The sequence below is a fragment of the Pseudomonas sp. PDM17 genome (assembly GCF_014851985.1).
Classification (GTDB): Bacteria; Pseudomonadota; Gammaproteobacteria; order Pseudomonadales; family Pseudomonadaceae; genus Pseudomonas.
Window position 1 is genome coordinate 837,934 of sequence record NZ_JACVAT010000001.1, and the last position, 109,547, is coordinate 947,480.

Here is a 109,547-nt window from a genome sequence, read left to right on the forward strand (position 1 = left end):
GGCATCCTCCTGGAACACTGCCCGCCGGACATGGCGGTGCAGATCGCCGAACGCATCCGCCTGACCGTGCAGGCGCTGCACTTCATGTGGGAGGGCCGCGGCTTCAACATCACCGTGAGCATCGGCGTGGTGCACATCTCCGCCATGCTGGTGTCGGTGGAGGAAGCGCTGCGCTGTGCCGACATGGCCTGCTACATGGCCAAGGAAAAAGGCCGTAACCGCGCCCAGGTGTTCCGTCCGGACGATACCGAGCTGTCCAACCGCGTTGGCGAGATGGCCTGGGTACAGCGCATACGCCTTGGGCTGGAGGAGGAGCGCTTCTGTCTCTATGCCCAGCCGATCTTCCCCGTCGACGAGCGCGTGATGGAGGGCGCCCACGTCGAATTGCTGCTGCGCCTGAACGACGAGTGCGGCCGGTTGGTGGCGCCGATCAACTTCATCCCCGCCGCCGAGCGCTACGGGCTGATGCCGGACATCGACCGCTGGGTGGTCGAGAACGCCTTCCGGACCCTGGCCGAGCGCAACGCCGAGGGCGGTTACGAACCTATCCATACCTGCGCCATCAACCTTTCCGGCGCTACCATCGGTGACGAGACCTTCCTCGACTTCCTCCGCGACGTGCAGCCGCGCTACGGCATCGAGCCCGCCAGCGTGTGCTTCGAGATCACCGAGACCAGCGCCATCGCCAACCTGGTCAACGCCACGCGCTTCATCCAGGAGCTCAAAGCCCTGGGCTACCGCTTCTCGCTGGACGACTTCTGCGCCGGGATGTCGTCCTTCGTCTACCTCAAGCACCTGCCGGTGGATTACCTGAAGATCGACGGCAGCTTCATCAAGGACATGCTCGAAGACCCCATCGACCGCGCCATGGTCCAGGTGATCAACCAGATCGGCCACGTGATGGGCAAGCGCACGGTGGCGGAGTTCGTCGAGACCCAGGAGATCCTCGAAGTGCTGCGGGAAATCGGTATCGACTACGCCCAGGGATACGGGCTGGCTCGGCCGCAACCCTTCAACCGGAGCTTCCTGCGTGAGACGCATGTCGCAGCTGTAGCATCCGACACAACCTCCGGACGGTGACGTGCAGCCAGGAGAGGACTAACCTGAGGCCTGAATTACCGGTGCTTGCATGGATCGACCAGCAACGGAGCCTTGGATGAACGACACCTTTGTTCGCAGTGGGCCGCTCAAGGAGCTTTCCAGCTATCCGCACTGGGCCCAGCGCCTGGTGCAGGAATGCGAAGCCAGCCGTTTATCGGTGGTCGAGCATCCCCTCTACGCCCGCATGCGCGACGGCCAGCTGAGCCGGCAGACCATGCGCGCCTTCCTGGTCGGTGGCTGGCAGGTGGTGGAGCAATTCCCCCTGTACATGTCCCACAACCTGCTCAAGACCCGATTCGGTCGCAGCCCCGGCGAAGACATGGCGCGGCGCTGGCTGATGCGCAACATCCGCGTCGAGCTCAACCACGCCGATTATTGGGTGCGCTGGGCCGAGGCCTACGGCGTGACCCTGGCCGAACTCAAGGCCCAGCTGGTACCCGCCGAACTCCATGCCCTCGGCCACTGGTGCTGGCACAGCTGCGCCACCGAGGAGCTGGCGCTGGCCATGGCCGCCACCAACTACGCCATTGAAGGCGCGACCGGTGACTGGTCGGCGCTGGTCTGTTCCACCGATGCCTACGAACGCACCCTGCCGGCCGGCAGCCGCAAGGACGCCATGCGCTGGCTGAAGATGCACGCCCGCTACGACGACGATCATCCCTGGGAAGCCCTGGAGATCATCTGCACCCTCTGCGGCCCGCAGCTCGCCATGCCGCGCTGTCTGGCGCTGCGCGAGGCGATCTGCAAGAGCTATGGCTACATGCGCCTGTTCCTCGACCAGTGCCTGGCGCTGGAGCAGGTGCAGGGCAATGTGCGGCGGGGGCCGATGCAGATAGCCGGCTGAGAGGCAAACCTCCCAGCCGTGTCCGGACTCAGGGCACGAGAATGATCTTCTCGCTGCTGCCCTCGTTGACCTCGTGATAACGCTGCACACCCTCGCTCAGTGGCACTTCGCGCAGGCCGGTGGGCAGCGGCAGCCTGCCGTCGTCGAACCACTGGCCGAACTGGCGCAGCATCGCGGCGCAGGCCACCGTGTCGTACAGCAGCGAATTCACCCCGACCACCGAACCGCCACGGCGATACAGCACCAGGGCTGGAAGCTGCACGTGGCCGTCCACCGGCGCGGCGATGATGGCGATGCGGCCGAAGGTAGCCAGGGCGGAGACCGCTGCCGGCAGCCAGAAGCCGGTGGTGTCGAAGATCACCTCGGCGCCGCCGGGGAAGTGTTCTTCCACCTGCGCCGCCAGGGTGTCCGCCGAGCCCAGCAGGATGCTCGGCACGCTCTGGGCTTGCAGTTCCACCTGCGATTCGGCGCGACGCACCGCGCCCAGCACCTGGGCGCCGCGGGCCTTGGCCAGGGAAATGGCCGCCGCGCCGACAGCGCCGGAACCGATCACCAGCAGGCGGGTACCGGCGCCGACCTGGCTGCGCTCCAGCGCGTCCCAGGCGGTGGTGAAGGGCACGCCGCAGCTGGCGGCCTGGGCGAAGCTCATGTGCTCGGGCATCAGCGCCACCCCGCCGACCGGCACGCTCATCAGCTGGGCGTGGCTGCCGTTGCGGCTGAAGCCCAGCCCCCGGCCGGTGCCCCAGACGGATTTGCCCAGCAGCTCGGCCGGCCCTTTCACCACGGTGCCGGCGAAGTCACGGCCGGGCACGCGGGGCAGGGTGGTGTAGGGGAAGCGGCCGAGGACGTTCTTCACATCGCTGGGGTTCAGGCCGGCGGCGTGGATTTCCACCAGCACTTCATTGGTGGCGGGCACCGGGTCGGCGATCTCGGTGAAGCTCAGGGCGGCGAGGTCGCCGGTGCGGTCGAATTGCAGGGCTTTCATGGCACGGGTCCTTGGCAATCAGGGGGAGATGGGATCAGGGGAACCAGCGGGTCAACAGCGGCAGGGCGTTCTCGCCGATCTGCATGCCCAGCAGGCCGACCAGCGCCACCAGCGGCGGCGCCGGTGAACGGAAGTCGAGGAAGTGGTAGGCGAGGCCGACGCAGATGCCGATGGCCAGGGATATCAGGTAGTTCATCTTGTACTCCGCGGGTGTTTCCGGCGGCTGGCGGGAATGGGGCCAGTCTAGGAGCCGCGCCGAAGCGCCGCCGGTCATTGGCTTCGGAATATCGGACAGATGTGGGTGGGGAGTATTGGATGGGCGTGTCGGCAGCGCCCATTGCAGGAGCGGGCCATGCCCGCGATCCGCCGGCCGGGCCGGCGCTTTCTCTTGCTCTGGTGTTGCAGGTCTGCTGCGTTGGATTGGGTGTTTCTGCGCCGCTTCGGCGTACGCCCGGGCATCTTGTTTCGCCCCCTCGGGCGACCTTCTTTGGCAAACGCCCCAAAGAAGGCAAAGGTCTTGCCCCGGACATCCGGTTTTTCGCTTAGGCGAAAAATTCCCTCGTTGAAACGAAGTTTCAGGGGCCCGCGTTGACGGGCCATCCCTGGCCCGACAACGCTCTCGCGACATCCATGTCGCTCAACCCCTGAAACTCCGCTTCAACGAGGCCTCCTGAACGGGGCCGTTCGGAGTGCGCGGGTATCTCTCTGGAAGACTTTCGAGCCAGAGCCAGAGCCAGAGCCAGATGTAAGCGCGCGCCGGTTTTGGCACTGCCTTGCGCGTTACTTGGCACCGCTGCTGGGTGCCCGCTCGCGCGTTCCTTCGCGCGAACTTTGGCACCCGCGCCGACCTAGAACGTCAGTAGCCCCGAGTAGTTGCTGACCCGCACGATGGGGTTGTCGTAGTGCTCGATCTCGATGATGTAGCAGTCGATAGGCGACGCGGGCAGGTCCAGCTGGAAGACGCCCTCCACCAGCTCGCCCGACGTCCCTGCCGGCAGGTCGAAGTAAATGCCAGAGCGCCATGCGGGTATCAGCAGCCGCACGGAGCTGTCAGCCGGCCATAGCTCGATCACCTGGCGCGAGTGCGGGAAGCGCTTGGACGCGCCGTCAGTGCTACCGAACCCCGCGATATTGAGCGTCAGATCGCCGCTATCCGGGGGAATCCAATACCAGTAGCCGTTCCTGCGGTTGACCTCGAGCGTCATGCTCTGGTCTTCCTGGATGATCACCGACCGGAACTCTTCAAAATTGGCCAGCGTCTGCGCTGTGACGTTGCAACGGCAGCGGGTGCCTGCTGGCCAGGTTCTGGCCGCCGTTCCCTCCAGCTCACGCTGGAGCGGCGCTAACGGCCGATCACTACGCCGATAGGAAACGATCTCACAGGGGCTGCCCGTCTCGTCTGACAGGGTAAGGACGATCCAGTCGTCATCGCTGGGCATCGCCTGCGCCATCTGGTCGAGCACGTCCTGGGCAAGCGGAAGCGCCTGGAACTCTTCCTCGTCCAATTCAGCGGTGAGCGGGTAATCGAAATTGTTGATCCAGACCTGCATGGGGTCGCCTCCTTAAATCCAGGTGCCGCGAGCGCGGTTGCTCTCGCTCCAGTCGAGGTCGACATGGAGCGCGTAGGTGATGGGGTGATAGCTGGCCGTCATTCGGGTGCGGTCTACCGGGTCTGTCCCTGACCGGGGGTTGGTCCAGCGCCCGCCGCTGGTGGCAACCAGGTGCAGCGACTTGGCGAACTCAGGGAGAGCTGTAGCGGCGCCGTCCTCGTACCGCTCATAGCGCAGCCCGGCGACGTGGTTGCAGAGGCGGAAGGCCGTGCAGTCCACCCTCAGGTAGTCGTCCAGGTTCAGCACGTTTGACGACTCGATGCGCATCACTGGGAGCTGATCAAGGCCAACGGTGGCCCAGGCACGGTCGTGGTCGGTGATGCTTTCCTGCACCTGGTCGTCGAGCTTCACCGTCAGGGTGCGTGCCCAGTGGGTGCCGATTGGGATGCCATTTGCAGGGTCCGGCCCGCCGATCATGTATTGGGCGGTTGCGCCAACGGGGCTAAACACCAGGGACGTCCGGCTGTTCAGCCACTCTTGCGACATACCGAGGTCGACCGTGTAGCTGTAGCTGGCGCTTGCCGGCACGGTGAACTCGTACAGCGACAGCTCAACGCCGTCGCGCTTCAGCCGGACGCGCTCGTTGTAGGTGCCGGAGCCGGCCAGGGTAATGTTCACCGACATTGCGCCGCTTCTCTCACCCGGCACGGCAGAGCCGGTGACGAGCTTGTACTGCCCCTGCGCCTGGAGGTCGGGCTGTTCATAGGTGAAATGCGAATCCATTTCCCAATCCACCGAGGTGCGGACTACCTGGTCCAGCTCGTTGAACGTCACCGCGACCAGTCGATTCCGCATGTAGGAGTACCCGGTGTGGGCTCCGATGGAGAAATAGCTGTTCGTGGTGCTGTAGCCGTACTGCCAGCCCGGCTCGCCAACCCTGAGCACCGCGAAGCCAGTGGTCTGGTAGGTCGCCTCGCCGTGCAGGAGCTGGCCGTTGGCGTCGCGCTCTTCGACCAGCACGGTGCCTTGGAACTTGGGGGTGATCCGGTAGGACTGGATGGTGCTCGACAGCTCGTGGTCAATGTCCCCAAGCGCCTCGGCGCGCGTACAGAGCACGCTCAGGCTTACGGCGAAGTTGGGCCCGTTGCCGATCAGGTCGAGCCGCAGCCAGCCATAAGGGAGGTCGCGCACGTCGGCCGGGACCGTCTTGGTCGGCATCAAGGCGATCAGAACCGAGCGCCCGTGACTGGCGATGCTGGCAATTCGCATAGCCAGCATCGCGCCGTTGGGAGCGCTGATGCCTGGCGGATCGGCCTGACCGATGTCGGCCAGCGTGCCGGCCACGGTGATGGGCGCCACGGGCTCGGCTTCGAAGCGTCCGAACGGCCGCACGTTGAGCTGAAGGGTCAGAGGGCCACCAGCCGCCGTGGAGCCGTAGCGCAGGCTGGGCGTTCCAGCGGGCTGGATCAGCCAGCGGCCGCCGTCCGGGGCGATGCATACCCAGCCCTTGAGCTGGGCTCCGGCCAGCGCCTGGGCCGCTCCCGAGAGCAGCGCGTAGTTCTGCCAGAAGCGCCCCTGCTGGGCCTCGGCCACCGCTTCTTCCTCGGTGATATCCACGGCTGCGATACCCGGCACTTTGACCAGGTGGGTGTTGCCCTGGTCCTCCACCGGGATGCCGACAGTGGCGTCTACCAACGAGAGAGCCACGGGGCCAGGTAGCTGGAACTCTGCGCCCCCGGCCTGGTACTTCGCCGAGGCGCCGCCGATCAGCGCGAGGCCGTGGATGGCGTGGCCCCAGCGCGTCAGCTTGTTCAGGTCGAGAAACCTCAGGTCGTTCATGCGGGAGACGCCGGGGGCTGGGCGTACACGAATCGAACTGGCGTCTCGTTGCCGTCCACCATCTTCACTTCCCGGATGGGGTTCACGGTGAACGACCACAGGCCGTCCGTGGACTTGTACGTCACGGCGGTGTTGTAGAACGTGCGGTCCTCATAGGCCGGCTCAGTGAGCGGGGATGCGATGCTGCCGGTGCCCGTAGCTGCCGGCTCCTGGTAGTCAGACCGACCGCGTTTGTCGGCCAGGGCGCCCCTGGTCGCCACGGCGGGCAGCCTTTTCGGGGCGGGGTTGCCGCCCACCAGCGCCGCCAGATCGGCGACAAGCTTGGCTCCTGAATCGTTGCTCATGATCAAAGCTCCAGAAGGTCGTTAGGGATGCCGATGCGGATAACCAGGCCGACGTCGACCTTTCGCTCATCGCGCAGCTCGGCGGGGATTTCCGGCGCCGTCACGGTGAAGCGGCGCGGGAACTCTTGGAGGCTGGGGTTGATGTCGTCGTCGCGGTCGTCGTAGTTGCCCGCGAAGCCGTCCAGCTCGTCGTTGTACAGCGGGCTCTCGTTGCGCATGCCCAACTGGCTGGCCAGCGCGGCCTGAGTGAATTCGGACTCCGGCACATCCACTTCCGGCGCATCCGGGGGCAGCAGCGCGTCAGACTCGCCGCCGCCACGCATCAGGGCGATAGACAGCGAGGTAATCGCGGTGCCGGCGTCGAAGTCGTAGGAATCGACAATGCGGCGCACCTTGCCGGCCGCGCGCACCTGGTCGCCCAGCTCCAGGGTATGCACCAGGTCGCAGCCAATACCCATGGGGGTGGGGACTTGCCAGGTAACGGTGGTGCCACGGTGGGCGCCGACGACAGCCACTGCCGCGCGGCTCAGGCTCACCGCGAAAACCTCATCGCGGCGCCCAATGTCGTGCAGGTCGGTCGCGCCGTGCTCCCCGCTGTCGAACTCATCGCTCTCCCAGTTCTCGGCGCGGGCGTCCTCTATCTGGAGGGATGCACTCTGGCGGCTGATGATCTGGCCGCTGCTGTCGCCAAGCCCCTTGTCGGTGGCCAGCACAACGGCATAGCGCTCGGTGATGGTTTGCACCCACCGCCGCGCGCCGGTCCAGGTCGCGGAGAGCAGGAGGTCCGGGTGGACGTTGGTCCAGCCCTGGCCAGTACCGCAGGGGTCGCCGCTGCTCGGCGGCAGCCGGTTGTATTCGGCGCCGGCCAGGGTCTTCATTCCGGCGCTGGAGGTGGCCTGTTCCAGCATGTCCACGTCGGGCAAGTCCGTGCTCTGCGGTCGCCAATGGCAGAAGCCGCCGAGGCCTTCCAGGCCGCCCGTGCCGGGGTGTTCCCAGGAATAGAGGTCGTGGCGCTGCCACAGTCGGCTATAGCGATACTCCACATCGAGCGGAACCCGGTTGGTCGCGCTGTTGGCCTGAGCCAGCTCGACGTTGACGCTCTGATAGAGGGTGCTGCCGGGGGCGAACTTGTAGGCGGGTTGGCCCGCATACCAGGACGTGCGGCGCAGGTCGCCGTCGACGCCAATGTCCAGGGATGCGGGCTGCGTGCTGAGCCGCTCCCCGGCATAGTCCCATCGGCTTCGCCCGTCGACAGCTTCGAAGACGTCCGCCGACCAGGACCCGCCAACCAGTGCGTCGATGGCCTCAACTTCCATGGCCTCGACGCGCCATTGCAGGTTATCGCTGCAGGTGATCGTCATCACTCGATTCACCACGTCCCAGCTGGGCTCGATGGCAATGCCGGTGTACCGACGAGCCTGGACTGACTGGCCGCCAGTTTCGCTGATGAAGTCGATGAAGACTGGCGCGCCGCCCAGGTCGGCGGGCACCTCGGTCCCTGGTGGGTAATACAGCGTGAAGGTGGCCACTGCCGCCGCCCCCTCTTCGCGGTCAATCTCCAGGCGCCCGGTCAGGCGCGCTGCTACCTGCTGGCCGCCCATCAGTAGTGAGACGCCCCAGCGGTAGGCGAACCCTGCAGCGGGCATGCCGGGGCCTGGCGTCTCCGGTGGAAGGATGACAACGGGGCCCTCCGGTTCGGTGGGCGTCGTTGCGCCACCAGGCGTATTGAGCGGGGCCGCGTTGAGGGGGTAGCCGTTGAGCATCAGATTTCCTCTGCGGCCAACGACCAGTCGTGCAGCCCGGTCGCTTCGTCAAACTCGGAGGTGATGCCCGAGGTGAACACCACCAGGCGCGGCAGCCAGAAGACGCGGTAGGCGCTGGCGCCCGGCACTGCCTCCAGCTCGGCGGCATCGCCGGCCATCTGCACGGGGGTGTCCCGCCAGTTGCTGCCGATCAGCGCCCAGCCCCAAGGGGCGACGTCCGGCCGGCGCTGCTCCGCAGCCGGCAGGGAAAACAGGGGGCTTGTGCCAATCATCTCGCGAGGCGCTACGCACAGCAGCTCCAGCGGCTGGCTGTAGTCGAGCGCGTCCAGGCCGGGGCCGAGGTAGCCGGAGCCGCTGGCGGTGGTTGCCGTGCGGCTCCAGTTGGTCATCTTGATGCCGGTCCCGCCCGACAGCCGCAGCATCGAGCTGCCGCCGATGGGCTCGTATCGCTGGCGGATCGGGCCGACGCCCATGCGCTGGCGAATCGAAACGCCGCCCAGGACAAGAGGTGTTGGCTCATGCATTTCCATTGGTGTTCGTGCCTCCGAGCTTGATGCGCGCTTTGCGCAGGTCTTCCTGGAAGCGCCGCGCCTCGTTCGGGGATGCTTCCATGGCGTAGCTGCCGCCCCACGGCATGGAGAGGTTGAGCGGCTGACGCTCGCCCGAGCGGTCCAGGGCCGGCAGGCTGGGGATGTGGGGCACTAGGTCGGCCCGCCCTGGCGGCAACGTGCCGGAGCGGTTCATGTGCTCCAGGGCAGACGCGCCCAACTGGCGAGCCGCTCGGGCCTGCAGCACGAACTCCCCACGGGAGGCATTCAGGCGAATGCTGTCGCTGGTGTTGCTGCCGGGGCCATCGATCCAGCCACCTGCCGCGCGGCTGACGCCCTGGTCCACGATGTTCCCGGCGTCCTTCTCGCTGCTGGCGACGTTGGGGTCCGCGCCGACGTAGTTGACCGGGATGGTCATGTACTTCTTCAGGCGCCCGGCCAGCTCCAGTGCCTGCTGCTCCAGGGCCTGGACGCTCTGCTCGTTGCCGGTGAACTCGATGTTCACCCGCTTCATGGCTTCGGCCTTGGCGAGGATTTCGTCCATGTCGGCCTTGATCGTTGCGAGCTTCGCCGCCTGGTCGCCCTCGATGTTGCCGGCTGCTTTGTTGGCGATGTTGCCCAGCTCGTCGGCCAGGCCGCCCAGGCCGTAGCCGTTCTCCCCGGCATCCTTCAGCTCGCGCAGAACCTTGGCCGCCTCGCGCGCCTGGCGCAGGGCGTCGTCATTCCGGCCGGCTTTCAGCGATTGGTTAGCCCTGGACTTCAGGTCGTAGACGTCGGACAGCGAGGACTGCCCCTGCGGCGCAGCGCGCACGTCCTTGGACAAGTCGGCAAATTCTTTTGCCACCGTCTCGCGTTGTTTCTTCGCCGCCTCCAGGGCCTTGTTGGCGGTCTCATAGGCGCGCAGCTGACTGGCCAGGGCGATCTTGAGCTTGCCCAGGTTGTCCGCCCTGATCTTGTCCATGTTGTCGTTGTGGCGCTTCTCGGCCGCTTCTTGCTCTTCCGCAGCGGCGGCCTGGTCAGCAGTGATCCGTTGCAACTCGCGGCGATATTCAAAGGCACGCTTTGCCGCTGCCAGAGCATCCGGGTCGACCTCGGCTGTGGGGCCATCGCGCTCAGCGGCACGTCGGCTCAGCAGCTCCGACTGTTTCTGATAGTGCTCGGTCGCAAGGCGCAGGCTTTCCGTATACGCCTTGCGCTCTTCGTCGTTCATGCGGGCCAGCGCCGCAGCCGGCTGGATCACCACGTCGGCGTACTCGGTCGTCTTGGTGATGGTATCGCTGAGCGCCTTCTCGTAATCCTGCTGGCTCTTGATCAGCTCCTGGTTCTGTTCGTACAGGTCGTACAGCTCCATCAGGTTGCCAGCGGTCCAGCCGACTACGACCAGGGCGAGCGCGCCCTTGGCCAAGCGGGCGACGTCGCCCAGATTGCGCAGCGTTGGAATCAGGCTGGTCGCGCTGGCAGCGATATTGTTTAGACCGCCGGTGGTCGCACTGGCGGCTGCCGGTGTTGCCTGGAGATGGCCGAGGAAGAGCTGGAAAGGGTTTCGCAGCGCACGGAGTGCACTACCTAGAGTTCCGGCACCTATTGCTGTTGCAGCAACGAGTGCAATCATTGTGCGTAGCGGTGCAGGAAGTGAGTTGAACCCATTGAGCAGACCACCTACGCCTTCAATCACAGGCAAGAACGCGGTTGCAGCCTCTCCGAGCTGGAGCTTGGTCTCGGCAAGTGCGGCATTGAAGCGGTCAAGGTCTGCCTGAGGGGTACTGGACATCTTGTCATAGGCGCTCTCCATGGCCCCGCCCGCAGTCCCCATGGCGGTCACTTCGTCGCGCATCGCCTTGATGTCCTGGGTCAAACTCAACACCGCAGTGCGCGCCTCAACGTCCGGGATCAGCTGACGCATGGCATCGAGGCCCAGCTTGCGGGAAGCGATGTCCTCCAGGGTCGCAGTGAGGCCCTTCCAGGTGATGCCCAGCTCGTCCATTTTCTTCTGGGCGTCAGGAGTAGGAGCGGCCAGTGCGTTGATGGCCCCTTTTAGGGCGGTGACAGCGGTAGGAGTACGTATGCCGGCGATGGTCATGCGAGCGATAGCTGCCGACACCTCGTCAAAGCCGACACCCGCCGCTTTGGCCGTGGGCAGTACGTCACCCAAAAACTGGGCCAGCTCCGGGAAGGTAGTCACACCGTCGCGCACGGCCAAGAACATCTGGTCGTAGCGGAGGCCAAGGTTTTCGATGCCCTCGCCGTAAGCGTTGACGACGGCCAGGCCGCCAGCTGCCGCCGTCTTCGTCTCCGTTAGACCGGCAATTGCGGCCTTAGTGGACAGAGCCAGTACCGACAAACCATTGTTCTCGGAGACACCGGACGACAGGATGTCATTGAGCGCGTCTGCGGATTGGGCAGCATCTCGCCCCATGTCCACGCTGAGCTGGCGGACGTCACGCGACATCGCCTGTAGCTCTGGCCTGGTCATGCTGGTGATGCTGTCGACCGCAGCCATCTGCTGGGCGAACTTGGCGTAGAAGGACAGCAAGGCGCCGCCGCCATAGATCAGCGCCCCTGTACTGGCTAGAGCAACACTGGCCTGCAGGTGTACCTGGCCGAGCGACTTGGCCCAGCCATTGGTGCCTTCAAGCAGCTCGGAGGTACGCTCACGCAGACGTACCTGGGCTTGAGCTAACTCGGCAGTGCTGGCGACGCCACTACGCTGCAGGAGCTGGTACTGCTGCTGCAGCTGGGCGACTTCGTTGCGGATCTCGCGGTGAGGCCGCACTCCCAGCGCTTCGCGGGCGCCGGTAATGCGGGCCTGCTGATCTGCGGCGCGGGCAGCTTGTGCCAAGTCTGCCGCCAGTCGCTTCTGTTCATTGCTCAGATAGTTGGTGTCGACACCTGCAGCTTTCAGCGTGGTGGAGAGCTGGGAGAGCTCGGACCTTTGAGTCGCAATAGCCTGCTCAAGCGATTTCGCGTCGGCGGTGGCTGCCCGGTAGGCCATCTGCTGGGCTTTGGTGGGGCGCTCTGCACTGATCAACTCGTTGGAGAGGTCGCGCACCTTGTCGCGGACGGCGTTGAGTTGCTTGTCGTTCTCGACTAGGCTGGATTGCAGATCGCGCAGGGACGCGATTTGATTGAGCGGGCGGCGCAGTTGGTCAACTAGCGCTCCGTACCCAGCTCGGAAGTTTTGGATTTCGGTGCGCCCTTGGCGAGCGTCCACCGTCAAAGAGAGGCGAACGTCAGTCATGAAGCCTTACCACCTACTGATCCTGTTATTCATCGTCGTCGGTCTGATAGCGCCCAAAGTTGTTGCCGGTGCGGCCGTGGCAATGCTCGTGGTGGGCGTGTTCCTCTGGCTGATCGCCGCTGCTCTGGGTTTCCCTGGCTGGCGCTCAAAGAACCGCCCCTAGCGCTATTAAGAATCCGCTCCAAGGCATCCCCTCTCCAGTGGAAGCGGTTCAGCAGAAAGCAGAAGCCCCGCATTGCGCGGGGCTTCTTCGTTATGGGCTATTGCTCTTGCTTCGCTCGGCGGCTGCGATGGCTTCTTCCAAGGCGGACTGCCAGGTAGACCAGGGGTAATCCCACAGACCAGCGTGGCCGTGTCGGATCAGAGAGCTTGCGTTTCGTTCAAGCTGCCGGAGAGCCTCGCCAGGATCGCTCTTCCCCGCTCTTCCAGGCGTCCGCGCAGGGCGAAAAAATCCGGGTTCATGTCCCGGCACATTTCATATACCTGACGCAGTTGGCTCGGCGCCAGGTCGTCGACTACTTCCTTTTCCAGGTCGGTCATCAGCTGCAGCTCACGCAGGCCGATTTCCTCCAGGAGCGCATACTCGACGACATCACTGTCGCTCTCGTCCGCCATCTGTTTGAGCAGCTGGCGAATCTCGCCAACGGTCAGTTCACGCACTTCCACTTGGATATCACCCAGCGGAAGCTTTCGTTTCAGAGCCATGCTCATCTTCGGGAACTCCAGGAACCGGCCCCTTTCGGGGCCGGAAGGGTGGATGGCTTACAGCCAGTCGATGCGGTAGAACGGCGATTCATTTGCCGGACGGCTGGAGTCAGCCAGCACCTCGCCCTTGGTCAGCAGCTTGCCGGGGTTCTCGGCATCGATCAGCGACACCTCCTCGGCGGGCGGTGCCTTCCAGCGCCAGACGGTGACGATTACAGGGCGGCCGCTGTCCGCTTCGTTCAGCCCGTCGAAGACGAGCTTGTACTCGGCGCCGGCCTCGATGATGGGCTGGATGCGGGTGCCCTTGGTGCTGCTGTACGCAATGGTGGCCGGGGTTGCCTCGGTGATCTCGGTGCTGTCTTCCGGCACACGAACACCCGCAGCCGAGACCACAACCGCAGAGAGAGGAATTGGGGTGCTGCCGCTGGTCTTGGTCAGCACAACGTTGGTGGGGCCGGGAAACTCGGTCGGCGACAGCCCGCCCGGAGTCAGCACGATTTCTTCGCCGGTTACTGTTTCGACGGCCAGCTCTTCCAGCGAGCCCTGCAGGTAGAGCGCCTGGTTCTCCGGCGTCCACTCCTGGGCCTGCACGGACAGGTCCATGCCTTCCAGGATATCCAGCTTGGCCAGGTTACCGCCGCCGGGGCGGCGGTGTTGCTTCCAGGTCGTGGAGCTGGAACGGTTGGCGAACTTGAGCTGCTCAACGTCGCCCATGTCGCGCAGGATTGCATTGGCCAGGCCCAGGCGCTGGATGTAGACGATGCCGACGCCCTTGAATACTTGAGGTTGTGCCATGGCTTACTTCGCCTCCACTCGTTCGCCGACCTTGAAACGGTCGATGATCAGTTGTGCATCGCCCTCGGTCACGGTGATAACCGCGTCCTTCGGGTGCTTGATGCCGGCGTGACGGTGGCCGCCATCGGCGGTGATCTTCACCTTCACATCGGCCGGTCTGGGTTCGCCCGCCGAGGCGGGGCTCTTGTCGTTCCTCATGTGTCCTCCTATTGGACTCGCGGGTGTTGAAACTTCACAGGCCAGGCCAGGACCCAGGCGGCACAATTGCGGCCTTCCAGCGCGGCGTTGTAGAGGTTTGCTGCACGCACATCCTTGGCGTCGATGCTGTCCATCAGTTCCAGGTCGTGCTTGGTTCCAGGGAGGGCCGCCTGCAGGGGAGCCAGTACACGCAGCACGTTGCTGGCCCTGGTTCCTGCCTTGCCCTGGTCGCCGGCCAGGCCGACGACAACCACCAGGGCGGTGGCCACCAACTTCCCTTGGCCGGTCACGGTGAACTTGAGCCCCTCCAGGGCAACGCGGCAGGCCATGGTCCGCGTGGCGTAGCGCTCCAGCTCGGCGGCCACGAATCGACCTCCGTGCAGTTGCGTCTCGACCACCAGGCCGCTGGCTGAGAAAACGCTCTCAGCCCAAACCTTGATGCCATCCAGCACCTGGTCGGCTCGTAACTCACTCATCTGCCAGTTCCTCCAGGTAGTCCTCGATCAGGCCGATCACGTCTTCCAGGTCCACGCCCTCCAGGCCGAGGTATTCCCTTTGCGGAATACCGCGATCCTCGTCGCCGTACTGGTGAGTGGCGGCATAGACCAGGGGGCTGCCGACAAGAACGCTGTCGCCCATGGTCTGAAACGTCATGCTGTTCACCAGGTGGTTCTCGCCCTGGAGCAGGCTTTGCCCGCTGTGCCGCGTTTCGGCGTACTCAGCGGACCACTCCGGCCAGGCCTGGCCCGATGGGCTGGCCTTGTCCACGGCGATCCGGCGCTGGGTCTGGCTGACGACCTCGGCGCCAATTCCCTCCAGGAGCGGGAGAATGTCCAGCTCGGCCAGGCGGTCGATCCGCCGAGCAAGGCGCTGATCCTCCAGGAGGTTGACGCTGATCGACGCGCCGCTCACAGCAGCTTCCCGAATCGCTTGGGCTCGGCCTCGAAGTAGGCAAAGCCGCTGCTTTCCTGGTCAGGCGGTGTGGCCAAGCCCAGGGACGCCTTGCCCTCGGCGACCCGGCGCAGGTAGCCCACCGCGTCCTCGTAGCGCTTGCGCTTCTCGTCAGTGCTGCTGGCACCGTCCGACGACATCCGATACATGGCGATGTCGCAGCACGGCTGGATAAGGGTGGCCGGCTGCTCCGCCAGCGGTAGCCGGTGCAGCACGCCCACATAAGCGTCGATTTCGGCGCTGGCACCAGCCAGCGCCTCATCGACCACAACGTCATCAAGCACGCCGTCCTGGTCGTCATCAGCGACGACCAGGAGGGCATCCATGCCCCAGCGCTTGATCAGCTCTTCGCGGGTGGCGTAGGGCATGACCGTTACTCCTGACCGCCTTCGCTGCCTTCACCTTCCGCAGGTTTCGCGGAAGAGTTGGCATCGTCGACTGACTGCCCTTCCTGGGCAGCCTCAGTGCCTTCCTTGGCGGGTGCCTTGGCACCGCCCTTACCGCGCGCATTCGCCTTGGCGTTCCCTTTTTTGACGGGCACTTTCTGCGTCGCTTTCGCCGGAACCTTGGCCGGCTTCTGCGGTGCTGCTGCAGGAACGGTTGCCGGTGCAGGCTCAGACGAAGCACCAGCCGGGACTGCCCCAGGGCCACCAGACGGCTCTCGGTCGTCTTCCAGATCGCCATCCACCAAAGTGACGGTCAGCACCGGGTCGGCCTGGAGTCGCTCCAGCTCGGCCTCGGTGAATCGGTCGGCCGGGTGGTCGGTGGGCTGTCTGGGATGGGCGACGCCACAGCGCCGGTAGCCGTCCCGAGCGGACTTGATGCGCACGATCATGGCGATGCCCCCTTAGGCCAGCTCGTTGCATACGAACAGCTCGGCAGTGCCGGCCCATTCGTTGCCGCCGTTCTCGTCCTTGATCAGCAGTTTGCGGGCTGCAGCTTCCAGCTGCGGCGGCACTACCAGGAGGCCGGGGGTAATGTTCAGCGGGCGCCCGCCGTCAGCCTTGAACTGACCCATGGCTGCACGGGCTTTGCCGTAGAACTCACCGGTCAGCGGTTGCTGGCTGGCGTAGGCCATCTGCCAGAAGCCGAAACCAGCGTTGCAGCGGTAGCGGATGCCATGCACGAACTCGTCGTGATCGAAGACGTGCTCACTGTTTTCCGGGTTGGTCTTGCTGGTCAGCTCCGGCTTGGTGCGTTCTTGGAAGATGATCGGCTTGATCGCGCGGCTGACGTCCAGGAGATACCAGGTCGGCCCCGGATTCGCGCCGGGAATGTCGACGTTGCTGACCGAGGTCGCCACCCCGGTGCCGTCCACTTCCGGGTACACCGGGTGATCGGTGTCGAAGAAGTTCTGGCCGTCGTAGCAGGCCGAAGTCATGCCGGCCTTGAGCGCGGCGAAGACCAGGGCGTCGGGGTGATAGGCCGCAGCGCGTGCCATCTCGGTGAACATCGGCATATAGATGCCGGCCTGGTCATCCTCGACCGCAGTGCGCAGGATCGACACCGTGCTCTCGAAAAGCTTGTTGGCTACCTCGTAGCCTTCAGCCGTCATGGCCTTGACTACGCGAGCCCCCACCCATTCCTTGAGCATGGGGAACTGGCCAAGCCAGGCGTAGAGGTTCGAAGCGCTGACGCTGGGAACCAGGGTCGCAACTTGCTGCCACTTGGCCTTGGTCTGGTTGTCGCTGAGCGCCCGCTGGTACTCGGCGCGATAGCCCTTGAACAGTGCGGCCAATACGGCCGGCGTGACGGTAGTCGCCATGGTTACTTCACCCCCTTGGTGTTTTCGATGTACTGCTCATCGGTCCAGCCGAAGGCCTTGGCGGCCGCCTGCTCTTCCGCGTTGAGCGCCTTCTTCTCGCCCTGGTGCTCGCCATTGGGCGTGACGGGATCGGTGACAGACGGCGCGTTCTTCACGAACTCGCGGAAGCGCTCCAGGCCGCCTTCTTCCTGGCAGGCCGCCAGGTGGTAGGCCTTGGTTGCCGGGGTGATCTTCCCGATCTTGAGGGCACCCTCGATCTCGGCATTGATCGCGAGGGTCAGCTCATCCTTGTCGCGCTGTTTCAACTTCTGCTCAGCGTTAAGGGCGCGCTGTTCCAGGGTGTTGTAGTCCTGGCGCGGGACGTAGAGGGCCAGGGACGGAGCCTTCTCGCTGTTGGCTGCGGTCTGCAGGGCGACTTTCTTGTCTTCCAGCAGCTTGTTGATGGCTGCCACGGCTTCCTCGCCCGTGGCGGTTTCGGGCAAGCCAAGGGCCGCCAGGATGGCTGCAAGCGCCATATCGGATTCCTCCGGTTGTTGTGAAAGGAAAGCGGCCTGCTCGGAGTTGAGGGCCTTGGTGAGCAGGTTCGGCTTGTTGACCAGGGCGAAACTGCTGAAGCGGGCGATGCGCCCGGTGCGGTCGTCGAAGGCGAACACCGGGGAGATGTAGCGGTACTCACGCGACTCGATGGCGTTGCGTGCCTTCTGCGTCCACTCCACGCGTGCCTCTACCGCGCCGCGCTCGTTGACGCGGTACTCACGCGCCCAGCCGGAAGCCTCGGCTTCTTCGCCCTTGGGGGCTTTCAGCTCGGTGCCGTGGTTGTAGTCGAAAGGCAGATCAATGCCCTGGGTGTGGGCAACCGTCTCGGTGATGACCTGGTTCGCGTCGTAGGACCACTGACGGCCATCGCGGCCGCCAATGGTTGGACCAGGAGGAAGGACCTCGACCCACTCGGGCACGTCAGTACCCAGCTCGAAACAGAGCGCGGTGGCGAGGGTGGCTTTGAGTGGGGGCGTCGTTTTCATGTCGCCATGGTCGGCGACATGAAGGGGGGATTTTTAGAGGAAGGGGTTCAGCGGATTGTCTTAGCGACTTTCTCGCCTTTGCTCGTTACTAGGTAAAGAAACTCCAATGGCTTTTGGTTCACTCGATTGGAATCGAGAAGCAAAAGTCCCTTGTTGCAAAGCCCAAGTAACGCCTCCTCGGCTTCGCTTGCACTGACTTTGAAGTAGTGCCGCATCGAGTTTCCGCTATATCTGGTATTCGGATTGGCAGCGAAGTAGAGCAGAAGGTCATGCTCTAGCGGCTGTAGGTCTTGATTTGTCGATACCCTGCGAATGGCTGCCTCAACCTCAGGTGCCGTCACGGGGGCATCTGGTATCTGATTAGCGAGGTCGGCAATTACACTGGACAAATCAACGGGGTCGCTTCCAAGGGATGACTCGCCCTCTTTTGGTTTTTCGGCATTATTGGGGATCAGGGCATCGAGCAGAAGCTGCATCGCGGCATCTGTTTGCTGAGTCGTTGAAGGCGCAAGAGTGCCTCCGATCTTTACGCCATCGAATATAACTGGCTTCACAAGTAGCGATGGCCATTCAGCACGCTTATCCGTGGCACTTACCATTTCAGCTGCAAACTTTCGGCCTTCTTCACTGAGAGAGTAAAGGCGGCCGTGACCAATGACAGGAGTGTCCAAAAGCAAGCCTTGCCGGCACAAACCCTCCAGGATCAGAGCCGACTCATTGGAGGTAAGAGTGGTGTGTTCGCCTACCTGATTCGCACTGAATTGGGCTGTTGCCTCTGCCTGCCAGAAAAGACGAATCACCATCGACTGCTGCAGGTTTGGCTCGAAGACAGGTGGACTTGGGGGCGCGCGAAACTCCTCAAGCTGTCCGGTCAAGTCGCTTACTGTCAGCTCAAGCTCGCCTGCGTAGGCCTGTAGCTTGCCCTTTTCACTCAGGAGCCGAGCCTTAAAGCGGCGATAGATGAGTGGCTGCGCGATCAAGACCGCGATGAGAGCGGTAGAGGTCATGACTAGGCGAGAATTCGTTATCGGTGCCTGCGCCTGCCACCAGGCTAAAAAGCCAATACCTGACTCCGAAAGGGCCTGAAAAAGGCCATTTACTGTATCAAGGTTGAGATACAGCAAGACGACGCCGATGACGACCCCAACGAGAACCTGAGTGAAGAGCTTCCAACATCCTTTCAGAATTTTTACCAGCAACCCCATCGACTAACTCCATGCTCATTCGCGGCATAGAGATGCTATCTGTTTATGCGGAACAGCGTTAGACCGCCGTTAGATTTGCGCAGAACGCAGAAACCCCTCTCTCTGAGTACATCCGCCGCGCCTCACTCCTGATCGTCGCGCCTTCGCGATTTCTGAGGCCGTTTCGGTTTCACCAAGTCGGTGGACGTCTTCTCCTTCTCTTCCAGGAGCTGCTCGGCTTGCTTCAGCCGGGGCACTGCGCCTGGGTTGTAGGCCCAGCCAGGCTCGATCCCCTCGGGCACCTGGAGCACCTGGCCGGTGCGCTGGTTGATGAACTCCAGGAGCTTGCCGGTGGGAGCTTCGGTGATGTACTTGCCACTCGCCTGCAGGCGCTCGGCCTCATGGCGACTGACCTGACGCACCCAGCACTTGCAGCCCCAGCCGTTGGGCGGGAAGTGGGTCTGCCAGAACGGATCGTCTGCAGGCAGCAGGATGCCGGCCCAGCCCAGGTGCTCCGCTCGGTGGTGCCGGCTCGGGCCGAGCTGGTACAGGAGGAAGGGCTGAGTCTTCTTCGTGCGCTGGATGCGATCCCACTGGCCCGCCGCGTTGGCGGTGCGTAGGTTGGTGTCATAGATGACCCGGAGCCGGCGCGGACTCCCCAGCTGGACCTCGCGGGTCTGCCCGGTCAACGGATCGAGCATGTCGGCCTTGCCCCACCAGCCCTGCTTGACCAGGAGCGGCTGCAGCTCGCGGCGGAAGGTGTTGAAGTCCTGGCCGTCCAGGACCATCTCATCCACGGCGGCACGGATGGCCTCCAGGATATCCAGCTTCATGGCCTTGGCCACCGTGAAGATGGTGGCGTGTTCTTCCTGGAACACGTCGCGATGGTCAAAGCCGGGCTTAACGCCCTTGGCGCGCAGCCAATCTAGCGCTTCCTTTGGCACTGGAACTTGGGGTTGATCCGTCGTCAAAGCGCGTCCCTCACATCGCCCAGGGCGCGAGCCTTGAAGCTTGCCGATGCCAGCGCCTCGATCAGCGCAGCAGGGTCCATCTCATCGAGCAGCACCGCGAGCCCGGCCTTGAACTCGTCGAAATCCTTCGCCTTGTCTGCCAGCGCCTGGATGGGATCGAGCACCGGACGCATCAGCGGCACCCAGTCGCTCAGGTCGTCGTCGGCCAGTTGGTCCAACTCGTCGCGCTGCAGCTGCTCCGCGTTCAGGGCCAGGCGCTGCCTACTGCAGCCGCGACAGCTGCAGGTCTGCTCATGGTTCAGGGCTTGCGGCATCAGTTGGTCATTGATTGGGCGCAGTACTTCGGCCCCTTTCTCTGGCGTGGCCAAGCCGAACTTGTCCAGGATCGAGGCGGAGTCAACGCGCAGGCCACGGTCGATGAACGGGCCTAGCGCATCAGCCAGCACCTTGAGGTCCTCGGGCTCCGTCACCTGGAGAACGACTCGCGGGTAATCCTCTTGCGACCCGTAGTTCAGGTCGACGAACACGCGCACCAGGTCGCGGTTGACCGTGGCAGCCAGCTGCTTGGCGTCGGCCTTGAGAATGTCCTTGCGGACCTCGTTGTGCACGTTCGCCTGGCTCTGGCTGGACCCATCGTCCGTGGTCATGGTCTGGCCCAGGACGGCCTTGCTGATCTGCTTGTCCAGCCACTCGGCCAGCTTCTCGAACAGGTCCGCACCGCCCGCCGCGTTGGCGATTTCCTGGAATTCGATCTTCATGCCGTCCGGCATCACTGCTGCCGCATCGGCGGCCAGCTGGGCGACGGCCCGGCGCAGCACGGCTATATCGTCCGGCTTTGCACCAGGACCATAACGACCAATCCGCAGCGGAATGCCATACAGCTCTGCAAAGCGCATCCAGTCCTTCTGACCGAACGCCTTGCACATGAACGCCACCGCCACCAGGCGAGCTACACCTCCGCGAATGGGGAGGCCGGACTTGAGTCGCGGCGTGTGGACCAGCAGACGGTCTGGCGGAAATTCGGTCAAGGTGCCATCGAGCTGCAGCAGCTGCAGGCGCTCGCCGGTTTCCCGGTCGAACTGGAACCAGCGCGGATCGCGGTGCTTGTAGGCTTTTGGCCAGAGCTTGCCCTTTCGGTACTCCCAGAGTGGCTCAACGACCGAATAGCCCTTGCCGATGGCGTCCAGAAGGTCATCGAGCATGTCGCCGAACTGTGGTGCCTCCACCAACTGGCGCACCGCATCGGCGATTTCTTCGTCACGCGGATTGCTGCTGGCCGCCTCGACTGCAATGGTGAGGCCCGACACTGCGCGCTTCCGCGTGCCAAGGACCGCCGCATAGTGCGGGTCCTTCTCTTCCATTTCCTCGGCGAGGGTCAGGTAGTCGCGGGCGTCACCCTGGGCAGCCGCCTGCAGGATCGCGCGCAGTCGGCCTGGATCGATGCTGATGGCGATGCTATCTGTCGACCAAGCCTGGCGCACGCCGGTAACGCTGGCCTGCACCACTTCGTCCAGGATGTTGACCTTCTGAATAGGACGCCCAGCGCTATCAAGAATGGGAGAGTCGGCCATTACAGAACACCTCTAACGCCCCAGCCAGATGGCTGGTGATCGTCGTCGAATTTGTCGGAGTTGGAGGGGCGCACAGCGTCGTAGCCGTATTGCTCGATCTCCATACGGCTGGCGAAACGCGCCAGGGCGGTGGCAATACCGGCGTCACCGTGGCGCTTGCCGCCATCGGCCTCGGTACTGCGCAGGTCAGGGATGCGGGCAACCCCTCGGACCATCTTGAAGGCCCGCATGTCGCCGATGAAGTCGCGGTCGCTGGGCAGGTCGTACAGGCTTCCGTCTTCCAGGTCTGCCTTGAGGCCGGGCATGTTGTCCCGATACCAGCCCTCGGTCAGCATGACCTGGCTGATTCGGCTGTGGCCGTAGCGGATCGCGGCCGACTCGGCCAGTTGTTGGCCGTTACCACGGGCATCGTGAGCGCCTGACATGAAGCTCGGCAGGCGGTCGACGATGTAGAACAGAATCTGCTCCTGTTGCTTGAACGGCACACCCCGCAGCTCGACCAGGAACGGTGGTCGCTTGCGGCTGTCCTGCTCCATCACCAGCGGCACAATCACCGAGAGGTCGCCACTGCGGGCGAAGTCCATGCCGTAGAAACTCCAGACGGTGCGGGGCAACTGTGCCAAAAGCGGCGCAAGTTCGCGCTCACACCACGCCCAGCTGTCCGCCAGGCGTAACTGCTCATCCGTAGTGACGTAGCCCACGGGGTAGGCCAGGCGCAGCACTGGCACACCGGCTCGGCTGCGCTTCTCCAGGAGCGACAGGGAAAGGTAGGTGCCGCCACCTTGGCTGGGGATGCAATCCAGTTCCTCGTTGGCCGCGTCGCCGTAGAAGCCGTAAACGTCCGCGACCCACTCGGCTTCATTGGCCGCATCGTAGGGGATGCCCTTGCGCAGGCACACCCGCTTGTACAAGCCATCCTCAACCGCCTCACGGAAGGTGCAGCGGAACAACTCGCCCTTGCGCTTGCCCGAGCGAATCTCGTCGATCAGCTCGTTGAAAGGGTTGTCCGTGCCGTTGTGGGTGCTGATGACGTGGACCTCGCCGCCCCAGATCAGCAAGGCCAAGGCAGCCTTGAGCAGCTCAGCCAGGTCGGGGTGGAAGGCGGCCTCATCGATCACCACAACGCCCTGGCGGCCCCGCAGGTTGGACGGTCGACTGGTCAGTGCAACGATGCGGTAGCCACTGGGGAAGGAGATGGTGAAGGTCTTGATGTGCTTGTCCGGGTCTTCGTCTTCCCAGATGCCTTGCTCGATCTCTCCAGCTGCGTAGTTGAAGGCTCGTGCCCACATGGCGCAGGCCTGGATGTACTCGACCGTCATGTCCTGGTTGTAGCCCAGGTAATAGACGTTCATACCTCCTGCCCTGGTCGAGCTAGCGGCCACCAGCACGTTGTCAGCCGCTTCCGCCCAGGTCAGACCGATACGGCGCGACTTCTCGCCGACCTTGAGCGGGGCACGAATCCCGGCCCAGCGCTGCTGGTAGCCCAGCAGCACAGCCGGCACGTCTACCACCGTGCCCTGGGAAATGATGTCGGCGAGCGGGGAACGCTCCGGCTCAGGCGTCTGCGCGGGCGCAAGCTTCACGATGCCATCCCCAGTATCTCCCGACGAATCTCGTCGCGCGCCTGGGCGCTCAAGCCGCCTTTGGTCGTGATCTTGTCGACCTTGGCTGCAGCTGCCTCGGCTCGGTCGCGGAACTCGGCCTTCCATTTGAGCTGCACGACAGACGCGCGGCCCAGCTCGGCCACGGCCTTCGCCACCTTGGGCAGGTCCAGCTTGCCTTCAGAGGCCATCAGCAGCTTGAACAGGTGATCCTGGACGAGGCGCATAAGCGCCTCGTTGACGGCGCCCTCATCATCAGGGGCCGCTGTGACCACGGCCTTAGCCTGCTCGCTGGACTCTCGGAGCGCTGCCAGACGGTCTTCGAAGCTCTGCCCATAGGCGTGCAGAGCAGACTTGCCGATGCTGTAGCCGCGCGCCTCCAGCTCGGCCGAGAGCGCCTCGTAGCCAGAGAAGTTGGTGTCGACCAGGTACTGGTCGAGCCAAGCCTTCATCTCGGGCGGCAACTGTTTCACCTTCGAACGGGGCGGCATGTCAGGCGCTCCCGTTGCCCCAGTACTTCTCGGGGCGAGCGATACCAGGGAAGCAGTCGATGGTGTATTCGGCGATGTCCACGCCGTAGTGGGTCAGGCCGCAAATCCACTGGCCGCTGGGTTTCTTGTCCAGCGTGACCAGGCTGCGGTCCTTCAGGTAGTCCAGTTCCTTGCGCAGCTCCAGCGGTGTGGCGTCCGGGTAGATGCCCTGGATGGTGGAGAGCACGACGGTTTCGTGCGGGTCCACGGGGCGCGAGGTGTTGAGGGTCAGCAGGATGAACCAGCGGAGGGATTCCCGGCGAGCCTTGGCGGGGTCAATCATTGCGCGCTCCTTTGAGCAGGATGTTTTCGAACTTGAGCGCCAAGCCGTCCAGCTTGGCCTCGATCACGGACTGCCCGCGTACCCAGTCCTCACGGCGGACGTACTCCATGGGCAGCTCGGCTTTGAAGTTGAGGAAGGCGCGCTCCAGCTGCTGCACGGCGGCCGCGTCCTTGTCCTGGCGCTCCAGGACCTTGGCGAAGTTCTTCTCCCAGTGCTCGCCAGCCTCGCGGCGCGCCTCGTCCTGGGCGGCGAACTTCTCGGATAGGCGTTTCTCGAACTGCCACAGCAGCAGCCGGACCAGGCCGACCACAATCCCAGCGAACGTGGACAGCAGCGTGATTGCCCAGCCGATCATTTCGATTGCCATCAATGGCCCTCCAGGACGTTGATCAGAGCGTCCAGCTGAGCGACCGTGCCTTGGCACTGCTCGGCATAGCGGACGTGGTGGGCCAGAACGGCGCGCTGGTCGATGCCTGAGGGGAGTTGCTCAGCGGGGTCGCTTGCAGCGGCCGACGCAGCAGTTCCTGGGGGATCAACCGCGGCTGGCATTCGGGCTCCGGTTGCTTCGTCGTAGATTCGCACCCAGCCGCGAGTAAGCACGCAAGCAGGCACAGGCTTAGGCGGGGCATCGAGCGCATCCCGGTATAGGTCGTTGACACGGGCAATCTCTCCAGAGAGTCGGTCGGTGGTGTTGCGGTGCTGGCGTTTCTGCTCGGCCAGATCAGCGGCAAGGCGATCAGCTCGGGCGGCTTGTTCGGCCTCACGCTTCGCACTGGCTTTGGCATCAGCCGCCATTTGCTGGGCTCTGCGAGCTTCCGCCTCGGCGTACTTGCGCTGCTGCAGCTCCAGGGCGGCCTTGCCCTCGGCCTGCGCCGTGGCGTATCCCTGGGCCCGTGCAGTGTCCTGCATCGCCTGCAGGCGAAGTCCCAGGCAATAGAACGCCACCCCAAAGAGCACTAGGACGGCGACTGGCGCGACCAGGCGTGAGAGGTTGAGGTTCAAGGCTTGATCCTCCCCGTCACCCGGAAGGGATAGGCCGGTTCGAACTCGGGGTTGAGTAGCGAGCAGACCAGGCAGCAGGCACCGAACACCATTTCGGCAAGGTCCAGGGCGAACTCAGGCACACCATTGCGCGCCGCTACGCTCGGGCAATCGGTGTCCAGGGCGCCCAGGTAGACCGGCACGCAGCCGCAGAACAGGCCGTAGTGGGTGAAGGTGGTGCCCAGCTCGCTGGCTGGCACATGGTTGAAGAAGACGCTCACAGGTCGGCCTCGCACAGTTCGCGCTCGGCCGCACGTCGACGGACCAGGCCGCGAAGTTGCACACCGCCAGCGCGGGTCCAGTTGGGAAGCTGCGCGCAGGCCTGGGCGATCCGGCCCGCCTGCAGCTCACGCAGCATGGTTGAGTGGGTGCCGCCCTTGAGCCAGACGAATCCGTCCTTCACGCCAGGGCCACCGGGGCCGACGTTGTAGATGAAGGACAGGAAGGCGGCGATGGTCTTGGCCGGAAGCCGGTCGATCACGTCCTGGGGCACCCAAGCCTCGAACACCTGGGCGGCTTCCTTCAGGCCTTTGCGGGTCAGCGCGTCACACTGGGCCGGCGTGGCCTGGTCGCCGAGCTTCACGCCTCGGGTCCAGCCGTCGCAGATGGTCGGCTTGTCGACGGCATCCAGGTAGGCGACCAGCTCGCGGCCTTCAAAGTGGCCGACTACGGGCGTAGCGATCAGCAGAGCTGCAGCCAGGACCCGCGCCTTAATCCCCATTGCCGCCTCCCACCAGGGCCTTGAGCTTGGCCAGCTCGCGCTGGCCTACCTCGGGCGCCGATTTCTTGAAGTCGCTGATGCGATAGCTGGTGTCATCACGGCGCGGTGCAGGCTGCGGGCCTTCGGCCATCGAGCGGCGGCGGCCGCTGATGAACTGGCGGTAGGCCTGGATATGCGCCCAGCCGGTTCGGACGTGCTCTTCCACCAGGTCGCGCCAGTGGGACGGGCAGCGCTCCATCAGACTGCGGCGGCGTTCCAGGCTCGACTCAGCCAGGACCAGCGCGGCGAACTCGCGCGGGCTGCAGGGGGCGTGGTGCGTCGGTGATTTGTCCATACCGCCATGGTGCTGACTTGGCGACTGGGGATTTAGAGGAAGGGGTTCAGCAGAAAGACAAAGCCCCGCGAGTGCGGGGCTTAGTCGAAGAGGTCAGGCGTGCTGTCGAGCGGTGGCGGCAGCACCTGGTCAAGGATGATCCAGATACGACGGTCGCTGAGCTGATAAGTTCGCGCCAGCTCGGCAACAACTACCCGAGCGCCCACGCCTTCCCGGACAGCCTGCTCAAACTGGCGGTGAATCTCCAAGTCGCGGAGCCGGCGCAGGGCCGCGTCACAGCGCGGGATGTAGATGGTTTCGCCGCCAAGGCGGGCGGTGAGGCGCTGGGCCGCCTCGTCGCCGATGATGTCCACCAGGGCGGCGACCTTGATCTGGCCGTTCCGCCCCTTGCCGCGTGAAAACTCCCAGGTCGTACCGCCCAGCTCACTCACCAGGCGCAGCGCCGCATTCATCCCGACGACCTGGGCAATCTCCAGGACTTGCCCAGGAAGCTGGTCGCGCACCTGCTCCAGGTTCATACCGGCCGCCCGTTGCGCTTGGCGTCATAGGCCAGGGCCGCAACCAGCTTGCCCAGCTGTTTGCAGTCCATCCACTCGATTTGATCGACCTTGCAGATGCGCTTGCCCATCGCCTCGGCATAGCTCCAGGGGCGCTTGGCCTCGGCCAGGAACGCTTCGATCTTGGCGACCAGGCGCTGGCGGTCATCGGATACCTGCGGAGCCGGGCGGTCTGCCGGCTTGCCCTTGGACTGCCAGCCCAGGCGCTCCAGCTCGGCCAGCACGCGGCCGATCTGGCGTGGGGTCAACTTGGTCGACGAGGACACACCGGCCACGCGCTCCAGGAGCGCGCGATAGGTGTCGTCTTCCATGCCCAGCTGGCGGCGGGCGATCTGGATCAGTTGGCGGCCTTTGCTGCTCATACCAGGTTCCTCGGCTGGATGTCGTGGCGGAACTTCGCCGGAGTGCGGCGGGCCATGTTGCCCAGGAGGCGCAGCCCCAGGGTGATGGCCTCGGCCTCATCGTCGAAGCCACCCACCAGGCGCACCGCCTCGATGTCGGCCCGAGTGCCGGCGTAGGCCTCAAGCTTGATCTTCTCGGCGCCCAGGGCGGCCTTGCGGGCCTTACGATTGGCGCGCAGCCGACGCTGGCGGATGGCGTCCTGCCGGCGAACCTTGTCAGTGCGTGGCTTGGCCATGATCACCTCAGGTCAGGGCCAGCGGTGCGGAGCCGCCGACGCCGTGGTTGAGCTGCACATCGTCCGCCGCGTCGATGCCTCTGCCCGCATCGCGCATGTCGCGTTGGCTCAGGTTGCCACCCTTGCTGTTCCGGTCGATAGGCTGGCTCTCCACCGTGCTCGGGTAGTGCTTGAGCATGTAGGCCTCGGTTGCCTCGGACGGCTTGGCATTACCGGCGAACTGGTTGACCTGCTTGCGGACGGCCCACACCCAGCCTTCGCAGAACATGTCGGCGCGCTTGGTCTTGTTCGCCGGCTTGCAGCGCTTCAGCTCGCTGGCGATGTAGTCGCGACGAGCTTTACGAACCTGGCGCAGAAGGATGGTCATCGTGTACCCAGCCACCTCGGCCATCTCGCCAATGAACCGCCACTGGCCTGCAAACGAGATGAACAGCATCTGGCAGGAGTAGGCCTGCGCCACCGTGTGGGCGAGAGATGCCTCCCACTGCGCCGGGGTCATCTTGGAGCCACTGGCCGCGCTTTGCTCGCAGACATCAGAGAGCGCCACATCAGCCTCCCCGAGCCCGAACTTTTCCATCATCGCCCGCGCCTGGCGCATCGCGGCTGCCGCCTCATGCGGGTTGCTGCTCCCGGCCAGGCGCAGCAGTTTCTTGATCTTGTCTAAAGCCTTGCTGTGATCCATGTATTCCTCGGCTGCTCGTCAGTACCCAGCCACCACGCTGGGCAGACCGCTCCGGCCAGGCCGGGGCGGTTTCGCTTAGTGGATGGTGGGTTTCCCCTCGTTGGACGGCGCCTGCTCCTGAGCCTCCGCACGGGCGGCCTTGCACTTGTCGCACTGGCAATTCCCTTTCTCTGCCGCGCTCTTGGTGGCCTTCGGCACGATGTCTTTGGCGACGTGCAGAAGAGCCAATGCGGTGATAGCGGCCGGGCCGTCCTTTCTGCCCGTGCCGTCCAGCATGATGCTCAGGCCGTCGCTTTCCTCGGTGATGGTGATGGTGAACTTGCTCATGAATCCCCCTAGCGCAGGCAGTGAAAGGTGATGTGATGGTCGCGGGCGATCTGGCGCACCCGCTTGGGATGAAGGCGCAGGTCGTGGGCCGCCATCTGAGGCGTCCATCCACGCTTGGCCATCGCCTCGATCCGTGCAGCCATCGGCGGCAAGAGCGGGCTGGGCGACGGTGCTGGCTCGTCGTCGAAGGCGTCGACAGGCGCGGCCTCCGGCTGGAGTACTTCCTCCAGCTCGGCTGGCTCGACTGCATCGACTTCCTCGACCTGGAGCGCTGGCATTGGCGGCACCTGGTCCATGCCCAGGGCCTGCCGTGCCAGGCGTGCCTCGACACGGCAGAGCGTCCGGTAGATCAGCTGTGCTGCACGCTCGTGCATGTCAGTGCCCCTCCGCAGTGATCCGCCAGCGGCTGTCGCGGCTGCCTTCGCGCACGTCTTCGATGCACTCGACGCGCAGGGCGGCATCAGGGAAAAGCTTGTGGCCCAGGCGTTTGGCGCATTGCTCGCGGCTCCAGCTGCAGCTAGCCGACTTGCCCTTGCTGGTGGCGGTGTAGCCGTCGCCAGCGCGGCGCATGTTGAACTCGACGGAGTTGCTCATGCCTTGGCCTCCCGCATTTCCCGGAGGGCTTCCAGGACCTTTGCCACCGGGTCCAGGTACTCGCCAGTGATGGCAACCATCACCAGCTCTTTGTCGTTGTCCAGCTGCAGGTGCATGACGTCGAAGCAATCCACGTCGAGCAGCTCGGCGTCCTGGATGATGTCCCGGATGCTCTTGTCCGGGTTCATGTCATCGAGCAGAGGTGCTTGCCCCATGTCACACCCCCATCGCCCGAAACTCGGGACCGTTGCGCTCTCCAAGCCACTGGATATAGCGCGCGACAGCCAGCAGCCCATCGCGCTGGTTTGGTGCCTCCGGAACTCCCGGAACCAGCAGCGATTCGTTGTCGTAAGCAAGGCGCGCGGTGACTTCGATGTTCTCGCGCACCGCCGCGTCCTCACCACGGGCAATACCTATGGCTCCCTCGGGGACCTCCAGGCCGAACTGGATCAGGCCACTGGCCCAGCAATAGGCGATGATCTTGGCCATGATCACACCCCCGCCAAGTCAAGGCTGATGGGGCGGAACTGGTCGCTGTCGCCGATCCGCTCATAGAGGCGGATGTAGGACTTGGAGCCGATAACCTGGCACGCCTCGCCGATGGCCTGCATCGCCCGCTGCCAGCGCTCGTCCTCAATGGCCAGGCGGCGCAGGGCGAGCACACGGGCGGTTCGGATTTCGCCCTTGGTGTCCGTGCGGAATGCGTCGTTGACCAGCGTGACGACCTCCGGGCGGGCGCCCTCGGTCCACTCCTGCAGGCATTCATCGATCAGAGCGCGCGCCGCCTGCAGGCGCTCGTCAAAGGCAATGCTTTCCTGAATGGCGCGGACGATCTTGTACCGGCCGTCGAACGACATCAGCGTGACATTGCCTTTCTTCCCGCCCAGCTTGACCTGGTACTGCTCGGCGGACAGGTCAATGAACGCCTCGATGTCGCCAAAGGCTGCGGCCTTGAAACGCTGTAGGGTGTCCTGGACTGCCAGGCCCTGCTGCACCAGGTCGACGACCAGAGCGTCACGGGTCTTGTCGATGGGCTTGATCATGTCTTCATGCACCAGGCGGCGCTGCGCGTCGAAGCGGAAGCCCTCAGGAATTGCGATTTGGTTCATGTGGTTGCTCCTGCAGATCAGTGGAAAGTGAGGTCGATGGGGGACGAGCTGGCGAAGTCGCGGTAACTGATCGGCTCGGACCAGGTGACTTCCACGCCCTGGAACTGCGCGCTGTAACGGGTGCTGCCTGCCGAGCCCTGGCGCTGGTATCCGCAGACCAGCTTCAGGCCCACCAGACGGCGGCCGTCCTCGGGACTGATGACCAGGCGGTATGCCTCAGGCTCGATGCGGTGCAGGCGGATACCCATGCGCTGCAGATCACGCGCCGCGCTGTTGAAGGTCCGCAGCCGATCAGCCAGGCGCGGGGTCAGGACTTTCAGCTGAGTGTTAGTGCTGGCTTGCATGGCTCGCCTCCAGGGCTTGGGCGCAGTTGGGGTTGTTGGTGCAGTGCTGGCAGGCCTTCCACTGCTGCATCGCCTGCGGGTTGTGCGTCGGGGCCTTCTTTTCGCGGTAGCTTTGGCACTCGATCAGGCTGATGGGCTCGCCCTGGGCGGGGCAGTCCAGCGCACCCAGGGCGGCCACCACGCGGCGCTCGACAGCCGAGGTACTTGGCGACGGGTAGCGGTTGGAGAGCACCAGGCTGACGGCAGAGCGGCTCATGCCGATGCGCTCACCGGCACGGGTACGGTTGGTCTGTTCGACCTCGGCGGCCAGCAGGCAGACCCACTGCGGGGGCTGCTCGCCCCAAGCGGACAGATCGACTCGGGCATTCATGCGCGCACCTCGCGCACCAGGTCGTTGAACAGGCGCAATGTCTCGATGCCCTCGGTGCGCTCGCTGTCGTCGCTGTGGAACTGAGCCACCATCCGATCAGCCAGCCGGCCAACTGGCTTGGCAGCCGTGCACAGGTCCGCCAGCAGCTTTTCCAGACGCGCCTTTTCGAGTCGCAGGCCGGACAGCTCCGGGCTATCCGGGACGCCTTTGCTCCACACCACCCTGTCTAGGTTCGGGTCGTAGACCTGTTCGAAGGTGCTGCGCTGATAGACCGGATGCTGAGGGCCGGTGTAGCGCTGGCGGACCAAGTGGTAGCGGGCCGGCTTGCCTGGCGTGCCGTCGGTGCGGGTGACATAGCCGGCGAGGGTCAGCCCCTGCAGGTAGGTACGGGCAGCCAGCTCGGTCATCGTTACGCCGTTGATGCTGGCGTGCTCTGCGGCCTCGGCTGCGCTCATCTCGCCCAGGATGCGCAGGGTGCGCCAGATGTTCTCGACTGCAGACGGCGGCACGCGCTCGCCGCGCTTGTTCACACGCGGAGCCTCGGCGCCTTCATCCGCCAGCAGCTTCCAGCGGGCATCACGCTGGACCAGGACTTCAACACGCTCGACGATGCCGGCCTTCTGCAGGTCGCGCAGGTAGCTGCTCACGGCCTGGTCTTCCTGGCTGGATAGGCGCGACACGTTGTAGGTGGTCAGGCCTTTCGGGTCGCGGGACAGCGAGCGGATGGCTTCCCACATGTGCTGACGCGGGCTCTTGCCACCAGTCATGGTGAGGTGAATGGCCTTACGCATTGCGCACCGCCTTGGAGCCTTGGCTCACGACGAGCATTTCACTGACGGTCACGAACTCATTGAGAGTGCGGCCGCACTCGGCGCACTCAATAACCAGGTCGATCAGCTTGGGGGCGTGTGCGGCGGGGTTCACATAGGCAATGTGGTGTTCGCTGCCACAGCCGGCACAAGCGATCTCGGTGAGGTCTACATGGTTAGCCATGCTCAAGCCCTCCGCGCCGGGGCTTCGCCAGTGAACCAGCCGCGATTCCCCCAGGTGGCCAGGTCAATCGTGTCGGCGCCAATGGCCTGAGCCTCGGTGTGGACGCGGTAGAGGTTCACGGCCACGCGGCGCAGGCAGCCACGGGTCTGCTTGCAGAGGTCGTCAAGCAGCTCGTCGGCGATGGTGAGGTGGGGGTAGTTGGCCTCCACCAGGTCGCGCAGATCGTCGGCAGTAGCCGGCTGCGCCGGAACCCATTCCAGGACGCGGTTGTGCAGGCGCTCAAGCTTGGCCAGGCTGGCCGGCACACGCTCTTCTCCGATCAGCACGATGGTTCCCTGGCTGGCGTTGAAAATGTCGGTGATGACATTCGCAGCGGCCTTGTCCAGGAGGTACTGGGCATCGTCGATCAGCAGCGGGCGGTTGCTGCGGCTGAGCTGCTCGGCGATCTGGTCGACCATCTCGGACAAGGTGCGAGCCGGGGTGATGCCCATGTCGCGCAGTACGGCCTGCAGGAAGGCTTTTTTAGTCCAGGTGTCACGACACTCGACGTAGTAGGCACGGTGCTTGGTGGCGGCGAAAGAGGCTGCGACGGACTTGCCGTATCCGCTCGGGCCGAAGGCAACGACCAGACCCGGCAGCCCGACAGGGCGGCGCATGGCACGGTCGATGGCGTTGGCCAGCAGGCCTACGTTGGTGAGCGGGACGATTTTGTTGGCGTTCATAGTTGTTGCTCCTGTGGTCAAGCGCGGGCCATGCCGGCCTCGGCAAAGTCGTACATGTCCTGGGTGGACTTGAATTCTTCGGTGCGGGGGTAATCGCTGTGCCAGCGATGGGCCTCGGGCTCCATCTGCTCGCCCCCGGTAATGCGGCGGTCGACGCGCTTCCACAGGCGATAGCGCGCCATGGAGTCAGTCGGAATCTCGAAAGTGCTGGCGGTAGCGGGGGCAGCCAGCGCGGCGGCATAGCGGCGTGCCTCGCCGATCTGCTCAGCGGAAAGATCGGCAGTTGGCACTGCCTTTGGCACAACGCGCAGCTCGACGTCCTGGCCGGTCAAGGTCTTGACCTTGGTGACGGCGCGGGCGATCTGGCCCTTCTCGCGGCGGTCGCTCGCCTTGTCCAGCAGGGAACGCGGCATGGCTGGCGAGGCGTTGCCATCCACCAGGGCCTCGCAGATCAGCTCGCCCTCCAGGTTGTGGACCCACACGCGGCTCGCATCGCGGAAGTCATAGGCGACGCGTACTTCCTGGCCGTGCAGAGCTTCCAGCTCTCGGGCGAAGTAGATGCCACCGCCAAACTTCACTTCGGCGCGGTTGGTGGTGCGAACGACCTGGGGACGAGTCAGGCTGGCCACGACCTCCGCAGAGGCTTGAAGCGGCTCCCAGCCCTCAGCCTCGGCCGACTTCCAGGACTCCATCGGCGTTTGGTGACGCATCCGCCCAGTTTCTACATCGCGGACTTTCGGGAGGCCGCGATGGGGCTTGTAGTTGTAGTCGTCCAGAGCGTCCTGCAGGTCGCGGAAGAACAGGTCGAAGGTGGGAATCTGAGTGGGCTGGGTGCCCTCGGCCAGTTGCTTGCGGGACAGGCGATGCACGCGGGTAGCGGCCTCTTTGTCCATGTCTTTGCCGATGTAGCTGTCATACGTCTTTGCCAGCTTCACCAGGATGCTTTTGTGCGGGCGCTCGATGACACCGCGTGCCTGGGAGTTGTAAGCAATGGAGTGGGTCATATCGCCACCCAGGCGATCCACCACTTCCCGCACCGTGTCGTTGTCGAAGCCGCTGCCGTTGTCGACATAGAAAAGCTTGAACATGCCGACGCGGGTTACGCCGTCGCGGATGGTGTCGATGGTGGCAATGGTCGACTCGGCCAGGTTGACCGAGAAACCGACGATGCGGCGGGTTCCCCAGTCGATAACCATGGTGATTTCCGGCTTGAAAATCTGGCCTGTCAGCGGGTTCATTACCTCTGCGTCGAAGGTGTGGCCGTCCGCCACCCACACGTCGTTAGGCCAGAGCATGTCTGCCTTGCGGCGGTTGAACGCCTTGACCGCCTTGATTTCGCGGGAACCCATGCGGCCGTGCTCACGGGCCTCCGGGCTGAGCTTGGCCAGGAACCGGCGCACAGCATGGATGCTCGGACAGCCCTGATACTCGCCTTTGAATCGGTCGTAGGCCGCTTCGACGCTGGGCTTCTGCGGCTTCTGGTAATGCTTGAGGAACACGGGCGCCCACACCGGCACGCTCATGTCAGGCTTGCGGCGAGCCGGAGCCAGGGCGATTTCGCCATGCTTGCGGTAGTCGGCCAGCCAGCGCTTGAGGGTGCGCTCGCTCAGTGTGCGGTCTGCGGTCTTGCGGTCGTTGGCGCGCTCGACACGCTCGACCAGGTACGGACTGAGGTTGCCTTCCCGAGCCAGGCCGACCAGGGTGAGGATCGCGCGCTGCTGGCTGACGAACTGGCTCATCCGCTCGACTTCACGGATCAAGGACACGCGCGCGGTCATCACTTCGCGCTGATCATCGTTCAAGCGTGACGTTGAAATACCGTCACGCTTCGGCGTAATCAGTGTGTGTGGCGCGGTCGGTTGCGGCGTGGCCTCCGACTCGTCTTCTTGAACCAGGCGAGCCAAGAGTGCTGCCTGGGCCTCTACTGGCAGGACGTCGAAGGAGTACTCAATGGCTTTGGTTCCGAGTCGGCGCTGGCCTTCCCAGCCTTCCCGAGCGGCAGCCATTCGTAGACCTTGAACCGTTCCTGGCAGACCTGGCAGACCGGCAAGCTCTTGCGCGGAAAACCACTTACTCATGGTGCGCCTCACATGCCTCAAACTCAGCAATCAAGGCCGCCCCGAGGTTCAGGGCCGCTGTGCGAAGCCACTCATGGGCGTCAGCCCATGCACCGTTTTCTGTTGCAGGGCTTTCAGCCTCCACGCACTTGTAGAACTCGGTTGCATGGCGCAGATCGTCGAGCAGGCCTTTCTCGATTTCCTGAAGGCGTGTCATTGGGCACCTCCAAGGCGGCGGCGCAGTTCGCGGGCTTGGCGGGTCGCCTCATCCTTGATGCTCTCGACGCGGCCCAGTTCAGCCAGCAAGGCATCGCGCCCCCAACTAACCCGGCCACCTCGTACGGTGACGATTAGGTCAGTCAGCTGATGGCTGCCGCAGACTTGCTCCAGGAGGGCGGCGCGATAGAAAGGCAGGTTGTGATCGATGCGGGCAGTCGAAGACCAGGCATCCAGCATGGCTTTGCTGATGTCTTCGCCCGAGAGGCGGGACATTTGGGCGGCTACGTCGATGCGCTCAAGCCCGGTGGACCTAGCCCCTGTCAGCATCTCGCTGACGATTTCGCTTACCTGGACGCGGAAGTCGCAGGCGCTAACCAGTTGGGGCTGCGGCACATCGAAATCGATGTTTATTGTGCGGTCGTCTTTTCCGTGACGCATGTTCAAGCCTCCGTGCCGGTTTTACGGTGCCCAAGGTCATAAGCTGGGTTATGCTTTTGCACCTGCACTCTGGTTGTGGATTCGCGGCGCTTTGGCCTTTGGCGATGCGGGTTGCCATCGCTGCCCCAACGCTCCGGCCAGAGATCACGTGGCTCGATACCCAGCGCTTTCGCGATTGCTCTTTCCATGCGTGGGTAAGCAGTGCGCTTCACGTTTTTTACGGCTGGCCCAGAAACGTCCAGCTCGCGGGCGAGCTTTGCCAGCGACGTGCCTTTGGCGCGGAGTTGGAACTTGATCCATTCCCAGCGGAGATTTGGATCAAGAGGGACTTCGGTTGTGTTCATGCTTAACGTCCATTTGAACCGCCTGGCAGGGCGGTTTTTTTGGGGTGTTTAACGTTACCTAGGGCATAAACATAACCCGCAAACAGGATTCATGAAAGCTGTATTCGAGACTTTCCAATCCCAATTCCAGGCATGAAGAGCTGAAAACAGGATTGATCCCTTTGAAATCAACTAGTTATGAAGAAAAGAAATCAGAGAAAGAATCCGGCGATGCGGTTTCTTTTCTGTATACGGGAATGGAAACTCGAATAGCCGCTGTCGCAGACCTGTACGAGTCTCGAAAACAGGCGGCTGCAACGGCACAGGTCGCGTTGTCGTCCCTGCAGCGCTGGATATCCGGTGATGGGATGCCGGCCTTCGGCTCAGTTGCCTTGCTCGCATCCAGCAAGGGCGTGTCCCTGGACTGGGTAGCCACTGGTCGCGGAGAGATGTTCCTGGCTACGTCGCGCGTCAGTTCTGCTGCCGAGCTGGATGAGGACGTCTATGCGCTCATCCCCCTCTACGACGCACGTTGCAGCTCGGGGCATGGCGCCTGGAATGAGCGCGCACAAGTGCTCACTAGTCTGGCGTTCACTCGATACTCGCTCCGAAAGAAGGGGCTGAACCCTGACAGCTTGGCGTGCCTGCGAAACGATGGGGATTCGATGAAAGGGCTCATCGAAGACGATGACACGGTGATGATTGACCAGAGCCGCAACACCCTTGAGGGTGAAGCCGTCTACGTGATCCTTTTGGATGACCACCTGTACGCGAAGCGCCTACAGCGCCAGTTTGATGGCTCCGTGCTGATCCTTAGCCAAAATAAGGACTATCAGCCTATGACCGTCCCCAAGGACCGCCTGGCTGAGCTGCAGATTGTTGGTCGCGCCGTCTGGGCTGGTGGTTGGCTGATCTAATTGCCGCTGACAGGGGGTATGCCAATTACCCCCGCTAAATTTGCCGCTCGCTGCGTTTGCCAGTTTTGGCACTGCTCAGCAGAGCTTGTCGGTTTGGCCCGCGCCATCCGGGCCTCTCCGGCTTCTTCCGGACTCTTCCGGCTTCCTCCGGCCCTGTGCCAATACTCCCACTAGCTCACACCAGATCAGGGCATTTTGCTTTTCGTGGGAGCGAGCTTGCTCGCGAACCGCCCAACGCCGAACCTCACCTGGCGCAATACTCCGACGGCACCACGCCCAACTCACGCCGGAACATCTCGCTGAAGCTCCCTGGCTGATACCCCAGCCCATGGGCGATCTGGCTCACCGCGAGGCCTTCGTTGAGCTGCGCCACCGCGGTGGCCAGTTGCACCTGCCGGCGCCACTGGGCGAAGCCCATGCCCAGGCTGCGTGTGAACAGGCGGGCAAGGGTACGCACGCTGGCGCCGGCGTCGGCGGCGTGCTGCTCGAAGGATATCTCCTGGGTCGGTTCGGCCATCACCGCCAGGCACAGGTTCAGCAGGCGACGGTCGGAGTCGTCCGGCAATGGCACGCGCAACAGCAGGCTGCGGGCGCGTTGCAGCTCCAGCACCGCCAGTTGCGACAACGCCTGGTAGTAGTCGGTATCCGGCTCGCGCTCGTGCTCCACCAGCCGGACGATCAGCTCGCGCAGCAACCCGCCCACTTCGAACGCCTGCACCTGTTCGCCGAGGGAGTCCGCCGTGCCCGGCCGCAGGTAGATGTTGCGCATCTGCAGTTCGCTGACCACGCGGATGCCGTGGGGCACCTGCGGCGGCAGCCAGACGGCACGGTTGGGCGGCACCAGCAGCGCTTCGGAAGGCGTCTCCAGCCACATCACCCCGGACATGGCGTAGAGCACCTGCCCCCAGTCGTGGGAGTGCGGCTCGATGTGCAGGCCGCGCGGGTAGCTGCGGGCCAGGGCCCGCAGGGTCGCCGGCGTGGCTTCGAAATCAGGGGGAGCGGCGCGGGCCATAGTGCGGGCCAAAGTCCGATTCGGGCAGGGGAGATGGGCCGCATGGTAGCCGCCGCACGGCGCCCTGACGAGGGCGCGGCACTCGCACTGGCAAGTTGGTGCACCACTTTGTCACGAAATCTTTACGGTGCGGCGGCATGCCGCACGGGGCCTTGGGCGGTGTAAGGATTTCTTGCCGGGACAAGCGCACCGCCAGAGCGCAAACCGGCGGCACCCGGCTTGTTCCAGAGCCCCGCGACGGTTGAGATGGAGGCATTCCAGACGCCTGGACGGCCCCGCGCCGAGCCAGCCGATAACGACAACGAGGAGGCCGGATGAACGCCGTGACCAAGATCGAACAACACAATCCCATCGGCACCGACGGCTTCGAGTTCGTCGAATTCACCGCCCCCGACGCCCAGGGCATCCAGCAACTGCGCCAGCTGTTCACCGGCATGGGCTTCACCGAGACTGCCAAGCACCGTTCCAAGGAAGTCTTCCTGTTCCAGCAGAACGACATCAACATCGTGCTCAACGGCAGCCCCACCGGCCACGTCCACGAGTTCGCCAAGAAGCACGGTCCGAGCGCCTGCGCCATGGCCTTTCGGGTGAAGAACGCAGCGCAGGCCGCCGCGTATGTCGAATCCCAGGGCGCGAAACTGGTGGGCAGCCACGCCAACTTCGGCGAGCTGAACATCCCCTGCGTCGAAGGCATCGGCGGCTCGCTGCTGTATCTGGTCGACCGTTATGGCGACAAGAGCATCTATGACGTCGACTTCGAGTTCATCGAAGGACGCACGGCCAACGACAACGCCGTCGGCCTGCTGTGCATCGACCACCTGACCCACAACGTCAAGCGCGGCCAGATGGACGTCTGGTCCGGCTTCTACGAGCGCATCGCCAACTTCCGCGAGATCCGCTACTTCGATATCGAAGGCAAGCTCACCGGCCTGCTTTCCCGCGCCATGACCGCGCCCTGCGGCAAGATCCGCATCCCGATCAACGAGTCGGCGGACGACAAGTCGCAGATCGAGGAATTCATCCGCGAATACCACGGCGAAGGCATCCAGCACATCGCCCTGACCACCGAGGACATCTACGCCACCGTGCGCCAGCTGCGCGCCAACGGCGTGGATTTCATGAGCACTCCGGACACCTACTATGCCAAGGTCGACACCCGCGTTGCCGGCCACGGTGAGCCGCTGGAGCAACTGCGCGAGCTGAACATCCTCATCGACGGCGCGCCGGGCGATGACGGCATCCTGCTGCAGATATTCACCAACACAGTGATCGGCCCGATCTTCTTCGAGATCATCCAGCGCAAGGGCAATCAGGGCTTCGGCGAGGGCAACTTCAAGGCCTTGTTCGAATCCATCGAGGAAGACCAGATTCGTCGTGGCGTGATCTCCGACCAGTAACTCGCTTGCCCGGCGGCCGCGCGGATAGCGTGGCCGCCCGCGGAGAACCGCCATGCTCACCCTGTATTCCTACTGGCGCTCCAGCGCTGCCTATCGCGTGCGCATCGCCCTCGGGCTCAAGGGCCTGGCCTACCGCCAGGTCCCGGTGCACCTGGTGAAGGACGGCGGGCAACAGCACGCCGCCGACTACCAGTCGCTCAACCCGCAGGAGCTGGTGCCGTTGCTGGTGGACGGCGACGCGCGCATCGCCCAGTCCCTGGCCATCCTCGAATACCTCGACGAGACCCATCCGCAACCGGGCCTGCTGCCGCGCGATGCGCTGCAACGTGCGCAGGTCCGTGCGTTGTCTCTGCACATCGCCTGCGACATCCATCCGCTGAACAACCTGCGGGTGCTGCAGTACCTCAGCGGACCGCTGGGTGTGGCGGACGAGGCGAAAAGCGCCTGGATTCGCCACTGGGTCGAGACCGGCCTGCACGCGGTAGAAAAGGGCGTCGCCCACTGGACCGGCCCGCTGTCCCTGGGTGAGCGCCCCGGCTACTTCGAGGCCTGCCTGATTCCCCAGCTGTACAACGCCCGCCGCTTCGACTGCGACCTTTCCGGTTGCCCGCGCCTGCTCGCCATCGCCGCGCGCTGCGAATCCCTCGAAGCCTTCCAGCAGGCCGCCCCGGAGGTGCAGCCCGACGCCCAGTAAGACCCGCCATTCCACCGCTCTTTAGCCTTGCCTTGCCCGTACTGCTCTACACGAACCGTCTGGCCACAAGCCGGGCGGCCGATTCCAGTCACAGATAAAAACAACAGGTGACGCATGACGCGTGAAACTCAACACGCAGGCCAGCTCCAGCGCGGCCTGAAGAATCGCCATATCCAGCTGATCGCCCTCGGCGGCGCCATCGGAACCGGGCTGTTCCTCGGCTCGGCCGGGGTGCTCAAGTCTGCCGGCCCGTCGATGATCCTCGGCTACGCCATTGCCGGTTTCATCGCCTTCCTGATCATGCGCCAGCTCGGCGAGATGATCGTCGAGGAGCCCGTCGCCGGCTCCTTCAGCCACTTCGCGCACAAGTACTGGGGCGGCTTCGCCGGCTTCCTCTCGGGCTGGAACTGCTGGGTGCTGTACATCCTGGTGGGCATGTCGGAACTCACCGCGGTGGGCAAGTACATCCACTACTGGTGGCCGGACGTGCCGACCTGGGCCACCGCCGCGCTGTTCTTCATCGTGGTCAACGCCATCAACCTGTTCAACGTGAAGGCCTTCGGCGAGGCGGAGTTCTGGTTCGCCATCATCAAGGTCGCCGCCATCGTCGGCATGATCGCCCTGGGCTGCTACCTGCTGGCCAGCGGCACCGGCGGCGAGCAGGCGGCGGTGAGCAACCTGTGGGCCCATGGCGGCTTCTTCCCCCACGGCATCAGCGGGCTGGTGATGGCCATGGCGATCATCATGTTTTCCTTCGGCGGGCTGGAGATGCTCGGCTTCACCGCCGCCGAGGCCGACCAGCCGAGGAAGGTGATCCCCAAGGCGATCAACCAGGTGATCTACCGCATCCTGATCTTCTACATCGGCGCGCTGGCCGTGCTGCTTTCGCTGACGCCGTGGGACAGCCTGCTGCAGACCCTGAACGCCTCCGGCGACTCCTACAGCGGCAGCCCCTTCGTGCAGATCTTCTCGATGATCGGCAGCAGTACCGCCGCCCACGTACTCAATTTCGTGGTGCTCACCGCCGCACTGTCGGTCTACAACAGTGGCACCTACTGCAACGGCCGCATGCTGGTGGGCCTGGCGGAGCAGGGCGACGCGCCGCGTGCGCTGGCCAAGGTGGACAGCCGTGGCGTGCCGGTGCGCTCGCTGATGGTCTCGGCGGCGGTGACTTTCCTCGCCGTGCTGGTGAACTACCTGGTCCCGGCCCGCGCGCTGGAGCTGCTGATGTCTCTGGTGGTCGCCGCGCTGGTGATCAACTGGGCGATGATCAGCCTGGCGCACCTGAAGTTTCGCGCGCGCATGGATGCCGACGGCAAGCGCACCGCCTTCCGTGCCGTGGCTTACCCGGCGGCCAACTGGCTGTGCCTGGGCTTCGTGGTGTTCATCCTCGGCGTCATGTTGCTCACCCCGGGCATCCAGGTGTCGGTCTATGCGATTCCTGTGTGGCTGCTGGTGATGTACGGCTGCTATCGCCTGAAACGCCAGGGCGCGGTGCGTAGCGAGGTGCGGGCGGCGTTGGCGGACTGAGTCGCCCGACTTTGAGACGGGCCGCCCGAGATTGACCGTGCGGCCCGACCTTTCCTAGAGTGACCGGGCCATTTTTCGTCAGAGGGATACTCATGAAAAAAGCACTTTGGCTGCTCGCGGCCGCCGTGCCGGTCCTCCTCGTCGCCTGCGGCGGTGAGGAAAAGAAAGCACCCCAGGTCGACGCGCTGGTCCTGCCCGGCGACGCCAAACTGGATTCGCGCAGCGTCTCGTACAAGTGCGAGGACGGCCGCAAGATCAGCGTTCAGTACCTGAACAAGGGCGACAACAGCCTGGCCGTGGTGCCGGTGACCGACGCCTCCAGCCTGGTCTTCGCCAACGTCATCTCCGCCTCCGGCGCCAAGTACGCCGCCGGCCAGTACATCTGGTGGACCAAGGGTGAGGACGCCACCCTGTACAAGGACTGGAAAGGCGGCGAGCCCGCCGACGGCGTAGCCTGCAAGGAGAGCTGATTCCTCTTGTGGCGCCCGGACGGAAAAGCCCGGCAGATGCCGGGCTTTTTCATGTCAGCGCGCCATGGGCGGATGAGCTTTTGCAGGGCGAATAACGCGCCAGCGTTATCCGCCGCATGGACAACGGCGCATAACCTGTTCCAGGTTATGCGCCCTACGACCGAACATAGGCCGAGACGCGGATTAAACCTGTAGGAGCGGGCCATGCCCGCGATCGCGCGCATGGCGCGCTCCTACAATTCGCACCCTGTCAGAAGGTGAATTCGAGGTTCACCGTCGGCGTCGAGGTGCGGGTGCCGCGTCCGCCGTCCACGCCGAACTTGTTGTGCCAGTACTCGTAGCCCACGCCCAGCCACAGGTTCGGCTGGCGCTTGGCGCCGGGCAGGGTGGCGAACATCAGTGAGGTGCGCATCAGCGTTTCCGGCGCGGTGTCGTTGTCGTTGTAGTCCTCGCCCTTTTCCCCGGTGTAGTTCAGGAAGCCCTGGAACTTCGCCCCGTGGTCACCCAGCTGGAACGGCCGCAGCCAGGTCAGGTTGACCATGTAGGTAGTGTCGAAGGTGTGGTCCGGGTGCTTCACGTTGGGGATGCCGGAGTGGTTCTTCTCGCGGTAGTAGAACAGCGAGAGGTCCAGCACGCCGGGCCCGTTGAACTTGATGGTGGGGCCGAACACCAGTGCGCGCTTTTTCGCCGAGCCGAGGTTGTTGTTGCGGCTGGCGTCGAAGCCGAAGGTGAAGGCGTGGTCCTTCACCAGACCCTTGCCCTGCGGCAGGTCGAACACCCGCGAGGCATACAGCTGGCTGCGGAATACCCCGTAGACCTCGCTGCTGCCGCTGTCGGTGCCCTTGCGCGGGTCATCGCTGTCGGACTGCAGCACGTCGAGGTGGAAGAAGTTGCTGCCGTAGCGGTAACCGTCGGCGTGGCTGAAGCTGAAGATGCGTTTGCTGATGTCGTGCGGGTTGTTCGGGTTGGTGAAGCCCTTGCCGTAGCGGAAGCCCAGCGTGTTGCTGGTCCACTCGAAGAAGCGATCGTCATCGGCCTGCGCCATGCCCAGCGGGGCGAGCACCAGCGCGGTACCGAGGGCGAACCGGCGGCCGGTGCTCAGGCGGCGGCTGGAACGCAGTTGGGGGCGGGCGGCGCCAAGGGCCGTCATCGCGGAAGAAACCATGCTGCACCTCTGTGTTGTTCTTATTTTTTGTGGCTTCGGGGCCGGCGTCCCGCAGGGTGAACTGCGGTCGGTGACAGGCTGGGTTCTAATGGTGAATTGATGACATTGCAAGAAAAACTTGTACACAAATTCGTATACAAAAATTGACGCGGAAGTCAGGAATGAGCCTTGCGCGGCGCTGTACTGCGGTTTGGCGACAGACTGGTCGCCAGCCGTTATGCTGCTGACTTTCCGACTCTTCCGACAGCCATGCTGCAGATTTCCAACACCGTGCAGATCCCCGACGCCGAGATCGAGCTGAACGCCATCCGTGCCCAGGGCGCTGGCGGACAGAACGTCAACAAGGTGTCCAGCGCCGTGCACCTGCGCTTCGATGTGCGCGCCTCATCCCTGCCTGAGTTCTACAAGGAACGCCTGCTCGCGCTGAGCGACCAGCGCATCACCAGCGACGGCGTGGTGGTGATCAAGGCGCAGCAGTACCGCACCCAGGAGCAGAACCGCGAAGATGCGCTGAACCGCCTGGCAGAGCTGATCCGCAGCGTCGCGAAGGTGGAGAAGAAGCGCCGCCCGACCAAGCCGACGCTGGGCTCGAAGACGCGCCGGCTGGAAGGCAAGAGCAAGCGCGGGGCGATCAAGGCGGGGCGGGGGAAGGTGGATTTCTGAGTGGTTGGTTTGGCTGAACATCGGCGTTGGGGCGCTTCCCTCTCCCCAGCCCTCTCCCTGAAGGGAGAGGGGGCCGATTGTGCCGGCTGACAGCGTGATTTCATCCTGCGCCGAACAGTTCCCTCTCCCGCTTGCGGGAGAGGGTTAGGGTGAGGGGCATTTGCTCCTACAGGAGACTTTAGTCCTGCAGGGCGCATAACCTGGCGCAGGTTATCCGCCGTCTTGCACACGGCGGATAACGCTGGCGCGTGATGCACCCTACGTAAAGCTCCGGCGGCGAATCAGTGCACCAGCATCCCGGTGAACACATAGGCCTGCGCCAGCGTGATCAGCCCGATGAACGCGGCGAAGATCAGGCTGTGCTTGACCGTGAAGCGGAACAGGTCCGACTCGCGCCCGACCATCCCGGTGGCCGCGCAGGCTACGGCGATGGACTGCGGCGAGATCATCTTGCCGGTCACCCCGCCGGTGGTGTTGGCCGCCACCAGCAGTGTGTCGCTGACCCCGAGCTGGTGCGCGGTGGTCGCCTGCAGTGAGCCGAACAGGGCGTTGGACGAGGTGTCCGAGCCGGTCAGGAAAACCCCCAGCCAGCCGAGGAACGGCGAGAAGAACGGGAAGGCCGCGCCGGTGCCCGCCAGCACCAGCGCCAGGGTCGTGGACATTCCCGAGTAGTTGGTGACGAAGGCGAAGGCCAGCACCATGCCGATGGTCAGCACCGGCCACTTCAGCTCCTTCAGCGTCTCGCCGAAAGTCGCCGCGCCGCTCTTCACGCCGATGCGCAGGATGGCCATGGAGATCAGCGCCGCGAAGAAGATCGCCGTGCCGCTGGCCGACACCAGGTCGAACTTGTAGATCGCCGGCATCGGCGTCGGGTTGGCGACGATGGGTGCGGCCTTCAGGACAAGCTGGTCGAGGTACGGCACGGCGATTACCGCCACCCAGTTCTCCAGCGCGCCGCCGGGCAGGAACATCGCCTTGAAGGGCTTCATGGTCCAGATGGTCACCAGCACGGTGAGGATCAGGAAGGGCGACCAGGCCTTGAAGATCTGCCCGAAGCTGTACTGCGATTCCCGGCGCTGCCCGCCACCACCACCGACTGCACCGAGCGTCGCGGTGCCGTCGGCGTTGATGCTGGAGAACTCCGTCTCACGCACGTTCGCCGGCTGCCACACGCGCAGGAACAGGGTCAGGCAGACCATGCTCAGCAGCGCCGAGGTGATGTCCGGCAGCTCCGGGCCGATGAAGTTGGAGGTGAGGAACTGGCTGATGGCGAAGGTGCCGCCAGCCACCAGGAGCGCCGGCCAGGTCTCGCGGATACCGCGCCAGCCGTCCATCATCGCCACCAGCCAGAAGGGCACGATCACCGACAGGATCGGCAACTGCCGGCCGGCCATGGCGCCGATCTTGAAAGCATCCACGCCCGACACCTGCCCGGCGACGATGATCGGGATGCCCAGCGCGCCGAAGGCCACCGGCGCGGTGTTGGCGATCAGGCACAGGCCGGCTGCGTACAGCGGGTTGAAGCCCAGGCCGACCAGCAGCGCCGCGGTGATCGCCACCGGCGCACCGAAGCCCGCCGCGCCCTCGAGGAAGGCGCCGAAGGAGAAGCCGATCAGCACCACCTGCAGGCGCTGGTCGACCGTGATCGACAGCACCGAGCTGCGGATGATCTCGAACTGCCCGCTCTTCACCGTCAGCTTGTAGAGGAACACCGCCGCCACGATGATCCAGGCGATCGGCCAAAGTCCGTAGAAGAAACCGTAGACCGCCGAGGCCAGCGCCTTGTCCACCGGCATGTGGTAGACGCTGATGGCGATCAGCAGCGAGAGCACCAGGGTGATGGCGCCGGCGACGTGGCCCTTGAGGCGGAACACCGCCAGGGCGAGGAAGAAGAAGATGATCGGCACGAGGGCCGCCAGGGCCGAGAGGCCGAGGCTGCCGAGCGGAGTATAGAGCTGCTGCCAGGTTTGCATGGGGAGTGTCCCTTGTTGTTGTCGGAGGCAAAGCGTCAGCGGTGGATAACTCTTTCAGGTGGCGCGTGTCCGGGCGGCGCGCGGGCCGGCAGGCATTGAAAAAGCCCCGCAACGCGGCGCGTAGCGGGGCTTCTGAAAGCGAGTTCGGGCAAGCTTTTGGGGGTGTCGCCGCCGGCTCGCTTGAGGCCGGCGACGACCACAAATCGGCCGGTGGCTGTCTGTCGCCAGGGCCGTGTGAGCGCTTTCAAAGCGCGGCCACTCCGGCGCTGGCGACCTGTGCATCCTCGCCGGCCTTCACCCCGGAAACGCCCACCGCGCCGATCACCTGGCCGTCCAGCACGACCGGTACGCCGCCTTCGAGCGAAGTGAGCAGCGGCGCGGTGACGAAGGCGGTGCGGCCGCCATTGACCATGTCCTCGTAGCCCTTGGTTTCGCGCCGGCCCAGTGCCGCGCTGCGGGCCTTCTCGGTGGCGATGTAGGCGCTGGCCGGGGCACAGCCGTCGAGTCGCTCCAGGGCCAGCGGGTGGCCGCCGTCATCGACCACCACGATGGCCACCGCCCAGTGGTTGCGCTGCGCTTCGGCGCGCGCGGCGGCGAGGATGCGGCCGACTTCCTGCTGGGTCAGAACGGCTTTGCTGAGCATGCTTGCACCTCGCCTTGAAGGGATTCCAATGGCGCATCGGCGAGCGCCTCTTCCACCAGTTCGATCCAGTGCCTTACCGGCGTGCGGCCTGCGCCGGCCAGGTGCGTCTGGCAGCCGATATTGGCGGTGACTATGACTTCCGGGGCGCCGCTCTCCAGCGCCTTCAGACGGTTGTCGCGCAGGCGCCGGGACAGCTCCGGCTGGGTCAGCGAGTAGGTCCCGGCCGAGCCGCAGCACAGGTGGCTGTCCGGCACGGCGGTGAGGCTGAAGCCCAGGCGCGTGAGCACGCCTTCCACCGCGCCGCCGAGCTTCAGCGCGTGCTGCAGCGTGCAGGGGCAGTGGAAGGCCAGGCGACGGTCGCCGTGCAGGTGCAACGCTTCCAGTGGTTCATCGCGCAAAACCTCGGACAGGTCGCGGGTCAGTTCGCTGACCCGTCGGGCCTTGGCCGCATACTGCGCATCGCGCTCCAGCAGATGGCCGTAGTCGCGGACGAAGGCGCCGCAGCCGCTGGCCGTCTGCACGATGGCTTCGACGCCGGCCTGGATCGACGGCCACCAGGCGTCGATGTTCCTCCGCGCCCGATCCAGTCCCTGTTCCTGGGCATTCAGGTGATAGTCCACGGCACCGCAGCAACCGGCATCCGCCGCCGGGATCACGCTGATGCCGAGGCGATCCAGCACCCGCGCGGCAGCGGCATTGGTGTTGGGTGACAGCGCCGGTTGGACGCAGCCTTCGAGCATCAGCATGCGCCGCGTGTGGCGCGGTTTCGGGCGCTCCACGGGGGGATGCGGATGGCGCGGCAGCTTGCTTTGCAGGCCCTCCGGCAGCAGCGGGTAGAAGGTGCGCCCGGCCCTGGCCAGCGCGCCGAACAGCGCGGCATTCGGCACCACGGCGCGCAGGCCCTGGCGCATCAGGCGCTCGCCGAAGGTGCGCGGCACCTGCTGCTCGACCACCGCCCGGCCGATGTCCAGCAGGTTGTGGTAGTCCACGCCGGAAGGGCAGGTGGTTTCGCAGTTGCGGCAGCTCAGACAGCGGTCCAGGTGCTCGCGGGTGCTGGCGCTGGGCGCGGCACCTTCGAGCACCTGCTTGATCAGGTAGATGCGACCGCGCGGGCCGTCCAGTTCGTCGCCCAGCAACTGGTAGGTCGGGCAGGTGGCCGTGCAGAAGCCGCAGTGCACGCAGGAGCGCAGGATGCGTTCGGCCTCCTCGGCGCGCGGCAGGTGCCTGGCCTGTTCGCTCAGGTTGGTTTGCATCAGAGCTCCCTGTACATCCGGCCGGGGTTGAAGAGGCCTTGCGGGTCGAGCTGCTGCTTGAGGCTGCGGTGGTAGCGCAGCAGCGCGGCGGGCAGCGGGTGGAAGCCATCGTCACCCGGTGTGTAGCGCAGGGCATGGCCGCCGACTTCGGCGGCGCTGTGGCGGATCAGTTCTGCATCTGCCTCGGACTTCAGCCAGCGCTGCGCGCCGCCCCAGTCGATCAGTTGCTCGCCCGGCAGGGACAGCGCCGGTGTCGCGTTGGGCAGCGACAGCCGCCAGAGCGTGCCGGGGCCGGCGAAGAACCCCAGGCGTTGTTCGCGCAGATCCTGCCAGTAGCCGCTGTCGATCTCCTCGCCGCCCAGGCGCAGTCGCGCGGAGCACACCGAACCTTCGCCGCCTTCAAGGCGCAGGTACAGCGCGGTGCCGTCATAGCAGGCGGCAGTGATCGGGATCGGCTGCGCGCCCCATTCGGCGAGCTCACCCAGCGCCTGGTGGACGCCCATTTCCAGGCGCAGGCTGGCGCACATCCGCGGCTTGGGCAGCACCTTCATCGAGACTTCGGTGATCACCCCCAGACAGCCGAAGCTGCCCGCCAGCAGGCGCGACAGGTCGTAGCCGGCGACGTTCTTCATCACCTCGCCGCCGAAGCGCAGCAGCTTGCCGTGGCCGGTGATCAGCCGCGTGCCCAGCACGTAATCGCGCACCGAACCCGACCAGGGTCGGCGCGGGCCGGAGAGCCCGGCAGCCACCACGCCGCCGAAGGTCGCGCCCGAATGATCGGGTGGCTCGCACGGCAGCATCTGCCCGGCCGCCTCCAGCGCCGCTTCGATCTCCGCCAGCGGCGTGCCGGCGCGGGCGGTCAGCACCAGTTCGGTCGGGTCGTAGCTGACGATGCCGCTGTGCGGACGAGTGTCCAGTTCCACGCCGTTCACCGGGCGGCCGAGGAAGGCCTTGCTGTCGCCACCGCGAATGCGCAACGGCGTGCGCGCGGCGAGCGCCTGGTTCACCTGCTCGAGCAGTTCGCTGCTGGCGTCGGGCATCAGAAGCGCTCCAGGTCGGGGAAGGGCAGTTGGCCGTGGTGCACGTGCATTGCACCGAACTCGGCGCAGCGGTGCAGGGTGGGGATGTTCTTGCCGGGGTTGAGCAGGCGGTCCGGGTCGAACGCCGCCTTCACCGCGTGGAACAGGGTCAGCTCGTCGCTGTTGAACTGCGCGCACATCTGGTTGATCTTCTCGCGCCCCACGCCGTGCTCGCCGGTGATGCTGCCGCCCACCGCCACGCAGAGTTCGAGGATTTTCCCACCGATGGCCTCGGCACGTTCCAGCTCGCCGGGCACGTTGGCGTCGAAGAGGATCAGCGGGTGCATGTTGCCGTCGCCGGCATGGAATACGTTGGCCACGCGCAGGCCGAACTCCTCCGACAGCTCGGCAATGCCGTGCAGCACGCGCGGCAGCTCGCGACGCGGGATGGTGCCGTCCATGCAGTAGTAGTCCGGGGAGATGCGCCCCACCGCCGGGAAGGCATTCTTGCGCCCGGCCCAGAAGCGCACGCGCTCGGCTTCGTCGCAGGCCAGGCGCACGTCGGTGGCGCCGGCTGCCCGCAGCACTCGGTCGACGCGCTCGCAGTCGTCCTGCACGTCGGCTTCCACGCCGTCCAGCTCGCACAGAAGGATGGCCGCCGCATCCACCGGGTAGCCGGCGTGGATGAAGTCCTCGGCGGCGCGGATCGACAGGTTGTCCATCATCTCCAGCCCGCCGGGGATGATGCCGGCGGCGATGATGTCGGCCACCGCGCGGCCAGCCTTTTCCACTGAATCGAAACTGGCCAGCAGCACCCGCGCCACCTGCGGGCGAGGCAGCAGCTTGACGGTGACTTCGGTGACGATGCCGAGCATGCCCTCGGAACCGGTGAACAGTGCCAGCAGGTCGAGGCCGGGGCTGTCCAGAGCGTCGCTGCCCAGCGTCAGCTGCTCGCCCTCGACGGTGAGGATGTCCACCTTGAGCAGGTTGTGCACGGTGAGGCCGTACTTGAGGCAATGCACGCCGCCGGCGTTCTCGGCGACATTGCCGCCGATGGAGCAGGCGATCTGCGAGGACGGGTCCGGCGCGTAATACAGCCCGTGGGGCGCGGCAGCCTGGGAGATCGCCAGGTTGCGCACGCCGGGCTGTACGCGGGCGAAGCGCCCCTGTGGATTCACCTCGAGAATGCGATTGAAGCGCGCCATCACCAGCAGGATGCCTTTCTCCAGCGGCAACGCGCCGCCGGACAGCCCGGTGCCCGCGCCGCGCGCGACCACCGGCACCTTGCGCGCATGGCAGAGTTTCAGCAGCGCCTGCACCTGCTCGATGCGCTCGGGCAGCGCCACCAGCATGGGCACAGTGCGGTAGGCGGAAAGGCCGTCGCATTCGTAAGGCTTGAGGTCTTCGGCGCGGTGCAGCAGTTCGAGATCGGGCAGGGCCGCGCGCAGCTCGGCCAGCAGGGCGGACTTGTCGACGGCAGGCAGCGCGCCATCGACGCGCTCGTCGTAGAGGATGTTCATAGGCTGACGGTGCTCTGATTTTGTTTTTTTGTTCGCGCCCGCCAAGCGGTCGCGTGGAGCCACGGCACGCTGAAAATGCGACCGCCGGTCAGGCGGCGTCCACCTGCATTGATACTGGTCCTACCAGTTCTTGCACGGGCGTCCACTGGAAAGGCCCAGTCCTGACAGCTAGGGTTCTTCGCAACCATACAGGCCAGTTTCAGCTGGTCCTACCAGTTCGGGAGAGGCGCAATGACGACTTATGCACAGGGCAAGCAGCGCGTCGCCGACCAGGTGGCCGAGAAGATCGAGCGGCTGATCGTCGATGGTGTGCTCAAGGTCGGCCAGGCGCTGCCCTCGGAGCGGCGCCTGGTGGAGAAGCTCGGCTGCTCGCGCTCGGCGTTGCGTGAGGGACTGCGCGCACTGCGCGGACGCGGCATCGTCGATACCGAACAGGGGCGCGGTTCGTTCGTTGCCGACCTGACCGGTGCCGAGGACGTGTCGCCGCTGCTGCACCTGTTCCGCTCGCAACCGCGCACGCTCTACGACCTGCTGGAAGTTCGCGCGCTGCTGGAAGGGGAGTCCGCGCGACTGGCCGCGTTGCGCGCCACCGAGGCCGACCTGGTGCTGATCGACCGGCGCTTCGACGAGATGCACGCCGCCTACGACGAACCGCAGCCGCTGGACCCACGCGAGCATGCGCGGCGCGACCATGCCTTCCACCAGGCTATCAGCGAGGCCTCGCACAACCCGGTGCTGGTGCACACGCTGCAGTCGCTCAACGAGCTGATGCTCAGCACCGTGTTCGCTTCGGTGAACAACCTCTACAACCGGCCGCCGCAGAAGCGCCAGATCGACCGCCAGCATGCGCGGCTGCACCGCGCCATCAACGAGCGTCAGCCGGAACAGGCCCAGCGCGCCGCCCGAGAACATATCCACAGCGTGCGCGACAACCTGCGGGAGATCGAGCAGGAAGAGCAGCGGCTGGTGCGGGCGACCTTGCGCCTGGAAGGCTGGAAATAACGGTTCGCTTTTGCGCGTGGAGCAGCGTTATGCGCCGTTTCGGGGCTGGCGGCGGGTAACCTGTTCCAGGTTATCCGCCCTACGTTTCTGTAGGAGCGGGCCATGCCCGCGTCCGCGTAACGGTCCAGCCAGCGTCCGGAGCGCGAAATCAGGATTCGGTGGGAGCAGGACGCTTCGCTGAAGCAGCGGACTTTGTCCGCTCAACACGGGCATGACCCGCTCCTGCAGACTTGGCCTTGCGCTCGCGCATCTCGGCCAGCATGCGCTCGGCATTGGCCTGACAGCCCATGCCTTCGGGCTTGTTCTCGATGCCGTCGATCACCGCCAGCAGCCGCTCGCGGTTCTGCCGCAACTGCTGCTCCATCACCTCGATCTCCGCGACCTTGCGGCGCAGGCCGGCGACCAGTTCGCCGTGGCCGTTCTCGATGGGGTTGGAATGCGGCAGCAGGCTGCGGATTTCTTCCAGGCTGAAGCCGGTCTGCTGGGCGCTGCGGATGATTTCCAGCAGGTCGAGGGTTTCCGGCGGGTACGCGCGGTAGCCGTTGGCCAGGCGGCGCGCCGGGGCGATCAGCCCGCTGGCTTCGTAGAAGCGGATGCGCGAGGGGGCGAGGCCGCTGAGGCTGGCCAGTTCACCGATTTTCATGCTGGGCTCCGAAAGGGGCTTGACCTTGAAGTGAACTTTAAACTTAACCTCGCCGCAGCCACAACCACCCGGACAACCACGGAGTCTTGCCATGTCGCCCTTCCAGCCCCTGCGCCTGCCCAACGGCGGCGAAGTCCCCAACCGCATCGCCAAGGCCGCCATGGAAGAAAACATGGCCGACGCCGATCAGGCGCCTTCGGCCGCGCTGCTGCGCCTCTACCAGGCCTGGGCGGACGGCGGCGTCGGCCTGATCCTCAGTGGCAACGTGATGATCGACGGCCGCGCCATGACCGGCCCCGGCGGCGTGGTGCTGGAGAATGATCGGCATCTTGAGCGCTTCCGCGAATGGTCGCGCATCGGCCGCTCCCGTGGCGCGCAGTTCTGGCTGCAGCTCAACCATCCCGGTCGCCAGGTGCAGACCAACCTCGGCCAGGGCGCCATCGCGCCTTCGGTGGTACCGCTGGAAATGGGCAAGTTCTCCAAACTGTTTGCCGTCGCCCGCGAGATGACCGAAGGCGATATCGCCGAGGTGATCCAGCGTTTCGTCCGCGCCGCCCAGCTTGCCGAGCAGGCCGGTTTCACCGGCGTGCAGATCCACGCGGCGCACGGCTACCTGCTCAGCCAGTTCCTCTCGCCGCTGGCCAACAAGCGCCAGGACCGCTGGGGCGGCTCGCTGGAAAACCGCGCGCGGCTGTTGCTGGAAGTCGTCCGCGCGGTGCGCGCCGAGGTATCGCCTGAATTCTGCGTGGGGGTGAAGATCAACTCCGCCGACTTCCAGCGCGGCGGCTTCGACGCCAGCGACGCGCGCCAGGTGATCGAGTGGCTGAACGACGAGAAGGTCGACCTGGTCGAGCTCTCCGGCGGCAGCTACGAGGCGCCGGCCATGCAGGGCGATGCCCGCGACGGCCGTACCCTGGCGCGGGAAGCCTACTTCCTCGAATTCGCCCGCGAGATGCGTGAAGCGGCGCGCATGCCGCTGATGGTTACCGGCGGCATCCGTCGCCTGCCGGTGGCGGAACAGGTGCTGGACAGCGGGCTGGAGATGGTCGGCATCGGCACTGCCCTGGCGCTGGAGCCGCAATTGGTGCTGCACTGGCAGCGCGGCAGCCAGACCCAGCCGGAGCTGCCGGCGATCCGCTGGCGTTCCAAGCCGCTGGCGGCGCTGGCCTACATGGCGCTGGTCAAGCTGCAGCTGCACCGCATCGGCGCCCGCCGCGCGCCTAACCCCCTGGCTTCGCCGTGGCGCACGCTGGTGATGGAACAGTGGCGCACGCTGCGCCGGGCCAAGCAGTACCGCCGCTGGGCGGCGCGGCAGGCGGGGTGAGCCGCTTCAATGCTCTGCGTAGGATGGCGTGGAGCGAAGCGATACCCATCGATTCCTGTCGCATTGGCAGCATGGGTATCGCCTAGGCTCCACCCATCCTACGGTGGTGTTTTTCCTGGGAGCTCGTGCGAGAGCTCCCACAAACACCCCGAACTTCCAGTCCGTTATGCCTGCTGCCGCGTCGCCGCCAGCACGATCTCGCGGATGCACACGCCTTGCGGCTGGTCGTAGGCATAGCGAATCGCATTGGCCACGTCCTCGGCGCTGAGCACCTTGCCGCCCATCTCACGCTTCCAGTCCTGGTAGCCGCTCTTGATCGCCTCGTCGGTGGTGTGGCTGAGCAGTTCGGTCTCCACCGCGCCGGGGGCGATGGTGACGACGCGGACATTGTGCGCCGCGACTTCCTCGCGCAGGTTCTCGGAGATCGCATGCACCGCGAACTTGGTGCCGACGTAGGCGACGTGGTTGGGGAAAGTCTTGCGACCGGCCACCGAGCTGACGTTGATCAGCGTGCCGCGGTTGCGCTCCAACATGCCCTTGAGCACGGCGTGCACGCCGTTGAGCAGGCCCTTCACGTTGACGTCGAGCATGCGTTCCCACTCGGCCGGGTCCTGCTCGACCATGTTGCCCAGCAGCATCACTCCGGCGTTGTTCACCAGCGCGTCGGCCGGGCCGAAGCGCTTCTCGGCTTCCGCCACGGCAGCCAGCAGCGCCTCGCGGTCGGTCACGTCCACGGCGCGGCACAGCGCGTTGGGCAGCTGCAGCGCCTCCAGACGTTCGATGCGGCGGGCGAGTAGCAGCAGCGGGTGGCCCAGCTGGGAGAAGAGGCGGGCGGAGGCTTCGCCGATACCGGAACTGGCGCCGGTGACGATGATCAGGGGCTTGCTCATGGGGATTCTCCTGCTATCGGAATTCTGGATGGCTGAACGATGCAGTGAAGTATATTGAGCGGTATCCCGCCTGAAAAATGGCTTATTCCTGTGCCTGGTATCGGGTTTGCCTATGGATATCCGACAGTTGGCCGCCTTTGTCGCGGTCTTCGAAGAACGCAACATCACCGTTGCCGCCCAGCGCCTGTTCGTCAGCCAGCCGACGCTGTCGGTGACCATCCGCCAGCTGGAAGAGGCGCTGGGCACCGAGCTGTTCCTGCGCCAGGCGCGCGGGGTGGAGGTCAGCGAGGCGGCTCGTGCGCTGTATCCCCGCGCCCGCGCCTTGCTGGCCGAAGCCGACGGCCTGCGCAACATGTTCCGCCGGGCCTCGGCGCGTCAGCCGTTGCACCTGGGCGTGGAAGGGGATGTCAGCGCCGAGCAGGTCGAGGGCTTCGTCAGCCTGGCGCAGCAGGCCGTGCCCAATCTGCTGCTGCATCTGGAGGAGGGCTGCGTGGGCGATGCGCGACTGGCGGTGGAGGAATTCTGCTGCGAGGACGAACTCTTCGTGCCGGTCTGGGAAGACCCGTACGTGCTGGCGTTGCCGCCGGGCGTGGAGGATGCGCAGAGCAGTGGCTGGATCACCTGCCCGACGCATCCGTCCCATCAGCGCCTGATGACTGCTTATGGCGCCGCGCCGGTGGTCGCGCAGGCCAGCACCCTGAACCTGGCGCTGCGTCTGGTCAGCGCGGGGGTGGGCGCGGCGATCCTGCCGGCATCGCTGCTGAGCGGCGCGCCGGCGGTGCGCAGTGGCTCACTGAGCCTGCCATTGCCGATCCGCCGCATCGGCCTCTGCCATTCCGCCCAGGCGCTGGAGCACCCGGCGGTACGCGGGCTCTACGACTTCCTGCGAGCGGCCTGAGTCAGGCCTGCGCCTTCTGTGCGGCAGGCGCGCGCAAGGACAGCAGCAAGACCAGCGAGGCCGCGACGATCTGCAGGCTGGCATAGCCGTTGGTGGTGGCGATCAGGCCGTAATGCTGGATCGCCAGCCCGGCAAGGATCGCCGGCACGCTGAAGGCCAGGTAGCTGAGCACATAGAAACTCGCCATCAGCGCCCCGCGTTCATGAGCGTGGGCCAGCGGCACCACCGAGCGCAGCGCGCCGAGGAAGGCGCCGCCGAAGCCGAGCCCGGCCACTGCGGTGCCGAGGAAGAACAGCCAGAGGTTGGCGCTGTCCACGCCGAGCAGGGTGATCAGCAGGCCGATGATCAGCGCCAGGCCGCCACGGCGCAGGATCACCGCTGCCGCCTGATTGCGCAGGGCGAAGATCGCCAGCGCACCGCACAGGCACAGCAGCGACACCAGCCCGCCACCGATCATCGGCACCTGCAGGCCGGTGACCTGCCGCGCCAGCGTCGGCCCCAGCGACAGGTAGAAACCGCCCAGCGCCCAGAGGCTGGCGTTCAGCGGCGCCACGCTCCAGAACGCGCGACGTGCCTGCGGCGGAATACGGATGCGCGGCTTCAGCGAGGCCAGCGCTCCCGGTTGGCGGCCGATGCTTTCCGGCAACCAGCGCAGCAGCACGATGCCCAGGGCGAACACCGCCAGCAGCCAGACGTAGACCTCATGCAGCGGATCGGAGCCGAACTGCACCAGCGTACTGCTGCCCAGTGCGCCCATGGCCATGCCAAGCATGGGCGCGACGCTGTTGATCAGTGGGCCGCGCTCGCGGTCGATATCCAGCATCGCCGCGCCCAGCACACTGGTGGCGATGCCGGTGGCGAAGCCCTGCAGCAGGCGCGCGAGGATCAGCAGCTCCACCGAGTTGGCGTAGAGGAATACCGCCATCGCCAGCAATTCGAGGATCAGTGCGGCGCGGATCACCGGGCGCCGACCGAGGTGGTCGGACAGCGAGCCGAACACCAGCAGCGCCAGCATCAGGCCGCCGGCGTAGATGCTGAACACCAGGGTCAGCAGGGCCGGGGAGAACTGCCAGGACTCGCGGTACAGCGCATACAGCGGCGTGGGTGCGGCAGCGGCGGCGAGGAAGGCCATGAGGATGGCGGTCAGCAGCCAGGCCGAAGCTCGGGGTGAGAAGCCGGACGCGCTTTTCGATTGGGTGTGTGCCATGATTCAGCTCGCAAAGGCTAAGATTTTGCTTTTGCGAGATGCTGGACCCGTTTTTGGATAAAAGCAAATTCTTTGCTTTAAGGTGCTTATGGCAATCAATCAGGGTGTTCGACCGGGCGGCCGCAGCGCGCGGGTGCAGGCCTCGGTGCACAAGGCCGTGGCAGAGCTGCTGGAGGAGCGCGACCGCTCGGAACTGACGGTGCCGCTGATCGCTGCGCGCTCCGGCGTCACGCCGTCGACCATCTACCGGCGCTGGGGTGACCTGAGCGAACTGCTCGGCGACGTCGCCCTGCAGCGCATCCGCCCCGACGCTGAGCCGGCAGACACTGGCAGCCTGCGCGGCGACCTGCTGGCCTGGGGCGAGCAGTACATGGAGGAAACCGCCTCGGTGCCCGGCCGCGCCGTGGTGCTCGACCTGCTCGCGGCCGGCGGCGGTTCTTCGGGACGCTGCATGGCGATCGCCTGCGGCCAGTTCGACATCATCCTGCTGCGCGCCAGGGTGCGCGGTGAAAAACTGCCGGAGCTGGACCGCATCGTCGACCGGCTGATGGCGCCGCTGGTCTATCGCATCCTGTTCTCCGGCGAGGAACTGGAAGTGGCCTATGTCGAGCGCCTGGTCGATCTGACGCTGGAGGGGTTGTAGCGGATTCGCGGGCAGGCTCCGTACCTGCCATGGACGTATGCGTAGGATGGCGTGGAGCGAAGCGATACCCATCACTCCCGGCACCGTCAGCATGGGTATCGCCTAGGCTCCACCCATCCTACGTTTTTGCGGCACAGTTCAGCGCCAATCTTTAGGAGCAGGCCATGCCCGCGATCGCGCGCATGGCGCGCTCTTACAACTGCGCGCTCCGCACTGCATCTGCCCATGCCTGCAGGGCTTCACAGGCTGCGACGGCAATCTCCTCGTCACTGCGCCCGGCAAATACCCGCTCCAGCGCGTCCGCCGCGATCAGCCCGGCAACGGTTGGCGTGCCCACTGCTTCGGTGAGATCCAGCCACTCGCCGAAGCTGGCTGGCGTGTCGTACCAGCGCAGGTAACCCGAGAGCGACACCGGCCACCAGCGCTCGTCGAACTGCAGCACGACCTTTTCCAGTTGCCCCATGCCCAGGTGCGCCAGCGCGTCCTGCTGGGCCGCCGGCAGGGGCGGGGTGAAGCGGATATCGCGCAATGCACCGACAGGGACGGAGCAGACGCAGAAATCGACGATTTCGCCACCCGCCCGCACCTGCTCGCCGGACCAGTCGATGGCCGTCACCGGCTGGTTCAGGCGGATATCCAGCCCATCGGCGAGATGCGCGGCCAGCTGTGAATAACCCTGCGGCAGGAAGCGGTCGCCGGCGCCGACGCCTTCTTCGTCGAGCGCGTCGACCGACAGCGAATCCAGCGGCAGGCAGGCCTCCAGGATCAGGTTGGCGTCCAGGGCGAAACGAGTGGCGCGGCGGGTCGGCTCGTCGCGATCTTCGAGGTAGCGCGCGACGCCTTCGGCCAGTGGCAGGCTGCGGTCGATCCCGGCGCGCAGGGCTTCCCAGGCCGCATCGATGTCGGGCACCGGGCCATCTGCCGCCGCAGCCAGGGGCCGCCCGAAATCGGTTTCCCGCAACGGCAGGCCGAGGTGCTGGGCGTAGGCGGCCAGCGGGTTGTCGTCGAAGTGCTGCAGCCAGGCGGCGCCTTCGTCCACTCGTACCGGCCCGAGGGAAATGCTGTGGACGCGGCCGCCGATGCGCTCGCGGGCCTCCAGCACCACGCAGTCGATCCCGGCTTCGCGCAGTCGTCGTGCGGCGGCAATCCCGGCGAAGCCCGCGCCGATCACCAGTACCCGGCGGGCGCCGCTTTCGATGGCCGCTTCGGCCGCGCGCAGGCCGTCGTTCCAAGCGCCATGGGTCATGGCCGGCGCGACGGGATTGCAGGCCTCACCGGCCAGCACCAGCTTGCCGCCCAGCACTTCGCCCAACCGCCGCCGATGCTCCGGCGTGCCACCGGGGAGCAGGGTGCTGTAGGCGCCGCGGCTGAACGGATCGTCGCTCCAGTGAGTGACGTGGAAGGCAGTGGGGCGGTGGAGAAGGCTGTCCATGTCGTGCTCGCTCGGTGAAAGAGCGACGACCTTAGAAGTCTGGCGGTAATCACTGCAAGAGGCAGACATGGGCAATCCGCCCGGCGATCTGTACTGGTTTTAGCCTTGCCACGAGCAGGGTCTCAGTCTCTGCCGAAGCTGTAGCGAAACACCAACGTAGGATGGCGTAGAGCGAAGCGATACCCATCACTCCCGGCACCGGCAGCATGGGTATCGCCTAGGCTCCACCCATCCTGCGGGTTAGCGCCAAGCCGAGGGGCTGTCAGGCGCGGCTCAGGCGGATCACTGTCCGTGCGACCGACACCCCGGTGAACAGCACCACGAACAGCCGCAGCGTCTGCATCGCCAGCACCAGGCCGACGTCGGAGTGGGTGTCCACCGCGATGATCGCCATGGCGTCCAGGCCACCGGGGCTGGTGGCGAGGTAGAGGGAGAGGAAGTCCATCCCGGTGATGGCCGCCAGCACCCAGGCGAACAGCGCGCAGCTGGCGATCAGGGCCAGTGCGCTGACCAGCATGGCCGGCAGGTGGCGGCCGACGTAGGCGAGGCTTTCGCGGTCGAAGCGCAGGCCGATGTAGCAGCCGATCACCCCGTAGGCGCTGGCCAGCAACCAGTGCGGCAGGGTGATGTGCAGCACGCCGGTGAGTTGCAGCACGGCGCCGGCCACCAGCGGCACCAGCAGCGGGCCGGCCGGCAGCCTGGCGCCGGCGGTGGTGCAGACGAAGATCAGCAGCAGGCAGTTGATCAGGTCGGGCAGGGTGGCAGTGTCGACGATCGGCGTGCTGTGTGCTGCCGAGCCGCCGCCTTCGATACCCAGCAGACGGCCGACCAGGGCACCGGCCATGACCACGCAGACCACCCGTACGTATTGCATGGTGGCGACCACGCGCGGGTCGGCGCCGTTGGCTTCGGCCATCGACACCATGGCTGCCGCGCCGCCCGGTGCGGTGCCCCAGGCCGCGGTGCTGCCGGGGATGCCGCCGAAGCGCACCATGGCGTAGCTGACCACAGCCGAGAGCAGCAGAGTGAGCAGGGTGGCGCTGAGCATCAGCGGCCAGGAAGCGACCATTGCCTGCAGCACCGACCAGCTCATGGCGTGGGCGACCAGCAGGCCGATACAGCCCTGGCTGAGGCGGAAGGCCTGGCGTGGCAGGCGGATTTCCGCACCGCTGACGCCAAAGGCGATGGCCACCAGCATGGGGCCGAGAAACAAGGCGGCGGGGATGCCGAGCCAGGTCAGCAGTTGCCCGGCGCCTCCGGCTCCGAGCGCCAGGGCCAGCCATTGCAGACTGACGGGGATACGGGCGACGGGCAGGGCAGGGCGGCTGGACACGGACGGCTCCGGGCGGGGAAGACGTCGGAATTATCGGTAGCCGGATCAATCAAGTCTATTTTCTAATAGTCATGAATCCATTCCTGAAATTTATCGGTTGGCCGCCATGGACCTGCGCGATCTCGCCTACTTCGAAACCATTGCCGAACTCGGCCACCTGGGTCGCGCCGCCGAGCGCCTGGGGCGCAGCCAGCCGGCACTGACCAAGAGCATCCAGCGCCTGGAAGAGTCTCTCGGCGCGCGGTTGTTCCAGCGCGATGGCCGACGCATCCGCCTGACGCCAGCCGGCGAACTCATGCTGCAACGCGCCCGGCAGTTGCGTCAGGACATCGAGGAAACCCGTCGCGAGGTGCGCGACTTTGCCAGCGGCGTGGTGGGCAATATCCGCCTCGGCTGCGCCGCGACCATGGCCGAGTACCTTTTGCCACGCCTGACCGAGGACCTGTTGGCGCGCGCGCCGGACGTCACCATGAGCCTGGTGCTGGGGCAGGACGACGTGCTGCGCGAGGCGCTGCGCAGCGGGCGGCTGGACATGGCGATCTGCTCGAGGATCGTCGACGACCCGCAGCTGAGCAGCGAGCCGCTGTTGCAGGATCAGGTGGTGGTGGTCGCCAGCCGTGACCATCCGATCTTCGACGGCCCCGTCGCCATGGCCGACCTGTGTCGCTATCGGTGGGTGTTGCCGGCTACCGGCGTGTCGTCGCGGCGCTGGATGGATTCCACCTTCCAGGCCCACCAGCTGCCCATGCCGCAGGTGCAGATCGAGACCAACGCGATTCCCATGCTGCCCAACCTGATCGCCCGCACCCGCTTGCTCAGCTTCATCGCCCGCGAGGCGCTGGCCGGCGGGCACGGAATGGACCAGTTGCGTGAGGTGGAGCTGGCCGAGACCACGCTGACGCGGACCATCGGCCTGGCGGTGCGCGAGGGCGCCTACCTGTCGCCCGCTGCGCAGTTGCTGCGCGGCATGTTGCGCGAGCATGCGCAGCGGTTTGGCGCGGGGCTGTAGCTGCCGGCTGAGCACCCTGTAGGAGCGGCTTCGTAGGGCGAATAACGCGCCAGCGTTATCCGCCCTACGATCACACTGAGTGTTCAACGGCTGGGCACTTCGCCCACCACAGTCGTGCGGTACATCTCCCGGCGCATGCCGTGGTAGTCCGACACCGGGTAGTGCCAGGTACTGCGGTTGTCCCAGATCGCCAGGGTGCCCGCGCTCCAGCGCATGCGGCAGGTGAAGGCCGGCTGCGTAGCGATGCTGAACAGGTAATCCAGCAGCGGCTGCGACTCCGCCGGGCGCATGCCCTTGATGCCGCTGGTGTAGGCCGGGTTGATGTAGAGGATCTTCTTGCCGGTCTCCGGGTGCCGGGTCACCAGCGGATGTGAGCGCACCTCGCCCTCGTGGCTGCCATAGCGCACCGCCATGTTTTCCATCAGGTCGTTGTGCTTGGCCTCGGCGCCGTAGGCACGCTCGGGGCTGTGGATGGCGTCGAGGGTTTCCAGCTGCGCGCGCAGTTTCGGCGACAGCCATTCGTAGGCCAGCGCCAGGTTGGCGTAGAGGGTGTCGCCGCCAAACGGTGGAATGTCGTGGCCGTAGAGCAGGGTGAACGCCGGGGGGCGCTCCTGGAAGGACCAGTCGCTGTGCCAGGCGCCGCCGAACACCACCGGGGTCTTCTCGTTGGCCTCCTTCACCACCCGCACCACGTGCGGGTGATCGTCCATGCCGACCACATAGGGCTCGCGGCCGAACTCGCCAAAGCGCAGGGTTACGGCTTCGAGGTTCTCCACGCTGAGGTTCTGCCCGCGGATGAACAGCACCTTGTGCGCCAGCAGCGCCTGGCGCAGCTCGGCGTAGCCTTCCTCGCCCAGGGTGGTGAGGTCGAGGTCGCTGACATCCGCGCCGATCGCGCCGGTGGCGGGGACGATGCGGAAGTGGCGGTAGTCGGCCGCGCGGTTCTGGCTCGGCAGCGCGTAGAAGAACTCGAACATGGGGAAGCCTCTTGTGAGTGTTATTGGCATTTCCAGCATGGCCAGCGCTGGCGCTTTCTTCCATGATGAAGTCCGCCAAAAAATGATGATTCCCGCCACGGCGTACTTTGCCGCCACAGGAGCCCGCGATGGACTGGCGCCAGACCCGCGAGATCACCGGAGTGCGTTACCTGCTCGACAGCGCCCGCGACGAGGGTCTGGGCGCGGACGATTGCCTGGTGGGCAGCGCGATCTCATCGGCTGACCTGCAGGCGCGGGCCGGACGTATCCAGGCCTGGCAGGAGCTGGCGGTGATCCGCAACCTGTTGCAGCGCGTCGGGCGGCCCGGTCTGGGGCTGGCGACCGGGCGGCACTACCACCTCACCTCGCTGGGCCTGCTGGGCTTCACCATGCTTGCCAGCCGCACGTTGCAGGAAGCCTTCGAAACTTTCGGGCGCTTCCAGAGCCTGGCGCTGACGCTCTGCCCGGTGAGCAGCGAAGTGGAGACGCGGGGATTGTGGCTGGTGTTCGATGACCGCGTGCTGCCCGAGGATGCCCGTGCTTTCGTGGTGGAGCGCGGCATCGCAGGTTGCTGGCAACTCTCCGGCGAACTGCTGCAGCGGCCGCTGCAACCCCTGGCGATTGAACTGCGCTGCCCGGCACCGGGCGATGCCAGCGCGTTCCGCGAGACCTTCGGCATCGAGCCGGTGTTCTCGGCTCCGCGCAACGCCATGCTCTTCGCCCTGGAGGACCTGCAGGCGCCGTTACCGCAGGCGCAGATCAGCGCGCGCGACAGCGGTGAGCAACTCTGCGAGCGCCTGTGTGGCGAACTGGCGCTGACCCTGGCCGCCACACCCACCGCGCGGCAGGTGCAGCAACTGCTGCTGCGCGACTCCGCCAGCCTGCTCGGCGCGGCGGCGGTGGCCGAACGCATGGGCCTTTCCGAACGCACGCTGCAACGGCGTCTGGCCGAGGAAGGGCAAAACCTGCAGGGGCTGAACGACGGCATCAAGCAGCGCCTCGCCGAACGCCTGTTGCGCGAATCGCGGATGGACCTGCAGGGCATAGCCCAGTGCCTGGGCTATGCCGAGGCGGCGAGTTTTTCCCGCGCCTTCCAGCGTTGGACGGGACAGTCGCCCGGTCGTTGGAAACGTCAGTCCGGAACCCTCCCGGCGCACTGAAGTCGAACCGCCCGCGATGCCTCTGCAACGGGCGAAAGCCGCGAGATAGAGCCTTCTGGTGTGGCCGATTGCCATCGGTCGCGGGCTAATTTCGCGTGCTTCCCATCCGTTGCCCTCAAGAGGCGCATCGTCATTTTTCGTGAGGCGCCCAACAAGAAAAGGAGAATCCATGTCCTGTGCAACCTGCCTGCGCGCGTGCCTCGGAAGGCGCGGCGCGACGACCTTCAGCGCACTGCTTTGGCGGACTTGAGCCGCCATCCACTCCTTGCACCGGCACCGCGCGAGCGGCGCGGCCGCGTGCCCCTGGCCGGGCATCCGGCCGTCATCCGAGCATTGAGGGAATCAATGAGCAAGACCTTCCGACTGGCCGCCGTGGCCGGCAGCCTGCTGGCTACCGGACTGCCCGCGCTGGCCTATGGCGCCGAACTCGAGGCGCAGATCCGCTGGACCCGCTATGGCATCCCGCACATCCAGGCCAGGGACGAACTGGGCCTGGGCTACGGCATCGGCTATGCCTACGCCCGCGACAACGCCTGCCTGCTCGCAGAAGAAGTGCTCACCGCGCGGGGCGAGCGTTCGCGCTACTTCGGCGAGGACGGCAAGACTTCTGCTGGCGTCGGCAACCTGCCCTCGGACTTCTTCTACACCTGGCTCAACGACAACGAATCCCTGCGCCGCCTGCGCAGCGCCCAGCCGCAGCCGATCCGCGACCTGCTCGATGGCTACGCCGCCGGCTACAACCGCTGGCTGTGGGACACCCAGGCTGCCGGCACGCAGTGCGCGGGCAAGGCCTGGCTGCGCCCGCTGGAGGCCGACGACCTGCTGCGCCTGACCCGCCGCCTGCTGGTGCAGGCCGGCGCCGGGCAGTTCGCCGAGGCCATGATGGCGGCCACGCCGCCGGGGCAGGCAACTTCCGCTGTCGTCAGTGACGGCGAGGTACTCGCGGCGATGGACCGGCGCGAGAATTTCCACCGTGACCACGGCAGCAACGCCGTCGCCGTGGGCAGCGAGCGCTCGGCGGACGGTAACGGCCTGCTGCTGGCCAACCCGCACTTCCCCTGGTTCGGCGCGCTGCGTTTCTACCAGATGCACCTGACCATTCCCGGCCAGCTCGACGTGATGGGCGCCTCCCTGCCGGGCATGCCGCTGGTGAACATCGGCTTCAGCAAGGACGTGGCCTGGAGCCACACGGTGGACACCTCCAGCCACTTCACCCTGTACCGCCTCGACCTCGATCCGCAGGACCCGCGCAGCTACCGCGTCGATGGCCAGTCGCGGCCGCTGAAGGAGATCACCCTGCGCGTTCGCGTATTGGAGGCCAATGGCCGCGTGGGTACGCGCAGCCACACGCTGTACGAGTCCGAGTACGGCCCGCTGCTCAGCGTGCCAGGAAAGTTCCCCTGGAACGCCAGCGAAGCCTTCGCGGTGCGCGACGCCAATCTGGGCAACGACCGCGTGCTGCAGCAGTGGTACGCCATCGATCACGCGCGCAGCCTGGATGAGCTGCGCGATAGCATCGAGCATGTGCAGGGTATTCCCTGGGTCAACACCCTGGCCACCAACGCCGAGGGCAAGGTGCTCTACCTCAACCAGTCGGTGGTGCCGCACCTGAGCCAGCAGCAACTGGCCGACTGCGCCATCGCCGAGTACCAGAAGCAGGGCCTGCCGGTGCTACAGGGTGGGCGCCGCGCCTGCAACTGGTCGAGCGCGCCGGGCACCCGTCACGCCGGGCTGACGCCGCCGGAGCAGATGCCGGCGCTGGAGCGCGATGACTTCGTGCAGAACTCCAATGACAGCGCCTGGATGAGCAACCCGGCACAGCCGCTGACTGGGTTCTCGCCGCTGGTGAGCCGCGATTCGGTGCCGGTCAGCGCCCGCGCGCGCTTCGCCCTGGAACGCTTGACGGGCGACGCCAAAATCGGCCCGGACGACCTGCAGAAAATGGTCACCGACAACCGCGTCTATGTGGCCGATATGCTCCTCGACGACCTGCTGCAACTTTGCAAACCGGCCCCGGCGGGCACCGAGGCGGCGTGCGCGGCGCTGGGTTCGTGGGACCGCCACGTCAACCTCGACAGCAATCCAGGCTTCGCGTACTTCCAGGCCTTCGTCGCGCGCTTCCTGAAGATCGACGGCGGCTGGCGCCTGCCTTTCGATCCCAAGCTGCCGCTGGCCACCCCTTCGGGCATCGCCCTGGACAAGCCGGAAGTCCGCCAGCAGGCGCAGCAGGCGCTGGTTGCCGCCGCGCAGGAGATCGACGGCCGCCGCATCCGCGCCGACGAGAAGTGGGGCGAGCTACAGCTGACCGGCGATGTCGCCAATCCGCTGGGCATCCCCGGCGGCACCGGCAACGAGGGTGTGTACAACGCCATCACCTCGGAGTGGCAGGGCGACCATTACCGCGTGCTCAGCGGCAGTAGCTACATCCAGCTGGTGGACTTCACCGCCGATGGCCCGAAGGCGCGCGGGCTGCTGGCGTTCTCACAGTCCAGCGAACCCAACTCGCCGCATCACCGTGACCAGACCGAATTGTTCGCTCGGCAGCAGTGGCCGGAGTTGCCATTCACCGAGGAGCAGATCAAGGCCGATCCGGAGTTGAAGGTGATGGAGCTGCGCGAGCAGTAAGGGGAGGGCGCCCCTTGCGGGCGCTGGTCGCGGGCATGGCCTGCTCCTACCGGATAGATCTGTGCTCGGATCGGCCCTCACCCTAACCCTCTCCCAGAGGGAGAGGGGACCGTTCGGTGCCGGATGAAACCACAGCGTCAGCCGGCACGATTTGCTCCCTCTCCCTGAGGGAGAGGGCTGGGGTGAGGGGGAAAGCACAAACACGGAACGACCAGGGAAAGACAGTTGCTCCTACAGGTAGTCGTGCTTTTGTAGGAGCGGGTCATGTCCGCGAATCCTGTGCGGCCGGGGTCGCTGTCACCAGCCTGACACCGAGCGCCCCTAGTCTGTCGGCAAAGCCCCGACGCGTAGGCCGCCGCCATGCCCCTGACCAATGAATCCGTGATCCGCCGCATCCACCGCGAACTGCTCGACCACAGCGACGAAGAGCTGGAGCTGGAGCTGCTGGAGGATGTGCGCAACCTCGACGAGCTGTTCGACGAGCACGCCGACGTCGACGAGGAAAAGCTCGCCCGCCGTCGCTACTTCAGCGAGCTGTTCCGCCTGCAGGGCGAACTGGTGAAGCTGCAGAGCTGGGTGGTGAAGACCGGCCACAAGGTGGTGATCCTCTTCGAAGGCCGTGATGCGGCGGGCAAGGGCGGCGTGATCAAGCGCATCACCCAGCGCCTCAATCCGCGCGTCTGCCGGGTCGCCGCGCTGCCCGCGCCGAACGACCGCGAGCAGACCCAGTGGTACTTCCAGCGCTACGTCTCGCACCTGCCGGCGGCGGGGGAAATCGTCCTGTTCGACCGCAGCTGGTACAACCGCGCCGGCGTCGAGCGGGTGATGGGCTTCTGCTCGGACGACCAGTACGAGGAGTTCTTCCGCAGCGTGCCGGAGTTCGAGCGCATGCTGGCGCGCTCGGGCATCCAGCTGATCAAGTACTGGTTCTCGATCTCCGACGACGAACAGCACCTGCGCTTCCTCAGTCGCATCCACGACCCGCTCAAGCAGTGGAAGCTCAGCCCCATGGACCTGGAGTCGCGGCGTCGCTGGGAGGCCTACACCAAGGCCAAGGAAATCATGCTTGAGCGCACCCACATCCCCGAGGCGCCCTGGTGGGTGGTGCAGGCCGACGACAAGAAGCGCGCGCGGCTCAACTGCATCAGCCACCTGCTGAAGCTGATTCCCTACGAGGACGTCGAGCACCCGGCGGTGATCCTGCCGCAGCGCCAGCGCCACGAAGACTACTCGCGCACGCCGACGCCGCAGCAGATCGTGGTGCCCGAAGTCTACTGATGCGAGCTCCTGTAGGGCGGGCGGGGGCGCCGAGCCCGTGCGCGCGATCGCGGGCATGGCCCGCGCCTACAGGTGAGCACCGGTGTTCCGTCGTGCGCCGGTCAATTGCGCTGAGACACAACCTGTAACATTCCCTGCCGATCATGACCGGGACACCCCCAAGCGGACTCCCAGCATGACCACCGATACCCTGGCCGTTCCCGTCGTCGAAGACCGGCCCCATCTGGAACACAGGCCCGGCCGCATCACCGCCTTCATCTTCTTCGCCGTGCTCGCTGTCGGCCTGCTGTTCTCGGCCTGGAGCCTGGTGCGCGATGTCGACGACGTCACCACCGCGGTCACCACCTGGACGCCGTTCCTGCTGCTCGGGGTCGCCCTGTTCATCGCCCTGGGCTTCGAGTTCGTCAACGGCTTCCACGACACCGCCAACGCGGTGGCCACCGTCATCTATACCCACTCGCTGCCGCCGCACTTCGCGGTGGTCTGGTCGGGCTGCTTCAACTTCCTCGGCGTGCTGCTCTCCAGCGGCGCAGTGGCCTTCGGCATCATCGCCCTGCTGCCGGTGGAACTGATCCTGCAGGTCGGCTCCTCGGCTGGTTTCGCCATGGTCTTCGCCCTGCTGATCGCGGCCATCCTTTGGAACCTCGGCACCTGGTGGCTGGGCCTGCCGGCGTCGTCGTCGCACACGCTGATCGGCTCGATCATCGGCGTCGGCGTGGCCAACGCGCTGATGCACGGCCGCGACGGCACCAGCGGTGTGGACTGGGCGCAGGCGACCAAGGTCGGCTACTCGCTGCTGCTCTCGCCGCTGATCGGCTTCTTCTGCGCCGCGCTGCTGCTGTTGGCGCTGCGCCTGCTGGTGAAGAACCGCGCGCTGTACAAGGCGCCCAAGGGCAAGACGCCGCCGCCGTGGTGGATTCGCGGCCTGCTGATCCTCACCTGCACCGGCGTGTCGTTCGCCCACGGCTCCAACGACGGGCAGAAAGGCATGGGCCTGATCATGCTGATCCTGGTCGGCACCTTGCCGATGGCCTATGCGCTGAACCGCACCATGCCGGCGGACCAGACCGTGCAGTTCGTCGCCATCGCCGAAGTTACCCAGCAGGCGCTGGTCCGTGCCGCGCCGCAGCCGGCCCCGGCCGACCCGCGCGCGGTGCTGTCGGAGTACGTGCGCACCAAGGAAGCCAAGCCCGAACTCATCCCGTCCCTGGCGGCGCTGACCGGTGCCATCGGCGCGGAAGTGAACGGCTACGGCAGCCTGGCCCGTGTGCCGGCCGAGGCCATGGGCAACGTGCGTAACGACATGTACCTGACCAGCGAGGCGATCCGCCTGATGGACAAGGACAAGGTCGGCAATTTCGACGCGGACACCACCAGCAAGCTGGCCGCATTCAAGGGCAAGATCGACGAGTCGACGCGCTTCATCCCGCTGTGGGTGAAGGTCGCCGTGGCCATCGCTCTCGGCCTGGGCACCATGGTCGGCTGGAAGCGCATCGTGGTGACCGTCGGCGAGAAGATCGGCAAGACCCACCTGACCTACGCCCAGGGCGCCTCGGCGGAGATGGTGGCGATGCTGACCATCGGCGCGGCGGACATGTACGGGTTGCCGGTATCGACGACCCACGTGCTGTCGTCCGGCGTCGCCGGGACCATGGCGGCCAACGGCTCGGGCCTGCAGATGCGCACCATCCGCAACCTGCTGATGGCCTGGGTGTTGACCCTGCCGGCGGCCATCGTGCTCTCGGCGTCGCTGTACTGGCTGTTCACCCATCTGTTCTGACCTTGGGTGATGCAACGAAAACGCCGCTCTCTTGAGCGGCGTTTTCTTTTGGCACGGATTCTCCTTGTAAGAGCGGGCCATTCCCGCGATCGCGCGCATGGCGCGCTCCTACAGTTTTCACTCCTGTGCCCGCTTGAAATATCGAACGCGTGATGCGTATTTTGTACGGGCTCGCGCGCCTCGCGCGGCGTCCTGTGACAGGGACAAAAGAACAAGGATAAGAAGTCATGAGTAACGATCCAGGAATCCCACTCGCCGAGCGTCTGGCCGGAGTGGAAGAGATCGAGTGCGTCACCCCCGACCTCAACGGGGTGCCGCGTGGCAAGGTGATGACCGGCGAGGGCTTTCTCACCGGGCGCCGGCTGCAACTGGCGCGCGGCGTCCTGCTGCAATGCATCATGGGCGGCTACCCGGCCGCGAAGTTCTACGGCAGCGACGACGGCGACCTCGCCCTGATCGCCGAGCCGACCCAGATTCACCGCCTGCCCTGGAGCGACGAACCCCGCGCCTTTGCCATCTGCGATGCGCTGGAGCTCGATGGCAAGCCCTCCGGCCTGTCCACCCGCGGCCTGCTCAAGCAGGTCGTCGCGCGCTACGCCGAACGCGGCTGGAGCCCGGTGGTGGCGACCGAGCTGGAGTTCTTCGTGTTCGCCCCCAACCCCGATCCGCTGGAAGCCTTCCAGGCGCCGGTCGGACTGGACGGTCGCCGCGAGATCGGTCACTCGGCCTTCAGCGTGTCGTCCAACAACGGCCTGCGCCCGTTCTTCCAGGACGTCTACCGCTGCATGGCAGCGGTGGGGCTCGAACGCGACACCTTCATGCACGAGATGGGCACCACCCAGTTCGAGATCAACTTCCTGCATGGCGACCCGGTACTGCTGGCCGACCAGACCTTCCTGTTCAAGCACCTGCTCAAGGAAGTCGCGCTCAAGCACGGGCTGATCGTGGTATGCATGGCCAAGCCGCTGGCGCACACGCCGGGCAGTTCGATGCACATTCACCAGAGCATCGTCGACGGCGAGGGCCGCAATATCTTCAGCGACGCCCAGGGCGAGGCCACGCCGGAGTTCCGCCACTTCATCGGTGGCCTGCAGGCGTGCCTGTCGGACTTCACCCTGCTGTTCGCGCCGAACGTGAACTCCTTCCAGCGCCTGTGCCACCCGTACGCTTCGCCGAACAACGCGTGCTGGTCCCATGACAACCGCGCTGCCGGCCTGCGCATTCCGGCCAGCGCGCCGGTGGCCCGTCGCGTGGAGAACCGCCTGCCCGGTGCCGACGCCAACCCCTACCTGGCCATCGCCGCGAGCCTGGCTGCCGGTCTGCACGGCATCGAGCGCGCACTGGAGCCCACCGCGCCGATCCAGGGTGAGTTCGAGGTGCCGCCGGAGTTGCTGCTGCCCTGCACGATGTACGACGCACTGCAGCGCCTGCAGCGTAGCGAGCTGGCCCGCGAGGTGTTCGGCAACGAGTTCATCGACGGCTACAGCGCGACCAAGTCCATGGAGCTGACCAGCTTCTTCGACGAAATCACCCCGTGGGAGCGCCGCGTTCTCGCAGCGCAAGCCTGAGGCGCATGATCTGATTTGAAGTCGCTGACACAGCTGCGCCGAAACCCGGTGCAGCTGTGATCGGCAGCCATCTTCTGGCGATCTTCAAGCCATCCTCGTTCATCCCGCCGACATCCTTCGAAACGCCTCGCATGACCATGCGCGACACGCGCTATTCCGGGCCCGGCAGCCCTCTCGACGCGCCGATTGGCAAGCTCTAAGGTGTGTGCGCAAGTCCCGCTTTCCGCTGCCCGGACGTTGTGCCGGGGTTGTCCTGGACCAGGAGGTCCAATGCTTCGGATCGTCACTGCCTTCCGCGCTCTGTACTTCGCCGCCGTCATGCTCCTGACCGGTTCCGGTCTGCTCAGTACCTACCTCGCCCTGCGCCTGGGTGCGGAGAAGGTCGACGGGCTGTGGATCGGCGCCATGATGGCCGCCTACTACCTTGGCCTGGTGCTGGGCGGCAAGATCGGCCACCGGCTGATCGCCCGCGTCGGTCATATCCGCGCCTATGTCGCCTGTGGCGGGTTGGTGACCGCCGCGGTGCTGGGTATCGGCCTGTTGCCCTGGCTGGGCTTCTGGCTGTTGCTGCGGGTCGCCATCGGCCTGGGGATGATGTGCCAGTACATGGTCATCGAAAGCTGGCTCAACGAGCAGGCCGAGGCGCTCCAGCGCGGTGCCGTGTTCGCCGGCTACATGGTCGCGTCCTACCTGGGCCTGGTACTCGGCCAGCTGGTGCTGGTGGTGCATCCGGGGCTGGGCCCGGAGCTGCCGATGATGATCGCGCTGTGCTTTGCGCTGTCGCTGATCCCGGTGGCGATCACCCACAAGGTCCACCCCGCACCGCTACGCCCGGCGCCGCTGGAGCCGCGCTTCTTCATCCAGCGTGTGCCGCAGTCGTTGACCACGGTACTGGTGTCCGGGCTGGTGGTCGGTTCGTTCTACGGCCTGGCGCCGCTCTATGCGGTGCGCCAGGGTCTGAGTAACGAGGAGATCGGTCTGTTCATGGGCGGCTGCATCTTCGCCGGCCTGCTGGTGCAGTGGCCGCTGGGCTGGCTGTCGGACCGCATCGACCGCGCCGTGCTGATCCGTAATGCCGCGATCCTGCTGTTGATAGTGGCCTTGCCGCTGGCGGCGCTGCCGTTGCTGCCGGTGCCGCCGATTTCGTTGGCGTGGCTGCTGCCGATGGGCTTCATCGTCTGCCTGGTGCAGTTCACTCTGTATCCGCTGGCCGTGGCCTTCTCCAACGATCACGTCGAAGGTGAGCGCCGCGTTTCCCTGACTGCGATGCTGTTGGTGACCTTCGGTGTCGGCGCCTGTATCGGCCCGCTGGCGGCCGGTGCGCTGATGAAGCTGTTCGGCGCCAACATGCTCTACGCCTTCGTCTGCGCCTGCTCGCTGATCCTCATCTGGCGCGTGCAGCCGGAGAAGGTCAGTGGTGTACACCGGGTCGACGAGGCCCCGGTCAAGCACGTTGCCACGCCGGACAGCCTGGCGTCCTCGCCACTGTCCGCCGCCCTCGACCCGCGGGTCGACGAAGCGGCCGTGGAGGAGCAGATGAAGGGCAACGACGGCAGCGCGCCGGCAGCCGAGCCGGAAGTGGAAGCAGAAGCGGAAGCCGAGGAAGAAAGCCGGCCCGCGTGAGGCGGCAGGGGAAGGGCGGCAAGTGCTTGCCGCCCGGGACGAACTAGAACAGCTCGTCCTTCTCGAAGCGCCGGGCTTCGCGTTGCAACTGGTAGACGAAGCGTTCGATGTTGCGCTGCGCCAGGCCGCTCATCTGGTGGAAGCGCATGCCGGCGAAGCTGTAGCCGACCTTCTCCTCGAAATGCACATGGCGCAGTTCGACTTCCATGGTCAGGGCGCCGAAGGGCAGACGCGCGGTGAACTCTTCATAGACCTGGCCGGGCTGCAGGCGCTCGGCGGCGTTGCCTTCCAGGCGAATCTTGCAGCCAGTGGCGGAAATGTCGATCAGGCTGCCCTTGAGCGGCGACTTCAGCTTGCTGCCGCCGATCTCCACGGCCACCGGCTGGCCCTGGCCCACGGGGGCGCGGAAGGCGTTGCGGCGCTGGTGGTAGAGCATCTCGGCCGGCACCGGCAGCCAGTAGCAGCGGGCACCGTCGATCTCGGAGAAGAAAGCGTTCTGGGTGTTTTCCCAGGCGATGCGCACGCCTTCGTGGAAGGCTTCGATGCGGAATTGCTCGCCATTCTGCAGGAAGCGCTCGCCGTCGTTGGGGATGAGCTCATCGAGGGCAACGATGTTGCGCTCGCGGTTGATCTCGACGACGAAGCTCTGGAAGCGCTGGCTGCGCCCTTCGAAGGTGATTACCAGGGGATCGTGACTGTCCATCAGCATTTTCAGGCTGGCGTGGATCTCCACCGGAGCTTTCAACACCTTCGGTGGTTGAGGGCCATTTTCCTCGGCGAACAGATTGGACACGGTCCGCGGGTCTCCATTGTGTTTGTTATGAGTCGTGCACGGGGCAGGGCCGGATAGTGGCATTCTGCCCTAGGGCGGGCCTTCAGGCCAGAGGAGTTCAGGCCTGGCTGAGCGGGCGCTGGCGGTTGCCTTGGGTGGAGCCGCCGTAGCGATCATAGAGTCGCGGAGTTTCCTGGCCGCGCAGGATGTCGAGCGTGCGCTCGGTGCTGGTCTGGCCGGAACGGATGAGGCGGCCGTTGCGCTGGTTGGCTTCCTGGCAACGTTCGAGCAGGGCGCCAAGCTCTTGCGCACGCGCGGTGAGAGCGGCGTTGCCGGTAGCCTGGGCAATCTGCGCAAGCCCCTCGTTGTCAGCGCTGACCCCGGCCTGTTGCAGTGCCTGGGTGCGGATGCGACCGTTCTGCTCGAGCTGATGCAGCAGCGGCAGTTTGCTGTCGAGCAGCTTCTGCAACTGGTCCAGGTCGCGTGCTTGCAGCGCCTGGAACTCATCGTCGATCAGCTGCAGCAGGCTGCTGGCTGCTTCGATGTCGCCGTTGATCAGAGAAAGCAGGGCATCGGACATCTTGGGCTCGGCGTACTAGCGGTTGACCAGGCGCTGAGTGAACTCAGCGCTGGGATTCGAAATCGAGCAGCTTGCTGGCGACTTTCTGGCTGTCGACCTGGTAGCTGCCGTCAGCGATGGCCGCCTTGATGCGGGCCACTTTCTCGTTGTCGACCACGGGCTGGTCCTTCAGTTGATCGCTTACTTTCTGCAGTTGCTGCGCGGTGTCGCTCAGCTGTACCGACTCGCCGCTCTTGGCCGGGGCGTTGACGGAGGCATTCTCTGCGGCGGCTTCGCTGCGACCGCTCTGGGCAGCACTGCTACGGCCAGTGCTGGCTGTCGTAGAGGCCGGGTTCAGCCGGTTGAAGTCGATGACCATGGTGGAAACCTCTGGAGGTATTGGACGCTTGCCAAGCTTTTCGGCCGTCTTGAGAGAAACTTTAGGCCGAATTTTCGTGCGCCTGAGCACATTTTGCAGAGGGCTGCGTCCATCATGCCAGAAAAAGCCCGGCGCCGAGCGCTACAGGGTGACTTCCACCGCCCCCGGCTCGACCACGCGAGCCTTGACGATACGCTGGGAGCGCAGGTTGCGCACGCGGATCTGCTCGCCGGTTACCCCATCGGACAGCGCCTCACCGGGCATGAACACGTTGATCGCACTGGTCCTGGCGCGGATCACCACCTGGTCACCCTTGCGCACGGCCGCCGCCTGTTCGAGGAACACCGGTGCCAGCACCTGATCATTGACCGTCGGACGCTTGAGCTTCATGCCGACCACCTGGCTGGGGTCGGTCAGGTAGCCCTGGCTCAGTTGGCCGACGTCCCTTTCGACGACGCTGATATCACTGGCCTCGACGACATGGTTACGCTGCAGGGGCAGGGTGGTGACGACAACTTGACGGAACAGCCTGACCGTCGCCGGCACGAACACCGTCCAGGGGGAACTGCCCTCGCAGAGCACCCGCACAGTGACCCGACCAACGGGCTGCGCCGGGCTTTCCAGCTTCTGTGTCAGGTCCTTGTCGCACTCTGCCAGGCGCAGGCGGGGGTCGATGCGTGCGACTTCGATCTCGTAGCGTGCGTCTATGCCCGAGGTCTGCAGATAATCTTCCACCTTGAACTCAAGAAAGCCCTGGGTGGAGCCGATAAGGATCTCAGGCGCAGTGAAGCCTTCCGCCCCAGCCGGGGAGAGGGTCAGCGCACCCGTCATGCCGAGCAGCGCAGCCATCAGGGCGCACGCGGGTCTCAGCTGTCGGAAAAATGTCGTTGCTCGTTTCATGCAACGATCCAAGCAATGGTCATGCCGCCTTCGTGAGTCGGGCGGCGTTGCGTGCACAGGAGGCTCAATGGCCGGAGTCATGGATTCGGTCAACCAGCGTACGCAGCTGGTTGGCCAGAATCGTCTCGAACTGCTGCTGTTCCGCTTGAACGGCAGCCAGCTGTACGGGATCAACGTGTTCAAGGTGAAGGAGGTGCTGCAGTGCCCGCGCCTGACCGTGATGCCCAAATCCAGCCAGGTGGTGCGCGGGGTGGCGAACATCCGTGGCGGCACCATTCCGATCCTCGACCTGGCGCTGGCCACGGGGCGTCACGCCCTGCGGGACATCGCCAACAGCTTCGTGATCATCACCGAGTACAACACCAAGGTGCAGGGCTTCCTGGTGCATTCGGTGGAGCGCATCGTCAACATGAACTGGGAGTCGATCCATCCGCCACCCAAGGGAACCGGCCGCGACCACTACCTGACGGCGGTGACGCGGGTCGACAACCAACTGGTGGAAATCATCGACGTGGAGAAGATCCTCGCCGAAGTGGCGCCGACCTCGGAGGACATCTCCGAAGGCGTGCTGGATGCCGAGACCCAGGCCCGAGCGGTGAGCAAGCGCGTGCTGGTGGTGGACGACTCGTCCGTGGCGCGCAAGCAGCTGGTGCGTTGCCTGGAGACTGTCGGCGTGGAAGTGCTGGCGCTCAACGACGGCCGCCAGGCGCTGGATTACCTGCACCAGATGGTGGAGGCCGGCGGGCATCCGGGCAGCGATCTGCTGATGGTGATCTCGGATATCGAGATGCCGGAAATGGATGGCTACACGCTCACGGCGGAAATCCGTCACGACCCGCGCATGCAGGATCTGCACATTCTCCTGCATACTTCGTTGTCCGGGGTGTTCAACCAGGCGATGGTGAAGAAGGTCGGCGCTGACGACTTCCTCGCCAAGTTCCGTCCCGATGACCTGGCGGCCCGTGTGTCGGACCGCATCAAGGCAGTGGATGGCGCATCGGCCTGATGCCGGCGTGACGCGATGCGGGTGGCGCCGGTGCCGCCCGCATCGTCTATGGTTTTTTGAGCACCGGTCAGGCAGTTGCCGTCGTTTTGCCGGCAGCCGTCCACGAGCAAAGAGGCTTATCTGTGACATCCACCAATTCTGAATTCGAGCTGTTCCGGGATTTCCTGGAGAAGACCTGCGGCATCCTCCTGGGCGCCAACAAGCAGTACCTGGTCTCCAGCCGCTTGAACAAGTTGATGGAGCAGCAGGGCATCAAGTCCCTGGGCGAGCTGGTTCAGAAGATCCAGATGCGCAGCCAGCTGCGCGAGCAGGTGGTCGACGCCATGACCACCAACGAGACCCTGTGGTTTCGCGATACCTACCCCTTCGAGGTGCTGAAGAACCGCGTGCTGCCGGAGATGATCAAGGCCTCGCCCGGCCAGCGCCTGCGCATCTGGTCGGCGGCCTGTTCCTCGGGGCAGGAGCCATACTCGCTGTCGATGTCCATCGACGAGTTCGAGCGCACCAACCTCGGCCAGCTGAAGGCGGGCGTGCAGATCGTCGCCACCGACCTGTCCGGCTCCATGCTCACAGCCTGCAAGGCCGGCGAGTACGACAGCCTGGCCATCGGCCGTGGCCTGTCGCAGGAGCGCCTGGCGCGCTACTTCGACCAGAAGACGCCGGGGCGCTGGACGGTCAAGCCACCGATCAAGAGCCGCGTGGAGTTCCGCGCGCTGAACCTGCTGGACAGCTACGCCACGTTGGGCAAGTTCGACATGGTGTTCTGCCGCAACGTGCTGATCTATTTCTCGGCCGAAGTGAAGCGCGACATTCTCCTGCGCATCCATGCCACGCTCAAGCCTGGTGGCTACCTGTTCCTCGGCGCCTCCGAAGCGCTCAACGCGCTGCCGGACCACTACCAGATGGTCCAGTGCAGCCCGGGGATCATCTACAAGGCCAAGTGATCGGCCGACGCCCCGCCTGTTCGGGCGGGGTTCTTGCTACGGCATTCACCTGATCGCGGACTTTGTCCGCGATCTGCATTTCTGCGTGCGTCGAATTCGCGGCGGAGCACGGCCGTGGGATGGGTGGAGCTTGCGATACCCATGCTGTCGGTGCCGCGGAATCGATGGGTATCGCTGCGCTCCGCGCCATCCTGAGTATGCGTTCGCCGGGGCGGCAGAGTGCCGTTCGCGATCGGGTGGCAATGACCTTCCCTGTAGGAGCGGGCAGTGCCCGCGATCCGTCGGCAGGGCCGACGTTGCCAGTCCGTTCGCGAGCAGGCTGAGCGTGGCAACCTAAACGGCAATGGCAACGGCGCAAGAGGGCGGCAAAGCGCAGCGGCAAGCTTGCCGCCTTGCCCCCGGCGGCAAGGAAAGCGGTTGCCGCTTTGCCGCTGTTTGCCGCCCCTTGCCGCTGCTCGTATTCTCTCAAGCCCTTGATTATCAAGGGAATGAAAATATGGCACGCACCTTGCTGAAGTGTTGGCAAGCCCACACCGGCAAACAGGTTCGTGACCATGAGCATCAGCTTCGACAAAGCCCTCGGCATCCACCAGCAAGCGCTGAACTTCCGCTCCCAGCGCGCTGAAGTCCTGGCCAATAACCTGGCCAACGCCGACACGCCCAACTACAAGGCGCGCGACCTGGATTTCGCCTCGGTGCTGGCAGCCCAGTCGGACAAGCTGAAGAACGGCACCTTCAGCGCGACCCTGACCAATTCGCATCACATTGCCGCCGATGGTTTCGGCATGGGTGACGAGTCGGTGAAGTACCGCATCCCGAATCAGCCTTCGGTCGACCAGAACACCGTCGACGAACAGATCGAGCAAGCCAACTACGCGGAAAACTCCGTGCAGTTCCAGGCCTCGTTCACCTTCCTCAACAGCAAATTCAAAGGGCTGATGAACGCCCTGCGCGGGGAGTAATCGCCATGTCGCTCGCCAGTGTCTTCAACATCGCCGGTACCGGCATGAGTGCCCAGACCACCCGTCTGAACACCACCGCGTCGAACATCGCCAACGCCGAGAGCGTCTCCTCGAGCATCGACCAGACCTACCGCGCCCGTCACCCGGTGTTCTCCACCATGCTGCAGAACGCCCAGGGCGGCGACCAGGGTTCGCTGTTCGGCGAGACCGACCAGGCCGGTTCCGGCGTGCAGGTGCTGGGCGTGGTCGAGGACCAGAGCCCGCTGGTGCCGCGCTACGAGCCGAACCATCCGGCCGCCGACAAGGACGGCTACGTCTACTACCCCAACGTCAACGTGGTGGAGGAGATGGCCGACATGATCTCCGCCAGTCGTTCTTTCCAGAGCAACGCGGAAATGATGAACACCGCCAAGCAGATGATGCAGAAGGTCCTGACCCTGGGTCAGTAAGCGCAGAGGACGCCGCATGAGCATCAATACCGATAACAGCGCTTCGAGTTCGATCCTGTCGTCACTGAACGCCGGGTCCAAGAGCTCGTCGTCGACGGCCGAGACTGGCACCAGCGCGCTGGGCAAGGATTCCTTCCTGCAGCTGCTGGTCACCCAGCTGAACAACCAGAACCCGCTGGACCCGCAGGACAACACCGAGTTCGTCTCCCAGCTGGCGCAGTTCAGCAGCCTGGAGAGCATGCAGAACCTGGATACCACCCTGGGCACCTTCTATTCGTCGTTCCAGTCGTCGCAGGCCCTGCAGGCCTCCTCGTTGGTCGGCCGCTCGGTGATCGTCAACTCCAGCAAGGTGCAGGTCGATGACCCGAGCGCCGGCGTCAACGGCACCCTGGTGATGCCGTCCGGCGGTGATGGCGTGACCCTGAAGATCTACGACGACTCGGGCGACCTGATCCGCACCGTCGACATGGGCAGCCAGAAGGCCGGCAACATCGACTTCAAGTGGGACGGCAAGGACGACAGCGGCGAACTGGTGGCCGCCGGCACCTACACCGTCAAGGCCAGCGCCAGCCTGGATGGTACCAGTACCGCCCTGACCACCTACCTGCCGGCCACGGTCAACAGCGTCACGCTGGGCCAGAACGGCGGGGAAATGTCCCTGAACCTGGCTGGCATCGGCGCCGTTTCCGCCTCCAGCATTCAGACCATCGGAAAATAACGCCGCGTTTCGGCACAGGAGCAACACATGTCTTTCAATACCGCCCTGAGTGGACTCAACGCCGCGTCGATGGACCTGAACGTCACCGGCAACAACATTGCCAACGTCGGCACCACCGGCTTCAAATCCTCGCGTACCGAGTTCGCCGACCTCTACGCCTCCTCGATGCTCGGCACCGGCCGCATCGCCGTGGGTAACGGCGTGGTCACCCAGGCCGTCTCGCAGCAGTTCACCCAGGGCAACCTGAGCACCACCGGTCGCAGCCTGGACCTGGCGGTGAGCGGCAACGGTTTCTTCATGACCAGCGACAACGGCAGCCGCGTCTACACCCGCAACGGCACCTTCAACACCGACGCCAGCGGCTACATCGTCGATGGCTCGGGCAATCGCCTGCAGGGTTATGGCGTCAATGGCAACGGCAACATCGTCAATGGTGTGATCACCGACCTGAAGGTCGACACCGCCAACCAGCCGCCGAGCCCGACCTCGAAGATCACTTCGACCCTGAGCCTGAACTCCAACGCCACCACGCCGACTACCACGCCGTTCGATGCCACCGATTCGGACAGCTACAACTGGTCGACCTCCGTGGACATCTACGACTCCCAGGGCAACTCGCACACCATGACGAACTACTTCGTCAAGGACAGTGCCAACAACTGGAGCATGTACACCCTGGTGGATGGGCGTAACCCGCAGACCCCGACCAGCACCACGCCGCTGAGCAGCGACATCACCTTCAACAGCGCCGGCCAGCTGACGGGCATCACTTCCACCGGCATGACCGTCAACGCCGACAACACCATGACCCTGACCGGCTGGACGCCGGCGGCCGTCACCGACTCCACCACCAACCCGGTGACCTGGGGAGCCAACGGCGCGGCAGGTACCACTGGCGGCATCAGCATCGACCTGACCAAGACCACCCAGACCAACGGCTCCTTCGCCGTGACGGCAGTGACCCAGGATGGCTACGCGACCGGTCAGATGTCCGGCCTGTCGTTCGCCGAGGACGGCCAGATGTACGCCACCTACACCAACGGCCAGTCCAAGGTGATCGGCCAGGTGATCCTGGCCAACTTTGCCAACACCCAGGGCCTGACCCCGGTGGGCAACACTGGCTGGAAGCAGTCGCTGGCCTCGGGTGAGGCGGTGATCGGCACGCCCACCTCCGGCACCCTCGGTTCGGTCGGCTCGGGAACCCTGGAAGACTCCAACGTCGACCTCACCGCGCAACTGGTGAACCTGATCGTGGCGCAGCGCAACTACCAGGCGAACGCCAAGACCGTCCAGACCGAAAGCACTATCTCCGACACCATCATCAACCTGCGTTGATGACGTCCCCTTGCCGCAGGCGGCAGTCCTTCGCCGCCTGACGGCCATCGAGGCTCCTTCGGGAGCCTTTGTTTTTTGATATTCCCTTGAATATCAATATCTTGAGATTTGATCTGCAGTTCTGGCACAGCCTTTGCTGAAGTCACTCCAACACCGCCGGGAATCCGACTCGGCACTGGAGGAATGCCTTGGACAGAATGCTGTATGTCGCCATGAGCGGCGCGAGCCAGAACACCAAAGCCATGCAGGCTCACGCCAACAACCTGGCGAACATCTCCACGACCGGCTTCCGCCGCGACTTCGAGCAAGCTCGCGCCATGCCCGTGTTCGGCGACAGCTTTCCGGCGCGCGTCTTCGCCATGAGCGAGCGCCCGGCGACCGACTTCACCACCGGCTCCCTGCAGGAAACCGGCCGTGACCTGGACGTGGCTGCCAAGGGCGATGCCTGGATTGCTGTGCAGGCGCCGGATGGCGGCGAAGCCTACGTGCGCACTGGCAGCCTGGAGATCGACGCCCTCGGCCAGCTGCGCACCAGCGACGGTATGCCGGTGATGGGTAACGGCGGGCCGATCGCGATTCCTCCGGAAGAAAAGATCGACATCGGCGAGGACGGCACCATCACCATCCGTGGTCAGGGCAACAACCCCAATGCGCTGGCTACCGTCGACCGCATCAAGCTCGTGACTCCCGATGCCAAGCAACTGGAGAAGGGCAGCGACGGCCTCATCCGCATGAAGTCGGGCCAGCCCGCTCCCCAGGTTGATGCCAATGCCAGCGTGCAGTCCGGCGTACTGGAAGCCAGCAACGTCAACGCTGTCGACGAGATGACCTCGATCCTGGCGCTGTCTCGCCAGTTCGAGTTGCACGTGAAGATGATGAAAACCGCCGAAGAAGATTCCCAGTCCATGGCGCGTGTTTTGCAATTCAGCTGAATAGAACCTGATTAACCGTTCGAGGCGCCACGAATCCGGCGCCCGAGGAGAACGACATGCTTCCGGCACTTTGGGTCAGCAAGACCGGTCTGTCCGCCCAGGACATGAACCTGACCACCATCTCGAACAACCTGGCGAACGTGTCCACCACGGGCTTCAAGCGCGACCGCGCGGAGTTCCAGGACCTGCTCTACCAGATCAAGCGTCAGCCCGGCGCCAACTCGACCCAGGACACGCAGCTGCCTTCGGGCCTGCAACTGGGTACCGGTGTGCGCATCGTCGGCACCCAGAAGAACTTCACCGCCGGCAGCCTGCAGACCACCGACAACCCGCTGGATATGGCGGTCAACGGTCGTGGCTTCTTCCAGGTACTGACCCCGGACGGCACTGTTGCCTACACCCGTGACGGCAGCTTCCACCTGAACTCCGACGGCCAGATCGTCACCTCCAACGGTAATGCCCTGGAGCCGGCCATCATCGTGCCGCCGGAAACCCAGACCTTCACCGTTGGCAACGACGGTACCGTCTCGGTCACCGTTGCCGGCAATGCCACGCCGCAGATCATCGGCAATATCCAGACCGCCGACTTCATCAACCCGGCCGGCCTGCAGGCCACCGGCAACAACCTGTTCCTGGAAACCGCCGCCAGCGGCGCGCCCCAGGTCGGCACCCCTGGCCTGAACGGTCTGGGCACCACCCTGCAGAACACCCTGGAGAACTCCAACGTCAGCGTGGTGGAGGAGATGGTGAACATGATCACCACCCAGCGCGCTTACGAGATGAACTCCAAGGTGATCTCCACCGCCGACCAAATGCTCTCCTTCGTCACCCAGAACCTATAACGACCGGCTGCGCGTCGGCCATGCAGCGTTGAAATCGAATTAGGAATGCTCATTGGCTGGAGCCAACTCCGCTTCCAAATTCGATTTCGCCTTGCCTGACCTAGCTCGCGCGGTCGTTGGATAAACCGGCCCTTGGGCCACCTGTGATCCCGTAGTCGCTCTCCCCGAGAGGTAGCTGTAGATGAACCGTTCCCACCTCCTTCCGCTGCTGGCCATCGCCGCGTTGGCAGGGTGCGTGAGCCCTCCGCCCAAGCCGGACGATCCCTATTACGCTCCGGTGCTGCCGCGCACTCCCGCGCCGGCCGCCCAGAACAACGGGTCGATCTACCAGGCCGGGTTCGAGAACAACCTCTACGGCGACCGCAAGGCCTTCCGCGTGGGTGACATCATCACCATCACCCTCAACGAGAAGACCCAGGCCAGCAAGAAGGCCAGTTCGGACATCTCCAAGGACAGTAATACCAAGATGGGGCTGACCTCGATGTTCGGCAGCGGCCTGACCACCAACAACCCGGTGGGTGGCGGTGACCTCAGCCTTTCTGCCGAGTACGGCGGCTCGCGCGATGCCAAGGGCGACAGCCAGGCCGGGCAGAGCAACAGCCTGACCGGCTCGATCACTGTCACCGTGGCCGACGTCATGCCCAACGGCATTCTCGCCGTGCGTGGCGAAAAGTGGATGACCCTGAACACCGGCAACGAGCTGGTGCGCATCGCCGGCCTGATCCGCGCCGACGACATCGCCACCGACAATACCGTCGCTTCCACCCGCGTGGCCGATGCGCGCATCACCTACTCGGGCACCGGTGCGTTCGCCGATGCGAGCCAGCCGGGCTGGTTCGATCGCTTCTTCCTCAGCCCGCTGTTCCCGTTCTGAGGTTGATGACGATGACTGCCGTTCGCAAGGTATCCCATGGCCTGCTCAGCACGCTCCGCCTCGGCGGCGCGCTGCTGCTCTGCGCGCTGTTCGCCGTGCCGGCCGCCCATGCCGAGCGGCTCAAGGACATCGCCAGCATCCAGGGTGTGCGCAACAACCAGCTGATCGGCTACGGCCTGGTCGTCGGCCTCAACGGTACGGGCGACCAGACCACCCAGACGCCGTTCACCGTGCAGACCTTCAACAACATGCTGGCGCAGTTCGGCATCAAGGTACCGGCCGGCACGGGCAACGTGCAGCTGAAAAACGTCGCGGCGGTATCCATCCATGCCGACCTGCCGCCGTTCTCCAAACCAGGTCAGGTCATCGACATCACCGTGTCCTCCATCGGCAACTCCAAGAGCCTGCGCGGCGGCAGCCTGCTGATGACCCAGCTCAAGGGTATCGATGGCCAGACCTACGCCATCGCCCAGGGCAACCTGGTGGTCGGCGGCTTCGACGCCGAAGGCCGCGACGGCTCCAAGATCACCGTCAACGTACCTTCGGCCGGTCGCATCCCCGGTGGCGCCACCGTCGAGCGCGCGGTGCCGAGTGGCTTCGACCAGGGCAACACCCTGACCCTGAACCTCAACCGCCCGGACTTCACCACCGCCAAGCACATCGTCGACCGCATCAATGAACTGCTTGGCCCGGGCGTCGCCCAGGCCGTGGACGGCGGCTCGGTGCGCGTCAGCGCGCCGCTGGATCCGAGCCAGCGCGTGGACTACATGTCCGTGCTGGAAAACCTCGAAGTGCAGTCCGGCGAAGCCGTCGCCAAGGTCATCATCAACTCGCGCACCGGCACCATCGTGATCGGCCAGAACGTGCGCGTGTCGCCGGCCGCCGTGACCCACGGCAGCCTGACCGTGACCATCACCGAAGACCCCATCGTCAGCCAGCCCGGTCCGTTCTCCAACGGCCAGACCGCCGTGGTGCCGCGCTCGAACGTGAGCGCCAACCAGGAAGCCAAGCCGATGTTCAAGTTCGGCCCCGGCACCACGCTGGATGAAATCGTACGCGCCGTTAACCAGGTGGGCGCCGCGCCCAGCGACCTGATGGCGATCCTCGAAGCCCTGAAACAGGCCGGCGCGCTGCAAGCCGACCTGATCGTGATCTGAGGACGCCGCCGTGGACGCCCGACTGCTTTCTGCTGGTACCTCCACTACCGACTCCGGTTCCTACTCCGACCTCAATCGCCTGTCGGCGATGAAGACCGGCGCGAACCGCGACAGCGCGGGGAACATCCGCAAGGTCGCCCAGGAGTTCGAATCGCTGTTCATGAACGAGATGCTGAAATCCATGCGCTCGGCCAACGAGGTGTTCGCCAAGGACAACCCGATGAACAGCGAAGCGGCCAAGCAGTACCAGGACATGTACGACCATCAGCTGTCCGTGTCCCTGGCCACCCAGGGGCATGGCATCGGCCTGGCCGACGTGCTGGTCAAGCAGATGGAGAAGATGCAGGGCGTCCGCCACACCGGCAACAACCCCTTCGCCCAGACCGGCCAGGCGGCCACCGACAGCACCCAGAGCGCTGCGGCCACCGCCGCGGCTTCCGACCGGCAGAAGACCCCGAGCGTGTTTGCCGCCAACGGCAAGGCCTTGCCGCAACCCGAAGCCGGCCGTGATGATCGCCAGGCGCTGAACGCCCGCCGCCTCGCGCTGCCGGGCAAGCTCGCCCAGCGTATCGCGGCAGGCCTGGTGCCCGGCGCCGACAGCTCCGTGGCATCCACCGCCAACCAGCCGGCGCAGCTGGCCAGCAACGACTGGCGCGGTAGCCGGGCCTATACGAAGCAGATCGACACCGCCGTGCCGGTGGCCGATATCGATACTTCGGCGATCTCCACCAAGCCGGGCAAGTCGATGTTCGCCTCGGCCGATGACTTCATCAGCACCATGCTGCCCATGGCCGAACGCGCGGCCAAGCGCATCGGTGTCGACCCGCGTTACCTGGTGGCCCAGGCCGCGCTGGAAACCGGCTGGGGCAAGAAGATGATCGCCCAGCGCGACGGCAGCAGCAGCCACAACCTGTTCGGCATCAAGAGCGGATCGAGCTGGAAGGGTGACTCCGCCCGCGCCACCACCACCGAATTCGAGCAAGGCAAGCAAGTGAAGGAAGTGGCTTCGTTCCGTGCCTACAACTCCTTCGAGCAAAGCTTCCAGGACTACGTCAGCTTCCTGCAGAACAACGATCGCTACCAGGGCGCGCTGGATTCCGCCGCGCGTCCGGATCAGTTCATGAAGGAACTGCAGCGCGCCGGCTACGCCACCGACCCGCAGTACGCGCGCAAGGTGAACCAGATCGCCAAGCAGATGCAGGTGTACCAGACCGTCGCGATGGCTGACACCCCGACTCGCACACTGTGAAGCCCTGTACAAAGGACTGCGCTAAGGAAAGACCATGAGCCTCTTATCCATCGGACTGTCCGGCCTCAACGCCTCGCAAGCGGCGCTGAGCACCACCGGCAACAACATCACCAACGTCAACACGGCCGGCTATACCCGCCAGACGACGTCGCAGGTGACCTCCGCGGAGCAGTTCGCGGGGCAGTACTACGTCGGCACCGGTACCACGGTGCAGGACGTCCGCCGGATGTACAGCGAGTTCCTGGCCAACCAGCTGCGCGGCGCCACCTCGGTGGACAGCGATGCGCAGACCTACCTGTCCCAGGTCAACCAGATCGATTCGCTGCTGTCCGACAGCACCACCGGTCTGTCCAAGGTCATGCAGAACTTCTTCGCCTCGCTGCAGACCGCCGCGGCGACGCCGACCGACGCCGCCTCGCGCCAGCTGGTACTGACCCAGGCCGCGAACTTGGCGCAGCGCTTCAATTCGATCTCGACCCAGCTGGGCACCCAGAACAGCTACGTCAACACCCAGATGGACAGCCTGGCCGGGCAGGTCACCGACCTGGCCAAGACCATCGCCCAGTACAACCAGGCGATCATCGCAGCCGAGGCCGGCGGCGCCAGCGCCAATGACCTGCAGGACAAGCGCGACCAGGCGGTGCTGCAACTCTCCGACATGATCGGCGTGAGCGTGGTCAAGCAGGGCAGTAGCCTCAACCTCTACCTGGGCTCCGGCCAGCCGCTGGTGGTGGGCGCCAATTCCTCCACCCTGACCGCCGGCCCGAGCGCCAACAACCCGTCGCAATTCAGCCTGAGCCTGAGCTCCGGCAGCTCGACCATGGACGTCACCTCGGTGGTCACCGGTGGCCAGATGGGCGGCCTGCTGCGCTACCGCAGCGATGTGCTGGATACCACCCAGAACGAACTGGGGCGCATGGCAATCGTCCTCGCCGACACCTTCAACAGCCAGCTCGGCCAGGGCCTGGACCTTAACGGCAACTTCGGCGCGGAACTGTTCAAGGACATCAACGACGCCAGCGTCATCGGCAACCGCAGCCTGGCCAACACCCACAACACCGGCACCGGCAACCTCAACGTCAACATCACCGACAGCAGCGCGCTGACCACCAGTGACTACGAGGTGACCTTCACTTCAGCCACCGGCTACACCATCAAGCGCTCCTCCGATGGCACGGTGCTGGGCAGTGGTGACCTGACCGACAACCCGCCCAAGGAATTCGACGGCTTCAGCATCAGCCAGCAGAGCGTCGGTACCGTGCAGGCGGGCGACCGCTTCACGGTGATCCCGACCCGCACCGCGGCTTCGGACATCTCGGTCACCATGACCGATTCCAACCGCCTGGCGTTCGCCTCGCCGGTGGTCGCCAGCACCACTACTGGCAACAAAGGCAGCGGCACCATCAGCGGCACCACCCTGACCAGCAAGCTGGATGCCAGCAACGGCACCGCGCTGGGTGCCTCGATCAAGGCCGGCCTGCCGGTGAAGCTGGTGTTCGACGCGGCCAGTGGCGGCACCCAGGGCTACACGATCTACGATTCGGCAGGTAACTCGCTGGGCACCGGCAACATCGTGCCGGGCCAGAGCAACGACATCAGCATCACCGTGCCGGGCTCGCCGTCGTTCAGCTTCCAGACCACCATCGCCGGTTATCCAGAGGACGGCGACAGCTTCGGCGTGGCCTTCAACAGCAACGGCGATGCCGACAACACCAATGCGCAGAAGCTCATCGACCTGCAGACCACCAAGACCGTCGGCAGCGGCACGGGCAGTGGCAGCGGCATGAGCCTGACTGGCGCGTACAGCAGCCTGACCGAGACCGTTGGCGCCACGGCCAACCAGGCCAAGCTCGACGCCACCGCCACCGAGGCGGTGCTGACCCAGGCGCAAGGCAGTCGCGACTCGCTGTCGGCGGTGAACCTCGATGAAGAGGCGGCCAACCTGGTGAAGTTCCAGCAGTACTACACGGCCTCCGCGCAGATCATCAAGACCGCGCAGACGCTCTTCGACACCCTGATCAACAACATCTGAGGAGGCTGAAATGGTTGTGCGAATTTCCACCCCGCAGATCTTCAATTCGAATATCGACAACTACAACCGCGGCTATGCCAGCCTGGCCAAGCTGCAGGAGCAGATCTCCAGCGGCACGCGCATCCAGACCCCGGCGGACGACCCTGTCGGCGCTGCGCGTCTGCTGCAGCTGGAACAGCAGCAGGCGCTGCTGACGCAGTACAGCGGCAACATGACGTCCGCGACCAACAGCCTGAACCAGGAGCAGAGCGTCCTCGACTCCATCACCACTGCCCTGCAGCGCGCCCGCGAACTGACGCTGCGCGCCGGCGACGGCTCACTGAGCGACGAGGACCGTGGCGCGGTCAGCGATGAACTGGGCGAGATCCAGAATCAGCTGCTGACCCTGATGAACAGCAAGGACGCCAGCGGCAACTACCTGTTCTCCGGCAGCAAGAGCACCGTGCAGCCCTTCGTGCAGAACGCCGATGGCAGCTTCAGCTACCAGGGTGACCAGAGCACCCTCAAGCTGCAAATCTCCGACAACCTGACGATGTCGACCAACGACAACGGCTGGAGCATCTTCGAGATGGCGGCCAATGCCAGCCGGACCACCAGTTCCCTGGCCAGCAACCCCAATGCCGATGGTGTGCAGCGTGCGTTCCTGTCCCAGGGCACGGTGACCAGTGACAGCAGCTACAGCGCGAGCTTCCGCGACGGTGCGCCTTACACCCTGAACGTGCTCAGCGGCACGCAGTACCAGATCCTCGACAAGGACGGCAACGACGTCACCAGCGACGCCACCACCAATGGCACCTATGACGCGACCTCCACCGACAGCAACGCCATCAACTTCCGCGGCGCGCAGTTCCAGCTCGATGTCTCGCTGCAGAAGACCGATGACGCCAGCACCATGGACAGCCTGGTGGGCGGCTACAGCTTCAGCTTCGGAGCGGCGACCGACACCCTGTCGGTCAAGCGCAGCGCCACCAACACGTCGACGGCACAGATCACCTCCGCGACAGTGAGCAACAGCACCAACTACACCACGCAGTTCCCCAGCAGTGGCGTGCAGCTCAAGTTCACCAGCGCCACCGCCTACGAGGTCTACGCGCTGCCCACCAGCCAGGGCGCGACGCCGCTGTCCACCGGGACGGTGGGCGCGACCTTCCCGCAGACGGTGACCGTGGCCGGCGTGGACATGACCATCAGCGCCGCCCCGGCGACCGGTGACCAGTTCTCCGTCACCGCCAGCTCTCCGGAGCGGCAGAACATCCTCAATACCATCGGCGACCTGCGCAAGGCGCTGGACACCTCCACCGCCAACAACCCGCAGGCGCAGCTGACCATCCGCAACATGGTGGCCAGCGCGATCACCAACCTCGACAAGGCCAGCGACCAGGTGCTGGCGACCCAGTCGTCGATTGGTGCGCGGCTCAATACCATCGATGTGCTCGACCAGGAAAACCAGAGCCTGGCGCTGACCAACACCACCACGCAGTCGTCGATCCGCGACACCGACATGGCCGCGGCGACCTCGCAGCTGGTCCTGCAGCAGACCATGCTCGAGGCGGCCCAGGCGGCGTTCGCGCGGATCAGCCAGCTGAGCCTGTTCAACAAACTCTGATTCATCCGGCTCGCCGCTCGACGGCGGGCCCCACCTCGGAAGAAACGTACATGGGCGATATCAATTTCAGTTCCAAGGGCCGCCAACTGATTGAGCTGTACGGGCAGATGGCCCGCGAAGGCTATGAGCGCAGCGACGAGCAGCACGTGGAAGTCGCCTTCAGCGATTTCGAATTGCGCCCGTTCCGTCCGCAGATTCGCGAGATCATGCAGAGCCATGGCGTGCGCAGCGTCCTCGACTACGGTTGCGGCGGGTCTGACTGGAATCTTGCCGGATTCGATGACAACGGCCAGTCCGCGGTGCAGTACTTCAACCTCGACGCGGCCTATCGTTATGAGCCGGCGCGCGGCATCGACGAGCGCCAGAAGGTCGACTGCGTGGTGTCCTTCGACGTGATGGAGCACATCTTCGTTGCCGATGTGCCGAGTGTGCTGCGTGACCTGTATTCCTGCGCGACCAAGCTGGTGATCCTCAACGTCGCCTGCTACTCGGCGGCGGCGCTGCTTCCCAATGGCGAGAACGCCCACATCACCGTGCGTCAGCCGATGTGGTGGAAAGGCATGGTCGACTGCATCACCCCGGAGTTCCCCGGTATCACGACCTGCCTGATCTGCTCCACGGGCTGGCGCCAGGCTACCGCCTTCCCGCAGTGGAGCGGTGACCAGTGGCAGGCCAGCGAGACTTTTGTCATCGCTAACTGAGCCGCCACCGACGCCCACGATAAAGCCTCCCGCGCGGAGGCTTTCTTGTTCGTGCGCAATGGGCAGGGGCAGACCTGTCCAGCCAGCCGAAGCGCTTTCCCTGTAGGAGCCAGGCCATGCCCGCGATCGCGCGCATGGCGCGCTCTTGCAGGTTGGCGTAGCTGCGAATGAGCTCGCTCCTGCGAGGAGCCCAAGAAAAAGCCCGGCAAAAGCCGGGCTTTTTTCGTTGCCGAGATCTGTCAGTCCAGGCGCTTGAACACGCAGAAGCCGCGCTGGTGGATACCGTCGTCGATCAGCTGGCCCTGGTACAGCAGGAAGAACCCCTGCTCGTAGAAGTGGCGCATGTTGGCGAAGAAACGAGTGTCGTTCATCCGCATGTCGTTGCTTTCGATGACCACGATGCCGCCCGGGGTGAGAAGGTTCTTGAGGTCGGCAACGTAGTCGGGCATCGGCTTGCCGATCCAGACGTGTACGGCGAAGGAGAAGATCACGTCGAACAGACCTGGCTCGCTGGCGCGCAGGTCTTCATAGGTGCAGGTGCGGAACTCGCAGTTCTCCACCTTGTGATGCTGCGCCAGGCGGTCGGCGATACGGATCAGCGAGTCGTTGTTGTCGAAGCCCAGATAGCTGTCGACCTGCTGCGCCACTTCGATGCCGAAGCAGCCGATGTTGCAGCCGATATCCAGCACGCGGTCGGTGGGCGAGAGCCATTTTTCCAGCGCGTAGCGCTCCATGCGCAGGAGGGTAGGGCGTACGCCCGGCAGATCCCAGCCTTCGTGGCCCTGGTACAGTTCCTTGTTGGCGCCAAAGACCTGCGACTGAGAGAAGAAGTCTTCATAGACCCCCAGCTTGCAGTCGCGCCAGGTGTCATCTTCCGCTTCGCTGCCGGGGCTGCGCAGGTAGCACAGTACTTCGGCGCCATCTTCCAGTTGCAGTTGCTGGCGCAGGTTCTGCTCGGCGAAGACTTCGAGTACGTCCGCCTGCGACGGCACGGCCGCACGTCGAATCAGCACTGGTGCGTGGCGGCCCTGATACTGCAGGTAGCCCTGGTAGTACCAGTAGCCCATGCGGATGTAGGGCACCTGCTGATAGGGCGGGGCGTAGACGATGCCGCTGCCCGACTCGAAGAACAGCGGAGCGATCTTGCGCACCATCTCCAGCGGGTTGAACAGCGCCTGCAGGTTCAGGGTGCCGGCCTCGATGGTCTGCCAGCCGGTGACATTGAGCAGGCTTTCGCGCTGGCTCGGGTTCTGCTCCATGATCGCCTTGGCGCCGGGCGGGCCGTCTGCCGAGCGGCTGGAACGGGCGAAAACGCGAGCCCGGCCGAACAGGCTGGTGGACTGCGGCGCGCGCTTGCCCTGCAGCAGCTCGAGCTGCGTGAGCAGGTCGGCGGTATCGGCGTTGGCCTGGTAGGTGGAAAGGCTGGCCAGCCAGTGATAGGCCTCTTCGAGGTGGCCCTGGTAGAGCGCCAGCGTCGCCAGGGTATTGCGTACGTCATGATCCTCCGGCTGCAGCTGGATGGCCTGGAGCAGGAACTCATGGGCCTCGTCGTGCTTGCCGTCGCGTACCAGCAGGCGGCCCAGCAGGCTGTTCACCGCAGCATTGTCCGGAACCGCCTGCAGCACCAGGCGCAAGTGCTCGGCGGCTTCGTCACCGCTGCCGCGCTGCTCAGTCAGGGCCACAGCCAGGGTCAGGCGCAGTGGCAGCTCGTCGGGGTACTCCTGGAGCAGGTCGCGGTAGGCATCGATGCTGGCCGCGGCTTGCCCGCTGCTCTGCAGTTGCTGGGCATGGGCAAAGCGTTGTTCGTAGCTAGTGGACATGAGTTCCTCCGCAGGCGCGGTATCGGGCAGTTCGGGAAAGAGTGAGGGGCGGTCGCTCAGACCATGCCGTTGGTCTGCAGGTGTTGTATGGCGCGCTCGAGGGCGCCGCTCCACTGGCCGACTTCACGGTTGCGAATCAGGTGGACACTGGGATACCAGTAGCTGGGGCCTTCATTCAGACCCCAGCGCCAGTTCGGGTTGATCTGCAGCAGGACGACGGTGGGCGTGCCCAGTGCGCCGGCCAGGTGGACAGTGGTGTTGTCGACGCTGATCACCAGGTCCAGCGCGGCGATCTGCGCCGCCTGGGCGTCGAGATCGATCAGCGGGTCGATGCTGGCATCGTCATGGATGTGCAGGTCGAGCGAAGCGGCTTCCTCGCGGTCCCTGGCGGTGTCGCCATATTGCAGGTTGATCAGCTGGATGCCGGGCAGGTCCTTCAGCGCCGCCAGTTCAGTCATGCGGATACGCCGGTTCTGTTTCTGGTTGCCGATGCTGTTGCCGCCGCGCCAGGAAACGCCAACCAGGCGCTTGCCGGGGAACAGTCGTTGATACTCCGCGCGCAGCTGCTCGCTGCGTTGCGGGTCGGCCCGCAGGAAACTGACCTGGTCGGGGAAGTGCGCGAGGGACGGGCGCAGCTGCAGGCCCAGGCTGCCCATGGGGATCTGGAAATCGGTCGCTGGCCAGCCGAGCTTGATGACCTCGCGGCCGTTCTCCTGCACTGGAACGCGGCTGCGCTGGATCAGTTCGACGTCGGGGAAGCTGCGCTGGAGCAGGGGGACCAGGCGGGTTTCCACTTCGTACTTGAGCTTGCCGCCGCGCTGGATGAGCGAAGGCAGCATGCTGGAGAACATGATCTGGTCGCCGATACCCTGTTCACGCCACACCAGCAGCGAGCGGCCCGCCAGCGCTTCGCCCTGCCAGCGGGGCAGGGGGAAGTCCACATGCTGGTCCTTCAGCGCCGTGCCCCAGCGCCACTCGTAATGGCGCCAGCCGCTTTCGAATTCGCCCAGGCGCAGCATCAGGTGCGACAGGTTGTTATGGGTTTCGTCGTTGGTCGGGTCCAGCTTCAGCACGCGGCTGTAGTCATGGAAGGCTTCGCGGTAGCGGCCGAGCATTTCCTGGGCGACCGCGAGGTTGAACATCAGCGGTTCGCAGGTGGGGTCGAGTTCCAGGCCCGCCTGGCAGGCGGCGACGCTGTCGTGAGTGCGGCCGGTATAGAGGTAGACCTGCGCCATCATGTGCAGTGCCAGCAACTGGCCGTCCTTGGGCAGCGCCCCGGCGAGCAGGCCGAGCAGGAGGTGCTCGGCGTCCTCGAAGCGCTCGGCCCGATTGAGGTTCTCGAAATACAGGCGCAGGCGCCAGAAATTCGGCTTGGCGTCATACCAGGCCTTCGCACGATCCACATCACCGGTGTACAGGGGGGACTTGGCCATGCGCCCGAACAGCAGGCTGTCTATGTGGTCGTTCTGCGGATACGTCAGCGCTTTTTCGAAATGGCCGGATGCGCGCTGTTGATCACCACAGTCCCAGTAGAGGACGCCGAGCTGAGCCTGGCCCAGGGGGAGATCGGGCTTCTCCTGAACCAGCTCTTCATAGAGTGCGATCTGCCGGGGAATGTCGTGCCGGTCCTCGGCAATCCTCAGGGCATCGACGATACGCTGGAGTTTCTGGCGAGTTGCGTTGTGCATAGTGAGACGGGGCCTGTAGCGTGTGGTGGCGCAAATTTGACGTCGTGGGAGCTACCAGCAAGAACGGGGCCAGCCGCGGAATTTCGAGGGAATGAAAAGAAATTTGAAAAAAGGGCTAAAGCGATTGACGAAGACGACGATAACCCTAACGAAGGTTCTCCACGCCATTTCGGATCTGATAGCGGCAAGGAGAGGCCACCTAGCCCTAATACGAGGAATTCGTCATGGCTCTTACCGTTAATACCAACATCGCCTCGCTGTCGGTTCAAAAGAACCTGACCAAGGCCTCCAACTCCCTGACCACTTCGATGACCCGTCTGTCCACCGGCCTGCGTATCAACAGCGCCAAGGACGACGCCGCCGGCTCGCAGATCTCCAACCGTCTGACCAGCCAGGTCAAAGGCCTCGACGTGGCTGTGAAGAACGCCCAGGACGCCAACTCCATCGCCCAGGCCGCCGAAGGCGCCCTGCAGGAGTCCACCAACATCCTGCAGCGTATGCGTGAACTGTCCCTGCAGTCCGCCAACGGCTCCAACAGCACCGAAGACCAGGCGTCGCTGAACCAGGAGTTCAAGTCGCTGACCGCTGAACTGACCCGTATCTCCCAGACCACCACCTTCGGTGGCGGCACCTCCGGCATCAAGCTGCTCGACGGCACCGCCGGCGGCACCGGTACCCTGACCTTCCAGGTCGGCGCCAACGCCAACGAAACCGTGAGCTTCACCCTGGGCGACATGAGCGCCTCGGCTCTGAAAGGCACCTCGGTCCTGGCCACCGAAACCGGTACTGCTGCGATCACTGCTGACACCAACGGCAGTGGCGGCACCGTGGCGACTGCGAGCTCGCTGACCATCAACGGCACCACCGTGAACATCGCCAAGGGCGCCAGCGCCAACGACATCGCCGCCGCGATCAACACCAACATCACCGGCGTGTCGGCCAACGTCAACGCTTCCGGCAAGCTGATCCTGACCTCCGGCAAGGACATCGACGTCACCACTGGCGCAGCCAGCAACGACATCGCCACCACCCTGGGCCTGGCTGCCGCGACTGCCGTCACCTCCTACAGCAGCGTCGACAAGCTGGACATCTCCGATGCCACCAATTCGCAGAAGGCCACTCAGGTGATCGATGCGGCGCTGAAGCAGATCGACACCCAGCGTTCCGCACTGGGCGCCATCCAGAACCGTCTGGACAGCACCATCTCCAACCTGCAGAACGTCTCCGAGAATGCCACCGCTGCACGCAGCACCATCCAGGACGTAGACTTCGCCGCAGAAACGGCGCAGATGACCAAGCAGCAGACCCTGCAACAGGCCGCCACCGCGGTACTGGCCCAGGCCAACCAGCTGCCGTCCGCTGTCCTGAAGCTGCTCCAGTAAGGGATTGCCGAAAGGCTATAAACGGAAGGAAGGGCGCCCAGCGCCCTTTCTTGCTTTGCGTGTGGAGGGTGAAACCTGATGGATACCAGCCTCGGAATCAACACCCTGCGACCGGCCGACAACGCCGCCGCGGGCAGCAAGCCGGCCAGCGGCAACAGCTTGCCGCAGAGCGCCAAGGAGTCGCCGGCCAATAACCGGCGCAGCCTGAACGAAGCCGTCAGCCGGCTGCGTGAACAGGCTCAGTCGGTGCAGCGCAACCTGGAATTCTCGGTCGATGACGCCAGTGGCGAAACCGTCGTGAAGGTTGTGGCCTCGGATACTGGCGAGGTTATTCGGCAGATTCCTTCGGAAGTTGCACTCAAGTTGGCAGAAAGCCTGAAGGAAGCGGGTAATCTGCTGTTCAGCGAACGTGCCTGATCTCAGATTGCGAAAGATCTGGCGCGATTCTTGAATGAAGCGTTGATAGACGCAGGCGGTAGAGTCAATTCCGCCAGAAATTTGGACAGGAGGGTAGGCAAATGGCCGGGACTTCGATCAATGGTGTGGGGTCGGGATACGACATCGACTCCATCGTGACTTCGCTGGTGAACGCGCAGAAGGCGCCGAAACAGAGTCAGATCACCAATCAGAAGACCGCGACCAATACCACGCTCTCCGGTATCGGTTCGCTCAAGAGCGCCCTGTCGACCTTCCAGACAGCGCTGAGCAAACTCAACGACTCCAGCTCCAATTCCTTTGCCGGTCTGGCGGTGAAAAGCTCCAACACCGATGCTCTGACTGCCACCCTGGGTACCGGGGCTGCAGCGGGTACGTACAAGATCGAGGTGAAGAACCTGGCCACCAGCTCCAAGGTGGCAACGCAGTACATCGACAAGGCGGCCACCTTCGGCGCGGGCACCCTGAGCATCTCTCAGGGCAGCAGCACCTATAAGGTCAGCGTCGCCGCCGGCGCGAGCCTGTCGGACATCCGTGACAGCATCAACAGCCAGCTCAAGTCCAGCGGTCTCACCGCGAACATCATCACCGACTCCAACGGGCCCCGCCTGGTGCTGGGTTCCAGCGTCACCGGTTCTGGCAGCGACATCAGCATCGCCACCACCGGGGATTCGAGTCTGGGTGTGCTCAAGATCGACGGCGCCGGCACCAAGGCCTCCGCCACGACCGGCGGTTATGTCGACGAGCCGGCGAAGAACGCCAGCTACACCATCGACGGCCTGGAAATGAGCAGCTCGGTGAACAAGATCACCAGCGCCATCAGTGGCGTCGAATTCGATCTGGTCGACGAGGGCAAGTCCACCGTCACGGTGGATACCAACACCGATGGCCTGAAGACCTCGGTCCAGTCTTTCGTCGATGCCTACAACGCGTTGATGACCTCGATCAATTCGCTGACCAAGATCACCAACACCACTGACGCCGACGGCAATCCGACCACCTCGGCGGCCTCGCTGGCCAGTGACGCCATGACGCGTACGCTGCTAAATACCATGCGCAGCGAGCTGGTCGGCTCCTCTACCGAAGGCGGCAGCATCAAACTGCTGTCGCAGCTGGGTATTTCGACCAAGACCGACGGTACCCTGGCAGTAGACAGCGACAAGCTGGACAAGGCGCTGGAACAGAATTTCGCCTCGGTGCAGGGCTTCTTCACCGGTTCCGGTGGACTGCTCTCGCGCATGAGCGGCAACCTCGACGCGTATACCAAGACCAATGGCCTGCTCGATCAGCGCACTTCGGCGCTGAACGGCACCCTCAGCGACCTGGCGGATCAGCAGACCAAGCTGACCGATCGCATGGACAAGCTGACTACCACGCTCATGGCCAAGTACAACGCCATGGACTCCCTGGTCGCTCAGCTCAATGCCACCAAGTCCAGTGTGCTGACCACGCTCAACGCGCTGAACAAGTCCAGCAGCTCCGACAGCTGATGCCGCTGCCGCAGGCCGCGCCGCTCTGCGGCGGGGTCGTGCGGCAGTACGCCAGTGCTGAATTTCGCCTAAAGGTTTTTTCGCCAGCGCCGATATCCTGAATATCAACGATTTGATCGTTCGGCGAATCAAGGGGATATCAGATGAACGCTTCGGCAGCCATGCGTCAGTACCAGAACGTGAACAACCAGTCTCAGGTGCACGACGCCTCTCCCCATCGTCTGATCCAGATGCTGATGGAGGGTGGCCTGAGCCGCATCGCCCAGGCTCGCGGCTCGATGGAGCGTGCGCAGTACGCGCAGAAAGGTATCCTGATCGGCAAGGCCACCGGGATTCTCGCCGGTCTGCGCGAAGCGCTGAATTTCGAAGCCGGTGGTGAGCTGGCCGAAAACTATGCCAACCTGTACGACTACATGAGCCGTCGCCTGGGCGAGGCCAACCGCAGCAATGACCTGGAAGTCCTCGACGAGGTGTCGGGCCTGCTGCGTACCATCAAGGAAGGCTGGGACGCGATTGCGCAGTGATCGCAGCTCGCCAGGAGATACCGAACATGACTCTCGCCGTCCAGCAGATCGAACAGACCCGCCTCGCTTTGGGAGCCGCGCTTGCCCAGGAAGACTGGGAAGCCGTCGCCCAACTCGACCTCCAGTGTCGCGAGCATGTCGACGCCGCTATGGTCGAGCCGATGGACGATGACAGTGATCTCAAGCGCAGCCTCGAAGGGTTGCTGGCGCTGTACCGCGAGCTGGTCCAGGCCGTCACCCGGCAGCGTGAAGAAGTGGCCACCGAGATCGTCCGCGTCAACCGTTCGCACCAGGGCGCCAAGGTTTACCAGATGTTCGGCTGATCCATTCGGATCGGCTCTCTTTCGGCGGTGATCGGCCAAGTGCCGGTGGCCGCCGCCTCCGCTTCGAACTACGCTCCATTTCAATTGCCATGACGGGGATCAACACCCTTCGTCGGGCCGCACCAAAAAAAACACGCCATAAATTTGACTCGAGCCACAATTTTGACTTAACTAGTGGCCAAATGCTGGCTAGCACGAGGAAATTGTGCTGTGGCCAGGTCGTGTCAGCCGCCGTAGTACGGCCTTCAAGCCCGGGATGACAAGCTAAGATGTGGCGCGAAACGAAAATCCTCGTGATCGATGACAACCAGGACCGTTGCCGGGACCTCTCGGTGATCATCAGCTTCCTGGGTGAAGACCAACTGTCCTGCAGCAGCCGCGACTGGCGCCAGGTCGTCGACCCGCTTCCCAATGGCAGCCGTGACGTGCTCTGCGTACTGGTCGGCGCCGTGGAGAGCAAGGGCGGGGCGCTGGAGCTGCTCAAGCAGCTCGCGTCCTGGGACGAGTACCTGCCGGTCCTGCTGATGGGCGAACCGGTACCCAACGAATGGCCCGAGGAGCTGCGCCGCCGCGTGCTGGCCAGCCTCGAGATGCCGCCCAGCTACAACAAGCTGCTCGATTCCCTGCACCGCGCCCAGGTCTACCGCGAGATGTATGACCAGGCCCGCGAGCGCGGTCGCCAGCGCGAGCCCAACCTGTTCCGCAGCCTGGTGGGCACCAGCCGTGCCATCCAGCAGGTGCGGCAGATGATGCAGCAGGTCGCCGATACCGACGCCAGCGTGCTGATACTCGGCGAGTCCGGCACCGGCAAGGAAGTGGTGGCGCGCAACCTGCATTACCACTCCAAGCGCCGCGACGCGCCCTTCGTGCCGGTCAACTGCGGTGCGATCCCGGCGGAGCTGCTGGAAAGCGAACTGTTCGGTCACGAGAAGGGCGCCTTCACCGGCGCCATCACCACCCGTGCCGGGCGCTTCGAGCTGGCCAACGGCGGCACCCTGTTCCTCGACGAGATCGGCGACATGCCGCTGCCGATGCAGGTCAAGCTGCTGCGCGTGCTGCAGGAGCGCACCTTCGAGCGCGTGGGCAGCAACAAGACGCAGAACGTGGACGTGCGCATCATCGCCGCGACCCACAAGAACCTCGAGAAGATGATCGAGGACGGCAGCTTCCGCGAAGACCTCTACTACCGCCTCAACGTCTTCCCCATTGAGATGGCCCCGCTGCGCGAGCGCGTCGAGGACATCCCGCTGCTGATGAATGAGCTGATCTCGCGCATGGAGCACGAGAAGCGCGGTTCGATCCGCTTCAACTCCGCCGCCATCATGTCGCTCTGCCGCCACGACTGGCCGGGCAACGTGCGTGAGCTGGCGAACCTCGTCGAGCGCCTGGCGATCATGCACCCCTATGGCGTGATCGGCGTGGGCGAGCTGCCGAAGAAATTCCGTCACGTCGACGACGAAGACGAGCAGCTGGCGACCAGCCTGCGCGAAGAGCTTGAAGAACGCGCGGCGATCACCGCCGGGCTGCCGGGCCTCGACTCGCCGGCCATGCTGCCGGCCGAGGGCATCGACCTGAAGGACTACCTCGCCAACCTCGAGCAGGGGCTGATCCAGCAGGCGCTGGATGACGCCAGTGGCGTCGTCGCCCGCGCCGCCGAACGCCTGCGCATCCGCCGCACCACCCTGGTGGAGAAAATGCGCAAGTACGGCATGAGCCGCCGTGAAGAGGAAATGGCGGAGGATTGACGCCTTCGCCTGACTCGTTTTTTCAAGTCATTGAAATATAACGAGTAAATTTTAGGCACGGGGTTTGCTAAGACTCATCCGACCGACAGATTCACGCCGTCGGACGGATGAGGAAAACCCGCATGATGCCCGCCACCAATCGCCAGACTGAACTTGCTCCCCAACTGCCGGCAGAAGCGCTGCAGGTGCCGGTGGAGCAGCAGAGCCGCGCCCATCTGGAGCAGACCTTCGAGCTGTTCAGCCAGATGTCCAGCCAGCTCAACCAGTCCTACAGCCTGCTGGAAGCCCGCGTCACCGAGCTGAAGGGCGAACTCGCCCTGGTCAGCGCGCAGCGCATGCAGGAGCTGGCGGAGAAGGAGCGTCAGGCCAACCGCCTGCAGAGCCTGCTCGATGTGTTGCCTGGTGGCGTGATCATGATCGACGGTCAGGGCGTGGTGCGCGACGCCAATCCGGTGGCGGTCGCGCTGCTCGGCAAACCGCTGGTGGGCATGCTCTGGCGTGAAGTCATCGCCCGCAGCTTCGCCCCGCGTGCCGACGATGGCCACGAAGTTTCCCTGCGCGATGGCCGCCGCGTGTCCATCGCCATCCGCCCGCTGAACGGCGAGCCCGGCCAGCTCATCCTGCTCAATGACCTGACGGAAACCCGTCGCCTGCAGGACCAGCTCGCCCGCCACGAGCGCCTATCCGCCCTGGGCCGCATGGTCGCCTCCCTGGCCCACCAGATTCGCACTCCGCTGTCCGCCGCCATGCTCTATGCCGGTCATCTGAGCGAGGGCGAGCTGCCGGTCGAGCATCAGCAGCGCTTCGCCGGGCGCATCAAGGAGCGCCTGCACGAGTTGGAAAGCCAGGTGCGCGACATGCTGGTGTTCGCCCGCGGCGAGCTGCCCCTGCCGGATCGCCTCGCGCCCAACCAGTTGTTTGCCAGCCTGCGCGCCGCCGCCGAATCCCACGTCGCCGGCCTCAACCTGCGCTGGCAGTGCGACGCTCGCGTCGGCGAGCTGCTGTGCAATCGCGACACCCTGGTCGGCACTGTGCTCAACCTGGTGGAGAACGCCATCCAGGCCGCCGGCCGCGATGTGCGCCTGAAGGTGCACCTGTACCAGCGCGGCAACAGCCTGCGCCTGTCGATCAGCGACAACGGCCCGGGCATGAGCGCGGAAACCCTGGCGCGCCTGGGCGAGCCTTTCTTCACCACCAAGACCACCGGCACCGGCCTCGGCCTGGCCGTGGTGAAAGCCGTCGCCAAGGCCCACCAGGGTGAGCTGCGCCTGCGCTCGCGTCCCGGTGTCGGTACCTGCGCCACCCTGATCCTTCCGCTGATCCTGGCTCAACCCGTCGTCCACGAGGAGTGATTTCCATGGCCGCCAAAGTCCTGCTGGTCGAAGACGACCGCGCCCTTCGTGAAGCCCTCTCCGATACCCTCTCGCTCGGCGGGCACGACTTCGTCGCCGTCGACTGTGCCGAGGCCGCTCTGCCGGCGCTGGAGAAGGACAACTTCAGTCTGGTGATCAGCGACGTGAACATGCCCGGCATGGACGGGCATCAGTTGCTCGGCCTGATCCGCAAGCGCCATCCGCAACTGCCGGTGCTGCTGATGACTGCCTACGGCGCCGTTGACCGCGCGGTGGACGCCATGCGCCAGGGCGCGGCCGATTATCTGGTCAAGCCGTTCGAGCCGCGTGCATTGCTGGAGCTGGTGGCTCGTCATGCGCTGGGTGCCGTACCCAGCAGCGTCGGCGAAGGTCCGGTGGCCCTGGAACCGGCCAGCCTGCAATTGCTCGAGCTGGCTGCGCGTGTTGCGCGCAGCGATTCCACCGTGCTGATTTCCGGCGAGTCCGGTACCGGCAAGGAAGTCCTGGCGCAGTACATCCATCAGCAGTCGCCGCGTGTCGGCAAACCCTTCGTCGCGATCAACTGCGCGGCGATCCCGGACAACATGCTCGAGGCCACCCTGTTCGGCCACGAGAAGGGCGCCTTCACCGGCGCCATTGCCGCCCAGCCGGGCAAGTTCGAACTGGCCGACGGCGGCACCATCCTGCTCGACGAAATCTCCGAAATGCCGCTGGCCCTGCAGGCCAAGCTGCTGCGTGTGCTGCAGGAGCGGGAAGTGGAGCGCGTCGGTGCGCGCAAGCCGATCAGCCTCGACATCCGCGTGCTCGCCACCACCAACCGCGACCTGCTGGGTGAAGTGGCTGCCGGGCGTTTCCGCGAAGACCTCTACTATCGCCTGTCGGTCTTTCCGCTGGCCTGGCGCCCACTGCGCGAGCGTCCCGCCGATATCCTGCCGCTGGCCGAACGCCTGCTGGCCAAGTACGCCCGCAAGATGAATCACGCACCGGTCACTCTGGCCGACGACGCCCGCGCCGCTTTGCTGGCACATCCCTGGCCGGGCAACGTGCGCGAGTTGGACAACGCCATCCAGCGCTCTTTGATCCTGCAGCAGGGCGGGCAGGTGCAGGCCGCAGACCTCTGTCTGACCGCGCCTATCGGACTGGCTCCGCGCCCGGTGCTGACAGCGGTGCCGGCGACACCTGCGCCGCAGGCTCCGGCTGGTGTCGAAATTCCGTCACCGACTTCCACCGAAGCCGGGCAACTGGGTGAGGACCTCAAGCGCCGCGAGTTCCAGATGATCATCGACACCTTGCGCAGTGAGCGCGGCCGCCGCAAGGAGGCCGCCGAGCGTCTGGGTATCAGCCCGCGCACTCTGCGTTACAAGCTCGCGCAGATGCGCGACGCCGGCATGGACGTGGAGGCTTATCTCTACGCCAGTTGAGCCCCTGACAGGCAACCCCTCCTGGCCCGCATTCGTGCGGGCCTTTTCTTGGTTGGACTCGGCTTTTTCGCTGGCATGTTGACGCCGCGCCCGACTGCACTTCTCAAGAGATTCGCTGAGCTTTCTTCCTGGTCTATCGATAGGAGGAGAGTGCCGTGGAAGAGGTGGAATTCGCGCGTCAGTTGCGGCGGCGGCAAACCGACGCTGAGTCCAGGTTGTGGGGATATCTGCGGGATCGCAGATTCCTCGGTTTGAAGTTCAGGCGTCAGGTGCCGAGTGGCCGGTATGTGCTGGACTTCTATTGCCATGAGCTGCGGATGGCGGTGGAGCTCGATGGTGGCCAGCATCTGGAGTCTGCGTACGACATTGAGCGCGATGCCTGGCTGGTGGAGCAGGGGATTCGCGTCGTTCGGTTCTGGAACCATGATGTGCTGGCGCGCACGGACGTCGTGCTGGAGGCGCTTCGATTGACGGTCGAGTCCGGCGCGGGGTGAGGGGCCTTTGCCACCGCCCCAAAGGACTCAGCCAGGAGCGCCTGAACAGAAGTCCCTGAATCCCCATCCCAGAGCCATCCTGCGCATTTTTCCTACGCCCTAAGAAACTGGCACCCAAGTTGCAATCACCTCTGCAAAGCGCTGCGCAGTGTCAAAAAACCGCGGCCAGTCGGAGGGGTAAGTGATGAGTCAGGGTATCGAGTTCAATCGTCTGCTGCTGGAAATGCGCTCCATGCAAATGGAGGCCATGGCCAAGGCGAAGACGCAGGCCGCACCGGCCGAGCCGGGGGCGCCAAGCTTCTCGCAGATGCTCGGGCAGGCCGTGGACAAGGTGAACGGTACCCAGCAGGTCGCCTCCGACATGGCGAACGCGTTCGAGATGGGGCAGAGCGGTGTCGATCTCACCCAGGTGATGATTGCCTCCCAGAAGGCCAGTGTTTCTTTCCAGGCGATGACCCAGGTACGCAACAAGCTCGTCCAGGCGTACCAGGACATCATGCAGATGCCGGTTTGAGCGGCGAGGATCGTAGGTAATGTCCCAAGCCTCCGTTGTTGAAAGTCAGGTTCCGGCCAAGGTCGGCGCTGACGCGCCGAAAAAGCCGCTGCTCGGCCTGACTTTCCTCGAGAACCTCGCGGACATGCCGGTGCTGCGTCAGGTCGGCCTGCTAGTCGGTCTCGCCGCGAGCATCGCCATCGGTTTCGGCATGGTCCTGTGGTCGCAGCAGCCGGACTACAAGCCGCTGTACGGCAGCCTCAACGGCGTCGACGCCAACAAGGTGGTCGAAGCGCTGTCCGCCGCCGACATCGGCTACAAGATCGAGCCCAACTCCGGCGCGCTGCTGGTGAAGGCCGACGACCTGGGCCGTGCACGCATGAAAGTCGCCGGTGCCGGCCTGGCTCCGACCGACAGCAACGTCGGCTTCGAGATCCTCGACAAGGAACAGGCGCTGGGCACCAGCCAGTTCATGGAAGCGACCAACTACCGTCGCGGCCTGGAAGGCGAGCTGGCGCGTACCGTCTCCAGCCTGAATAACGTCAAGGGCGCCCGTGTGCACCTGGCGATCCCCAAGAGCTCGGTGTTCGTCCGTGACGACCGCAAGCCCAGCGCCTCGGTGCTGGTCGAGTTGTACCCGGGCCGCACCCTGGAGCCGAGCCAGGTGCTGGCCATCGTCAACCTGGTCGCCACCAGCGTGCCGGAACTGGACAAATCCCAGGTCACCGTGGTCGACCAGAAGGGCAACCTGCTCTCCGACCAGCAGGAGCTCTCCGAGCTGACCATGGCCGGCAAGCAGTTCGACTTCACCCGACGCATGGAAACCAACTTCACCCAGCGCGTGCACAGCATCCTCGCGCCGGTGCTGGGTAGCGGCCGCTACAAGGCCGAGGTGTCGGCGGACGTCGACTTCAGCGCGGTGGAATCCACCTCGGAGTCGTTCAATCCGGACCAGCCGGCCCTGCGCAGCGAGCAGAGCAACAACGAGGAACGGCAGAACAGCAACGGCCCGCAGGGCGTGCCGGGTGCGCTGTCGAACCAGCCTCCGGGCCCGTCCAGCGCGCCGCAGACCACTGCACAGAACAAGCCGGCGGACTTCGTCGCGCCGGGCCAGCCGCTGAAGGACGCCAACGGCCAGCCGATCATCGACCCGAAGACCGGCAAGCCGGAACTGGCGCCGTACCCGACCGACAAGCGCCAGCAGAACACCCGCAACTACGAGCTGGATCGCTCGGTGAGCTACACCAAGCAGCAGCAGGGTCGCCTGCGCCGGCTTTCCGTCGCGGTGGTGCTGGATGACCGCATGATCGCCGATCCGAAGACCGGCGAAGTCAGCCACCAGCCCTGGACCGCCGATGAGCTGGGTCGTTTCACCCGCCTGGTGCAGGACGCGGTAGGCTATGACGCCAGCCGTGGCGACAGCGTCAGCGTGATCAACGCGCCGTTCGCCCCGGAACTTGGCGATGAAATTGCATCGCCGCCGTTCTACTCCCAGCCGTGGTTCTGGGACGTGGTCAAGCAGGTGCTGGGCATCGTCTTCATCCTGGTGCTGGTGCTGGGCGTGCTGCGCCCGGTGCTGAACAACCTGTCGGGCAACAAGAGCAAGGCCCTGGTGGCCGGTGGCGCAGCAGGCGAAGGTGGCCTGGGCGAGTTGGGCGGTCTGGAGGGCGAGTTGTCCGAAGACCGCGTGAGCCTCGGTGGCCCGGCCAGCATCCTGCTGCCCAGCCCGTCCGAGGGGTACGATGCACAATTGAATGCGATCAAGACACTGGTCGCCCAGGACCCGGGGCGCGTTGCCCAGGTAGTGAAGGACTGGATCAATTCCGATGAGTGAAGCGCGCATGAACGCCAAACTGAACAAGGTCGACAAGGCTGCCATCCTCCTGCTCTCCCTGGGTGAGACCGATGCCGCGCAGGTGCTGCGCCACATGGGGCCGAAGGAAGTGCAGAAGGTCGGCGTGGCCATGGCGCAGATGCGCAACGTGCACCGTGAGCAGGTCGAGCAGGTGATGGGCGAGTTCGTCGAGATCGTCGGCGACCAGACCAGCCTGGGCGTTGGCGCCGACAGCTACATCCGCAAGATGCTCACCCAGGCCCTGGGCGAGGATAAGGCGAACAACCTCATCGACCGCATCCTGCTGGGCGGCAACACCAGCGGCCTGGACAGCCTGAAGTGGATGGAGCCGCGCGCCGTGGCCGACGTGATCCGCTACGAGCACCCGCAGATCCAGGCCATCGTGGTCGCCTACCTCGACCCGGACCAGGCCGGCGAAGTGCTCAGTCACTTCGACCACAAGGTGCGCCTGGACATCATCCTGCGCGTGTCCTCGCTCAACACCGTGCAGCCGTCCGCGCTCAAGGAACTGAACCTGATCCTGGAGAAACAGTTCGCCGGCAACGCCAACTCCACCCGCACCACGATGGGCGGCGTGAAGCGCGCGGCGGACATCATGAACTACCTCGACAGCTCGGTCGAAGGCGCGCTGATGGACGCCATCCGCGAAGTCGACGAGGACCTGTCGGGCCAGATCGAAGACCTGATGTTTGTCTTCGACAACCTCGCCGACGTCGACGACCGTGGCATCCAGGCACTGCTGCGCGAGGTGTCCTCGGACGTGCTGGTGCTGGCCCTCAAGGGCTCGGACGAGGCGATCCGCGAGAAGATCTTCCGCAACATGTCCAAGCGTGCCGCCGAACTGCTGCGCGACGACCTGGAGGCCAAGGGTCCGGTGCGCGTCAGCGAAGTGGAAGGTGCGCAGAAGGAAATCCTCACCATCGCCCGCCGTATGGCCGAGTCCGGCGAAATCGTGCTGGGTGGCAAAGGCGGCGAGGAGATGATCTGACGTGGTACCGCCGGCGAAGGATGAAGACAAACTCAGCGAATTGATCCGCGCGCGCGACGTGGCGGGCTTCGACCGCTGGTCGCTGCCCAGCTTCGACCCGGCGCGGCCGGCCCCGGAACCTGAGCCCGAACCCGAACCGGTAGTCGAGGAGCCGCCGCAGATCGAAGAGGTGCCCGAGGAAGAGGTCAAGCCGCTGACCCTCGACGAGCTCGAGGCGATTCGCCAGGAGGCCTACAACGAGGGCTTCTCCACCGGCGAAAAGGACGGCTTCCACGCCGGCCAGATCAAGGCGCGTCAGGAAGCCGACGCGGCGCTGCAACCGCGCCTGCAGAATCTCGAAACCCTGATGTCGCACCTGCTCGAGCCCATTGCCGAACAGGACCAGATGCTCGAGCAGGGCATGCTCAACCTGGTGACCCACGTGGTGCGCCAGGTGGTGCAGCGCGAGCTGGCCACCGATTCCAGTCAGATCCGCCTGGTGCTGCGCGAGGCGCTCAAGCTGCTGCCGATGGGCGCCAGCAACATCCGCATCCAGGTCAACCCGCAGGACTTCGAACTGGTGAAGGCCCTGCGCGATCGCCACGAGGAAAGCTGGAAAATCATCGAGGACGACGGCCTGCTGCCCGGCGGCTGCCGCATCGAGACCGAACATTCGCGCATCGACGCCACTGTCGAAACGCGCCTGGCCCAGGCCGTGAAGCAGCTCTTCGAGCAGCAGCGCGACCAGGCGACCCATGCCCTGGAGCCAGACCTGCACGTGAACCTCGAAGCCGATCAGGGCGGCGCCGATGCGTCTTGATCGCGTCAGCTTCGCCCGCCGCCTGCAGGGCTACAGCGACGCCGTGAGCCTGCCGACCCAGCCGGTGGTGGAAGGCCGCCTGCTGCGCATGGTCGGCCTGACGCTGGAGGCCGAGGGCCTGCAGGCCGCCGTCGGTAGCCGCTGCCAGGTGATCAACGACGGCGGTTATCACCCGGTGCAAGTGGAAGCCGAAGTAATGGGTTTCGCCGGCAGCAAGATCTACCTCATGCCGGTGGGCAGCCTCGTTGGCATCGCCCCCGGCGCTCGCGTGGTGCCGCTGCCGGACTCCGGCCGGCTGCCCATGGGCATGTCCATGCTCGGTCGTGTGCTCGACGGCGTCGGCCGCGCGCTGGACGGCAAGGGCGGCATGCGCGCCGAGGACTGGGTGCCGATGGACGGCCCGATCATCAACCCGCTGGCGCGCGACCCGATCCACGAGCCGATGGACGTCGGCATCCGCTCGATCAACTCCCTGCTCACTGTGGGCCGTGGCCAGCGCCTGGGCCTGTTCGCCGGTACCGGCGTCGGTAAATCCGTGCTGCTGGGCATGATGACCCGCTTCACCAAGGCCGACATCATCGTGGTCGGGCTGATCGGCGAACGGGGCCGCGAAGTGAAGGAATTCATCGAGCACATCCTCGGCGAGGAAGGCCTGAAGCGCTCCGTGGTCGTTGCTTCGCCGGCGGACGATGCGCCGCTGATGCGGCTGCGCGCCGCGCAGTACTGCACCCGGATCGCCGAGTACTTCCGCGACAAGGGCAAGAACGTCCTGTTGCTGATGGATTCCCTGACCCGTTACGCCCAGGCCCAGCGTGAGATCGCCCTGGCCATCGGCGAGCCGCCGGCGACCAAGGGCTATCCGCCCTCGGTGTTCGCCAAGCTGCCGCGCCTGGTCGAGCGTGCCGGCAACGGCGAGAAGGGCGGCGGTTCGATCACCGCGTTCTACACCGTGCTCAGCGAAGGCGACGACCAGCAGGACCCGATCGCCGACGCCGCGCGGGGTGTGCTCGACGGCCACTTCGTGCTGTCGCGCCGGCTGGCCGAGGAAGGCCATTACCCGGCCATCGACATCGAAGCTTCGATCAGCCGGGTGATGCCCCAGGTCACTACGCCCGAGCACATGCGTGACGCCCAGCGCTTCAAGCAGCTGTGGTCGCGCTACCAGCAGAGCCGCGACCTGATCAGCGTCGGCGCCTACGTGGCCGGCGGCGATCCGGAAACCGACCTGGCCATCCAGCGCTTCCCGATCATGCGCCAGTTCCTGCGCCAGGCCCTCGATGAGAGCCAGAACCTCGACGACAGCCGCCTGCTGCTGGATGCGGTCGTCAGCGGCAAGGCTGGCTGATGAAGCGGCCAGGAAGGGCTTTTCGTAGGGTGGGTGGAGCTTGCGATACCCATCGTCTTTCAGCTCGTGGCGAGTTGCAGCATGGATATCGCTCCGCTCCACCCATCCTACGGCTTGTGGTGAGCCTGTGAACCGCCGCGCCGAACGCCTCGCCCCGGTGGTGGACATGGCGCTCAAGGCCGAGCGCGAGGCCGCGCGCCAGCTCGGCCAGATGCAGGGCCAGTTGCAGCAGGCGCAGCGCAAGCTCGCCGAGCTGGAGCGCTACCGCTACGACTACCAGCAGCAATGGATCACCAACGGCCAGCAGGGCGTCAGCGGCCAGTGGCTGATCAACTACCAGCGCTTCCTGTCCCAGCTCGAAGGCGCCGTCGAGCAGCAGAATCGCTCGGTGGCTTTCCACGAGACCAACGTGGGCAAGGCGCGGGTCATCTGGCAGGAGAAGTACGCACGCCTCGAAGGCCTGCGCAAGCTGGTGGAGCGCTATCGCGAGGAAGCGCGCCTGGCCGCCGACAAGTACGAGCAGAAACAGCTCGACGAATTCGCCCAGCGCCTGAAGCCTTCCGCCGAGCAATAGCGGTCGGGTTCCGCGGAACGCCGTGCTAGGCTCCAGTCAGTCTCCCAGGTTGGACCCCTTCATGCCTCTTCCCACGCCTGTGCCTGTGGATTTCCAGCGCGTCCTGCAACTCTGGCAGCTCGTCCCCGAGGGTGAGCCGATCATCACTCCCAGCAGCCATCTGCTGCCGGTCCGCTGGATGGGACGGGCTGCGATGATCAAGCGCGCACTGGATGTCGATGAGCAGGGCGGTGGGCTGGTGATGAACTGGTGGTGCGGCGAGGGCGCAGCGCAGGTCTTTGCCTACGATGGCGACACGATCCTGATGGAGCGTGCCGAGGGCAGCCGTTCCTTGATGCACATGGCGCTCCACGGTGAGGACGACCAGGCCAGCCGCATCGTCTGCGACACGGTGCGCCGCTTGCACTGGCCGCGCGATACGCCGGCGCCGGAGCTGCTCGACCTGCGCCAGTGGTTCCGCGATCTGGCACCGGCAGCCACGCGCTACGGCGGCCTGTTCCCGCGCTGCCTGGAAACCGCCGAGGCGCTGCTGGCCAGCGAGCATGACCGGCGCGTGCTGCACGGCGATGTCCACCACGACAACGTCCTCGACTTCGGCGAGCGCGGCTGGCTGGCCATCGACCCCAAGCGGCTCTTCGGCGAGCGCCTGTTCGACTACGCCAACCTGCTGTGCAATCCGGACCTGCCGACCTCCCGCGAGCGTACGCGCTTCCTGCGTCAGCTCGACGTGATCGTCGAACACGCACGCGTCGACCGGCGCCGCCTGCTGGAATGGGTGCTGGCTTTCGCCGGTCTCTCCGCCGCCTGGTTCCTCGACGATGGCATGGCCGCCGACAGCGACCTGAGCGTGGCGCATCTGGCCGCCGCCGAGCTGGACCGCATGGCATGCTGCGCCTGAACCGAGCCCTGTTGCAGGCGCATCCGCGACTGATCAGCTCCGTCGTCATGGGGGCGCTGGTGGGGCTGGCGTGCTACCCGTTTGCGCCCATGACCCGTGTGCTATTGGGCTGGAACTGCATGGCCTGGCTCTACGTGCTACTGATCGGTTGGCTGGCCCTGCGCGCAGCACCCGCAGAGGTGCGCCGGCTGGCCGAGATCGAGGACGAGAATGCCGAAGCGGTACTGGTGCTGGTCACCGTTGCCGCCGTGGCCAGCCTGGTCGCCATCGTCGTCGAGCTGGCAACTGCCGGGCACGCCAACGGCAGTGAGAAGATCGTCCGCTACGCCTTTACCGCCAGCACGGTGCTGGGCTCGTGGTTCCTCATCGGTACCATCTTCACCATGCACTACGCCCGGCAGTTCTACTCGGCCGATGCGGCGGAGCCAGCGCTGCGCTTCCCCGAGGGCGAGATGAATCCGGACTACTGGGACTTCCTCTACTTTTCCTTCACCCTCAGCGTGGCGGTGCAGACCTCCGACGTGGAAATCGCCTCGCGTGCGATGCGCAAGGTGGTGCTGGCGCACTCGGTGATCGGCTTCCTGTTCAACACCGCGATCCTGGGGCTGGCGATCAACATGGGCGCGGGGCTGATCGGCTAGCGTGGGTATTCAGGGATGAAGCGCCTCGACAGCCAGCCGTAGCGCCAGCACGACGAAGGCGAGGGTGAAGCTCCAGCGGATCAGCGTCATCACCGCCGGACGCCCGATCACATAATCGCGCACCCAGGATGCCAGCAGTCCGTAGCCGATGAACACGACGAAGGTCATCAGTGCGAACACCAGGCCCAGCATCAGGAACAGCCCCTGCGTGTCCTCGCTGCCGGCCGGCACGAACTGCGGCAGGAAGGCCAGGAAGAACAGCCCGAGCTTGGGGTTGAGCAGGTTCAGCCAGAGCCCGGTGCCTACCAGCTGCGGGGTGCTGCGCGGGCTGCTGGTCGAATCCAGCGCCACGGCGCCGCTGCCGCGAAACACCTGCCAGGCGATGAAGAGCAGGTACGCGGTGCCAAGCAGCCGGATGAGCTGGATGCTGGCCGCGCTGGCCTGCAGGATCAGCGACAGGCCGAAGGTGGCGGCCAGCAATTGCGGGAGCATGCCCAGCGTGCAGCCCAGCGCCGCGAGGGTGGCGGCGCGGGCGCCCAGGCCGAGGCCGACGGCCAGGGTGTAGAGCACGCCGGTGCCGGGCAGCAAAACGACGACGAACGCCGTCAGCAGGAATTCTGCGTTCATTCCCGTGGGTTTCCTGTGTGGAAGAAGTGAGGCCGTGAGACCGGGGCGATCAGGGCGTTGGCGGCTGCCTGAACGATGAGCGCCATTGCCCCGGTGTCAGCCCGAGCTGGCGGGCGAAGGCGCGGGTCATGTGCGACTGGTCGGCGAAGCCGGCGAGCAGAGCGGCGTCGGCTAGCGTGCGGCCTTCGCCGATGGCCTTGTGGGCCTGTCTTACGCGGTACTGCAGGAGGTAGGCGTGGGGCGTAGTGCCCAGTTCGCGGCGGAAGCGACGCAGCGCCGCGAAGGGGGTCAGCCCGGCAATGCCGGCCAGCTCCACCAGCGCGGGGGCATTG

At 65.1% G+C, this 109,547-nt stretch carries 119 protein-coding genes and 1 other RNA gene (2 of these 120 only partly in view); 51 read left to right on the forward strand and 69 right to left on the reverse strand.

All coding sequences use genetic code 11. The features are described 5' to 3' along the window. Positions 1-1,080, forward strand: partial view of an EAL domain-containing protein gene (locus IB256_RS04005; RefSeq protein ID WP_192401622.1) — the end only. 1,371 nt of this gene lie to the left of the window's left edge; only the last 1,080 of its 2,451 coding nucleotides appear in the window; its start codon lies off the left edge, out of view; it ends in the stop codon at positions 1,078-1,080. A 76-nt stretch (positions 1,081-1,156) separates the two neighbouring features. Continuing rightward, a complete protein-coding gene (locus IB256_RS04010; protein WP_192291093.1) occupies positions 1,157-1,945 on the forward strand; it encodes a TenA family transcriptional regulator in 789 nt (262 codons plus the stop codon). A 28-nt stretch (positions 1,946-1,973) separates the two neighbouring features. Here the strand turns inward: IB256_RS04010 and IB256_RS04015 are convergent, their stop codons facing one another. The 8 genes from IB256_RS04015 to IB256_RS04050 form a co-directional block, all read right to left on the reverse strand. Continuing rightward, positions 1,974-2,930, reverse strand: coding sequence for a quinone oxidoreductase family protein (locus IB256_RS04015; protein ID WP_192401352.1), 957 nt, complete (start codon positions 2,928-2,930; stop codon positions 1,974-1,976). A gap of 34 nt (positions 2,931-2,964) precedes the next feature. Beyond that, the gene (locus tag IB256_RS04020) at positions 2,965-3,126 is read right to left on the reverse strand and encodes a DUF1427 family protein (protein WP_081519223.1); all 162 of its coding nucleotides are present in this window, start codon (positions 3,124-3,126) and stop codon (positions 2,965-2,967) included. A 652-nt stretch (positions 3,127-3,778) separates the two neighbouring features. Continuing rightward, the gene (locus IB256_RS04025; protein WP_192401354.1) at positions 3,779-4,480 is read right to left on the reverse strand and encodes a hypothetical protein; all 702 of its coding nucleotides are present in this window, start codon (positions 4,478-4,480) and stop codon (positions 3,779-3,781) included. Between the two features lie 12 nt (positions 4,481-4,492). Beyond that, positions 4,493-6,319 carry a hypothetical protein gene (locus IB256_RS04030; RefSeq protein ID WP_192401356.1) on the reverse strand — a complete coding sequence of 609 codons (1,827 nt, stop codon included), beginning with the start codon at positions 6,317-6,319 and terminating at the stop codon, positions 4,493-4,495. Continuing rightward, on the reverse strand, positions 6,316-6,663 hold the full coding sequence (locus tag IB256_RS04035; RefSeq protein ID WP_192401358.1) for a hypothetical protein: 348 nt from the start codon (positions 6,661-6,663) through the stop codon (positions 6,316-6,318). The genes IB256_RS04030 and IB256_RS04035 overlap by 4 nt, the downstream gene beginning before the upstream one ends. Positions 6,664-6,665: 2 nt before the next feature. After that, positions 6,666-8,309: a hypothetical protein gene (locus tag IB256_RS04040; RefSeq protein ID WP_225601591.1), complete on the reverse strand. Its 1,644-nt coding sequence runs from the start codon at positions 8,307-8,309 to the stop codon at positions 6,666-6,668. 116 nt (positions 8,310-8,425) lie between these two features. Further along, positions 8,426-8,956, reverse strand: coding sequence for a hypothetical protein (locus IB256_RS04045; protein ID WP_192401362.1), 531 nt, complete (start codon positions 8,954-8,956; stop codon positions 8,426-8,428). Next, positions 8,943-12,212: a phage tail tape measure protein gene (locus tag IB256_RS04050; protein ID WP_192401364.1), complete on the reverse strand. Its 3,270-nt coding sequence runs from the start codon at positions 12,210-12,212 to the stop codon at positions 8,943-8,945. The genes IB256_RS04045 and IB256_RS04050 overlap by 14 nt, the downstream gene beginning before the upstream one ends. Here IB256_RS04050 and IB256_RS04055 point away from each other — a divergent pair. Further along, positions 12,211-12,375, forward strand: a complete 165-nt coding sequence (locus IB256_RS04055; RefSeq protein WP_192401366.1) for a hypothetical protein — start codon at positions 12,211-12,213, stop codon at positions 12,373-12,375. The two genes, IB256_RS04050 and IB256_RS04055, sit on opposite strands and share 2 nt — an antisense overlap. Before the next feature lie 197 nt (positions 12,376-12,572). Here the strand turns inward: IB256_RS04055 and IB256_RS04060 are convergent, their stop codons facing one another. The 40 genes from IB256_RS04060 to IB256_RS04255 form a co-directional block, all read right to left on the reverse strand. Continuing rightward, on the reverse strand, positions 12,573-12,923 hold the full coding sequence (locus IB256_RS04060) for a hypothetical protein (RefSeq protein ID WP_192401368.1): 351 nt from the start codon (positions 12,921-12,923) through the stop codon (positions 12,573-12,575). A gap of 51 nt (positions 12,924-12,974) precedes the next feature. Beyond that, positions 12,975-13,712 (reverse strand): hypothetical protein, encoded by a 738-nt coding sequence (locus IB256_RS04065; RefSeq protein ID WP_192401370.1) that lies wholly within the window; start codon positions 13,710-13,712, stop codon positions 12,975-12,977. Between the two features lie 3 nt (positions 13,713-13,715). Beyond that, entirely contained in the window at positions 13,716-13,910 is a 195-nt protein-coding gene (locus tag IB256_RS04070; RefSeq protein WP_192401372.1) for a hypothetical protein, read from the reverse strand. Positions 13,911-13,918: 8 nt separating this feature from the next. Continuing rightward, entirely contained in the window at positions 13,919-14,386 is a 468-nt protein-coding gene (locus IB256_RS04075) for a hypothetical protein (protein ID WP_192401374.1), read from the reverse strand. Next, positions 14,379-14,822, reverse strand: a complete 444-nt coding sequence (locus tag IB256_RS04080) for a phage virion morphogenesis protein (RefSeq protein WP_192401376.1) — start codon at positions 14,820-14,822, stop codon at positions 14,379-14,381. The genes IB256_RS04075 and IB256_RS04080 overlap by 8 nt, the downstream gene beginning before the upstream one ends. Beyond that, the gene (locus tag IB256_RS04085; RefSeq protein ID WP_192401378.1) at positions 14,819-15,229 is read right to left on the reverse strand and encodes a gp436 family protein; all 411 of its coding nucleotides are present in this window, start codon (positions 15,227-15,229) and stop codon (positions 14,819-14,821) included. The genes IB256_RS04080 and IB256_RS04085 overlap by 4 nt, the downstream gene beginning before the upstream one ends. Before the next feature lie 5 nt (positions 15,230-15,234). Beyond that, positions 15,235-15,696, reverse strand: coding sequence for an HI1506-related protein (locus IB256_RS04090; protein WP_192401380.1), 462 nt, complete (start codon positions 15,694-15,696; stop codon positions 15,235-15,237). A gap of 12 nt (positions 15,697-15,708) precedes the next feature. After that, positions 15,709-16,626 (reverse strand): Mu-like prophage major head subunit gpT family protein, encoded by a 918-nt coding sequence (locus tag IB256_RS04095; RefSeq protein WP_192401382.1) that lies wholly within the window; start codon positions 16,624-16,626, stop codon positions 15,709-15,711. A 2-nt stretch (positions 16,627-16,628) separates the two neighbouring features. Next, positions 16,629-17,648 carry a phage protease gene (locus IB256_RS04100; RefSeq protein ID WP_192401384.1) on the reverse strand — a complete coding sequence of 340 codons (1,020 nt, stop codon included), beginning with the start codon at positions 17,646-17,648 and terminating at the stop codon, positions 16,629-16,631. 47 nt (positions 17,649-17,695) lie between these two features. Further along, a complete protein-coding gene (locus tag IB256_RS04105; RefSeq protein ID WP_192401386.1) occupies positions 17,696-18,853 on the reverse strand; it encodes a hypothetical protein in 1,158 nt (385 codons plus the stop codon). Between the two features lie 122 nt (positions 18,854-18,975). Then, the gene (locus IB256_RS04110; RefSeq protein ID WP_318653557.1) at positions 18,976-19,776 is read right to left on the reverse strand and encodes a phage minor head protein; all 801 of its coding nucleotides are present in this window, start codon (positions 19,774-19,776) and stop codon (positions 18,976-18,978) included. A 23-nt stretch (positions 19,777-19,799) separates the two neighbouring features. Continuing rightward, on the reverse strand, positions 19,800-21,374 hold the full coding sequence (locus IB256_RS04115; protein WP_192401391.1) for a DUF935 domain-containing protein: 1,575 nt from the start codon (positions 21,372-21,374) through the stop codon (positions 19,800-19,802). Next, positions 21,374-22,957, reverse strand: coding sequence for a hypothetical protein (locus tag IB256_RS04120; protein ID WP_318653558.1), 1,584 nt, complete (start codon positions 22,955-22,957; stop codon positions 21,374-21,376). Before IB256_RS04120 ends, IB256_RS04115 begins: the two co-directional genes overlap by 1 nt. After that, complete coding sequence (locus tag IB256_RS04125) at positions 22,954-23,466, reverse strand: DUF3486 family protein (protein ID WP_192401393.1); 513 nt, start codon at positions 23,464-23,466, stop codon at positions 22,954-22,956. The genes IB256_RS04120 and IB256_RS04125 overlap by 4 nt, the downstream gene beginning before the upstream one ends. Before the next feature lies 1 nt (position 23,467). Further along, positions 23,468-23,788, reverse strand: coding sequence for a hypothetical protein (locus IB256_RS04130; RefSeq protein WP_024767756.1), 321 nt, complete (start codon positions 23,786-23,788; stop codon positions 23,468-23,470). Then, positions 23,781-24,155: a hypothetical protein gene (locus IB256_RS04135; RefSeq protein ID WP_192401395.1), complete on the reverse strand. Its 375-nt coding sequence runs from the start codon at positions 24,153-24,155 to the stop codon at positions 23,781-23,783. The genes IB256_RS04130 and IB256_RS04135 overlap by 8 nt, the downstream gene beginning before the upstream one ends. Next, entirely contained in the window at positions 24,155-24,790 is a 636-nt protein-coding gene (locus IB256_RS04140) for a hypothetical protein (protein WP_192401397.1), read from the reverse strand. The genes IB256_RS04135 and IB256_RS04140 overlap by 1 nt, the downstream gene beginning before the upstream one ends. Further along, positions 24,787-25,050 (reverse strand): hypothetical protein, encoded by a 264-nt coding sequence (locus IB256_RS04145; RefSeq protein ID WP_192401399.1) that lies wholly within the window; start codon positions 25,048-25,050, stop codon positions 24,787-24,789. The genes IB256_RS04140 and IB256_RS04145 overlap by 4 nt, the downstream gene beginning before the upstream one ends. Next, positions 25,047-25,550: a lysozyme gene (locus IB256_RS04150; protein WP_192401401.1), complete on the reverse strand. Its 504-nt coding sequence runs from the start codon at positions 25,548-25,550 to the stop codon at positions 25,047-25,049. Before IB256_RS04150 ends, IB256_RS04145 begins: the two co-directional genes overlap by 4 nt. Continuing rightward, on the reverse strand, positions 25,540-25,884 hold the full coding sequence (locus tag IB256_RS04155; RefSeq protein ID WP_192401403.1) for a hypothetical protein: 345 nt from the start codon (positions 25,882-25,884) through the stop codon (positions 25,540-25,542). Before IB256_RS04155 ends, IB256_RS04150 begins: the two co-directional genes overlap by 11 nt. A gap of 80 nt (positions 25,885-25,964) precedes the next feature. Then, the gene (locus IB256_RS04160) at positions 25,965-26,402 is read right to left on the reverse strand and encodes a Mor transcription activator family protein (RefSeq protein ID WP_192401405.1); all 438 of its coding nucleotides are present in this window, start codon (positions 26,400-26,402) and stop codon (positions 25,965-25,967) included. After that, a complete protein-coding gene (locus IB256_RS04165; protein WP_192401407.1) occupies positions 26,399-26,803 on the reverse strand; it encodes a gp16 family protein in 405 nt (134 codons plus the stop codon). Before IB256_RS04165 ends, IB256_RS04160 begins: the two co-directional genes overlap by 4 nt. Beyond that, the gene (locus tag IB256_RS04170; RefSeq protein ID WP_192401409.1) at positions 26,800-27,078 is read right to left on the reverse strand and encodes a hypothetical protein; all 279 of its coding nucleotides are present in this window, start codon (positions 27,076-27,078) and stop codon (positions 26,800-26,802) included. The genes IB256_RS04165 and IB256_RS04170 overlap by 4 nt, the downstream gene beginning before the upstream one ends. Positions 27,079-27,085: 7 nt before the next feature. Beyond that, positions 27,086-27,760, reverse strand: coding sequence for a DUF2786 domain-containing protein (locus IB256_RS04175; protein WP_192401411.1), 675 nt, complete (start codon positions 27,758-27,760; stop codon positions 27,086-27,088). 5 nt (positions 27,761-27,765) lie between these two features. Continuing rightward, positions 27,766-27,837, reverse strand: an RNA gene (locus tag IB256_RS04180) — hammerhead ribozyme type II. Further along, positions 27,836-28,087, reverse strand: a complete 252-nt coding sequence (locus tag IB256_RS04185; protein WP_192401413.1) for a hypothetical protein — start codon at positions 28,085-28,087, stop codon at positions 27,836-27,838. The genes IB256_RS04180 and IB256_RS04185 overlap by 2 nt, the downstream gene beginning before the upstream one ends. A gap of 8 nt (positions 28,088-28,095) precedes the next feature. Next, positions 28,096-28,461: a hypothetical protein gene (locus IB256_RS04190; protein WP_192401415.1), complete on the reverse strand. Its 366-nt coding sequence runs from the start codon at positions 28,459-28,461 to the stop codon at positions 28,096-28,098. Position 28,462: 1 nt separating this feature from the next. Beyond that, positions 28,463-28,681 (reverse strand): hypothetical protein, encoded by a 219-nt coding sequence (locus IB256_RS04195; protein ID WP_064979741.1) that lies wholly within the window; start codon positions 28,679-28,681, stop codon positions 28,463-28,465. Further along, positions 28,678-28,896, reverse strand: coding sequence for a hypothetical protein (locus IB256_RS04200; protein ID WP_065083977.1), 219 nt, complete (start codon positions 28,894-28,896; stop codon positions 28,678-28,680). The genes IB256_RS04195 and IB256_RS04200 overlap by 4 nt, the downstream gene beginning before the upstream one ends. A gap of 1 nt (position 28,897) precedes the next feature. Next, positions 28,898-29,170, reverse strand: coding sequence for a host nuclease inhibitor protein (locus tag IB256_RS04205; protein ID WP_176707209.1), 273 nt, complete (start codon positions 29,168-29,170; stop codon positions 28,898-28,900). Between the two features lie 2 nt (positions 29,171-29,172). Further along, a complete protein-coding gene (locus tag IB256_RS04210) occupies positions 29,173-29,790 on the reverse strand; it encodes a DUF3164 family protein (RefSeq protein ID WP_037018723.1) in 618 nt (205 codons plus the stop codon). Positions 29,791-29,807: 17 nt separating this feature from the next. Continuing rightward, entirely contained in the window at positions 29,808-30,134 is a 327-nt protein-coding gene (locus IB256_RS04215; RefSeq protein ID WP_192401417.1) for a hypothetical protein, read from the reverse strand. Next, positions 30,118-30,504, reverse strand: a complete 387-nt coding sequence (locus IB256_RS04220; RefSeq protein WP_192401419.1) for a helix-turn-helix domain-containing protein — start codon at positions 30,502-30,504, stop codon at positions 30,118-30,120. Before IB256_RS04220 ends, IB256_RS04215 begins: the two co-directional genes overlap by 17 nt. After that, complete coding sequence (locus tag IB256_RS04225) at positions 30,501-31,295, reverse strand: hypothetical protein (protein WP_192401421.1); 795 nt, start codon at positions 31,293-31,295, stop codon at positions 30,501-30,503. The genes IB256_RS04220 and IB256_RS04225 overlap by 4 nt, the downstream gene beginning before the upstream one ends. Further along, positions 31,288-31,497 carry a hypothetical protein gene (locus IB256_RS04230; protein WP_192401423.1) on the reverse strand — a complete coding sequence of 70 codons (210 nt, stop codon included), beginning with the start codon at positions 31,495-31,497 and terminating at the stop codon, positions 31,288-31,290. The genes IB256_RS04225 and IB256_RS04230 overlap by 8 nt, the downstream gene beginning before the upstream one ends. 2 nt (positions 31,498-31,499) lie before the next feature. Further along, a complete protein-coding gene (locus IB256_RS04235) occupies positions 31,500-32,219 on the reverse strand; it encodes an AAA family ATPase (protein ID WP_192401425.1) in 720 nt (239 codons plus the stop codon). Positions 32,220-32,236: 17 nt separating this feature from the next. Next, complete coding sequence (locus IB256_RS04240; protein ID WP_192401427.1) at positions 32,237-34,297, reverse strand: DNA-binding protein; 2,061 nt, start codon at positions 34,295-34,297, stop codon at positions 32,237-32,239. After that, positions 34,290-34,493: a hypothetical protein gene (locus IB256_RS04245; protein WP_192401429.1), complete on the reverse strand. Its 204-nt coding sequence runs from the start codon at positions 34,491-34,493 to the stop codon at positions 34,290-34,292. The genes IB256_RS04240 and IB256_RS04245 overlap by 8 nt, the downstream gene beginning before the upstream one ends. Continuing rightward, positions 34,490-34,933 carry a hypothetical protein gene (locus IB256_RS04250; protein ID WP_192401431.1) on the reverse strand — a complete coding sequence of 148 codons (444 nt, stop codon included), beginning with the start codon at positions 34,931-34,933 and terminating at the stop codon, positions 34,490-34,492. Before IB256_RS04250 ends, IB256_RS04245 begins: the two co-directional genes overlap by 4 nt. A gap of 2 nt (positions 34,934-34,935) precedes the next feature. Beyond that, positions 34,936-35,277, reverse strand: coding sequence for a helix-turn-helix domain-containing protein (locus IB256_RS04255; RefSeq protein ID WP_192401433.1), 342 nt, complete (start codon positions 35,275-35,277; stop codon positions 34,936-34,938). 161 nt (positions 35,278-35,438) lie between these two features. Between IB256_RS04255 and IB256_RS04260 the strand changes: the two genes are divergently transcribed. Then, the gene (locus IB256_RS04260) at positions 35,439-36,173 is read left to right on the forward strand and encodes a S24 family peptidase (protein WP_225601592.1); all 735 of its coding nucleotides are present in this window, start codon (positions 35,439-35,441) and stop codon (positions 36,171-36,173) included. Between the two features lie 244 nt (positions 36,174-36,417). On the opposite strand, the gene IB256_RS04265 is transcribed toward IB256_RS04260, so the two are convergent. After that, on the reverse strand, positions 36,418-37,185 hold the full coding sequence (locus IB256_RS04265; protein ID WP_192292485.1) for an AraC family transcriptional regulator: 768 nt from the start codon (positions 37,183-37,185) through the stop codon (positions 36,418-36,420). A 314-nt stretch (positions 37,186-37,499) separates the two neighbouring features. On the opposite strand from IB256_RS04265, the gene hppD reads away from it, so the two are divergent. The 4 genes from hppD to IB256_RS04285 all read left to right on the forward strand — a co-directional run bounded on the left by hppD (position 37,500) and on the right by IB256_RS04285 (position 41,276). After that, positions 37,500-38,582, forward strand: a complete 1,083-nt coding sequence (hppD, locus tag IB256_RS04270) for a 4-hydroxyphenylpyruvate dioxygenase (protein WP_081519226.1) — start codon at positions 37,500-37,502, stop codon at positions 38,580-38,582. Between the two features lie 52 nt (positions 38,583-38,634). Continuing rightward, a complete protein-coding gene (gene maiA, locus IB256_RS04275) occupies positions 38,635-39,276 on the forward strand; it encodes a maleylacetoacetate isomerase (protein WP_192291089.1) in 642 nt (213 codons plus the stop codon). Positions 39,277-39,390: 114 nt separating this feature from the next. Beyond that, positions 39,391-40,806 (forward strand): amino acid permease, encoded by a 1,416-nt coding sequence (locus IB256_RS04280; RefSeq protein ID WP_192291087.1) that lies wholly within the window; start codon positions 39,391-39,393, stop codon positions 40,804-40,806. 92 nt (positions 40,807-40,898) lie between these two features. Then, on the forward strand, positions 40,899-41,276 hold the full coding sequence (locus tag IB256_RS04285) for an MliC family protein (RefSeq protein WP_015476418.1): 378 nt from the start codon (positions 40,899-40,901) through the stop codon (positions 41,274-41,276). Between the two features lie 250 nt (positions 41,277-41,526). Here IB256_RS04285 and IB256_RS04290 read toward each other — a convergent pair whose 3' ends face one another. Beyond that, positions 41,527-42,321 (reverse strand): nucleoside-binding protein, encoded by a 795-nt coding sequence (locus tag IB256_RS04290; RefSeq protein ID WP_225601639.1) that lies wholly within the window; start codon positions 42,319-42,321, stop codon positions 41,527-41,529. Between the two features lie 369 nt (positions 42,322-42,690). Here IB256_RS04290 and arfB point away from each other — a divergent pair, with 369 nt between their 5' ends. Next, entirely contained in the window at positions 42,691-43,104 is a 414-nt protein-coding gene (gene arfB, locus IB256_RS04295) for an alternative ribosome rescue aminoacyl-tRNA hydrolase ArfB (RefSeq protein ID WP_081519491.1), read from the forward strand. A gap of 281 nt (positions 43,105-43,385) precedes the next feature. Here the strand turns inward: arfB and IB256_RS04300 are convergent, their stop codons facing one another. The 5 genes from IB256_RS04300 to glcD all read right to left on the reverse strand — a co-directional run bounded on the left by IB256_RS04300 (position 43,386) and on the right by glcD (position 49,512). After that, positions 43,386-45,077, reverse strand: coding sequence for a lactate permease LctP family transporter (locus IB256_RS04300; RefSeq protein WP_192401437.1), 1,692 nt, complete (start codon positions 45,075-45,077; stop codon positions 43,386-43,388). A 244-nt stretch (positions 45,078-45,321) separates the two neighbouring features. Continuing rightward, positions 45,322-45,720, reverse strand: coding sequence for a heme-binding protein (locus IB256_RS04305; protein ID WP_192291079.1), 399 nt, complete (start codon positions 45,718-45,720; stop codon positions 45,322-45,324). Beyond that, positions 45,699-46,973 (reverse strand): glycolate oxidase subunit GlcF, encoded by a 1,275-nt coding sequence (gene glcF / locus IB256_RS04310; protein ID WP_192401439.1) that lies wholly within the window; start codon positions 46,971-46,973, stop codon positions 45,699-45,701. The genes IB256_RS04305 and glcF overlap by 22 nt, the downstream gene beginning before the upstream one ends. Then, complete coding sequence (glcE, locus tag IB256_RS04315) at positions 46,973-48,013, reverse strand: glycolate oxidase subunit GlcE (RefSeq protein ID WP_192291075.1); 1,041 nt, start codon at positions 48,011-48,013, stop codon at positions 46,973-46,975. The genes glcF and glcE overlap by 1 nt, the downstream gene beginning before the upstream one ends. After that, entirely contained in the window at positions 48,013-49,512 is a 1,500-nt protein-coding gene (gene glcD / locus IB256_RS04320; protein WP_192401441.1) for a glycolate oxidase subunit GlcD, read from the reverse strand. Before glcD ends, glcE begins: the two co-directional genes overlap by 1 nt. A gap of 231 nt (positions 49,513-49,743) precedes the next feature. Here glcD and glcC point away from each other — a divergent pair, with 231 nt between their 5' ends. Then, the gene (gene glcC, locus IB256_RS04325; protein ID WP_192291071.1) at positions 49,744-50,514 is read left to right on the forward strand and encodes a transcriptional regulator GlcC; all 771 of its coding nucleotides are present in this window, start codon (positions 49,744-49,746) and stop codon (positions 50,512-50,514) included. A gap of 148 nt (positions 50,515-50,662) precedes the next feature. Here glcC and IB256_RS04330 read toward each other — a convergent pair whose 3' ends face one another. Next, positions 50,663-51,157 (reverse strand): MerR family transcriptional regulator, encoded by a 495-nt coding sequence (locus IB256_RS04330; protein WP_192291069.1) that lies wholly within the window; start codon positions 51,155-51,157, stop codon positions 50,663-50,665. Between the two features lie 91 nt (positions 51,158-51,248). On the opposite strand from IB256_RS04330, the gene IB256_RS04335 reads away from it, so the two are divergent. Further along, positions 51,249-52,481, forward strand: coding sequence for an NADH:flavin oxidoreductase/NADH oxidase family protein (locus IB256_RS04335; protein ID WP_192291067.1), 1,233 nt, complete (start codon positions 51,249-51,251; stop codon positions 52,479-52,481). 164 nt (positions 52,482-52,645) lie between these two features. Here the strand turns inward: IB256_RS04335 and IB256_RS04340 are convergent, their stop codons facing one another. Beyond that, positions 52,646-53,371 (reverse strand): SDR family oxidoreductase, encoded by a 726-nt coding sequence (locus IB256_RS04340; protein ID WP_192401443.1) that lies wholly within the window; start codon positions 53,369-53,371, stop codon positions 52,646-52,648. A gap of 112 nt (positions 53,372-53,483) precedes the next feature. On the opposite strand from IB256_RS04340, the gene IB256_RS04345 reads away from it, so the two are divergent. Next, positions 53,484-54,269 carry a LysR family transcriptional regulator gene (locus IB256_RS04345; protein ID WP_192291063.1) on the forward strand — a complete coding sequence of 262 codons (786 nt, stop codon included), beginning with the start codon at positions 53,484-53,486 and terminating at the stop codon, positions 54,267-54,269. A gap of 1 nt (position 54,270) precedes the next feature. Here IB256_RS04345 and IB256_RS04350 read toward each other — a convergent pair whose 3' ends face one another. Then, complete coding sequence (locus IB256_RS04350; RefSeq protein ID WP_225601593.1) at positions 54,271-55,476, reverse strand: MFS transporter; 1,206 nt, start codon at positions 55,474-55,476, stop codon at positions 54,271-54,273. An 88-nt stretch (positions 55,477-55,564) separates the two neighbouring features. On the opposite strand from IB256_RS04350, the gene IB256_RS04355 reads away from it, so the two are divergent. Then, positions 55,565-56,119 (forward strand): TetR/AcrR family transcriptional regulator, encoded by a 555-nt coding sequence (locus tag IB256_RS04355; RefSeq protein ID WP_192291061.1) that lies wholly within the window; start codon positions 55,565-55,567, stop codon positions 56,117-56,119. 193 nt (positions 56,120-56,312) lie between these two features. Here IB256_RS04355 and IB256_RS04360 read toward each other — a convergent pair whose 3' ends face one another. Together IB256_RS04360 and IB256_RS04365 are read right to left on the reverse strand one after the other, a co-directional pair. After that, positions 56,313-57,551 (reverse strand): flavin monoamine oxidase family protein, encoded by a 1,239-nt coding sequence (locus IB256_RS04360; protein ID WP_192401445.1) that lies wholly within the window; start codon positions 57,549-57,551, stop codon positions 56,313-56,315. Positions 57,552-57,813: 262 nt separating this feature from the next. Beyond that, positions 57,814-58,884 carry an AbrB family transcriptional regulator gene (locus tag IB256_RS04365; protein ID WP_192381201.1) on the reverse strand — a complete coding sequence of 357 codons (1,071 nt, stop codon included), beginning with the start codon at positions 58,882-58,884 and terminating at the stop codon, positions 57,814-57,816. A 106-nt stretch (positions 58,885-58,990) separates the two neighbouring features. Between IB256_RS04365 and IB256_RS04370 the strand changes: the two genes are divergently transcribed. Next, positions 58,991-59,893 (forward strand): LysR family transcriptional regulator, encoded by a 903-nt coding sequence (locus IB256_RS04370; protein ID WP_192291055.1) that lies wholly within the window; start codon positions 58,991-58,993, stop codon positions 59,891-59,893. 83 nt (positions 59,894-59,976) lie between these two features. On the opposite strand, the gene IB256_RS04375 is transcribed toward IB256_RS04370, so the two are convergent. Further along, positions 59,977-60,870, reverse strand: coding sequence for a TauD/TfdA dioxygenase family protein (locus IB256_RS04375; protein WP_192291053.1), 894 nt, complete (start codon positions 60,868-60,870; stop codon positions 59,977-59,979). 128 nt (positions 60,871-60,998) lie between these two features. On the opposite strand from IB256_RS04375, the gene IB256_RS04380 reads away from it, so the two are divergent. From IB256_RS04380 to IB256_RS04405, 6 genes are all read left to right on the forward strand, one after another. Further along, on the forward strand, positions 60,999-62,030 hold the full coding sequence (locus tag IB256_RS04380) for an AraC family transcriptional regulator (protein ID WP_192291051.1): 1,032 nt from the start codon (positions 60,999-61,001) through the stop codon (positions 62,028-62,030). A gap of 345 nt (positions 62,031-62,375) precedes the next feature. Then, positions 62,376-64,655, forward strand: a complete 2,280-nt coding sequence (locus tag IB256_RS04385; RefSeq protein ID WP_192401447.1) for an acylase — start codon at positions 62,376-62,378, stop codon at positions 64,653-64,655. A 360-nt stretch (positions 64,656-65,015) separates the two neighbouring features. Next, on the forward strand, positions 65,016-65,933 hold the full coding sequence (gene ppk2, locus IB256_RS04390; protein ID WP_192291047.1) for a polyphosphate kinase 2: 918 nt from the start codon (positions 65,016-65,018) through the stop codon (positions 65,931-65,933). Between the two features lie 175 nt (positions 65,934-66,108). Then, positions 66,109-67,713 (forward strand): inorganic phosphate transporter, encoded by a 1,605-nt coding sequence (locus IB256_RS04395; protein WP_192401449.1) that lies wholly within the window; start codon positions 66,109-66,111, stop codon positions 67,711-67,713. 329 nt (positions 67,714-68,042) lie between these two features. Next, positions 68,043-69,281: a glutamine synthetase family protein gene (locus tag IB256_RS04400; protein ID WP_192292480.1), complete on the forward strand. Its 1,239-nt coding sequence runs from the start codon at positions 68,043-68,045 to the stop codon at positions 69,279-69,281. A gap of 270 nt (positions 69,282-69,551) precedes the next feature. Next, entirely contained in the window at positions 69,552-70,904 is a 1,353-nt protein-coding gene (locus IB256_RS04405) for an MFS transporter (RefSeq protein WP_192401451.1), read from the forward strand. A 43-nt stretch (positions 70,905-70,947) separates the two neighbouring features. Here the strand turns inward: IB256_RS04405 and IB256_RS04410 are convergent, their stop codons facing one another. The 4 genes from IB256_RS04410 to flgA form a co-directional block, all read right to left on the reverse strand. After that, entirely contained in the window at positions 70,948-71,697 is a 750-nt protein-coding gene (locus IB256_RS04410; protein WP_192291041.1) for a flagellar brake protein, read from the reverse strand. Positions 71,698-71,794: 97 nt separating this feature from the next. Continuing rightward, positions 71,795-72,256: a flagella synthesis protein FlgN gene (locus tag IB256_RS04415; RefSeq protein WP_192291039.1), complete on the reverse strand. Its 462-nt coding sequence runs from the start codon at positions 72,254-72,256 to the stop codon at positions 71,795-71,797. Between the two features lie 43 nt (positions 72,257-72,299). Beyond that, the gene (gene flgM / locus IB256_RS04420; protein ID WP_045212162.1) at positions 72,300-72,614 is read right to left on the reverse strand and encodes a flagellar biosynthesis anti-sigma factor FlgM; all 315 of its coding nucleotides are present in this window, start codon (positions 72,612-72,614) and stop codon (positions 72,300-72,302) included. Positions 72,615-72,755: 141 nt separating this feature from the next. Further along, positions 72,756-73,445, reverse strand: coding sequence for a flagellar basal body P-ring formation chaperone FlgA (gene flgA, locus IB256_RS04425; RefSeq protein WP_192292478.1), 690 nt, complete (start codon positions 73,443-73,445; stop codon positions 72,756-72,758). 136 nt (positions 73,446-73,581) lie between these two features. Between flgA and IB256_RS04430 the strand changes: the two genes are divergently transcribed. The 14 genes from IB256_RS04430 (at position 73,582) to IB256_RS04495 (ending at position 88,321) form a co-directional block, all read left to right on the forward strand. Next, positions 73,582-74,520: a chemotaxis protein CheV gene (locus IB256_RS04430; protein WP_151187854.1), complete on the forward strand. Its 939-nt coding sequence runs from the start codon at positions 73,582-73,584 to the stop codon at positions 74,518-74,520. Between the two features lie 122 nt (positions 74,521-74,642). Next, a complete protein-coding gene (gene cheR, locus IB256_RS04435; RefSeq protein WP_138212790.1) occupies positions 74,643-75,464 on the forward strand; it encodes a protein-glutamate O-methyltransferase CheR in 822 nt (273 codons plus the stop codon). Positions 75,465-76,018: 554 nt separating this feature from the next. Next, positions 76,019-76,426, forward strand: coding sequence for a flagellar basal body rod protein FlgB (gene flgB, locus IB256_RS04440; RefSeq protein WP_081519255.1), 408 nt, complete (start codon positions 76,019-76,021; stop codon positions 76,424-76,426). Between the two features lie 5 nt (positions 76,427-76,431). Next, positions 76,432-76,875, forward strand: a complete 444-nt coding sequence (flgC, locus tag IB256_RS04445) for a flagellar basal body rod protein FlgC (RefSeq protein WP_045212156.1) — start codon at positions 76,432-76,434, stop codon at positions 76,873-76,875. A 16-nt stretch (positions 76,876-76,891) separates the two neighbouring features. After that, entirely contained in the window at positions 76,892-77,593 is a 702-nt protein-coding gene (gene flgD, locus IB256_RS04450) for a flagellar hook assembly protein FlgD (protein ID WP_192401453.1), read from the forward strand. A 27-nt stretch (positions 77,594-77,620) separates the two neighbouring features. Further along, positions 77,621-78,928 (forward strand): flagellar hook protein FlgE, encoded by a 1,308-nt coding sequence (gene flgE / locus IB256_RS04455; protein WP_081519257.1) that lies wholly within the window; start codon positions 77,621-77,623, stop codon positions 78,926-78,928. Positions 78,929-79,116: 188 nt separating this feature from the next. Beyond that, on the forward strand, positions 79,117-79,860 hold the full coding sequence (flgF, locus tag IB256_RS04460; protein ID WP_045212145.1) for a flagellar basal-body rod protein FlgF: 744 nt from the start codon (positions 79,117-79,119) through the stop codon (positions 79,858-79,860). A 56-nt stretch (positions 79,861-79,916) separates the two neighbouring features. Further along, positions 79,917-80,702, forward strand: coding sequence for a flagellar basal-body rod protein FlgG (flgG, locus tag IB256_RS04465; protein WP_138215106.1), 786 nt, complete (start codon positions 79,917-79,919; stop codon positions 80,700-80,702). A 181-nt stretch (positions 80,703-80,883) separates the two neighbouring features. Next, positions 80,884-81,576, forward strand: a complete 693-nt coding sequence (flgH, locus tag IB256_RS04470) for a flagellar basal body L-ring protein FlgH (protein WP_138215105.1) — start codon at positions 80,884-80,886, stop codon at positions 81,574-81,576. A gap of 5 nt (positions 81,577-81,581) precedes the next feature. After that, a complete protein-coding gene (locus IB256_RS04475) occupies positions 81,582-82,733 on the forward strand; it encodes a flagellar basal body P-ring protein FlgI (protein ID WP_225601594.1) in 1,152 nt (383 codons plus the stop codon). Positions 82,734-82,743: 10 nt separating this feature from the next. Then, a complete protein-coding gene (gene flgJ / locus IB256_RS04480) occupies positions 82,744-83,982 on the forward strand; it encodes a flagellar assembly peptidoglycan hydrolase FlgJ (RefSeq protein ID WP_192291035.1) in 1,239 nt (412 codons plus the stop codon). 34 nt (positions 83,983-84,016) lie between these two features. Then, the gene (gene flgK, locus IB256_RS04485) at positions 84,017-86,014 is read left to right on the forward strand and encodes a flagellar hook-associated protein FlgK (RefSeq protein WP_192401455.1); all 1,998 of its coding nucleotides are present in this window, start codon (positions 84,017-84,019) and stop codon (positions 86,012-86,014) included. Between the two features lie 10 nt (positions 86,015-86,024). After that, on the forward strand, positions 86,025-87,620 hold the full coding sequence (locus IB256_RS04490; RefSeq protein WP_225601595.1) for a flagellar hook-associated protein 3: 1,596 nt from the start codon (positions 86,025-86,027) through the stop codon (positions 87,618-87,620). Positions 87,621-87,670: 50 nt separating this feature from the next. Next, the gene (locus IB256_RS04495; protein ID WP_192291031.1) at positions 87,671-88,321 is read left to right on the forward strand and encodes a hypothetical protein; all 651 of its coding nucleotides are present in this window, start codon (positions 87,671-87,673) and stop codon (positions 88,319-88,321) included. 239 nt (positions 88,322-88,560) lie between these two features. Here IB256_RS04495 and IB256_RS04500 read toward each other — a convergent pair whose 3' ends face one another. Then, positions 88,561-90,141 (reverse strand): class I SAM-dependent methyltransferase, encoded by a 1,581-nt coding sequence (locus IB256_RS04500; protein ID WP_138215101.1) that lies wholly within the window; start codon positions 90,139-90,141, stop codon positions 88,561-88,563. A gap of 56 nt (positions 90,142-90,197) precedes the next feature. Next, complete coding sequence (locus IB256_RS04505; RefSeq protein WP_192401457.1) at positions 90,198-91,829, reverse strand: tetratricopeptide repeat protein; 1,632 nt, start codon at positions 91,827-91,829, stop codon at positions 90,198-90,200. A 224-nt stretch (positions 91,830-92,053) separates the two neighbouring features. Between IB256_RS04505 and IB256_RS04510 the strand changes: the two genes are divergently transcribed. From IB256_RS04510 to IB256_RS04590, 17 genes are all read left to right on the forward strand, one after another. Beyond that, a complete protein-coding gene (locus IB256_RS04510) occupies positions 92,054-93,211 on the forward strand; it encodes a flagellin (RefSeq protein ID WP_138215099.1) in 1,158 nt (385 codons plus the stop codon). Positions 93,212-93,289: 78 nt separating this feature from the next. Continuing rightward, the gene (locus tag IB256_RS04515) at positions 93,290-93,628 is read left to right on the forward strand and encodes a flagellar protein FlaG (protein WP_138215098.1); all 339 of its coding nucleotides are present in this window, start codon (positions 93,290-93,292) and stop codon (positions 93,626-93,628) included. Positions 93,629-93,729: 101 nt separating this feature from the next. Continuing rightward, a complete protein-coding gene (gene fliD / locus IB256_RS04520; RefSeq protein ID WP_192291027.1) occupies positions 93,730-95,136 on the forward strand; it encodes a flagellar filament capping protein FliD in 1,407 nt (468 codons plus the stop codon). Positions 95,137-95,279: 143 nt separating this feature from the next. Beyond that, the gene (gene fliS / locus IB256_RS04525) at positions 95,280-95,660 is read left to right on the forward strand and encodes a flagellar export chaperone FliS (RefSeq protein ID WP_192291025.1); all 381 of its coding nucleotides are present in this window, start codon (positions 95,280-95,282) and stop codon (positions 95,658-95,660) included. Between the two features lie 26 nt (positions 95,661-95,686). Then, positions 95,687-95,983: a flagellar protein FliT gene (gene fliT / locus IB256_RS04530; RefSeq protein WP_045212118.1), complete on the forward strand. Its 297-nt coding sequence runs from the start codon at positions 95,687-95,689 to the stop codon at positions 95,981-95,983. A 269-nt stretch (positions 95,984-96,252) separates the two neighbouring features. Beyond that, positions 96,253-97,728, forward strand: coding sequence for a sigma-54 dependent transcriptional regulator (locus tag IB256_RS04535; RefSeq protein ID WP_045212115.1), 1,476 nt, complete (start codon positions 96,253-96,255; stop codon positions 97,726-97,728). A 122-nt stretch (positions 97,729-97,850) separates the two neighbouring features. Next, entirely contained in the window at positions 97,851-99,080 is a 1,230-nt protein-coding gene (locus tag IB256_RS04540; RefSeq protein WP_412547951.1) for a sensor histidine kinase, read from the forward strand. Positions 99,081-99,085: 5 nt separating this feature from the next. Beyond that, the gene (fleR, locus tag IB256_RS04545; protein ID WP_192291024.1) at positions 99,086-100,501 is read left to right on the forward strand and encodes a sigma-54-dependent response regulator transcription factor FleR; all 1,416 of its coding nucleotides are present in this window, start codon (positions 99,086-99,088) and stop codon (positions 100,499-100,501) included. Between the two features lie 155 nt (positions 100,502-100,656). Then, the gene (locus IB256_RS04550) at positions 100,657-100,995 is read left to right on the forward strand and encodes an endonuclease domain-containing protein (protein ID WP_192291022.1); all 339 of its coding nucleotides are present in this window, start codon (positions 100,657-100,659) and stop codon (positions 100,993-100,995) included. Between the two features lie 184 nt (positions 100,996-101,179). Further along, positions 101,180-101,509, forward strand: a complete 330-nt coding sequence (fliE, locus tag IB256_RS04555; protein WP_138215092.1) for a flagellar hook-basal body complex protein FliE — start codon at positions 101,180-101,182, stop codon at positions 101,507-101,509. A 19-nt stretch (positions 101,510-101,528) separates the two neighbouring features. Next, complete coding sequence (gene fliF / locus IB256_RS04560) at positions 101,529-103,322, forward strand: flagellar basal-body MS-ring/collar protein FliF (RefSeq protein ID WP_192401459.1); 1,794 nt, start codon at positions 101,529-101,531, stop codon at positions 103,320-103,322. Beyond that, positions 103,315-104,331 (forward strand): flagellar motor switch protein FliG, encoded by a 1,017-nt coding sequence (fliG, locus tag IB256_RS04565; RefSeq protein WP_045212107.1) that lies wholly within the window; start codon positions 103,315-103,317, stop codon positions 104,329-104,331. The genes fliF and fliG overlap by 8 nt, the downstream gene beginning before the upstream one ends. Position 104,332: 1 nt before the next feature. Further along, a complete protein-coding gene (gene fliH / locus IB256_RS04570; RefSeq protein ID WP_151187846.1) occupies positions 104,333-105,130 on the forward strand; it encodes a flagellar assembly protein FliH in 798 nt (265 codons plus the stop codon). After that, positions 105,120-106,475 (forward strand): flagellar protein export ATPase FliI, encoded by a 1,356-nt coding sequence (fliI, locus tag IB256_RS04575; protein ID WP_081519278.1) that lies wholly within the window; start codon positions 105,120-105,122, stop codon positions 106,473-106,475. The genes fliH and fliI overlap by 11 nt, the downstream gene beginning before the upstream one ends. A gap of 127 nt (positions 106,476-106,602) precedes the next feature. Next, positions 106,603-107,049, forward strand: a complete 447-nt coding sequence (fliJ, locus tag IB256_RS04580; RefSeq protein ID WP_081519279.1) for a flagellar export protein FliJ — start codon at positions 106,603-106,605, stop codon at positions 107,047-107,049. Between the two features lie 61 nt (positions 107,050-107,110). Then, on the forward strand, positions 107,111-107,947 hold the full coding sequence (locus IB256_RS04585; protein WP_192291016.1) for an aminoglycoside phosphotransferase family protein: 837 nt from the start codon (positions 107,111-107,113) through the stop codon (positions 107,945-107,947). Next, positions 107,935-108,588 (forward strand): DUF1345 domain-containing protein, encoded by a 654-nt coding sequence (locus IB256_RS04590; protein ID WP_192291014.1) that lies wholly within the window; start codon positions 107,935-107,937, stop codon positions 108,586-108,588. Before IB256_RS04585 ends, IB256_RS04590 begins: the two co-directional genes overlap by 13 nt. A gap of 9 nt (positions 108,589-108,597) precedes the next feature. Here the strand turns inward: IB256_RS04590 and IB256_RS04595 are convergent, their stop codons facing one another. Both IB256_RS04595 and IB256_RS04600 read right to left on the reverse strand, forming a co-directional pair. Further along, positions 108,598-109,215, reverse strand: coding sequence for a LysE family translocator (locus IB256_RS04595; RefSeq protein ID WP_192401461.1), 618 nt, complete (start codon positions 109,213-109,215; stop codon positions 108,598-108,600). A gap of 49 nt (positions 109,216-109,264) precedes the next feature. Then, positions 109,265-109,547, reverse strand: partial view of an AraC family transcriptional regulator gene (locus IB256_RS04600; protein ID WP_192291010.1) — the 3' portion only. It continues 518 nt past the right edge of the window; only the last 283 of its 801 coding nucleotides appear in the window; the start codon falls outside the window, past its right edge; the stop codon is at positions 109,265-109,267.

What these genes read in the sequence shown, in the direction of transcription:
- IB256_RS04010 (WP_192291093.1), top strand. Translation starts at nt 1,157, where the DNA reads ATGAACGACACCTTTGTTCGCAGTGGGCCGCTCAAGGAGCTTTCCAGC.
- IB256_RS04015 (WP_192401352.1), bottom strand. Translation starts at nt 2,930, where the DNA reads ATGAAAGCCCTGCAATTCGACCGCACCGGCGACCTCGCCGCCCTGAGC.
- IB256_RS04020 (WP_081519223.1), bottom strand. Translation starts at nt 3,126, where the DNA reads ATGAACTACCTGATATCCCTGGCCATCGGCATCTGCGTCGGCCTCGCC.
- IB256_RS04025 (WP_192401354.1), bottom strand. Translation starts at nt 4,480, where the DNA reads ATGCAGGTCTGGATCAACAATTTCGATTACCCGCTCACCGCTGAATTG.
- IB256_RS04030 (WP_192401356.1), bottom strand. Translation starts at nt 6,319, where the DNA reads ATGAACGACCTGAGGTTTCTCGACCTGAACAAGCTGACGCGCTGGGGC.
- IB256_RS04035 (WP_192401358.1), bottom strand. Translation starts at nt 6,663, where the DNA reads ATGAGCAACGATTCAGGAGCCAAGCTTGTCGCCGATCTGGCGGCGCTG.
- IB256_RS04040 (WP_225601591.1), bottom strand. Translation starts at nt 8,309, where the DNA reads ATGCCCGCTGCAGGGTTCGCCTACCGCTGGGGCGTCTCACTACTGATG.
- IB256_RS04045 (WP_192401362.1), bottom strand. Translation starts at nt 8,956, where the DNA reads ATGGAAATGCATGAGCCAACACCTCTTGTCCTGGGCGGCGTTTCGATT.
- IB256_RS04055 (WP_192401366.1), top strand. Translation starts at nt 12,211, where the DNA reads ATGAAGCCTTACCACCTACTGATCCTGTTATTCATCGTCGTCGGTCTG.
- IB256_RS04050 (WP_192401364.1), bottom strand. Translation starts at nt 12,212, where the DNA reads ATGACTGACGTTCGCCTCTCTTTGACGGTGGACGCTCGCCAAGGGCGC.
- IB256_RS04060 (WP_192401368.1), bottom strand. Translation starts at nt 12,923, where the DNA reads ATGAGCATGGCTCTGAAACGAAAGCTTCCGCTGGGTGATATCCAAGTG.
- IB256_RS04065 (WP_192401370.1), bottom strand. Translation starts at nt 13,712, where the DNA reads ATGGCACAACCTCAAGTATTCAAGGGCGTCGGCATCGTCTACATCCAG.
- IB256_RS04070 (WP_192401372.1), bottom strand. Translation starts at nt 13,910, where the DNA reads ATGAGGAACGACAAGAGCCCCGCCTCGGCGGGCGAACCCAGACCGGCC.
- IB256_RS04075 (WP_192401374.1), bottom strand. Translation starts at nt 14,386, where the DNA reads ATGAGTGAGTTACGAGCCGACCAGGTGCTGGATGGCATCAAGGTTTGG.
- IB256_RS04085 (WP_192401378.1), bottom strand. Translation starts at nt 15,229, where the DNA reads ATGCCCTACGCCACCCGCGAAGAGCTGATCAAGCGCTGGGGCATGGAT.
- IB256_RS04090 (WP_192401380.1), bottom strand. Translation starts at nt 15,696, where the DNA reads ATGATCGTGCGCATCAAGTCCGCTCGGGACGGCTACCGGCGCTGTGGC.
- IB256_RS04095 (WP_192401382.1), bottom strand. Translation starts at nt 16,626, where the DNA reads ATGGCGACTACCGTCACGCCGGCCGTATTGGCCGCACTGTTCAAGGGC.
- IB256_RS04100 (WP_192401384.1), bottom strand. Translation starts at nt 17,648, where the DNA reads ATGAAAACGACGCCCCCACTCAAAGCCACCCTCGCCACCGCGCTCTGT.
- IB256_RS04105 (WP_192401386.1), bottom strand. Translation starts at nt 18,853, where the DNA reads ATGGGGTTGCTGGTAAAAATTCTGAAAGGATGTTGGAAGCTCTTCACT.
- IB256_RS04115 (WP_192401391.1), bottom strand. Translation starts at nt 21,374, where the DNA reads ATGGCCGACTCTCCCATTCTTGATAGCGCTGGGCGTCCTATTCAGAAG.
- IB256_RS04125 (WP_192401393.1), bottom strand. Translation starts at nt 23,466, where the DNA reads ATGCCGCCCCGTTCGAAGGTGAAACAGTTGCCGCCCGAGATGAAGGCT.
- IB256_RS04130 (WP_024767756.1), bottom strand. Translation starts at nt 23,788, where the DNA reads ATGATTGACCCCGCCAAGGCTCGCCGGGAATCCCTCCGCTGGTTCATC.
- IB256_RS04135 (WP_192401395.1), bottom strand. Translation starts at nt 24,155, where the DNA reads ATGGCAATCGAAATGATCGGCTGGGCAATCACGCTGCTGTCCACGTTC.
- IB256_RS04150 (WP_192401401.1), bottom strand. Translation starts at nt 25,550, where the DNA reads ATGGGGATTAAGGCGCGGGTCCTGGCTGCAGCTCTGCTGATCGCTACG.
- IB256_RS04155 (WP_192401403.1), bottom strand. Translation starts at nt 25,884, where the DNA reads ATGGACAAATCACCGACGCACCACGCCCCCTGCAGCCCGCGCGAGTTC.
- IB256_RS04160 (WP_192401405.1), bottom strand. Translation starts at nt 26,402, where the DNA reads ATGAACCTGGAGCAGGTGCGCGACCAGCTTCCTGGGCAAGTCCTGGAG.
- IB256_RS04165 (WP_192401407.1), bottom strand. Translation starts at nt 26,803, where the DNA reads ATGAGCAGCAAAGGCCGCCAACTGATCCAGATCGCCCGCCGCCAGCTG.
- IB256_RS04170 (WP_192401409.1), bottom strand. Translation starts at nt 27,078, where the DNA reads ATGGCCAAGCCACGCACTGACAAGGTTCGCCGGCAGGACGCCATCCGC.
- IB256_RS04175 (WP_192401411.1), bottom strand. Translation starts at nt 27,760, where the DNA reads ATGGATCACAGCAAGGCTTTAGACAAGATCAAGAAACTGCTGCGCCTG.
- IB256_RS04185 (WP_192401413.1), bottom strand. Translation starts at nt 28,087, where the DNA reads ATGAGCAAGTTCACCATCACCATCACCGAGGAAAGCGACGGCCTGAGC.
- IB256_RS04190 (WP_192401415.1), bottom strand. Translation starts at nt 28,461, where the DNA reads ATGCACGAGCGTGCAGCACAGCTGATCTACCGGACGCTCTGCCGTGTC.
- IB256_RS04195 (WP_064979741.1), bottom strand. Translation starts at nt 28,681, where the DNA reads ATGAGCAACTCCGTCGAGTTCAACATGCGCCGCGCTGGCGACGGCTAC.
- IB256_RS04200 (WP_065083977.1), bottom strand. Translation starts at nt 28,896, where the DNA reads ATGGGGCAAGCACCTCTGCTCGATGACATGAACCCGGACAAGAGCATC.
- IB256_RS04205 (WP_176707209.1), bottom strand. Translation starts at nt 29,170, where the DNA reads ATGGCCAAGATCATCGCCTATTGCTGGGCCAGTGGCCTGATCCAGTTC.
- IB256_RS04210 (WP_037018723.1), bottom strand. Translation starts at nt 29,790, where the DNA reads ATGAACCAAATCGCAATTCCTGAGGGCTTCCGCTTCGACGCGCAGCGC.
- IB256_RS04215 (WP_192401417.1), bottom strand. Translation starts at nt 30,134, where the DNA reads ATGCAAGCCAGCACTAACACTCAGCTGAAAGTCCTGACCCCGCGCCTG.
- IB256_RS04220 (WP_192401419.1), bottom strand. Translation starts at nt 30,504, where the DNA reads ATGAATGCCCGAGTCGATCTGTCCGCTTGGGGCGAGCAGCCCCCGCAG.
- IB256_RS04225 (WP_192401421.1), bottom strand. Translation starts at nt 31,295, where the DNA reads ATGCGTAAGGCCATTCACCTCACCATGACTGGTGGCAAGAGCCCGCGT.
- IB256_RS04230 (WP_192401423.1), bottom strand. Translation starts at nt 31,497, where the DNA reads ATGGCTAACCATGTAGACCTCACCGAGATCGCTTGTGCCGGCTGTGGC.
- IB256_RS04235 (WP_192401425.1), bottom strand. Translation starts at nt 32,219, where the DNA reads ATGAACGCCAACAAAATCGTCCCGCTCACCAACGTAGGCCTGCTGGCC.
- IB256_RS04240 (WP_192401427.1), bottom strand. Translation starts at nt 34,297, where the DNA reads ATGAGTAAGTGGTTTTCCGCGCAAGAGCTTGCCGGTCTGCCAGGTCTG.
- IB256_RS04245 (WP_192401429.1), bottom strand. Translation starts at nt 34,493, where the DNA reads ATGACACGCCTTCAGGAAATCGAGAAAGGCCTGCTCGACGATCTGCGC.
- IB256_RS04250 (WP_192401431.1), bottom strand. Translation starts at nt 34,933, where the DNA reads ATGCGTCACGGAAAAGACGACCGCACAATAAACATCGATTTCGATGTG.
- IB256_RS04255 (WP_192401433.1), bottom strand. Translation starts at nt 35,277, where the DNA reads ATGAACACAACCGAAGTCCCTCTTGATCCAAATCTCCGCTGGGAATGG.
- IB256_RS04265 (WP_192292485.1), bottom strand. Translation starts at nt 37,185, where the DNA reads ATGGCCCGCGCCGCTCCCCCTGATTTCGAAGCCACGCCGGCGACCCTG.
- hppD (WP_081519226.1), top strand. Translation starts at nt 37,500, where the DNA reads ATGAACGCCGTGACCAAGATCGAACAACACAATCCCATCGGCACCGAC.
- maiA (WP_192291089.1), top strand. Translation starts at nt 38,635, where the DNA reads ATGCTCACCCTGTATTCCTACTGGCGCTCCAGCGCTGCCTATCGCGTG.
- IB256_RS04280 (WP_192291087.1), top strand. Translation starts at nt 39,391, where the DNA reads ATGACGCGTGAAACTCAACACGCAGGCCAGCTCCAGCGCGGCCTGAAG.
- IB256_RS04285 (WP_015476418.1), top strand. Translation starts at nt 40,899, where the DNA reads ATGAAAAAAGCACTTTGGCTGCTCGCGGCCGCCGTGCCGGTCCTCCTC.
- IB256_RS04290 (WP_225601639.1), bottom strand. Translation starts at nt 42,321, where the DNA reads ATGGCGCAGGCCGATGACGATCGCTTCTTCGAGTGGACCAGCAACACG.
- arfB (WP_081519491.1), top strand. Translation starts at nt 42,691, where the DNA reads ATGCTGCAGATTTCCAACACCGTGCAGATCCCCGACGCCGAGATCGAG.
- IB256_RS04300 (WP_192401437.1), bottom strand. Translation starts at nt 45,077, where the DNA reads ATGCAAACCTGGCAGCAGCTCTATACTCCGCTCGGCAGCCTCGGCCTC.
- IB256_RS04305 (WP_192291079.1), bottom strand. Translation starts at nt 45,720, where the DNA reads ATGCTCAGCAAAGCCGTTCTGACCCAGCAGGAAGTCGGCCGCATCCTC.
- glcF (WP_192401439.1), bottom strand. Translation starts at nt 46,973, where the DNA reads ATGCAAACCAACCTGAGCGAACAGGCCAGGCACCTGCCGCGCGCCGAG.
- glcE (WP_192291075.1), bottom strand. Translation starts at nt 48,013, where the DNA reads ATGCCCGACGCCAGCAGCGAACTGCTCGAGCAGGTGAACCAGGCGCTC.
- glcD (WP_192401441.1), bottom strand. Translation starts at nt 49,512, where the DNA reads ATGAACATCCTCTACGACGAGCGCGTCGATGGCGCGCTGCCTGCCGTC.
- glcC (WP_192291071.1), top strand. Translation starts at nt 49,744, where the DNA reads ATGACGACTTATGCACAGGGCAAGCAGCGCGTCGCCGACCAGGTGGCC.
- IB256_RS04330 (WP_192291069.1), bottom strand. Translation starts at nt 51,157, where the DNA reads ATGAAAATCGGTGAACTGGCCAGCCTCAGCGGCCTCGCCCCCTCGCGC.
- IB256_RS04335 (WP_192291067.1), top strand. Translation starts at nt 51,249, where the DNA reads ATGTCGCCCTTCCAGCCCCTGCGCCTGCCCAACGGCGGCGAAGTCCCC.
- IB256_RS04340 (WP_192401443.1), bottom strand. Translation starts at nt 53,371, where the DNA reads ATGAGCAAGCCCCTGATCATCGTCACCGGCGCCAGTTCCGGTATCGGC.
- IB256_RS04345 (WP_192291063.1), top strand. Translation starts at nt 53,484, where the DNA reads ATGGATATCCGACAGTTGGCCGCCTTTGTCGCGGTCTTCGAAGAACGC.
- IB256_RS04350 (WP_225601593.1), bottom strand. Translation starts at nt 55,476, where the DNA reads ATGGCACACACCCAATCGAAAAGCGCGTCCGGCTTCTCACCCCGAGCT.
- IB256_RS04355 (WP_192291061.1), top strand. Translation starts at nt 55,565, where the DNA reads ATGGCAATCAATCAGGGTGTTCGACCGGGCGGCCGCAGCGCGCGGGTG.
- IB256_RS04360 (WP_192401445.1), bottom strand. Translation starts at nt 57,551, where the DNA reads ATGGACAGCCTTCTCCACCGCCCCACTGCCTTCCACGTCACTCACTGG.
- IB256_RS04370 (WP_192291055.1), top strand. Translation starts at nt 58,991, where the DNA reads ATGGACCTGCGCGATCTCGCCTACTTCGAAACCATTGCCGAACTCGGC.
- IB256_RS04375 (WP_192291053.1), bottom strand. Translation starts at nt 60,870, where the DNA reads ATGTTCGAGTTCTTCTACGCGCTGCCGAGCCAGAACCGCGCGGCCGAC.
- IB256_RS04380 (WP_192291051.1), top strand. Translation starts at nt 60,999, where the DNA reads ATGGACTGGCGCCAGACCCGCGAGATCACCGGAGTGCGTTACCTGCTC.
- IB256_RS04385 (WP_192401447.1), top strand. Translation starts at nt 62,376, where the DNA reads ATGAGCAAGACCTTCCGACTGGCCGCCGTGGCCGGCAGCCTGCTGGCT.
- ppk2 (WP_192291047.1), top strand. Translation starts at nt 65,016, where the DNA reads ATGCCCCTGACCAATGAATCCGTGATCCGCCGCATCCACCGCGAACTG.
- IB256_RS04395 (WP_192401449.1), top strand. Translation starts at nt 66,109, where the DNA reads ATGACCACCGATACCCTGGCCGTTCCCGTCGTCGAAGACCGGCCCCAT.
- IB256_RS04400 (WP_192292480.1), top strand. Translation starts at nt 68,043, where the DNA reads ATGACCGGCGAGGGCTTTCTCACCGGGCGCCGGCTGCAACTGGCGCGC.
- IB256_RS04405 (WP_192401451.1), top strand. Translation starts at nt 69,552, where the DNA reads ATGCTTCGGATCGTCACTGCCTTCCGCGCTCTGTACTTCGCCGCCGTC.
- IB256_RS04415 (WP_192291039.1), bottom strand. Translation starts at nt 72,256, where the DNA reads ATGTCCGATGCCCTGCTTTCTCTGATCAACGGCGACATCGAAGCAGCC.
- flgM (WP_045212162.1), bottom strand. Translation starts at nt 72,614, where the DNA reads ATGGTCATCGACTTCAACCGGCTGAACCCGGCCTCTACGACAGCCAGC.
- flgA (WP_192292478.1), bottom strand. Translation starts at nt 73,445, where the DNA reads ATGACGGGTGCGCTGACCCTCTCCCCGGCTGGGGCGGAAGGCTTCACT.
- IB256_RS04430 (WP_151187854.1), top strand. Translation starts at nt 73,582, where the DNA reads ATGGCCGGAGTCATGGATTCGGTCAACCAGCGTACGCAGCTGGTTGGC.
- flgB (WP_081519255.1), top strand. Translation starts at nt 76,019, where the DNA reads ATGAGCATCAGCTTCGACAAAGCCCTCGGCATCCACCAGCAAGCGCTG.
- flgC (WP_045212156.1), top strand. Translation starts at nt 76,432, where the DNA reads ATGTCGCTCGCCAGTGTCTTCAACATCGCCGGTACCGGCATGAGTGCC.
- flgD (WP_192401453.1), top strand. Translation starts at nt 76,892, where the DNA reads ATGAGCATCAATACCGATAACAGCGCTTCGAGTTCGATCCTGTCGTCA.
- flgE (WP_081519257.1), top strand. Translation starts at nt 77,621, where the DNA reads ATGTCTTTCAATACCGCCCTGAGTGGACTCAACGCCGCGTCGATGGAC.
- flgG (WP_138215106.1), top strand. Translation starts at nt 79,917, where the DNA reads ATGCTTCCGGCACTTTGGGTCAGCAAGACCGGTCTGTCCGCCCAGGAC.
- flgH (WP_138215105.1), top strand. Translation starts at nt 80,884, where the DNA reads ATGAACCGTTCCCACCTCCTTCCGCTGCTGGCCATCGCCGCGTTGGCA.
- IB256_RS04475 (WP_225601594.1), top strand. Translation starts at nt 81,582, where the DNA reads ATGACGATGACTGCCGTTCGCAAGGTATCCCATGGCCTGCTCAGCACG.
- flgK (WP_192401455.1), top strand. Translation starts at nt 84,017, where the DNA reads ATGAGCCTCTTATCCATCGGACTGTCCGGCCTCAACGCCTCGCAAGCG.
- IB256_RS04490 (WP_225601595.1), top strand. Translation starts at nt 86,025, where the DNA reads ATGGTTGTGCGAATTTCCACCCCGCAGATCTTCAATTCGAATATCGAC.
- IB256_RS04495 (WP_192291031.1), top strand. Translation starts at nt 87,671, where the DNA reads ATGGGCGATATCAATTTCAGTTCCAAGGGCCGCCAACTGATTGAGCTG.
- IB256_RS04500 (WP_138215101.1), bottom strand. Translation starts at nt 90,141, where the DNA reads ATGTCCACTAGCTACGAACAACGCTTTGCCCATGCCCAGCAACTGCAG.
- IB256_RS04505 (WP_192401457.1), bottom strand. Translation starts at nt 91,829, where the DNA reads ATGCACAACGCAACTCGCCAGAAACTCCAGCGTATCGTCGATGCCCTG.
- IB256_RS04510 (WP_138215099.1), top strand. Translation starts at nt 92,054, where the DNA reads ATGGCTCTTACCGTTAATACCAACATCGCCTCGCTGTCGGTTCAAAAG.
- IB256_RS04515 (WP_138215098.1), top strand. Translation starts at nt 93,290, where the DNA reads ATGGATACCAGCCTCGGAATCAACACCCTGCGACCGGCCGACAACGCC.
- fliD (WP_192291027.1), top strand. Translation starts at nt 93,730, where the DNA reads ATGGCCGGGACTTCGATCAATGGTGTGGGGTCGGGATACGACATCGAC.
- fliS (WP_192291025.1), top strand. Translation starts at nt 95,280, where the DNA reads ATGAACGCTTCGGCAGCCATGCGTCAGTACCAGAACGTGAACAACCAG.
- fliT (WP_045212118.1), top strand. Translation starts at nt 95,687, where the DNA reads ATGACTCTCGCCGTCCAGCAGATCGAACAGACCCGCCTCGCTTTGGGA.
- IB256_RS04535 (WP_045212115.1), top strand. Translation starts at nt 96,253, where the DNA reads ATGTGGCGCGAAACGAAAATCCTCGTGATCGATGACAACCAGGACCGT.
- IB256_RS04540 (WP_412547951.1), top strand. Translation starts at nt 97,851, where the DNA reads ATGATGCCCGCCACCAATCGCCAGACTGAACTTGCTCCCCAACTGCCG.
- fleR (WP_192291024.1), top strand. Translation starts at nt 99,086, where the DNA reads ATGGCCGCCAAAGTCCTGCTGGTCGAAGACGACCGCGCCCTTCGTGAA.
- fliE (WP_138215092.1), top strand. Translation starts at nt 101,180, where the DNA reads ATGAGTCAGGGTATCGAGTTCAATCGTCTGCTGCTGGAAATGCGCTCC.
- fliF (WP_192401459.1), top strand. Translation starts at nt 101,529, where the DNA reads ATGTCCCAAGCCTCCGTTGTTGAAAGTCAGGTTCCGGCCAAGGTCGGC.
- fliG (WP_045212107.1), top strand. Translation starts at nt 103,315, where the DNA reads ATGAGTGAAGCGCGCATGAACGCCAAACTGAACAAGGTCGACAAGGCT.
- fliI (WP_081519278.1), top strand. Translation starts at nt 105,120, where the DNA reads ATGCGTCTTGATCGCGTCAGCTTCGCCCGCCGCCTGCAGGGCTACAGC.
- IB256_RS04585 (WP_192291016.1), top strand. Translation starts at nt 107,111, where the DNA reads ATGCCTCTTCCCACGCCTGTGCCTGTGGATTTCCAGCGCGTCCTGCAA.
- IB256_RS04590 (WP_192291014.1), top strand. Translation starts at nt 107,935, where the DNA reads ATGCTGCGCCTGAACCGAGCCCTGTTGCAGGCGCATCCGCGACTGATC.
- IB256_RS04595 (WP_192401461.1), bottom strand. Translation starts at nt 109,215, where the DNA reads ATGAACGCAGAATTCCTGCTGACGGCGTTCGTCGTCGTTTTGCTGCCC.